We start from the raw sequence: 112868 nt of genomic DNA, 5'->3' as shown, positions 1-112868 counted from the left end.
AATTCGGCGCAGACACAATCATCGCCGTAACACTATACGCAATGGGCTTCTTTGGGTTACTTACCATCTATCAAAGCGCAAAAAACGTCAGCAAACCCAGACAAGCATACATGATGATGGTTGTCGGCATCACTTTATTGTTGCTGTCCTACATATTCCTCGAAGGCGCAATCAACTACAAGCTCTACGGCTAAAAATACCCCCCATTTATCGTGGGAACACAATTTTTTGATTTTTTAGATGAATTGTTTTAGTTACCATGGGTGCTTCTTTAATTTCAACTTGTAAGCACCATAGTTAGTTAGCAAGTGAATCGGCGGAGTAATCAACAGAACCGTCAAGATAACCTGCCAACTCAAACCCGACCAATTAATCAAAGCCAGCGGCAGCGAAAACACCACAGCACCCACAACAAAATCAATCTGATCCACAATCGGCAACAATCCGCCAGGGGCAATGTCGAGCCGTCTCTTGATGAATGCACCAGTTAAATCTCCTAAAAGCGCACCCAAAGGAATCAATACACTAAACAGCACAGGATAATTGTCAAAGCCAAAAACCAAGCCTTCCGCTAAACCGACGCCGAAACCCACCGCCCAACCGAAAAAGAAGCCGCGCCAAGTTTTGTTGTTGCCAAAGATTCGTTTGCCGTCTACAAAGTTTCTGCCGAAATCCATCTTTACTCCGCCGCCCGCTAAGACAGGTGTTGCGTTGGCGCAGTAGGCGGGAAAAATGAATTTTAAGGCTTCAACGATGAGTAGCGCGACATCCATGCTTTTCAACCATGCTTTAGGGAAGTTGTGTATCTCTTATTCCAGTTTCCCCTATTTGTATATAGCACACTGCTTCGCCTAAAAGTTGCGGGGCTTTCTCGACGGTGGCTTTGATGGTTTGGGGAAAGTCTGAGGGTTTAAGGAAGAGTATGTTTTCTGCCCAGAATTTAAGAACCCTCGTAGCCACAGGACGCAAGCTTGAGGTTTGCTCGCTTATGACGCTACGGACTTGGCTGGTCATGACCAACGGGATTTTTTTGGTCTTCACTGTCTGGGCTAAAACAGCGAGTTGACGGTTTAACTCTCGGTTAAAGCTGAAGGTTTTAGGGCTTTCCGCCGCTCTTGCGCTGTACAGCGATGTGAAAGTGTCAATTATAATTAAGCCCACGTTGACGAGGTAGTCTTCGATGCGGTCGATTAGGGCTGTTTGCTCCCTAAAATCTGCGGGTTTAACCAGCACAATCCGCTCTGCCACGACTTCAAAGTTTCTGCCTGCAATTTGGTAGAGGCGCTCGGTTGAAAAAGTGTTGTCGCAGTCTACATAGAGGACTTTGAGGTCTTGGAGGGCACAGTTAACAGATAGTTGCAGCATCAAGGTTGATTTGCCTGTTTCTGGTTCACCATACATCAAAGTAATTGTAGCGGGCTTTATGCCGCCTCCGAGGCACTCGTCGATGCATTCTAAGCCAGTTGAGATATGAGCCATGAGATCACTCAAGGATTATTAGGTTGAATTAGATATTGTGTTTTGCACTTAAACGTATACTCTTTAAGGATGGTTTATGAAGGAAAAGGTTGCGGTGGCAACAGTTCAGGGCAGGGCTTACTTTCTATTAGTCAACGCACTGCGTGAACAAGGCATAGGCTTTGTGAGTTTAATGCCAGGCGAACCCATGCCCACCAAAGTCAAAGTTGTCATAACAACTGAAAAAGAAAAAAGCAAAGTCAATTACGAGAAAATCCTCGTCTTCCAAGGCGAAGAACAACTTGAAAGCCTAATCATCGAAGTCAAAAAGCTCCTGTTAGGTAAAGAAACCTACGAGAAAATGGTGGTTGGAATTGATCCTGGCGAAGCCATCGGGCTGGCTGTTTTGGCAGATGGAAAAGTAATCGAAGAAAGCAACTGCTACAGCAGCCATGAATTGACCTGCAGCATCCTTAAAGTGCTGAAAACAGTAAACTTCGATGCAACCAGCGCTGTGGTAAAGATTGGAAACGGCGTTCCCATCTACAGAGAACTGCTTGAAGACCTAGATTATTCCCTGCCAGCGCAGGTGACGCTGGAAGTGGTGAGTGAAGCGGGAACCAATCGCCCTCAGAAGGTGCACAGCAGAAAGATTAGGCATATATCTTCCGCTATCCGTATAGCTGGAAGAAACGGCCCTAAATATACAAGGAGGAAGACGATTGCATCGAACAGTACAACCCAATAGAACCCTACTCGTGGATGGCCCCGCATCGGTTCAGTTAGTCGCAGGAAAAGCGGAAGTGCTTGGCTACCCACTAAAAACAGAGCAAAGGGTTCTTGTTCGGGAAGGCAAACGTCAACCCTTCTACACTGTCGAAACCGCAGTTTTTAACGTGCTGCTAGGTGCAAACGCAGCGGTTCAAGAGGTGGAAGGCTGCACTGTTCCTACATCTTGGAGCAAACCTGTCCAAACGGTCCTTGGTTTGGAGAAAAAACCTGTAGTTATAATCGTTTTAGGTGCCTGTGATGTGGGTAAAAGCAGCTTCTGCACCTACATGGTAAACAAACTGGTGGAAGCCAAACGCTCCGTCGCAGTCATCGATGGAGATTTAGGGCAATCGGACATTGGCCCCTCAGCTTGCGTTGGCTTCTCGGCGGCTTCTGCACCTGTAACGGAACTCTACAATCTGCGCTTTTTGAATGGTTGTTTCGTCGGCGCCACATCTCCTGTTAAGGCAGCAACGCAAACAATCAAGGCACTAAATTGTATGATGGCTGAGGCAACCGCCAAACAAGCTGATTACATTTTGGTTAACACGGATGGGTTTGTCAGTGGTGAGGCAGCTATCAGGTACAAGTTGTCTATCATTAAGGAGCTTAAACCTGATGTGGCCGTTGGGGTCCAAATGGGGGATGAACTGGAAGAGTTAATGTCGTATTTGGGCGGCGGCGGATTAATGATGGTTGAACCATCTCCAGCAGTGAACCAGCGCACCCCCGAAAAACGCAAACTACTACGCGAAATGACGTACGCCAAATACCTCAAAAAATCTAAACTCCACTGCATACCCATCAGCCAAATCAACCTCGAACCCCGAAACGGCGTTCCAAAAGAGCAGAAACCAGAGAGGGGGTTACTTGTCGGCTTATATGGACGAGGAACCAGATTCTTAGGCATCGGCGTCTTACGAGCAGTTAACTCGGAGAGGAAAGTGCTTAAAATTCAGACTGCTGTTAGGTCGAAGCCTTTTAGGCTTGTTTTTGGTAAAGTTCACTTGAACGAGAAACTTCAAGAAGTTGAAGACTGATTACTGAAGAAGTCTCGGATTTCTTGGGCTAAGACTCCAGGTTTGTCAGGCAGTATTTTCATGCCGTTAGTAACCCATGAAGGTATGAAACTCTTGCAGTAAGCGGTGGCGTAACGGAAATCAAGAAACACTATAGCGCCCTTATCGTCTAATGTGCGTATTGGTCTGCCAGCGGCTTGACAAGCTTTTTTCATAGCAGGCAAAATGTAGCCGTATTCTCGACCTCGACCAGGAAACCTATCCTCATAATAATCAATTTGAGCCCTAACTCTGGGAGTTGGCTCAGCGTAAGGCACACCCACAATAACCACCGAATTCATCTGATTACCCGGGAAATCTACCCCCTCCGAAGTCCTGCCGCCCTGCACACCGAGAAAAACTGCGCCGCCCTTATCGCCGCATGCTTTGAAGTCATGTACCAGTTTCTCGTTGACTTTTGAGGTCATGCCGCTTTTTTCGTAGTAGAGCGGTTTTAGAAGCTGCTGTTCTAAGCCTTCTGAGAGAAGCGCGTTTAAGACTTGGAAACTGGCGGCGAATATGCCTGTGTTGGTGGGTGTGCTGTTGACAACTTCGTTTATGCGGTCAATCATCGTCTGGTACATCTTGGGAGTCCGTTTCTCCATCGACGTGGTTACACCGAGGCTAACAGCTGAAAAGACATGTTCTTTGGGAAACGGCGAAGGCGCAAGGAACTGCACGGTACTTTCAGGAAGACGAGTGATTTGTGCATAGGCTTCCAATGGCTGAAGAGTCCCCGACATAATCACGTTTGCGTATGTCGATGAGAAGACTGGTTCAGTGATTTTAGCTGGGTCTAAAGCGACGATTTCGAGTTTAGCGGTTTTGTTGCCTTCCTTGTTGAAGTATTTGCTGGCAACATTGATGTACGAATTGTCGTTTATGGTGTCTAGCCATTTGCTGAAGAAGTCGGCTGTGGCGTTGACGTAGCTGCGGGGGTTTTTGCCCTCTGCCAACAGCGCCTTTTTGATTGCGACGCCTGCTTCATGCATGTGGATGAAAAAATCACGTGGTTTAGCTATGCCGCCCTGCTTCTCTATAATTTCAAGTATGCGAGTGGGTGAGATGATTTCTTCTTTGCTTATTTTGTCTGTCAGTTTGTCTAATTCGCCGCGGAAGAAATGGGTAAATTCTTCGATATCCTTGTAACCGAAGCGCTCTGCCTCCATCTCTGCCTGCCGCAATATGAAAAGGGTAAGTTGACTACTGGAGATGTCAACAGCGGTTTCTGGCAGATTGTGGGCTTCATCTACAACGAGTATGATTTTCTGCAGTTCCGTCTCCAAATTCTTCAGGAACGCCGTGCGAATTTGTGGATCGAAAACATAGAGGTAACTCAACGCAATTACCCGCGCGTCATGCACAGCGCCTTTGACGAGTTCGTAGGGGCATATCTCTTTTTTCTTGCACACTCGAAGAATTTCTGAACCCATATACGGACGACTGGCAACTTGCTGCTGAAGAGAGAGGTACTCGTAGGAGCGGTTTTCCACGTTTCGGTAGTAGGGGCATCTGCCTTTAGCTTTGAGAAGCTCGCATACTTCCATAAGCGATTTAGAGTCGAAAGCGCCTTTGGCGGCGAAGACGTTTAGGCACATTTCGTTTCGTCCGCGGATGCTGACGCCTGTAACTGGCCGCTGCTTGTAAATCATCCTTAACTCGTCGATAACTCGGTCGTGTTGGCGGTGTGTGCGTGCGACGTAGAGGATTTTGAGGTTTTTCTTCATCGCCACAGGCAAACACGCAGAGAGCGCCGAGATGGTTTTGCCCAAACCGTTACTACCCTCGATTAAGACACTTTTGCGTTCATTTACGGCTTGGTTAACGGTTGCTATGAATTCATCTTGATGCGGGCGCGCGTTGCTGTAGGGAAAGTATTCGAGGACTTCTGCAGGCAACTTGCAGGGTTGTTTACTCATGCGGTAACCCCCTTAGATGGGCAGTAGGTGTTAACTGGGCAGGCGTTGCAGTGGGGGTTGCGTGCTTTGCAGGTTTTTCTGCCATGCGAAATCAACAGTAAATGCACTGAGAGGTAATCTTTGGGTTTGAAAAACGACTGTAGGCTCAGCCGCACATCTTCGTAGCCGCCTTCACATGGCGCCAACCCCAGACGCCTCGACACGCGATTAACATGGGTATCCACAGGAATCGTTGGCTTACCCAAAGAAAACAACAAAACCACATCAGCCGTTTTGGGGCCCACACCTGGAATTTCCATCAAAGCCTTTCGCGCCTCCTCAACTGGCAACAACGAGATGGGTTTTAGGGTACCACCGAATTTTTCAAGAATGATTTTTGAGGCAGTTTGGATGGTTCTGGCTTTGTTCTGGTAGAGTCCACCGATGCGAATACATTCTTCAATCTCGTTTAATTCTGCGCTAGCCAACTCTTGGGGGGTTATTTTGAAGTGCGTGGCAAGTTTTTTGAAAGCTCGCTCTGTGTTGGTGTCAGCGGTGTTCTGTGAAATAATCGTAACAACCAGCGTTTCGAATGGGTCGGCGCTAGCTTTGACGAGATGGGGAAAACTCAAAGTGTCTTTTAGAGTTGACAGAATTGTTTGTGCGCATGCTTCAGTTAACGTGTGTGCCTTCACCCCATCGGATAGAATTCTGAATTCTATGCTGTATCTGGCTATAAATACCAATTGCGCACAAAAAAAGCATTTTTAGGATTCTAATAGTAAACCGGAAAAACATCAATAGAAAAAGCTGAATCAAACCTAACCCCACATATCTACCCCCGAAAAAAATTGTCCTCAAAGAGAACAACTTCAGCTCGGCTTGTGGCAAAATTAAATAAGTTACCGCTGACACTGTTAGGGGTAGCTTTGGATGGATAAGTGTTTGTCTGGTAAGCATGACGTAACAGTTTCTTATGAGCCATTCCGCGAAATCGTAATCATGGAGAAAACCCGCTTCGGAAGCCCCGAAGAAATCGCCCGCTTCACCTCAGTCATAGCAGGCGGCAAATTAGCAGGGCTCTACTGGGTTGACGGCGTAGTGTTCCTCTATTTCCCCTTAACAGCATCTAACATCGCTGTTGCTAAAGAACTGTTAGAAAAACGCAAAGTCTACTGGACATACGTGGGCTACGCCATGATGCCTCGTTATATGCAAACAATCGAAACCAAAGAAAAAATGATCGTGCCAGTCGTAGACATCTCCGCTGACCCAATTCTAAAGTCAGTAGCACACTGGCTAAAAGCACAGCAGTGAGCGGCGTGCCGCATCTGATTTTTGAGGGTACAGTCTTCTCTGGCAAACGTGAAGGAAAAAAGTTTTTAGAATTAACTTGGGTTAGGCGGCAAATCCAGCGCAAAGTGGGCTTCACCCCATACTCAGGCACCTTAAATCTACGCTTATCAAAGGAGATGGCGGAAAAAAGAAAACAGCTACAAGGTTCTGCTCAATTCGTTATTGAACCAGAAAAAGGCTACTGCCCAGGCAACCTATACAAGGCAGTCATCGGCACAATTGAATGTGCCATAATAATTCCACAAATCCCCAAATACCCAGATGACGTGCTAGAAATTATCTCGCCAGTCTATCTCCGTGGAAAACTGGGGCTTGCGGATGGCTCAATGGTGACCTTAACGGTTACTTTTTAGCTTTAGTTGCGTTGCAGGATTTTTTGTAGTTAGCAAGGTAGTCTTCAAATGCGCCGTTCCGTTTGAGGTATTCACCGTAGTGAACCAGAGAAGCCATAGCGCAGGCTGCATCCTCAGGTGAACCAAACGAAGGCACACAGAGGCGGTCAAAGCGACTGCGAGTATAGAGCGCCATTTCTGTTTCGCCTATGTCGCACATTACGAGGGGTTTTTGGTATTTTTTGGCTACTTCTACGATGCCGTCAATGTATTTTTCGCGTAAGCCTGGCATATGATGTAAACCTAAGAGGATGATGCCGTGTATGTTTGGGTCTTGGAACATAATGTCAGCTGAAGTCACAAACTGCTCGTCAGTCACTGAACCCGTTAAGTCAACGGGGTTGTGAGTTGCGGCGATTTGGAGGATAGCTCCCTTCTTTTTAAGTTCCTCAAACTTCGCCTCTGTCTCTTCGGTGAAGTGCTCCACAGTTAAGCCCAGAGTTTCCAATTCATCGACGGTCATGACTCCGGGTCCACCTGCGTCAGTTAAAATACCGATGTTTTTGCCCATAGCTGGAGGCTGCATGGCAAGCGCTTTGCCGATGTCAAAGAAGTCTTCCATGTTATGTGCACGAATTACTCCGCTTTGCTCGAAGGCGGCGTCGTAGACTTTATCACTGCCTGCAATGGCGCCTGTGTGGCTAGCTGCGGCCCGTGCACCTGCACTGCTGCGACCGGACTTGATGACGACAACGGGTTTTTTGAGAGTGACTTTTTTAGCGATCTTTATGAAGTCGCGGCCATTTTTGACGTCTTCAAGGTAGACGAGGATGACTTTGGTTTCCTTGTCATACATGAGGTAGTTGAGTATGTCAGATTCAGAGACATCACTCTTGTTACCGAAAGAAACGAATTTCGATACACCCATCTGGCGACCAGTAAGGTAGTCGAGTGCGGCTACACCGAAAGCGCCACTCTGAGTTATCATAGCTATGCATCCGGGAAGAGGACGGGGTGTGGCAACCACATCTTCGCCTGTGGTAAGTGTCTTTGTTTCAGGCAGAAACAGGGTGTCGATTCCTGTTTTAGAGTAGTAAACCCCGAGGCAGTTGGGGCCCAAAATTCGGATACCGCCTTTGGCTGCGATGGATATGACTTGGTCTTCAAGTTCTTTGTTACCGACTTCCTTGAAGCCCGCGGTGATTATGATTGCGGTCTTAACTTTTTTGTTAACAGCTTCTTCCATTACTGATGGGACAATCTTGGCGGGAACGATAACAACCATCAAATCCACTTCGCCGGGGACACTGCTTAGCGTCTTGTAGCATTTAAAACCCAAGATAGATTCTTCACCTGGATTAACAGGATAGAGTTCCGCTTTGAGAACGCCGCGCTGCTTGTTTATAGCTAAGTTTTTAAAGATAACGTTCCCTGCTTTGTCGGACTTTTTGGTTGCGCCGATGACTGCGACTGAGCGTGGATTAAAGAATGCATCCATCTTTTGAAGTGCTTCTTCCATAGTTTATCCCATCGTATTTCCGCATAGAGCTTGCAAGCCAATTTTTATGTCTTGCTCTCCAGAAAACGGGTTTTCTGTTATTTTGGTTAAGGTTTTCAAGCATTTATGTGTAGTGCAGAACTTTTCTTACAATCACCAAGGGCGTATGGACCACGCGATCCAGCATCTCCCAACTCACTGAGTCAACGTTAACGTGGAACCGCGACGCCATATCCCACACCGTCGCACCCGAACCTGGCCCCCGAGCTCGGTCAGCGATGTTGGTGATTGTTAACGCCTGACCAGCAGACAATTCACAGCCCGCCACAGCAAGAGGCGTTGAACTCCGTTTAAGCCTCAGCATCCTGCCCAAAACATATGTGAAGACTCCGCCAAAAGAATGAATTCCCCGCATCGGGTTTGGGCGTGGTGTAATGTAGAAGTTGCGGAAACGGTACGTTTTATCGGTGTCTGCGATGACTACACAGACGGTTTTGCCGAGGACTTCTCGGATTTGTCTCTGAATGCGCTGTGCATAAGCATCCGCGCCTTTTAGGGGCAAACTCACATAAGAAAAAGCCAAGTTCGAGCCGTCGATTCCGCCTTCTGAACCGAAGAGAAGTGCCTGCAGCAACCCCGCCCGCTCAAGCGCCAACTGTTTGTGCCTGGTCCCCGACTCCAATGGATACTCGCGCAACCGTTGAATCAGCCGCAATCCAAAGCCACAGAGGTAGCCGAGGCACCAGCCCCATATCGTTCGCATCCAGAAATGGGCAAGGAATTTGGAATGGACACTAGCCTTTATAGCGCTTTCGTCGATTATGGTTCCAGTAGCTATGGCTATAGCTTTTTCTGAAACCACCACGAAGTCTCCGTCGAGAATTCTACCCTCAAGCGCCTCAGCTATCCTGTCAAGGTAGTTGTCGTTGGGTTTCCAGTAGCTGGCTGCAACGGCTAATGCACGGTACTTTGTCATTGTTTTCACTGATGCAGTTTTAGGTTTGGCTTAATAAGACTTGACCGCGTCTAGTTGACCAAGTTCTTTAAGCCAGCCTCTTTAGCCAACTGCAACGCCAAATCCATCTCCGCTTTGGTAAGCCTGCGCCTTAATTCTGGCAATTCATCTGCCCGCCACTCAGGACGATACTGAAACATCAAATTAACCCGTGTACCAGCACCCAAGTTTTTGGCGATCCACTGCAGTATCGGCTTAGTGCAGCACTCCAAATGACCAGGCAAAACCAGCACCCGCACCAAGAGTTCACCGTACTTTTTGGCTTCAAGATGGTTGCGTGTGCAGACTTGCCAGTAGTTTGGAGCGTCAGATATGCGTTCAGCGCAATTACCTGGGCCATACTTGAAATCCAGTAGGTAAACATCTGCGAACCCCGCCAGCAACTGTGCGGTTTGGGGGCTGTAGTAAGCGTTAGAATTCCAGACTACGGGCACGTTTTCGTTGACGTAAGTGAATGTGTTTAGCCAATGCTTCAGCCACGGGGTCGGTTCTCCACCGACCAAGTTGATGTTTCGGCAACCCTTTGAATGCAGGGTTTCGATTTCTTCTGCGAGTTCTTTAGGCGTGTATTCGATGGGGGTTTCTTTCCACTGTGAAATCTCCCAGTTTTGACAGTGACGGCAACGAATTGTGCAGCCCATCGTGAACACCGTGCCAGAGGGCACAAGTTCGGGTTCCTCGCCAGTGTGAGCAAAAATGCTGGAAACAGGCAGAGCGTTGCCGCAGCCACAATACCCCAACTGATCAGCCAGCCTGTTTATGTGGCATTGGCGGCTGCAGAGGTGGCAGCGTTGGAGGATGTCGGTGGCTATTTGGATTTTTAGGTCTAAGTAGGATTTTTCTGGTGTAGCCCTCAGAAAGCTGGTTGTGCCGTTGTCGAGTTGCCGCTCGAGGTTGAGGAAGTCTTGGGTGCATTTTTGGTGTTGCTGCCACAGTGAAGCTAATGAATCGAGGTTTGAGAAGTCGGCAGCTACTTTTTTTGCTATCAGAAACTTGGCTACCGTCTTGTTTTCTGTAATAGCAAAGTACCTAGCTAAACTCGCCCGTGCCAACTCATCAGACGACGTGCTTCTACACCCTGTTACTATTGGCTGTTTGAGCTTAAAAAAGGGCGTAGGGAAATTTTTGGCTGGATTGGTGTAGTTCGCCTTTTATAGGGATGGCTTGTCCACAGACTGGGCATTTCATGTCGGCAGTGAGGTTCCACTGGGTGATTTCGAAGCTGTAGCGTTTGATGACGGCGGTATCGCAGTTGGGGCAGACCGTGTTCTCTGCAGGGTGACCAGGGACGTTTCCGATGTAGACGTAGTTGAGGCCTTGGTTTTTGGCTGTCAAATACGCCTGCTCCATTTCCTGCACGCTCGTCGCGGGAGTAGTTGTTAATTTATAGTCGGGGTGGAATCGCAGCAGATGAAACGGGGTGTCGGCGCCCAAGTAGTCCTTTATCCACTTTGCGAGGGCGCGGATGCGTTCGGGGGAGTCGCCTGATTTGGGCACGACAAGGTTGGTGAGTTCTATGTGAACGCCTTGGAGTTTGAGTTCCTTAAGCGACTCGTAGATGGGCTCCACGTTTGGCACGCCCATAGCAGAGCGGTAAAAGTCGGGGTCACCGCCGCCCTTGAAATCCACAGTAGCCGCATCCAAGTAAGGCGCGATAGTTTTCACTGCCTCAGGCGTCATGTAGCCGTTGGTTACGAAGGTGTTGAATAGCCCTGCTTCTTTGGCAAGTTTAGCCATGTCATAGGCGTATTCCATAAAGATGGTGGGTTCAGTGTATGTGTAGCTTAAGCCTTGGCAGAAGGCGTTTTTTGCTGCTTTGATTGCTTCTTCGGGGGGGAAGGGTTTGCCTGCGACTTCGTGGTCTTGGCTTATCATCCAGTTGTCGCAGAATTGGCAGCGGAAATTGCAGCCAGCAGCCGCAACCGACATCACCAGTGCGCCGGGGTGGAAGTGAGTGAGGGGTTTTTTGCCGATGGGGTCGACGCCTGCGGAGACGGCTTTGCCGTAGTTGAGGGTGAAGAGGTTGCCGCCTTGGTTTTTGCGAACTAAGCAGAAGCCTGGTGCTCCGTCGCTTATGAGGCAGTGGCGTGCACAGAGGTTGCATTTGACTTTGCCGTTGCTTTGGCGAGTGTAGAGCATGGCGGGATGAAGAGACATGATTGTTCCACAAATAGAATAGTGTAGCCAGTTCGTTTAAAAGCATTCACTACAAAGTGTGATGGAGACGGTCGTACTACTGGATATCCGCCAGCATCTTTTTAATTAACGCTTTCAGCCGCGGAAGGTCAATCGTTATAGTGTCCCAAACTAAAAGTAAGTCAACGACAAAATATGCGTGAATTAGTTTATCGCGCATTCCAGCAATTTTTCGCCAATTCATTTCAGAGTATTTATTTTTTAATTCGCTACTTAAATTCTTGGTTGCTTCACCGACAACCTCAAGAGCACGTAGAACCGCAAATTGTTTTTCTTGGTTTTCAAAGAATTCCTCTTTAGAGAGCCCTTGGGAAAACTTCTCTATAGCTGATATGGCGTCTAAAATATGTTTTAAGTAGGCCTCATCTTTTGTCATAAACAACTATCATCTCTCGTTTTACGTCATCAATAATGTAAGGGCTTAAACTTCTGAAAATTCCCAGGTCTACTTTCCGCTTGAAAGCCACGCTCAATTCATCTTCTAACCCCACTAAATCCAAGAGACTCTTAGGCTTACTTGGATCGAATTCGATAGCGATGTCAACATCGCTTCCTCTATGCTGCTCGCCTCGTACGTATGACCCGAAAACTGCCAAAAAAACAACATCGTTCCGTATGCAAATCTCCTCTAGCTTCTTATCCAATCCTTTACGCTTTAATGGTTGTGGCAGTTTCTCAACTTGGATTTGCATGATTCATTAAATAGCCTCATGGAGAATTAAGCCTTTTCAAAAAATAATAAAAAAGTTAAGTCGGAATAAGTTGTTTACAGCAGTTTTTTGTGGAAGCAGCTGTATTCGCCTGTGTGGCAAGCTGGTCCAGTCTGTTCAACCACGTAGAGCAGTGAGTCATAGTCGCAGTCAGTGTACACCGCAACGATTTTCTGTGTGTGACCACTGGTTTCACCTTTTATCCAGAGTTCGTTTCGGCTGCGGCTCCAGTAAGTGGCTTTGCCCGTTTTCAGGGTTAATTCGACTGCTTCTTTGTTGGCGTAGGCTTGCATGAGGATTTCTTTGGTTTTAGCGTCTTGGGTTATGACGGGTATGAGTCCGTTGCCTTTGCTGAAATCGAGTTTTGCGAGTAGTTCGGGTGGTGTCATTGTCGTATCGTCACCCCCATCTTACGCAAGTAATCTTTCACAACAGGAACAGGGTACTTGTTGTAGTGGAAAATCGAGGCAGCCAGTGCCGCGTCGGCTTTGCCCTCGGTGAATACGTCGAGGAGGTGTTTGGGTATGCCTGCGCCGCCGCTTGCTATGACTGGAACGTTGACGCGTTCGGAGATGGCGCGTGTGAGTTCGATGTCGTAGCCGTCTTCCGTGCCGTCCTTATCCATAGAGGTTACCAAGAATTCTCCTGCACCGAGCTTTTCAGCCTGCATTGCCCACGCGACTGCATCTATGCCTGTTGGTTTTCTGCCGCCGTATGTGTTGACTTCAAACCAGACTTTGCCTTCTGAGGTTTCTATCATTATTTTTCCGTCAGTAGGGTTGCGGTTGCGTTTGGCGTCGATGGCGATTACGACGCATTGGCGTCCGAAAACGTCAGCTAATTCGGTTATCACGTTTGGGTTTTCGATGGCAGCTGTGTTAACCGATACTTTGTCGGCGCCGCTGCAGAGAACGAGGCGTGCATCTGAGACGTTGCGGATTCCTCCTCCGACAGTGAACGGAATACTGATAGCCTTGGCGACACCTTCCACGTATTGGCGCATGATGTCGCGCTTCTCATGTGACGCGGTGATGTCGAGGAATACGAGTTCGTCGGCGCCTTCGTCGCTGTAGCGTTTCGCCATCTCGACGGGGTCACCTGCGTGCTTGAGCTGCAGAAAGTTTATGCCCTTTACAACTTTGCCGTGATCAACATCGAGGCAGGGCACTATGCGTTTAGCTAAGGTCATTTATCAAACTCCTATCTTTGCTAAGGCTTCTTTTAACGTGAAACGCCCCTCATATAGGGCTTTCCCGATCACTGCCCCTTCACACCCGATCTGTTTTAGTGCGGTTAGGTCTCCGATGGAGCCGATTCCGCCTGCTGCGATGATTTTAGCTTCAGGGAACAGGGTTGCTGCGTTGAGGGTTTGCAGGTCTGGGCCGCTAAGCATGCCATCCTGAGCGATGGAAGTTATCAGGAAGGTTTGGACACCGAGTTGCGTGTACTTCTCCAGCGCTTCGTCTACGGTCAGAGGAGTTTCAGTTTGCCAACCCTCCACCATGATACGCCCATCCCGGTTGTCTAAGGCGACAATGACGGAGTCTCTACCGAACCTATTGAGGATTTTCGGGATAACCTCTGGGTTGCTGAACGCTAAAGAACCGAGTATAACTTGGGCGATACCTGTTTTGAGAAGTTTCTCTGCGGTTTCATAGCTTCGAATACCTCCGCCAACTTGGATGGGGAGCGAGACGTTTTTTGCGATTTCAGCAATGACGGCTCGGTTGTCGCCTATGCTGAATGCGGCGTCGAGGTCGATGATGTGAAGTTTGCCTGCGCCCTCACTTTTCCATCGCTCTGCGGCTTGGAGGGGGGTACCGAATTTGGCTTCGTAGCTTTTAGCGGTTTCGGCTTCCCCGCGGGTTAAGCGAACGATTTTGCCGCTCATAAGGTCAATTGCGGGAATAAGCTGCATAACATTCACCTTACCACTGTTTTAGCAAAGTTTTTGAGAATCGCCAACCCGGCGTCTCCTGATTTTTCAGGGTGGAATTGGGTGCCGTAGATGTTTTTTTGGGCGACTGCTGAGGTAAAGGTTGTGCCGTACTCGGTTTTTGTGACTACGATTTCGGGATCTGCGGGGGCGGGGTAAAGAGAGTGCACAAAGTAGACATAAGTGCCTTCTGCGATGCCGTCAAAGAGTTCGTTGGGGCGTGTGATGTTGAGTGTGTTCCAGCCCATATGAGGCACCTTGACTGTGCTAGGTAACTGTTTGACGGTGCCTTTGAAGAATGATAAACCGCTGCCTGGGCCTTCCTGGCTGGATTCAAAGAACAACTGCATCCCCAAACAGATGCCTAAAAGCGGAGTGCCCTCTGAAACTTTGGTTTGCAGGGTGTCTTTAACTTTGTCGAGTCTTTCCAGTGATGCTGTGAAGCTTCCGACACCGGGCAGGGCGATGGCGTCTGCTTTAGCTAAATCCGCGGAGGTGGTGCCTATGGTGGCGGTTAAGCCTGCTTTTTCAAGCGCCGTTTTGAGGCTCAGTAGGTTTCCGACGCCGTAGTCGAATATGACTGCGTTTGCCATCAGATTACGCCCTTTGAGCTGGGTACGCCTTTGCGTCGGGGGTCGATGGTGGTGGCTTGGCGAAGTGAGAGGGCAAAGGCTTTGGTGGCGGCTTCTGCTTTGTGGTGGTCGTTGCCGCCGTATTCAACAAAGATGTGCACGTTTGCTTGTAGGGTTTGTGTGAGGGATTCATAGAAGTGGACGATGTCTTCGGTGGGCATGTTTTCTACTTTTTTGCCTCTGAGTTTGAGGTCTATTTTGAAGTAGGGGCGTTTGACCAAATCAACAGCAGCGAATGCCAGTGATTCGTCCATGGGGGCGGCTGCGTTGCCGAAGCGGGCTATGCCTTCGCGTGTGCCTAGCGCTTTGTTTAGGGCTTCGCCTAAGCCGAGCGCGAGGTCTTCAACCATGTGGTGCACCAAGTCGCCCTGAACGGAAGCGGATATGTCGATTAGGCTATGTGTGGCAAGTGAGGTGAGCATGTGGTCTAAAAACGGCACGTTTGTGGCTACTTGGGCTTTACCTTCGCCGTCTATGTTGACTTTGACTTTTACTTCGGTTTCTTTGGTTTTTCGGTAAACCTCTTCTGTCCTCATGTTTAGTCACTTTGAATTTGTTTTAGTGCTTCGATTAGTTTGGCGTTCATTTCAGGCAACCCCACTGTGACGCGGAAGCAGTTGTCGTATTGGAGTAGTTTACCCCATTTCTTTAGCATAATGCCCCGTTTGAGTAGAGCCGTGTAGACTTCTTCTGCGGGTTTTTTGGTGTTGATTAGGACGAAATCTGCTTGGGAGGGGAATGCTTGTACTCCTTCTATTTGATTGAGTGCTTTTATGAATTTTCCCCGCTCCGCCACCAACGCAGAAACAGCGTTCCGCATTATTTCCATGTTTTCGAGCATCTTGATGCCCATGCGTATGGTGAAGCCAGAAACTGGATAGGGAAGAGGCGCTTTTTCGCGTATCACTTTTGCTAATTCTGGGTTTGCAACGGCGTAACCCAACCGTAGCATCGCCAAACCAAACGCCTTGGAAAACGTCCGCAGAATAACCATGTTCGGGAACTCTCGAATGCGTGGTACAAAGCTGTAGTCAGCGAATTCGCCATAAGCTTCGTCTAGGATGACGATTCCAGGGAAGGCTTTGACGAGTTTCTCAACGTCGTCAGGGTTCATTTGGTTGGATGTGGGATTGTTGGGTGAGCAGAGATAGAGCAAGCGGGTTTTGTCCGAAAATGCTTTGAGCATGCCCTCGACGTCAAGTTGGAAATCGCCCTTTAACGGTACCGATACGTATGCGCCTTCTTGGCGCTTCACGCACAATCGTGGAATCGCAAACGTCGGTTCAAACGAAACCGCCGCCTCGCCTTTTTCGATGAAGAGGCGTACTATGCGGTCGATTAATTCGTCACCTGCATTGCTAATCGCCAAGTAATCCGCTGGGACACCTATATAGTCTGTGAGTTTGTCTCGGAGTTTGGCTTCTTCGTCTTCGGGGTACATGCGCAAGTCGATTTCTTCGGCGAGTTCCTTCATCAACGCGGTTTGGCGGGCGCGGTCAACGAAGAGGTTTTCGTTAAAGTTTAGTTTGACGATTTTTGAGAGGTCAACGCCGAGTTGCTCCGCTAAACCTTCGGGCGTGACGCCTGCAGAGTAGCAGTCTATAGCTTGCAGTTTCGCCAGCTTCTGCTTTAACCAGGTTTGGTAGGATGCGCTCATTTTTGGAACCGTACCTCTATGGCTCTGTAGTGATTGGGGAGGTTTTCGGTGTCAGTTAAGACTTTGATTTGGGCTTTAACTTTTTCCAGTGCCTCACGTGAACACTCGGCTATGCTGACTCGACGCATGAAATCAATCGCGGATAAACCTGAGAATGCCTGTGCGAAGCCGCCGGTGGGAAGCACATGGTTGGTTCCGCTTGCGTAGTCGCTGAGTGCGACGGGGCTGTTTGGTCCGATGAGGATGAGGCCTGCGACGAGTTTCTCGGAGAGTTTCTGAGCGTCGTTAGCCATGACTTCAAGGTGTTCCGCGGCGAATTGGTTTGTGAGTTTTACTGCTTCGTCAATGTCTGTGCAGACGATTATGAAGCCGTATTTGGATAAGGAATCGACGACTTTTTCAGCACGAGGCGCAGAGGCAGCCATTTTGAAGAGGTTGTCTTGGACTTCATGAGCCAGTTTCGCTGATGGAGTTATCAGGGCGGCGACGCTGTCTGTGCCGTGCTCAGCTTGCGAGATCATGTCAGCGGCGATCAAGCGTGCGTCGGCATATTGGTCGGCTAAGATAAGAACTTCACTGGGACCTGCGGGCATGTCGATGGCAACATCTTGAGATACGAGAACTTTGGCCATGGTTACGTATTTGCTGCCTGGCCCAACGATTTTACGGACTGGCGCTATAGTTTCTGTGCCGTACGCCAATGCCGCGATCGCTTGAGCTCCGCCAACCTTGTAGACCTCATCTACGCCGCAGATATCTGAGGCAACCAATACCAGCGGGTTAACTTTGCCCGCTGCATCAGAAGGCGAACAGACAACAATCCTGGGTACACCAGCAATCTTGGCTACCAAGGCAGTCATCACAACTGTGCTTGGGTAAGCGGCTTGTCCACCGGGAACGTAGCAGCCGACGCTTTCGATGGGGCGTAGCACGGTTTGAACCATGATGCCCTCGTTGAAGGCTTTCACTTCGGTGTTTGCGAGCAGTTGCTTTTGGAAGACGCTTACGCGTTGCTTCATGAACTCGATGGCGGCGACTTGTTCTTTGGTAACTTGGGTGTAGGCGTCTTTAATTTCTTCGGGGCTGGCTTTGAGCGTGGCTGCTGTGAGTTGGGCTTTGTCGAATTTCTGCGCGAACTCTATGAGTGCCTTGTCGCCTTCGGTTTTAACTTGGTTTAGGATGGTTTTGACGTTGGCTTCAAGGTCAGCAGTGGCTTTTTGGTCCACCTGCTGGCGCTTAAACCAGTCAGAGGGTAACTGTTTTGATTCCCAAACCTTTATGAGGCCTTTTTGCATTGACCTTCTTTTCTCCGTTCAATCTCATCCAGCGCCAACACCTGCCGCGGTTCAAACACCACCAAGCCCTGTGCTAACTTGCGGATTTTCGGCAGCAACCCGATGAAGCAGTCCTTCTCTATGACTGTATTTACGCCCACCCAGGCGTCGTCTGCGAGTGGAGAAATCGTCGGGTTCTTCAGCGCTGGCAGCTCTGTTAGAAGCTTTTGGAGGTTTTCTTTTTTGACGTTAACAAAGATGTGTATCCGCTTAGAGCCATCCACGACGCCTTTGAGGAGTGCGACTATGTCGAAGATTTTTTCGCGTTTTTCAGGGTCTTCCAAGGCTTTTTTGTTGGCGATTAGAACCGCTGAGGAAGTGAGGACTGTTTGGATGATGCGGAGGTTGTTGGCTTCTATTGTGGTGCCTGTTTCGGTGACGTCCATGATGCAGTCGCTGTTTTCTGGTGGCTTAGCCTCGGTTGCCCCAAATGAGAGGAAGATTTTGGCGCGGGGGTTATCGCCTTTTCTCCACCAAGGCGTAACCAGCATCGGCTCGCTATTGCCGAATCGTTTCTGGTATTCGGGGGTGCTTTTGAGGAATTCTGAGGCGATGTTTAGGTATTCGGTGCTGACGCGGAAGTTTCTGCCCTGCGCCCAAACGGACTCCATGAATTGCCCCAGTGTAGTGCCTTCAGGAACACTTTTGGGGACCGCGATGACGAGACGGATTTTACCGTACTCGAGGTTTTGGAGGATTTCGACATCTGCGCGGTTTTCTTTCACCCAATCTTCGCCTGTTATGCCTATGTCTTGGAGACCTTCGCTGACGAACACGGGGATTTCTTGGGGACGCAGAACTTTCATTTCAATTTGGGGGTCGTTTATGCTGGGGCGGTATGTTCGGTCTGAAGCGCCGATTTTGAAGCCTGATTTAGAGAAGAATTCCGCCGTTGCTTTTTCTAATGAACCTTTTGGTATTGCAAATTTTAGTTTATCCATAACATTTTCACCATAACATTTAGAGAGTATTCTGGGGTTTTTTGTTTTTGATAGAACGTTTCGCTGCGGGGTTGCGTCTAATTTACAATATGTTTTCGTTAAGCTTTCAATGAAGGCAATCGCCTTGTATGAACGCAATCCCTCATCATACGTCACTAAACGACACCACAACACCTGTCTCCCATATAAAACTTGTCCACCAATATTTAACTGTCGAACAAGCACAGGCGCTACTTAATGCTGTTTTATTTCGAAAACCAGTGGAGGCATAGCGTTTTTGGTTTCAAGTTTAGTAGTTAACAAGCCTTCAAGCAGGCCCTTCCATATTTCGCATTCGCTGATGACAGGCGACTTAATGAGGAGGAAGCGGTCTTTTAAGTATAAGTCTCCTAAGCCTTGGATTTTTAGGCGTTTAAAGATGGCTTCCCAATTTTCCTTGTTTGACGAGTCTATACCAAGGGTAGATTGCATTGAAACCTTAAGGGCTTCACCCATGCGTGATCCGACTTCATGAAATTTTTCTTTAGGCAGGTACTGAGTGAAGATGTTTATGAGTTCCACGTTTATGATTGCTATGCGGCTGATTCCACAGTAATACTCGCCTGGGAACTGCCAGTCATCTACGTTTAGGTTTTTGTAGATGTCAAGCATTTTCGAGATGAGGGCCTTTATGCCAGGTTCCTTGCCCTCCTTGATAAGGTGCTCTACGTATGCGCGTTCTGCAGGCTCTAAAATTATGGTTGTGCGCTTAGCCTCTTCACTTTTCAGAGCTTCGGGAATTCTAGAACGGCTATCCTGCATAGAAATTATTCTTTTAGCTATAACCTATATGCCTTATGTATTCTGGAAGTGTATTCTAACTAAACCCTCGAAACAAGATAAAAGCAGTTTTTTGGGGGTTTGCTGGGGTTTCTGGGTCATAATTCTTCTTAAGGAGAAAAGAAAAATGAAAAACCACGATCGCAACATCGTGAATTTAAACCAGAAACCCTCTCAGCCCCAGCTTCTAAAGCCAGATTCAAACAAAGAAAAGGAGGGAAAGTTGATTGATTCAACGTTTTCACCTTATGGACGTTTTTTCATCATCAAAACTACTAGCAATGCTAGTACTATGATGACTAAGACGAATAGCCCTGCAATTGCGGGTACGAAGTATAAGTCAGCTGCTGTTGGTTCTTTTGTTGCTTGTGGAGTTGCTGTTGCGTGTGCTTCGTCAACGTAGACGGCTGTTGTTGCATGTGAACCATAGTATGAAGCGGAGCCTGCAAAGTTTGCCATCACGGTGTATACTCCTGGTACTTCTGGAGTGAATACAACCTTGAAAGCGCCGTTGGAGTCACTTGTAGCTGTGCCGACAACGTAGTAGTTGCCGTTGGGGTCGACTACGCTAACTGTCACTGGAACACCTGTAGCGTCTGTTGGACGTGGCTGGTCCATATAGACGTATTCCATCCAGGCTGCTTGGCTTGCGTCAGAGACTGCTGGAACACCGCTTGGGAATCTTGCTGCTTGCTCGGTTTGTTTTGTGCCTGCTGAGATGTCTATTACTGTACCTTCAACTAGGACTTTTTGACCTAGCTCGGTTACTTTCGGTCCTGCTGTTACTGTGGTTTGGCTTGGACCTTTAGCGATTGCGTAGAGTTGGTTGTCGTAGTAGTTGTAGTAGACTAATGTTCCGTCTGCTAGAATCTGTGTGCTTAGACCTTGGCCGCCTGTTTGGCCTGACCAAGAGAGCATCTTGTAGATTTCTTCGCCAGTAGTTGCGTTGATGCAATAGATGCTGTAGCCTTTGTATAGCGGGCTGTTTGGTGAGTGTTCGTTGTTGAAGGCGTAGACTTTTCCGTCAGCGATTACGCCGATGAATGTTGGGATTAAGCCCCAAGATGTGTCGACGCCGCCGCTTGTGTTGTTATATTTCCAGACGACTTTGCCTGTGTTTGTGTCGATGCAGAAGATTTCGCCGCCGAAGCCTTGTGTATAGAGGTTTCCGTATGCGGTTACACATCTTTGACCTGCACCTGAGCCGCTGCTGAAGAATTGCATTGGTCGGACTTTCATGTCGGTTTCCCATAGTTTGTTTCCGTTAGCTAGACTGTAGCCTTGGTATTGCATGTCTTCTGCTGTGGTTGTTGTCCAAACGCGGTTTACTGGATCGATTGGGCCGAGGTTGAGTGTCATGTTACCTGATGGTGCATTGTATGATTTCTTCCAGAGTAGTGCGCCTTTGTTGTCTTCAGCTAAGCTTAGTGTCCATACTTGGTACGGGTCAACTGTACCTCTTAAGGATAGAACACCTGGTGCTAAAGATGGCGTTGTTCCAAGCAGTATATCTCCTGGTAGTACATACTGGATTGTCGGAACTTGTGATGAAAGCGTACCGGTTAAGTCTGCTGTTATGGTGACGTTCCATGAGTATGCGGTGCTTGCATTGATGACTTTGCCGACGGGTCGGAATTGTAGGAAGTTGGTGCCTGTTCCATTCATGCCTGCTTGAACACCACCAGTACCGGTCGTAGTTGGTGGTACTCCCTGGGCACAAGTCCAATTCCAAAGCGCCAACCAACCAGTCTTTGCTGTTCGGTTGTAACTTAGGATGTATTTGACAATTTCACCTTGATTTGTGTAAGCGATTGCACTTGACATGTTGGGGGTTGTGGTTGCTGAGGTTACTGGAACGTCGGTGATGTTAAATAGCCATTTACCGGTTAGAGCGTCCCAAGCAATCCATGTTTGGTTTGTTACTGACCCTGAAGGGGTTACTGCTTGCCATAGGTAGCCGTTTGGAATTACTCCGTGTTGGTTGGGTGATTCATAGCAGTAGAGTTCGCCGAATGTTGGGTTTATGTTGTCATTTGTCCAGATGATTTCGCCTGTACGTAAGTCTCTGCATATGTAAGCGCCTCCGCCAGTCGCAGTAACGCTGACTTGGTCGCTTAGGGGTGCTTTGTAGTATAATCTGCCGTTGACTATGAGTGCGTTTTGGAATCTGCCTTCATATGAACCGCCTGAGTAGAAGGTTGCTCCCTCGATACCAGTGTTGATTCCGCCGACGACGCCTCCGTCTTCAAGTGGAGTTGTCCAGACAATGTGTGGACTATCTGGGCCGGTTCCACCTTGCTGCCAGAGGTTCATACCGCCTTGTTGGAATGAACCAAAGTAGTTGCTGCTAGCTGCAGTATAGGAACTGCCACTGCCGAGCCAATGTGAACCGACTACGTACCAGTTTGAGTCTTCGCCGTAGATGGGTCTTGTCCAGTATTCAGTTGGAAGAGGTGAGTTTGCGGTGTATGGAACTGGATCTTCTTGGACAGTGAGAGTTGCTGTTGCGTTGCAACCTAGGAAGATAACGCCAGTGTATGCTGTGTTAACAAGGTAGGTTCCTGTGGTCCATGTGTAGTTTTGGTTTGGGTATTCGAAGAAGAAGGTGTAGTTACCTACTTGATCGGGTGTGAATGCAGTTGACTGGACACCTGTAGTATCTGCAACTACTGCCCATGTTTTTGTCGTTACTTTACCGTCTGGTGCGGTAATGGTTAGTTTGTAGTTATGTCTTCTGATGTCGTTTGCTTCGGACGATCCAGGTAGTGGCACATCAACCATCATGGCGACGTAGGTTGTTTGGCCTACGCCGACTGGATTGGGTTCGACGATGAGGTATGCAAAGGATTTCATTTGACCTGAAGTTTGTGCTTTTGCGAATGGCGCTGAAATTGCTGTTATGGCCATGCTTGCGATTAGTACAAACGCAATTAAGGCTAATGTTTTTTGAGTTTTCATGTTTTTTCTTTCTCCTATTTTGTGACTACCTTAGAGGCGCTTAACGGCTAATAAGATTCACTCACCTATCGTGAGCAAAGTTAAAGAAGCCACAAAAAACCCTAAAAAACCACATTAACCCTGCAGAATGCCCTAAAATTCATTTTTGGGCTGCTTGCAACTAAAAAAAGAAGAAAGAGAGAGGATTTTAGTCTTTTCTTGATTTATGGGCGTTTTCTTTGCAGGAGTATTATGGCTGCGCCGACCAAGATAATGGTGACGATTATGCCTGCAATGCCGGGGAGGATGTAGAGGTCAGCTGCTGATGGAGGTTGTGTGGCTTGTGGAGTTGGAGTTGCTGGGGCTTCGTCAACTGCAAAAGCAGTTTGGGCTGATGAACCATAGTATGCGTTTGTGCCTGCAAAGGTTGCAACTACTACGTATTTGCCCGGGATGTCTGGTTTCCATTGGTAGCTGTAGGTTCCGCTTCCGTCACTTGTGGTTGTGCCGATGTTTCGGTAGTTGCCGTTAGCGTCTAAGACTGCGAGGTTGATTTGGACGCCTGTTACGTCTGTTGGGCATGCTTGCTGCATGTAGACGTATTCCATCCAACCTTGCATGCTTGAGTCAGAGACACATGGAACGCCGTTGGGGAATCTAGCTGCTTGCTCGTTCTGTTTTGTGCCAGCTGAGATGTCGGTTATGGTTCCGCGGATGACTATGCTTTGACCTTCAGTTACTGCGGCGAGAGGTGCTTCAACGGTTAGTTTACTTGGACCTTTGCCGAGTGTGTAGATCTGCATGTCGTAGATGTTTAGGAATACGAAGTAGCCGTCTGCGACGAGGTCGTTTTGTCCGACGTACATACCGGAGCCCATACCTGTTAGGGTCCAGATTTCTTCGCCGGTGGTTGCGTTCATGCATGCGTATATTGAGCCTTTGTAGAGTGGTTGGTCGGGTGAGTGCTCGGTTGTTCCGATGTAGACTTTGCCGTCTGCGATGACGTCGATGAATACTGGGTAGTGTCCGTAGACTGTGTCTAAGCCTGCGAAAGTGGAGTTACCTGGACCGCCGTTGCCATAAGTCCATAGTAATTTGCCTGTTGCGTCGTCATAGCAGTAAACTATGCCGTCGTAGCCTGCAGCGTATAGTTTACCATACGCGCTAAGGGTGTCTCTTCGAAGAGTATCCCATTCAACGACTGGAGTTTCTGCTGTCCAAACGTGGTTTCCGTTGGCGAGACTGAAACCGTTTAGTTGTAGGGTTTCTTTGTCTTCTGTGACAAATGTGCCTGCTTCTGCGTCGACTGCTATGATTGCTCTAGTTACGTTTCCAGGAGCTGGTGCGTAGTACTTTGTCCAGAGGATTTGGCCTTTGCTGTCTGGGTTAACGCTTACTGCAGTTATGTTTGCGCCGAAGCCTTCTGTTCTTGGACCTGTTCCCATGCTACCTTGGACGAGGAGTATACGATCACCGACGATAGCGTCTCTAAAGATCGTCCAACCTTGCCCTTTAACAGTTGGCAGGGATACATTCCAGTCGTACATACGGACATCGGTTGCGTTGAATCCTGGGTTTGCTGAAGATGGATACCAGTTGCCTGCGCCGATTTGGCCTGCTGCGAGTTGATGATACTTGGAAGAGTTCCACTGCATTAGATAGTAGCTTGGGTTTGCTGTGGTGCCGAGGTTGGTTAATGAGTAGATTAGGTATTCGCCTCTTGGACCTGCTGCTGATGCACCGTTTGCGGAGTTAGCTGCCAGTGTGGCTGATGCTGCTGAGCCTGAGGGAACGTTGGTTAGGTTGAAGTTTGTTAGTACACCTGTTCGGGCATCATATGCTCTCCAAACTGTGCCAAGACCAGTGTAAGCTGTTGTGGATGCGATGAGTAAACCGTTTGGTAATACACCATGCTGGTTGCCGTCTTCAAAGCCGTATAGGTAGCCAAAGCTTGGTGTTAGGTTTACGCCTGTAGCGGTTGTATTTATGCGCCAGTTCTCTTTACCTGTTAGCAGGTCTACTGAAACGTAGTCGCCGCCTCCGCCTGAGTTGCCCCATGGCTCTTGGTAGAAGAGAGTTCCGTGCATGATGATTGCGTTTGCGAATCTTGGGTTGTAGGAGCTGCCTGTGTAGTAGCCTTCACCTAAGTTCATGGTGTTGGTTCCGCCGACGACACCGCCCCATTGTATGGGTTTAGTCCACATTATGTGGGATGTTTCTGGGCCTGCGCCGTCTTTTTGGAATCTGCCGTATCCTGCACCGCCAGTTGAAGTAGCGCCTGAGCGGATGTAGGGGGCGTTTAGCCAGTTAGAGGAAATTACGTACCAGTTACTGTTTTGGCCGTTTATAGGTCGTGTCCAGTATTCAGTTGGAAGTGGAGCGCCGCTTGAAGGTGGTGGTACTTGTTCTTCGGTTACTTCGAGGGTTCTTATTGCTGAAGCTGGGAGGAATGTGTCGTTTTCGAAGAGAGCGTTTGCTGCTGAAAGTCCTGGAGTGTTAACGGTGTTCCAGACGTATTTTTCACCTGGATAGTAGAATGACAATGTGTAGTTTCCGACTTTGTTTGGTGTGAATGAGTATGCTTGGACACCTGTGGTGTCTTCAACTCTAGCCCAAGTTTGAGTTGAGTTTTGGCCGTCTGGGTCTGTGATTACAAGTTTATAGTTGTGCCGTCGAATGTCGTTTGTTACTAATGCGCCTGCGAAGGGTGTGTCAACCCATACGAATACGTAGACTTCTTGGCCTACGCCAACTGGGCTTGGAGCTGCAGAAATGTATGCATATGAAACGATTTGCCATGCTGGTGTGTGAGCACTAGCTGTTTGTAGGGTAGTCAATGGAATAGCCATTGACAGCATTAGAAGAGCTGCGATTGAAAAGTATATTTTCTTTTTTGCAGATTGATTTTCATTTTGCATTTTTATTTCTCCTTTGTATTCATGCAAGTTAACGAAAAGCAGTTATAAGACTCACTCACCTATCGTGAGGAAAGTTAAATAATCCTCCAAATCCTCCAACCGACCACTGACAGGACAAAAAAGAAACGCTAAGCAGACATTGACTCCCAAAAACCAACAATTACTATAAGCGATGTGACATATTTTTTAATGAACAAACGCCGACCTTACAAAAATAGTTAAGCATTAAATGATAAGGCAACACACGCTGAATTCTGAGGAAAATTTTACGTTTTTCAAAGGCAGTTTAGTATGCCCTAACTCACTTAATGTGCGTAAACCAAATAATCAATGAATTAAATACAGAAAAGTTTCAATTAGGGAAAAACAAAATAAGCGTCAAACCTTAAATAAATTAGCACCATGTATGAGGCTCCTAGGTTTGCAATCGAGATAGCGTCAGCAGTAATGTACTTTATTCTCTTAAGGTACATGATAAAGCCCTATGGCCTCACAAGAGAAGAAAGATACCTTGGCTTACCACTCGGATTCGGCTTTCTTGGTGTCGCAGAAACAATCCTAGCCATAGGAATCATTTACCCGATAAATGGGTTGGGAACTGTCTCAGTTGTCATGAGAACATTCGCATTTGTGTTTCTCGCGTTCACATATTATTTCTCAAAAAAACCCTCAAAAAACAGCCGCTTCATCTGGGTAATTATTCTTAGCGCAATAATAGTCGGCTTAACAACTTGGTTTTTGTGGCTGTTTAGCGCGCCCCTCTTGGCTTTGGGGATAACTGCAGGCTTTGGCATCTTCCTCAGAATACTTGCCTTAGTTTGCTTAGCGTACATTTGCGTCCATACGCTTAGAAGTCACCTAAAATCTCTAGATCCAACCACGATTTGGATACCGCTAGGATTTATAATGCTCTCGGTAAGTCAGTATTCACAGTTAATCAGGGCTGCAGACGAGAACTATCTTTACGGGGTCGCTTTTGTAGGTGGCTTAACAGCCCGCCTTATCGCTTTAGCGGTCTTTCTGTACGTGGCGTATCGAACATTCTATAGGGCAACAAAGAGGGGAGGAATCGATGAAGCGGATCGCTCGTAGGGATAAACTAAAAATTTACGGAGACCTCCTCTCCATACTAAACGAGGAAACAGGCAAAGACAAAGTTGTCCTAACACGCGTTCAAGTGAGATTAAACGTTCCCTTTGACCGCTTAAAAACGTACATTACTGAGCTGGGTGGATTGGGCTTAATTGAGGATGAAAATTCATTGAAGCTAACGGAAAAAGGCAAACAGTACCTAAAGGAATACGAAAGTGTACTTGATTTCATGAAACGTATGGGTTTAGCATATCAATGAAGGTTTTTTTGTTGAGGTGGATGGTGATAACATTTGCGGCACTCACCTATCGTGAGGGCAAAATATTAGTTAAACCAGACAAGATTGTTAAAAACACAAAACTCGGTGAATTGGTCAATGGATCCTTATGAGTTACAAACATTCCGAATTGCCTACGAAGTTACCTCAGCAGTGATATGCTTTATTCTTGTCAGATTCATGGTTAAACCATACCAATTCACCAAGGAAAGCCGCTACCTTGGACTTCCACTTGGATTTGGATTCCTCGGAGCAACCTACGCACTATCCGCTCTGGTATATTATCAACCGTACTTGTTTGGTAACGGAACAATATACTTTCAACTTATCCTAAGAAGCTACGCTTTTGTGTTCCTCTGTGTAACCTACTATTTCTCTAGAAAAAGCGTAGAAAACAGCAGAAGAAAACTTTGGAACGTTACGTTGGTGCTTCTACTTGCCTCTCTGTTGACTTTCTTTGTAATTACAAACATTCCAGTCGTTGACCTACCAAGCTATTCACTTACAAGCTCGTTTACAAGGGTGTTTAACCTTGTATGTCTTGTTTATCTTTGTGCTCATACATTAAGAAGTCATATTGAAAAACCTGACCCGGGAACCCTGTGGATACCCTTCGGCTACATTTTCCTCGCAGTAAGCCAGTATGCTTTGATAATCTATGCTTTAGATGCAAGCATGACGGCTTGGTGGTCAGCTTTGGCGATTCGCTGGATGGGTTTAGCGATATTTCTGATAATATCTTGCAAGTCCTTCCATTGCGTCAAAAGGGGAATTAGTTGAAAAAAATCGCGCGTAGAGATCGATTAAAAATCTATGGCGACCTCTTGGCGGTACTCCAAGCTGAAAGCAAAGAAGAAAAAATAGTGTTAACTCGAGTTCAAGTGCATATCAATGTTCCTTTTGACAGGTTAAAAACCTACATCAGTGAACTTTGTGATTTAGGTTTAATTGAAGATCAAACTTCATGCAAACTTACAGATAAAGGCAGGCAGTTCCTCGTCGAATACGAGCAAGTTTTGGATTTCATGAAACGTATGGGGATAGCTTACCGATAGACGTGCTTCTTTTGGGCTTAGAAGAAATGGTTAATTAAACAGGTTTAGTCCTTGTTTGGTGCCGATGAAGAATCTAAAAAGCTGATTGAATGATGCACTCTAGGGTATCTGAGGCAAAATTTCTAAAAACGGAAAAAGTTTAGGTTATGACTTTTTTGCGGATCAAATAAACCAGCATAACTAAGCCAACGACAAAGAACACAAAGCCCAACCCGATGGAAGCAAAGTATTCTAAGCCCACGCTAGTCAATAGGTACGGAACGTATGTTGGACCTAAAAAGAGCAACAGAACAGTCAAAAGGGTTAAGGCTATTTTGGAGAATTTTGAATCCATACCGCTTACTTGCAGGTTTTCAGTTTGTGTCATCCCATCGCGCACCTTATTGCTCTTCAGGCTGATTGTTTTCAGCCAAACCTTCTTTTATCTCTTTTCCCAACGCCTTCATCAAAAACTTGAAAACTAGAAAACCAGCGCCCTTATCAGCCTTGAAACCCATTGTTGTGCCCAATAGGCTGACGCCGTCGATTTTACGTTCCTTAGCCAACGCCAAAGTTAAACCTGTGCCGCCGACGATTCGGCCTTTGCTGTAGATGACGCCGCCTTTTTCCATGAATTCTGTCGCTAAACGGGGCGAAGTGGCAGCTATGAACACCTGTGTTTTGTCCTCAGTTATGGGGACGCCGCCCATGGTAACTAGAAATTGGCAGCCTATTTCCTGCACAAAATCAATCACTGACTCGCAAACCATGTAATGGGCTACGACGTCGTCGAAGCTAGGCTGGATTTCGCCAGTCATGATTACGAGGTTGTTTTTCTCCATAGGTGCATAGTAGAATTCGTAGCGGGGTAGATGTGCGATGCCTTTGGTGGTTATGGAGATGTAATCGGGGAATGAAGGTGAGTAGAGTTCGGCGAAGGGTTTGGCGTCGCAGAATTTTATCAGCAGATGAGCCGCAATACGCCCCACGTTGCCGAATCCGGGTAAGCCCTGTACGAAGATTGGGTTGTCTAGGGTGGGGTTTGAAAGTTTACGTAGATACGGCTTATCCATCGAGTTTCATCCAGCCTATGAGATATATTCGACACTAAAATGCTTTTGCTGAGCAACGAAAAAGAAACTATTAATATTCGACATTTCAAGTAATAGTTGCACCCAACCGTTTTAGGTATACAGAAACGTAGCGGGGTGGGGTAGCCAGGATCAACCCGCTGGGCTCATAACCCAGAGATCAATAGTTCAAATCTATTCCCCGCTACCAAATCAACAACCCCAGTCCACCCTGCGTTTACCCTTTAAATAAGGGAGGGGACCTCTGCGCAGAGACGTCGCGTGATTTCAAAGAGCTTAACCTGATTCTCTATAGTGATTGGGGAAAAATTTTATATGAAAAGCAGAAGACTACAGAGGCATGGCTCCAAAACACAAGAAAAAAAACCTGCCACCTAAAAAGCAACTGCAGAAACGCAACTCCAACAAATCCACCTGGATAGCACTCGGCGTCATAGCAGTGGTTGTTATAGTTTTTGGGGTGTTAGCTGGTTCAGGGTTGTTTAACTCCGCTCCGGCATCGATTGCTCCAACTAAAGTTTTACTTCAAACCACCGCAGGAAACATAACCATAGATTTAAGAACCGACAAACCCATCACGTCAGGCAACTTTATCAATCTGGTCAAAGAAGGCAAATACGACAACACAACCTTCCACCGAGTGATTTCGAGTTTCATGATTCAAGGCGGACGAGTAAACAGCTATGTTGCACCTATAAAAGATGAAATAGGCACCGACAACCACAACACCAAATACACTATAGCCATGGCGAAAACCAGTCAACCGAATTCTGCCACAAGCGAGTTCTTCATAAACACCGTGGATAACAGTGGAGTTAAACGATACGCAGGCTTCGACGACACATACACGGTGTTTGGAACGGTAATTGCAGGTCAAGATGTTGTTGACGCAATAGCTAATGCACCCGTAACTGAAAACCCTGCTATGAATGGTGAAATGAGTTTACCTGTCAATCCAGTCACCATTATACGTGCATCAATAGTTAGCTAACCGTTTCAATTTTTTTATCTAAAATTTTTTCCTTATAAACCTAAACAATAGGCATAATAGCAGTCATAGTTATTTGGTATAGGCGATTATTATGGCAGAAAACGAGTATACAAATGGAACTAAAATCTTGCTTCACACCAACATGGGCGACATAACCATCCAGCTCCGAAACGACATGCCCATAACAACAGGCAACTTCAAAAACCTCGTCTCAAAAGGCACCTATAACGGCACCATATTTCACCGCGTCATCGACGAATTCATGATTCAAGGCGGCGACCCCACAGGAACAGGATACGGCGACCCCGCCATACCCGAAATCAAAGACGAGTTCACACGCAAAAACCGCAACGACCGAGGCACCATCGCCATGGCAAACGCGGGACCGAACACGGGCAGCAGCCAATTCTTCATAAACATAGTCAACAACAATTACCTTGACACCAAGCACCCCCAATTCGGCAAAGTCATCTCTGGAATGGATGTGGTTGACGCAATCGGGAAAGTGGCGACCAACCGAAACGACCGTCCCCTAAAAGAAGTTGTTATAGTTAACGCGGCGGTTTTGCCGTAAACTAAAAAAGGGTAATTATTTTTTCTTTTCTTCTGGTTTCGGTTTTGAGCCGATTTCGACTACTTGGATGCTGATTTGGTATTTTTTGCCGCCAGCCACCATTTTACCTGTTCCATAGTAGCCTCTGCTTCCGGTTTTGAAGTCTTTTTTGTCGATGATGAAGTTCTGTTTATCACCGTTTAGTTGGATGGTTGCCATGTTTGGTTGCTCACTCATCAAATTTCACCTGCCTCTGTATTATTCACTGTGACATTTCACCTTTTCGCTCCCTCAAAGTTGGCTTTGCGACTGTTAAACGGTCTCTTCAAACAATACCGAATGTAAACAAGTATTCTTTGTTGCTCTACCAAGACCTCCTCCCTTTAAATAAAGCCGCTAAGCAAGGGTGGTTGGTGCGGTCGCCGGGATTTGAACCCGGGATCATTAGCTTGGAAGGCTAAAGTCCTAAACCAGACTAGACGACGGCCGCATACAATATTGCTGTATTTCCATTAGCTAAGCGTAATTTAAGTTTATTGCAGTCCCTTTCTAATGAGGGCGCCAACATGGGGATTAACCCATCAACCGTTAAAATGCGGGCTTTTATCGTTTAAAATTCATCAAAACACATTGAGCTACAAGAATATTTCAAATTCATAATAGTTAAATTAAATCACATCACATTACAACTTATCTGCCCAATACGTGATTTGGCGTGCCCCAGACCAGACTCCATTTAGTCTTCGACGACTACCTCCGACGAACAGGAACCATCAGCAACAAAGACTACACCATAGTCCATGACTGGATGGGTAGTTTCAACCAAGAAAGAGGCCGCCGCATTTACGCAAACATCAACGTCGAAGAGGTTAAGGAGTGGATTGTAAAGAAAAGCGGCTCAACTGATGAGGCGGAGCTTACGGATTTCTTGAGGGTGGCGTTAGGGCACCTGTTTTTGGATTTGTTGAGTTACAACTTTGTTTTTGAAAGCGAGTACGAGTTTATGAAAAAAGCCGCTGAAGGATACATTGATAGAGGATACGCCAACTGCAGCGTTAATCTGCTTTTATGCTGACTCCACGGGTGTGGTTTAGCTGGTTTTTTTGAACATAAAGTGACATTTTTCGCAGTTGTAGCGTTCTACACTGAAAAAGCGGTTCTTTAAGACTTTTGAGGGTTTCTCGACTTCTTCTCCGCAGTTGGGACACGCAGCCATTTACCCTGCCAACTCTCCAAGTTTGATGAAAACTTGCCCCGATATGAACCTATTTAACATTTATCATACAAAAAACACGGATAAACACTAAAAAAGTCTGCCTTGATTGCTAACATAAACCTGTCAATATTGTATAACAATACTCTGCAGTGGCATGGACAGAGAATATTATAACCTCAACTTCCCGTGGAACAATCAAACAAGCCGACACCAATATTGATAGACAAATTTTCGGTTCAAAAATGGAATACTATATCTAACTCTACGTACACCAACTTAAACATGAGTTCCGACAAGGACCTGCATAAAATCGCTGCCAGCCGCATGAAAATCCTAACCAAAGACGCAAAACAGATGGTCAACGGCCCCTACTACTGCCCAAAATGCCGCAAAGAAGTCCTCCAAATGTTCGTGGACACAAAAAACAAAAAAGCATACGCAGTCTGCAAATGCGGCTTAGAATGGGAACTTGCCTATGCACCTGTGTTTCAAGGCGTAGATTACTACAACAAGTTCCGTGACGCATGGAAGAAACAGAGTTACGGCATAATAAAACAGAAACCACCCTCCCCAGAGAAACCAAGCTAAGCTGGACAAATTTTTGAGTGAAGAAAAACTGGATTTCAACCGCAACTTTCTGGTTACATCCAACTTGGCACTGCTGGCTTGGGTGCTGCTTGCTGCCTTAACTGTGGGATTTTATAACCAACTGTACGGTTGGCTGTACCTTGGTTTTTTGGCGTTTATGGTTTTTGTTATTCTGCGGCGGCTTGGCTGCAGCAGCTGCTACAACTGCAAATCGTGCACCAGCGGGTTTGGCAGGTTAGCAGGGGTTTTCTTCGGCAGAGGAAACCTCAAAAAGGGAAGCGTGGGCAACAGGTTGGGTTTGGTTGTTTTTCTTTACGCTGTTTTGTTGCCTGTTCCAGTGGTGTTGGGTGTCCTTTCGGTTTTGGCTGCTTTCTCCTATGTTTTGGTGGCGGTTTTGGCGTGTCTTGTAGCGGTTTCCTGCGTCAGCTTGATTACTTGGTCGCGTTGAACAGTTCCCTAAAAAGTTTGGTTTGGGAGAACTTTTAAACCCTAGAGGTTTCATCATAGAAGGCAAAGGATCAAAAGATGAATAGCCTCAAGTTAAGGCCCCTAAAAGTCTCCGTAACCGTAACCTTAGTCTTCATTATAGCTTCCTCCATGATTTGCTCCATGCCTGTAGGCGCCCAAAATGTTGAGTACATCGAGAAGAATTTTGCTTGGGACTACGATGGTCACCATTGGACTTGGACTTTAAACATCCCCAAAGAACTCTATGAGGATTACAAGCAGGTTTCTCTCTATCGGCGAACCCGTGATGGCCCAGTTGGTTATGGTTTTTTAACTACCACTTATGACCACTATGTAAGAATGCTGGCTGACAAACTCAACGAAACCGCCACCCAAATGGGGTATGGCTCCTATGACAAAGTCAGCTTCGTCTTAGCGTTTGTGCAGAGTTTACCCTACACCTCCGACAACGTAACCGCAGGGTACAATGAGTATCCAAGGTTCCCCATCGAAACGTTGGTAGACGACGGCGGTGACTGTGAAGACACCTCGATTCTCTTTGCAACTTTAACCATCATCATGGGTTTTGGCACCATCTACATAAACCCAACAAACCACTACGCCGTGGGCATCTTAGGTAGCGGTTTACGGGGCACATACTGGGAGCACCCTGTGGGTTCAAACAAAACATACTATTACTGTGAAACCACAGGCAACAACTTCAAAATTGGACAGCTACCCATCGAATTCACAGGAAAAAGCGCATACCTCTACGATATAGACGAAACCAAACAATACACCCCAACCATTGTTGTGGTGCCGCCGAAATCAAGCCCCACACAGGCACCTGTCACTTCTTCTGGACCTACACAGCGACCCACCCCGACCCGAACCGACGACACCAACTTAACTGATCCCTCATTGCAGCCAGTTATGCCTCTATCGTTCAATTTGGTTTCGGAGAATCCTGCGTTGTTTGTGGTGATTGTTTTTGCGATTGGAGCTTCGATTGCTCTAACAGTTTGGTCTGCTAGACGCCCCAGACCCGCCGCATCTGCATCAGTTTCCGCGTCTCCACCACCGCCCGTTGCCTCAACCAGTTTAGAGAACATTGAAGGCGAAGGAAAAACTTGCAGTCACTGTGGAGCAGGAAACAAGGATTACGCGGCGTTCTGTGAAAAATGCGGCAAACAAATAGCTTAAGATAGTGTGCTGAGGGTTTCTTCTGCGAAGGTGTCGATTTTTGCATGGCAGTAGATGTAAACGGCGGCTTCTAGGGCGATGATTACTGAGAGGAAAATTGTTAGCCCCCATGCAAGGTTGATGAAGGCTTCACCTGCAGAGAATTCGACTTGATCATGCGAGGTTACCAGCCAACTCCAGAAGCTTGGGTTGCCATCCCCCAGAAAAGCTCCCAAATCCAGCGCCATCCAAACGCACACTGCCACCAAAACAGCCGCTAAGATGCAGCCGATGATGGTGATGTTTTTCCAGTCTTTTGCTAACTTGCTGGTGAAAGATATTTTGGTTTTGTTGCCTTCTGATTGTAGGGTTAGGTTTATGGTTTTTTTAGCTGTTTTAGGCATGATACCCCAAAGCGAGCCCTGTCCAAATAGAAGCTGATGGGGCGGGGTTTCGGAGATTATTGTGCAGTCCTTCTCGGTGAGGCGGGTTTTGAGTTTCTCGAAAGCTTGCACAACATCTAAATCTACTGTGCGTTCAGGCATGAAGTATCTCTTTACTGTTAAGCGCTAAGGGGCTTATTTGGTTTTATTCCTTGAAAAGCCGCTTCTGATACTGCGACTTGCCCTTCATACCCCTGATGGGTTGGCGCATGTTGCGTTGGCGTTCAAGGTTTTTGATTCGAGCGTAGAGTTTTGACACTCTAGTGTTTGAGGGTTTCTTTGAGGACCGCAAAGGGCGCACGGGAACAGGAGTGAAAGGCTGAGTGATTTCGAGGCTTTTCTTTTTAGGTTTACGCGGCAAGGTGCGGACTTTTTTGAAAGTCACTGTACCCTCTTTGAGGTTGACTTCCTGCACTTCCCACCCCGCATCCAGCCACGCCTTAGCATGCGCACTCGACGAAGTGTTACTCCACCAAAGCGGGTCACGGTAAGCCGCCATCGGAAGGTTGCTGCCGATTAAGCCGTCGATGCGTGCAAACTTAAGCGTAACCAAATCCGTGAATGCAGCTCGGAATTTGAGGTGACTTTCCAGACCTGCGTATTTGCTGACGGTTCTGGGGGAAACGATGCGTCGGGCACAGTGGAGGCATAGCATCGACATAGGGTCGCCTGTCGCCACATCTGGGGTCATGCAGTCGCGGCAGAACATTTTCTTGCAGCGTTGACACTGCCGCATGTAGGTGGTGCGCATGACTCTGCCGCATATGCCACATTCATCCTTCATTTCTAATGCCTCAGGTAGCGCAGAAAAAATCGCTATTTAATGATTGGGATTATCTGGATATTAATTTTCAGTAACTAAACTATATGGTGGCTGATGAAAAGAAAAGGAAAAAAGTGTTTAGCCTTTGACGACAGCCAAAGGAGTCAACCGCGCAACTTTGGTTGCGATTCCGATTTGGTGGCTGACCTCCGCAACCATATCCACGTTCTTGTAGGCGGGGTCGGCTTCCTCGGCTAACACTGAGGCACTTGCCGCTCGGACAGCAATGCCGCGTTTTTCGAGGCTACTTTTTATGTCTCCACCCCAGAATTGCCGTTTAGCTGCTGAACGACTCATCATTCTACCTGCACCGTGCGCTGTTGAACCAAAACTCAAATCCATCGCTTTCTGTGTCCCAACCAGCACCCATGAACTGGTGCCCATGCTGCCCGGAATGAGAACTGGTTGTCCTTCGCTGCGGTAGTCTTCGGGGACGTCGGGGTGGCCTGCAGGGAAAGCGCGGGTTGCACCTTTGCGGTGAACCATCACCTTTTTCTGCATTCCTTCGCCGACATCGTGGGTTTCTATTTTGGCGATGTTGTGAGCTACGTCGTAGACGAGTTTTAAGCCGAATTTCTCGGGGTCTTGCCCGTACACTTGCTGGAAGCTCTGGCGAACCCAGTGCATGATGGCTTGACGGTTGCAGAAGGCATAGTTAACTGCGCATGCCATGGCTTCAAGGTAGTCTCTGGCTTCTTGACTGTTACCAGGAGCGCAGGCGAGTTCGCGGTCGGGGAGGCTGATTTTGTATTTCTGGACGGCGTGCTCCATGACGCGGAGGTAGTCGCTGCAGACTTGGTGTCCGTATCCACGGCTACCACAGTGAATCATAACCGTGACTTGCCCTTCATGGGTTAACCCGAAAGCTTTAGCGGTTTTAGGGTTGAAGATTTTGTCCACTTTCTGAATTTCAAGGAAGTGATTACCTGATCCTAACGTGCCAATCTGTGAAAGCCCACGGTTTTTAGCAGTCTGCGAAACCTTGTCCGGGTTGGCGTTTTTCATGCGGCCGTTTTCTTCGCAGTGTTTAGCGTCCTCTGCCCAACCAAACCCACGGTCAATAAGCCACTGGACGCCTTCGACGGCGAGGGCTTCTAGGTCGCGGTTGGATATGGTTAGGTCTTTACGTCTGCTGCCCAACCCTGAGGGCACGTTGCGAAAGATGCTTTCGGATAGAGGGGCAAGTTTGGGGCGGATATCTTTATCGGATAGATTAGTTGCTAGAAGCCGAACGCCACAGTTTATGTCGTAACCGACGCCGCCAGGACTAATCACACCGTTTTCTGCATCCGTCGCTGCGACTCCACCGATGGGGAAACCGTAACCTTCATGACCATCAGGCAACGTAACTGCATGTTTGTAGATGCCTGGTAATTGTGCGACGTTGCTGCATTGCCACAGTGTGCGGTCGGTTTGCATTTTCTCTAAAAGTGCCTGATTGGCAAAAATAACGCCTGGAACGTGCATGGCGGATTTATACTTGGGGATCTGCCACATGTAATCGTTAACTTTCTCTATGGGAACCCGCTCAGGCGCGGGTCTACTTTCACTTTCACCCATTCCTTTCACCGACCCAAACAAAAGATGTTGGATGTTATAACGTTTATGACTGCGGCTTGCTCTGTTTGGTTTTGGCGTATTCGATGAAGCCGCGGACACAGTTTTCGAGCACGGTTTTCTTGTAGATTTGATGAGCTTTGACGTAGTCACTGATTTGGGTCATGACGGGGTCTTGGGCGACTATGTTGTCGCGGATTTGCTCCAAACTCAGACCTGCCTTGACGCCTGCTTCGGCGATGTCTGCCCACAACTGCAACTGCACCTTGTAGGCTTTGAGGCGTTCCACGGCGTTGTCTGCGATACCGAAGTGACTAAAATACAGCACGGTTGGGTTAAGCGCGATGAGTTTATCCAACGAAGCTAATGCCGCTTCAAGGTGGAACGGCGGCGGAGTCGTCGGAACTACCACCCCACAATCAGGCAAAAACGTTCCCGCTGCATCGCCAGGAAAAACCCCACCATTGAACGACTCAAAGAAACTCAAGTTATGCGAAGCATGCCCAACCGTCTCGAGCACTGATAGGTTGCCGCCAGCACCCAATTCAAAGGTGCCTTCTGTGAGGGAAACTACACGGTCTTTGGAAACAGGTTCAGGTTTGCCGAAGATTTCGCTAACAAACCCCAAAACTGCTTGTGAAGAAGGCCAGAGGCGTTCAGGGTCAATCATGTGGGGTGCGCCGCGGGGGTGAACAAGGACTTTAGCGTTAGGCAGGTGCTTGAGTAGGGTGCCTGCGCCTCCGCCGTGGTCAAGGTGAATGTGGGTAACGGCGACGTACTCGATAGCTTGGGGCGCTATGCCCAGCTCTTGTATGCCGCTTAGAAGGTTGGGCACTGAGTTGGTTGGGCCTGCTTCAACAAGCATCGGTTTAGGGCCAGCTATGATGTAGCTGCAGATAAGTTGCTTAATGCCGCCTGTGTCTAATTCAACTTGATAGAGGTTCTTTCCGATTTTCTTCGTATGCAACTATATCGCCTTAGATGGTGTGTCTAAAAGAGTCTTACTGCATAAACATTTCCGACGTAGAATAACTGCTTGTTATATCTAACAACCAAGCTATCAAGTGACATCGTCGAGTGATGTGATGTTTGTTGTGGGGGTTATCTTTTTGATTAGTCGAGTGTCTTCGGTTATGAATTTTAGTTGCTTTGTTTTGGCTATGTGAGCGTATGAGGCGTCGTAGTAGGTGATTTTTTGGTTTATGGCTGTTTGCAGAATCTCTTCTTCGTAGCCGACGGTTTCTATTATGCCCATTATGGAGAGGGTGTGATTGACGGTTTTTGCTAAGGCTTTTGCTTCTTGCTCTGATAGCGTGGCGTGTAAGGTGTGCTCTTTCCAGAGGATGTTGCCCAACTCGTATCTTGCTAACTCTATTGTGTAGTTGCCTGCGAGGGCTTCGATTTTGTTTTCTTTTATGGCTTTAAAGATGGCTGAAGCGTCAAAGAGGTACTTCATCGGCTGTCACGGTCTTCTCGTATGCATTTAATGACGTCAGTCATTGTTATTTTTTCGAGTGTTGGTTTGAGGTTGGCGATTTCTTTTTTTAGTTCTTCGACTTCTCTTTTTTTGACTTCGTCTTCAAGGGCTTTGCGTAGGATTTTGGAGGGTTTGATTTTGAGGCGGTGTATTTTTTCTTTGAGTTGTTTGGGGATTTTTGTGGAAACAGTCACAGATTGAACCAAAATCTCACCAAAAAGTAATACCTAAAAGTAAGATAAAAAAGTTATCCAACCATAAAGGAAAAAACATCCATTAGGAAAAAAACATCTGCATCAACCGCAACCGTTTAATAATAAACCTATCAACCCATTAACAACCAAATCACGGAAGGCACCAAATTGTCCCTGAACCAAAACTTAGAAAAACTCTCCAACGCCTGCGGAGTCACAGGCAGAGAAAACCAGGTCTGCGACCTTATGGCTGAGATGTTAAAGCCATACGCAGACGAAATCAAAATCGACCGAATGGAAAACGTCATAGCCATCAAAAAAGGCAAACCCAGCGGCCTTAAAATCATGCTTGCCGCTCACATGGATGAAGTTGGCTTAATGGTTAAAACCATCAACAAAGAGGGCTTTCTCCAATTCAGCAAAATGGGCGGAATCGACGACCGCATTCTTCCCGCACAGAAAGTCAGGGTCTTTAGCAAAAACACATGTTACCCCGGCGTCATCGGATCAAAACCGCCACATATACAAAAAGAGGAGGACCGCAAAAAAATCCTAAACTACGACGACCTCTTCATCGACGTCGGCGCAGCAAACAAAGAAGAAGTCACCAAAATGGGCATAGCCGTCGGCGACCCAGTTGCCTTCGATGTTACATACACAAAAATGGGTTCAGACGTTGTGATGGGAAAAGCCTTTGACAACCGCGCAGGATGCGCCACCATGATTGAAATCATGAGGCTACTCAAAAAAACCGACTGCACCGTCTACGCAGTGGGCACCGTGCAAGAAGAAGTCGGTTTACGTGGTGCAGCAACTGCGGCTTTCGGCGTTGACCCTGACCTCGCCATCGTTTTAGATGTAACCATCGCAGGTGACGTGCCAGGCGTGCGCGAGTTTGACACCACCGTCAAGATGGGTAAAGGACCCGCATTGACGATTAGTGATTCAGGCTTGATTACTCACCCCAAAATTCTGCGTTGGTTCAGAGATACCGCGGAAGAAGAAAAAATCGCTGTACAACTGGAATCAGGCTTGATGGGCAGCACTGATGCAGCACGCATTTCCATCACTCGGCAGGGCATCCCAAGCGGAACCATATCCATCCCCACACGCTACATTCACAGCCCCGTCGGCATGCTCAGCTTATCGGACATCGAAAACAGCGCCAAACTCGCCGCCGCAGCCATCCACAAAGCCTCCAAATTCTTTTAGGCGGCATTACTTTTTATTTCCCTTCCTTCTTCTTTGTATCTAACAGTTGATTTGGCATGAAGCAGCCTGAAAAAGTTGTAAAACCAGAAAAGTTTGCGGGGCGATTTGAGTTTCTGGAGCATACCGCTGACGTCTATGTCCGTGCGTTTGGAACAAGCATGGAGCAAGCCTACGAAAACGCGGCGCTTGCCATGTTTGAAACCATGACTAACAGCGACAAAATCGCGCAGACTACAGAGGAAACCATAGAAGTAGAAGCAGAAGACCAATACGCGTTGCTGTATAACTGGCTGGAAGCTTTGCTGGTGAAGTTTGAAACTGACGGCATGCTCTACAGTCGATTCCAAATCGTTGACTGGAAAGAAACCGCTGAAAAATTTAAGTTCACGGCAAAGGTTTGGGGAGAAAAGTTTGACCCCAAAAAGCACCCGCAGAAAGTAGGCGTTAAAGCGGTAACATACCATTTGATGGTGGTTATCCGCGAACCTGAACGGGTGGTTTTGGAGTTTATCCTCGATATTTAGCTGATTTTTAGTTTCTTTAGTTCCTCAAGCATCTTGGCAACCATCGGGTCAGGTGGCGAATCCAGCGACTTGGTGGTTGAAACGACAAAGGGAACCTTCTTTTTCTTGTAGTAAGCTATGAGTGGTTCGGTTTGGTTTTTGTAGACTTGCAGGCGGTTTTTGATGACTTCTTCGTTGTCGTCTGCACGTTGGTAGAGTTCTCCGCCGCATTTGTCGCATATACCTTCTTTTTTAGGTTTGAGGAAACGGATGTTGTAGACTTCACCGCATTTTTTGCATACACGACGAGAGGATAAACGGGCGATTATAATGTCGTCTGGCACATCCAACTGTAGTATGACGTCGATTTTGGTGATACCTTCCAAAGCGTCTGCTTGCTCAGTTGTGCGTGGAAAACCATCAAGCAGAAAGCCTTTGCCTTTGGGTACACGGCTTAAGCGTTCCTTTAGAACCTCAATCACCACGTCGTCGGGGACAAGTGCTCCTTTTTCGACGTAGCTTTTGACTTTTTTACCCAGAGGGGAATTTTGTTTTACGGATTCACGGAAAATGTCGCCCATAGCGATAACGTCTACGCCAAGCTGATTCTGCAACCTTGAAGAATAGGTGCCTTTGCCTGCGCCTGGCGCTCCAAAGATTATAGCTTTCACTTGCTGTGTCACCTTAAATGGCAACTCATAGGCGGCAATTAATAATTAAGTCTTGCCATCCACACCAAACCTCAACGACTGCCAATTTTTTGGAGAATAGAATTTGCTGGCGAATTCAGCGTTTAGCAGGGCAGGTGTAAAATGGCTGAAACCTAATCTGGAAAGTAAACGCCTGATTCGCCAGCAGTGCACCCTTGGAGATGTATGTTGGCAAATGTATCAACGTGTTTTGGCTCTTAATAGTTTCACCAATAATCTAAAAAAACTATAGAGTACGCGCAACCAACCAAGAGATATGGAATAGTCTATGCTTTGGGCATCCCTAAGAGTCGGCAGCTCAAAACGTAAACGGTTTATTTTGCGTGTTTTTGCTGTGCAGTGAATTCTTGCCAGCTTGCAGCAGCGTCAAAGTAGGCTTCCTTAGATGGTTCAAACTCTGAGTTTAGGCGGCAACTGCTACAATTGAAAATCACGGTTCGCTCATAGGTTTTCCTATGCACCGACAACGTTGGTTTACCGCACCTTGGACACACAAACAGTGTCTCACCCGTTGCGATCAATTTACACCTTCTCCCAAAAGAGTTTTTCAGGTTAAGATGCATTAATATTTTTCTCAACAACTACAAAAAACCCAACATAATAACCAGTAATGAAGAAAAATACCGGTTAACTAGAGAATTTAACTCAACAGAGAAAGGCAGATACAAGATTTTGTTTAGGCTCGATTCTTATCGTATGCGTTCTGTTAAGAGTTGATGTAGGAAGAAAATGTAGAAAGGGCACGGGCTTAGTAAATTCCGCCTTCACGGAAGTAATGGTTTTCTTCTTTTTTAGGCCCAAAAACCCGCACGCCGTCCTTTTTGAGTTGACACCTTAACTCTTTGGCGTATTCTTTGGTGATTTCACCCTTCTTTTCCAAGTAAGCAATTATCTCCTCAGCCTGCGCTTCGGTGTCACATCTGCGCAGAAAATCCACCGCTTGCGGGTTAAAATGCCGCAGCTTATCAGGAGTCTCAGTGCACTGTTCCAGGTCCTCTTCGCCTTCATGCCACTCGTCGCAGCCACATCCCTCCACTTCGCCCTCTGCCTCAGCCGCATTCTTACGTATGCCGTTGATTGAGACTTTGACGTCGCCTGATTGGAGTTCTTCGTAGAGATGGGGGAACATTTTTTTGAGGTCTTTCTTTTCCATCTGGCATCAGCTGAGTCTAGGATTGGTTTTGGTGGTTTAAGTCCTTTTTTGATGGATAAACATTGTTTTCAGGAGTTATTGAGGTATAAATTGCCTCGTTGGGTGCGTCTGCAAGACTTTTTCAAGCTGCAGAATGTTGAGGCCTTTGAGTTCGTCTCCGAAGGTTTCGCAGCGCCGCTTCTTCCCCGCTTCCTCACTGCGTCGAGCAACGATTTCCAAGCCATGCTTGGCGGTGGTTTGGGCGTAGATGTGGTAGGACTCCAAAGTGGCGCCTTGTTTGTTGACTGTTGTCCACTGAGTTTTAGTTATTTTGATTCCGCCTGCTTTCAAAGCCAAAAGAACCAGTTCAGGATTATCCGTATAGACGGCGATGTCGATGTCACTGCCCTGTTTTATGGTTCCGCGCCAGACACTACCAATTAGCACTGGACAAAACGCCGACAGCAACCGCATCACATCCAAAGCCTCCTGACGCATCTCGATTAAGCGTGCTTTACGTTTCTCTCCCTCGTTTTCCTCAGCAATTTTGTCCAATTCCAAGGCCACTTCGAGGTTTGAGGGCAAAAAGTTTGAGCCCAAAGTTTGCGCGGCTTTCTCTTTAGCTTGTTTGTATTCTTTTTCAGCACCAAAATAGAGAAGGGTTGCGGCTTCCCGTGCAACTCGACGTTTTAAATCAAAGCTTTCAGACAAAGCGTTTACCGTTTAGAGATGGTTTCGTAGAGCTTAACGGTTTTCTCAGCGATCTTGTTCCATGTAAACTCTGCTAGAACGCGTTTTCTGCCGTTTTTACCAAGTGTTTTACTCCACTCTGGACTTTCCAGAGCGCTGGTGACTCCCCATGCGATATCGCTTGGGTTGTTGGGGTCGATGTGGTAGCCGCATTGTTCAGGTCCGCAGCAGATGACGATTTCACGCATACCGCTCACGCCTGCCGCGCCAACGACGACGGGTTTTTCCATGCTCATGGCTTCAAGGGCAACGATGCCAAACGGTTCATAGAGGCTGGGGAAAACTGCGATGTCGCATGCTGCGTAGTGGCGTATGCGTTCTTCTTCGGGGATGAAGTCATAGCAGAACTTGACGAAGTCACCCATCTTGGTTATCTGAGTAAGGTTAGTGAGGTACTCCTGCAAGTCGCCAACGCCGACAATGACAAGTTTTGCTTTGGGAATTTTTGATAAGATGTGAGGCATAGCCATAATGAGTTTATCTACGCCTTTGACGACTACGAGTCGGCCTAAGAAGAGAATCATGTACTCGTCGTCTTTGATGCCGTATTTAGCACGGATACGAGCAATGTCCTCTTTTGAAACGTTTTCAGGATTGTACTTCTGCGGATCTACGCCGTTGTAGCTGACCTGTATTTTATCGCGTGGAAAACCAAGCCCGATAAGTTCATCTTTCATGGCGTAGGAAACGGTGACCACCATGTCAGCCATAAGACCAGCCCGCAACTCGATGTTACTAACAACACCTGAACCGTTGCCCATAGTGCGCCCTTTTTCAGTAGAGTGCACATGAAACGCAAAAGGCAAGTTAGTTTCACGCTTAACGGTTACGCCGCCCATCGCAGAGAGCCAGTCATGGGCAACAACAACATCGTACTTCATACATTCTTGCTTGATTAATTCGTTAACAAGCTTTGCAGCAGATAGGTAATTGTAAACCATGAGTTTGCCGAAGAATTGCTGTCCGCGCCCCCACTTTTTAATGTCTTCAGATATGACGTCGGGAAGCGAGTCAGAGATATCTATGTGTAGAGGACGGTGGATTTCGATGCCGCGCCAGATTTCTCGGGTTGGCATGGAGCCTTCGTCGTCGTTCATTGTGAAGACAGTTACGTCGTGGTCGTTGAGGACGAATTTGCGGGTGATCTCCGCAGCGTAGGTGCCGAGTCCACCTACGATTTTAGGTGGATATTCATAGACAAAAACAGCTATCTTCATGCTTTGAATGTCACCATTTATCCATTTAGCAGTGGACGCCTCTGTACTAAAGCTTTACCTAACCCAACCCTGAGATGCTGCCTAAAAACCAAGAGATTGCTCATGGTTTCTGTAGGGTTTGGGGAAAACTTTGATTAGACTGAAACACATAACCAACTAAGAGGCAAGGTGCCCAAAGATGAGTTTATCACCTATTAAATTGGAAATTCTCCAATCCATGCTTCTATTGGATAAACCGATGAAAGCTATGGATATCGCTAAAGATGCCCATAAAGAGTTCCAGCCAGTAATGATGCACCTCTTGGGACTTCAACGCATGGGCTACGTTTCTAGTCCAGAAAAAGGACTCTACGTCATAACCGCAGCAGGCAAAAAAGCGCTCGGTATTCCTGAAATCACAAAAGAGAAAGCCACATCCATCCTCGCTTACGCCCCACATGACAAATCCTTCCACTTCTACGCCACCGTCGGCAAACCCCTCAGCATGCACGCCCACAACCTACGTGATTTTGTCGGAAAAATAGAAAAAGCAGACATCATCTCAGTCGAGTTCCACTTTAAACGCGGAGACTTTGAGAATTGGTTTAAGGGACTTGGCGACGAAGAGTTAGTTAAGAAAACGGCTCTGCTCAAGCAACGCAACGTATCAGGCGAAGCGCTAAGAAAACAACTCCACGATATAGTAGAGCAGAGGTACCGTGAGTTGGCTCAGTTAACTGGGCAAGTGTTTCCCGAAGACCAAGCAGCACCAGAAAATGAACATGTACATGCGCACACCCACGAGGACGGGCAAACCCACGAGCACCCACACACGCACCCTCACGGAGGCCACGTGCAAAACCACAGCTAAATCTAGCGATTACCGTTTTTTTCTTTTTTAGATGAAAAGAAGGTTGGGGAATAAAACCCCAAATAAAATTTTTAGGTTATTTGCTTGTAAACTGGGTGCTCTTTGAACTTCAGAATCGTCGAGGACCACTCGATGGTTCCGCTGGGCAACCGTGTGCAGAGCGATTGAACTTTTGCGCCACCCTGAATGAACCGCACGCCGTCGAGCATTTCGCCTTTAGTGATGCCTGATGCAGCAAAAATCATCTCGTTGCCTTTAGCTAACTCGTTTTCAGTGTAAGTCTTGTTTATGTCTACGCCTGCAGCTTCAAGGCGTGCCATTCTATTGGGATCGTCTTTTTTGTCCTTCCAAACCTTAACAAGCATCGTCCCTCCGAGGCATTTCACTGCGGTCGCGGCGATGGTGGCTTCTGCTCCTGCACCTGCACCAACCAACAAATCCACACCTGAATCAGGCAAGCAGGTTACGATGGCGCCTGCGATGTCTCCGTCAGCGATCAAGATGATGCGTACACCCATCTTTCTAAGGCGTGCAAGCAATTCGTCATGTCGAGGTCTTTCCAGCATGATAACAGTGAAATTCGCTAAAGGTCGCTTCTTGAGTGTAGCGATGGTTGTTACTATTTCTTCAATAGACATGTCAAGGTTGATTTTTCCTTTTGCAACACCATTAGTTGCAACTTTAAAGTAGTAGCCATCATCAGGCAAAACTTGGAGGCAACCTACAGGGGCACAAGCCAAGGTTGAGATGGCGTCTTTTTTGCCCTTGCTCGTAGCAGTTGTGCCGTCCACTTGGTCGATAACGAACTCCACTTTGGGACCGTTACCCGTGCCGACTTTTTCACGGTTGTTAAAAGCGGGCGCGTTGTCTTTGGGTCCTTCGCAACAGATGACTTCGCCGTCGATTTCCATTTGATTCATGACTGCCCTTGAGAAATCTAGGGCGGTTTGATCCACCATGTCGGGGTCGCCTTTGCCGATGTGTAATGCTGCTCCGACGGCTCCAGCGGTGGTTATGCGAATTAAGGATGGCCCAAGAGATCGAAGAGATGTCATATTGGTCACTTTTTCCTCTCGTTTTGCCAGAGTTCTACAAACTCCATGTAGTTCTGGGCGATTTTCTCAACCGCTTCTCTACGTGTTGCTTTGCCAGCTCGGAACTCGACGAGGGGATCCCAGAAGATTGTTCTGCCCACTGCGAAGCCGATGATGCCGGGGATTTTGGCTCCGACTGCAAGCCACTCTTTGACTTTGTCTTTGGATTCGCCGCGTCCCAAGGTGATGACGCCCGCTTTGCGTCCGCCTGCCTGAGCTTGTTTAACGATGGCTTTAGCGTTGGCGGGGTCTTCGACGCCTTCAAGTTTCCAGATGGCTGGTTCCACGCCGCCGTCTTGGATTTGCTTTAGGCTTTCACACATGAGTTTGGGGCGAAGTTCAAGGTCATATCGCTCTTTGGAACCGCCCAGCGATGCCAACTGCGCGGAGGTTGCGGGGACGATGAGTTCGAATAGGAAGGGTCGCTTTGTTTTGGCGAGGTAGTCGCTTAGTTCCTTTAGACGCTTGAGTTGGCGCTTGTTCATGGCGGCGTCACCTTCTGGGTTGTAGCGTACCAGCACTTTGAGGAAGGTGGGGTCGAATTCTTCGATGTGGCGGCTGTATTGGCTGCCGTATTCGAAGTCGAATTCGTCTTGACCTGACTTCTCTGCGGGCATGGCGAAGTTGAAGCCTTCCTTTTTGGCTTCGGAGAGGATGGTTGCGCCGAATTCTTCATCAACCAAAAGTCCTGCGATGTCTTTGGGGACCTTTTTGTTGAGCGCCAGCTTGAAGCCTTCAAAAATTATTTCTTTAGCTTCCTGAATTTTCTTTTTCTCCTCAGGTGTTGGGGGTCGGCCTTTGATTCCGAATAGTTTCTCGATAAAAGATGCTCGATGATCAAACGCTAAAATCAGCAAATCCTTTTTAGACCAATCGGTCAACATTGCTCACCGTGTCCTGTATCATGTTTTACTTAAATAAATCGTTTATTGCTTAAACCAAAACCGTAATTGCCGTAAACGATTTTCTGTTGCCTTGCTGAAATTTTTGGTGGTTTGGGGAAAACTGAAATACAAAACCCCACATAATAGCCAGTCAAGGGCTAAACATGACTGAACCCAGAATCGTCACCGTCAAACTCCCCGAAGAAGTCTACCAAGAAATCGCTCTACGCATCCCCGAAGGCGACCGAAGCAACTTTATCCGTGAAGCCATCGCCGAGAAACTGCAGAAAACCCCCAAACCCGACAAACTCTTAGCCCTCGAAACCCGCATGCAGCAACTTGAAGAGCAGTTTGGGCAAATCAAAAAGTACCTCGCCGACCTCGACATTCTCACCTTCCAGCATGGTAAAATCAACCCCTACCAATACGCCACCGACGACTTAGACCGCAAAATCATCGAGTACCTAATGAATTATAAATCAGCCACTACCCCCGAATTGGCGGATTACCTCAAAGTTAACCGCTGGCTGGTGCTCAACAGGCTGCAGAAGATCGAGAAGAACAGCAAGAAACAGGCGGGAAAAGCCATCATCGAATACTATGCTGGAGAACGGTCGGGAAAGAAGAAAGCTTGGTGGATAGATGAAGAGTTAATCCAAGAGTAAGCTGGGTTAGCTTTAAATGTTCTTTGCATGTTTGGTTCTGCGTTGTGGGCTCGTAGTCTAGCACGGATTAAGGCATCGGCCTCCGGAGCCGAGAATCCTGGGTTCAAATCCCAGCGGGCCCGCCACCCCCCAAACGAATTTATCCTGCACAACAAACCTTCCCTTTTCTTTTTTATGTTGGTTGAGGGTCGTAATACTTTGTCGCCGAGAATTTAAGAAGCAGAAACAACTTTTGGTCTTTTTCCGTACCAATAACGTTTAGACTCAGCGCTGCACGTCTCGCATTTATATGATATGGGAATAATTGTTCCGCTTGTGGATACTTTAGCGTGTTTTTTCCAAGGAAGCTATTGGGTTAATGTCGTCTGGTGGAAAAGCTGAATATGGATGCCCATTTGTGCAACAGACTGCGCATAGATGAAAGCTAAACTTGCAATGATTATAATGACTACTAAAAACAAGCCTTTGAGCCTCAACGTTATCTTACCTAGTTATAGCTAATCTTCATCTTAAGCCTCTATACGGGCCTTTTTAGATTTTTTCCGAATCCATATAGACCCGCCAATAAAGATACTGAAACACAAACTATGATGTATGTCCAGGGTTTTCCAGAGGTTGAAAGCTACCTGCATCTATCGATTATCCAGTATTTATCGTAGGTTGAGAGGTTTCAGGTTCGGCAGTTGCAGGCAGTCCCGTTGAAGTACTTCCAAACGAATTTTGCGGCGGCACATAATCCTAGTCTACCGTAAACTCTCTCGTCCGGGACATTTCTTTTCCATCAGCAGCATGTAAATATACAAAAAGCGATGCTTACCTCAGAAGGTTATCTTTGAGCGTTGACATCTTATGTTATATGATTAACATAAAAATTTAAAAGAAATCAAAAAATCATTTGTATCATCTGCTTCTGAGCGATAATAAAGGAGGGGAGGTGAAGATAAATTGAGAATGCAAAAAGTTAAGCTTGTCCTCGTAGTCATTCTTTCAGCAGCACTATTGGCTAGTAGCTTAACTGCTGTAGAAGCGGCAACCATAAAGAGCGAAAAAGTTTTGCCAGATTTTATCGAAGGATCAATTGCTTTGATGTATCCTAATGCAACTGACGCTAAATTAGCTGAAATTCGAGGTTTATGGATAAAGCAAATCGAGCTAAGGGAAAAAATGATTGCGGACACAAATGGCGCTGTTTTGAAATTCCAGCCCTCTGCTTTAACGGTTAATCCAAGCTATTTGACGTACCTGACTAAAATAGAACCCTTGTACGGTGGCCAGGTGATTAACCCTAACGGTATTCTTGGCGGTTCCATCAACTATGACTATACAAGGTTTTTAACGACTGGTCTTAATCAAGGGGCAGGTATAGCGGGGCGACTAAGCTATGACTATTCATTTGGGCAAGTCTACGTCTATGGCAAACTTGGGCCTACAGGACCCGGACATACAGGTAACTACATCATAGTCTGGGGTAGTAACAGCGGTTTAGACTGGAGTTGGGAACCTATCGGTTATACACAACTGATCAATTCGTGGGCATATCACTATGTCGGTTATACATCAACTACGTATAAGTACGCCGCCGTTGGCTGTAACACTATGATGGGCGATCAATGTATTTACAATGACCTTTTAGCGGATATGTTATGGTTCACAAACACATAGATAGACTTGGCATGCTTATTTGCTTACTTGCCCTAAACCCTTTTTTTATAGAAGTGGAAAAAGAAATATGTTCCTCGTTTGGAACAAAGTGTTCCTTAATTAGAATTAAATAAGACCTTTTTTATAACAGTGTTAGGTGCTAAGATTGAAAAAAATTACAATCTGGCTTGCTCTACTTGTATTAGGTTTCTCAGCCACTTTATCGATTGAGAATCAAACTACGGCTGCACAACATACCCCTGAGGGTAAAGCATTCATCCTTGTATCACCTATCAACATCACTTCACCATCAAACATAACATATATTTCTCAACCTCTAACCCTTAACTTCTCAGTCAAGAGTTTTCTTAAACCAGAGCAATCGGATATAGAGTTTGTTTACAGCATTGATGGAGAAAAAAATACAACCGTAGGCATCAAAGTAACTCCAGTACCTCTAGAGTATACGGATGCTGATGGTAAAACCTCTATCTCGATATTTTCATATCACTTAATTAGTGGATATACAACTCTACCCGACATGCCTATTGGCCCTCATAATATCACTGTTTATGCTAGATATGAATTTCCAAACTCTAACAATAATATCGGGCTAGACAGCAGTACAATACATTTTAACGTAAATGGTGAAAATATACCTGATAACACTAACGCCAAAATAGACGATAAAAAAGAGACGACAGGCTCTGAAATGTCATCAGATTTAGCGCTATTTCCTTATGTCGTTGCAGTGGTTTTAACACTTGGCATAGTGGCTGTCGGCGTGTTTTTTATTAAATTAAAGGCTAAGAATAAAATTCGGAGAACCATCAACTTTCGGTGTTTAGCAACCAGCTTAAACAGTAATCAAGCGGCAACAGGATAAATTCGTGTCAGGGCTGTCGAATACCAGCGGGCCCGCCACCTCCCTACCAGACAGAGTATTAACATGAATTAGAATCGGGCGCAATTTTTGCTCAGTAAGACATAACGTTATATGCTTCCCACAGACAAACTATTAATCATGTCAACATACATCAAAAAGGCACAGCTACAAATCGACGACATAGTTATAAACAAAAAAGATGCATTCATGATCCTGAACATCATTCTCCGCGTACTTAATCGTAGAAGAATTCCTTTTCCCAGAGCCGTTTATGATGTTTTTAGCAAAGTTGACGATTTCTCTGACGAAGGGGATGACGAGGGCAGCGAAGACTTCCTCAAAGAATACATAATCCCTGAACCAGGAAAGTGCCTCGTTGATGTTGGAGCAAACGTTGGCAATTGGACCCTTCTTGTTGCTAAAAAAGGGCGTGAAGTCTATGCGTATGAGCCAATGCCTAAAGCATTCCGAATTCTAAAACAGAGAGCTAAAAAATTCCCACAGATTCACCCATTCCCGTACGCTATAGGAGACAGAGATAGCTCGGGTCGTTTAGGGATTACCCCGTTTGCTGTGACAGGAACTATGGATGAAGAAGTCAACCTGCCTGGAGGGGAAACAATTGATGTCCCAGTTCGAAAATTAGACAGCCTTAACTTTTCCGACGTAGGCGTGATCAAAATAGACACAGAAGGATACGAAACACCAATATTGCAAGGCGCTAAAGACACCATTACAAAAAACAAGCCAGTTTTAATTATCGAAGTTCACAAGCAAATTGGTAAAGCAGCCAACACGTTTACCGAAGAAAAACAGAGAATCGAAAATATCCTTGTTACTTTAAACTATAAATGTACAGTTTACTATCGACAGATTAGTTTACATGGTGAAATGCAACCGTTTTTAATTGGGAGAAGCAACAATTAGGAACAGTGAAGCAATAATTTTTTGTCTCAATCCAATTTTGAGCAAAATTTTATGGCGGTAAGTTTTTGAGGTATTTCCAGATCAGCTGTGGCTGATCGAACGCTGTCTTAAGTGCCTTAGTGGGGTGCTTCGCCAGATTGATCAGGTGTATTTTTTTGTATTCTGCCAACGCTTTAGCAGCGATCTCTTTGACTTCTGCAGGCGTAAACTCATCTGTGGTAATCAAAGGGAGCCCTCTTGCTTGGCGGGCTTGTGCAAAACTGTTCCACGACAAATCCGCAGCGATATACCCTTTAGCCTTACACTCCTCATAGAGCCGTGTGCCATAAGATGGGGTCGCCGCAAACAAGTGCATACCCACATCGTATTTACGCTTCATTTCAAGGGCAAAATCGACGGTGCGCTGCATATTCTGCTTTGTTTCTCCCGGGAACCCGATGATGTAGAAGGCGCCTGTTTTTAAGCCGACTTCTTTGGCGTTCTTGGCGAATTCGACCACGCGGTTGAGGTCGAGGCTTTTGCAGACCACTTTGTCGAGGATTTGCTGGTCGCCCGATTCCACGCCGACGAACACGCTTTTGCAGCCTGACTGCTTCATCTTCCTAAGCAACTCCAAGGTGAGGCGGTCGGCTCGGACGCCGTTGGGGGTTTCCCAGCCGATTCTGATTTTCCGCGTGATTATGCCGTCGCAGATGGCTTCGAAGCGTTTCAAATCAAGGGTTAGGTTGTCGTCTTCGAAGAAGATGTTTTTGACCTTGTACTTGTCTACGACGTGTTGGATGTGGTCGAGGACGTATTTGGCGCTGTGTGCACGGAACCCCTTACCCATATGCAGGTGCACCGAGCAGAAACAGCAGTTAAACGGACACCCCCTACTGGTAATCATCGAGATGGCTCGTTTTTGAAAACTGCGGTAGCCAATCTTGCTTGGTCCAAGATACTGCTCCATGTCTACCAAGTCGTAGGCGGGGTATGGCAATTCGTCGAGGTCTTCGATGAAGGGTCGTCGTTCGTTGACGGCGACGGTGCCGTTTTGGCGGTACGCGATTCCTTTGATTTCGCTGAGCGGTTTTTTGCCTTCGAAGTGTTGGGCGATTTCCAGCATGCCATATTCGCCTTCGCCTGCTACAGCAATGTCCACTGATTGGGCTTCTTCGAGGAACTCTTTGGGAACCAAGGTGACGTGGGGTCCGCCGACCACGGTTAGGATGTTTGGGTTGGCGTCTTTGGCGGCTTTGCTGACGGCGATGGCGTGGCCGATTTGACTGGTGAAGGGCCCCGCGATGCCCACTATGTCAGGGTTTCTGCTTCGGATTTCCTCTTCAATTCGCTTAAGGGGGAACCCGATGGTTACTGATTCGCCGTTTTTTTCCTCAAACTCCGCACCTGCCATAAACGTATCCAAAATCTCCACTGCGTAACCGTTTTTCTGGAGCACCGCAGCTATGTACATTAAACCCAAGGGCAGGTTGCCTGCGGGTGGGTCTGAGCCGGGGTAGAATGTCTGCGGCGGGTTGACGAGGAGAACCTTCATGGTGCACTCAGCAACATAGTAGTTCAACCCTGCCCGATATTTAAATTGCTGAAACAGACGGTTTTCTCTGTTGTTTTTTGGCTGTATAGGAGAAGTAGAAGAAAAAAGCACGCCAACAGCACAAGTCTACAAGTGTGTTTCTATGGCTAGCTTGGTATGTTACTGCCATGCGACAACAACATATCTTTATGAGCGGTTATTCGGCAAATATCTTGTTAGCTTTTCCATCGTTTAGTAGGAGGTGAATTTTTTGAGTACACGAACAGAAGAAACCAGAAAGGGCAAAATGACCGTTGCCGAAGCAGGAAGGAAAGGCGGACAAAAAACCGCAGCCACACACGGACGCGAATTCTACGAAGAAATCGGACGCAAAGGCGGCGAAAAAGTCTCAGCAGAACGCGGCCCTGAATTCTACAGTGAAATCGGCAGCAAAGGCGGCTCCGAACGGGCCAAACAGCATGAGGGTACACCTGAAGCAAGAGGCAAAACCAGCCTAGAAGAAGCAGGACACAGAGGAGGACAAAGGGTTCGCCGACTGATTCAAGCGGGGAAGGAACGGGAAGGAAGAGAATAAGCAGCCCTGTTTTGAAGGCTCTGTTTTTAGGTCGATAGTTTAGGGGAGGTGACATTTTTGGAGGAAAAACGTGGAAAAATGACTGTTGAAGAGGCTGGACGCCGCGGAGGACTAAAAACCGCGCAGACGCATGGCGAAGAATTCTACAGTGAAATTGGACGTAAAGGCGGAAGGATTGGCGGACCAAAAGGAGGGCAACGTGTCCGCAAACTTGTGGAGCAGGGTAAAGCCCGCGAAAAAGAATAAACTAAAGCAATCTAAAAATCGGTTATTTTTTTGTAATGTAGGTGTATCTCTAAGGCTAGCTTGTATTGTTGGCTGTTGCTGTTTATGGACAGCCACATACGTTTAAGAAGCTTGTTCTAAGCTAGGTCATTGAGTAGAAAGCTACCGTACGACTTTTTTGGAGGTGAAATGTTTGAGCGCAGACAGAAGAAAAGGAAAAATGACTGTAGAAGAAGCAGGTCGTTTAGGTGGTGAAAAAACGGCTCAAACTCACGGCCCTGAATTCTACAGTGAAATCGGCAGCAAAGGCGGCTCCGAACGGGCCAAACAGCATGAGGGTACACCTGAAGCAAGAGGCAAAACCAGCCTAGAAGAAGCAGGACACAGAGGAGGACAAAGAGTCCGCCGACTAATCCAAGAAGGCAAACAGTACGAAGAAGGATAAGTAGAGGTCAAACCAGTTCAGGGAACCCTTTGTGGGTGACTTGTTTTAGTGGAGGTGAAATTGTTGGCTCAAAAAAGGAAGGGAACTATGACGGTGGCGGAAGCAGGGCGATTAGGAGGGCACAAGGGAGGTCGAAGGACCGCGGAGACGCATGGCAGGGAGTTCTATGAAGAAATTGGGCATAAGGGTGGACTGAGGGTTCAACGGCTAATCAAGGAAGGAAAAGAGCAAGAAGATAGATGATTGATGTTTGTGGAGGTGAGTTTGTTTGTCTGAAAATCGAAGGAAGGGAAAGATGACTGTACAAGAAGCAGGTCGAATGGGTGGAGAAAAAACCGCTAGAACCCATGGTGAAGAATTCTACAGTGAAATCGGTCATAAAGGGGGACAAAAAGTAAGAAGACTCATTGAGCAAGGAAGAGAATTCGAAGAAAGATAAGTTAGCATTCAAATTAACATGTTACTTTGAGATTTTATTTGAACATTTTTGGAGGTGGTAAATCACGAGTGAACAAACAATCACTACACGGCGTAGAGGAATCGGGCAGGGCAGAGGCACAAGACGCCAATACACTGACCGAAGCGGCAAAGCAGGACATGTAAGCCCCGCCATCGTGGAGAAGTACCTAAAGGGTATGCATTACCCTGCAGAAAAAGAGAAGTTAGTTAACAACGCCCAAACCAAGGATGCACCCGACGATGTCATGAACGTCATCAACAGATTGCCAGAAAAAACCTACAACTCACCCATCGATATAACTAAAGAAATCGGCAAAATTCAATAAACCTGTTTTGTGGTTGCCCCATGAAAGCCACATACCCTTAAGACGTATAATTGGTTAAAGTAATTTCAGACCTGAATCTTTGGAGGTGAATAATTTTTGGCGATGAAAACTGAGCAAAAAAGAAAAATGACCCGACAAGAAGCTGGAAGAATCGGCGGAAGAAAAGTTGCCAGCGAGAGAGGCCCAGAATTTTACCGCGCCATCGGCAAGAAAGGTGGCGAAACTGTGGCTGAGCAGCGTGGTTCCAAGTTTTATCAGGAGATCGGCAGAAAAGGTGGTGAAAGCAGAAGCAATAGAGCAAAGAAAAATAGTAGAGCAAAAAGGAAGCTTGCGGGTAGGAAAGCCGCTTGAGGTTCTGTCTTTTCTGCCTCTTTTGAGGTTTTCAAGCAGGCAAACACAATATTGAAATATTTTCCAAGCCTATTTTAGGGTATGAAGAAATTACTTGTTTTGTATTATAGTCGCAGTGGGAACACTGAAAAGATGGCGAAAGCTGTGGCTGAAGGCGCCCAGAGCGTAAATGGTGTCGAAGTGGATGTCAACTACCACGTGGACGCACAAGAATTAACCAATTATGACGCGATAGCTTTGGGAGCGCCGACTTACAGAAAAGAAATACCAATCGACTTCAAGAACCTCTTCGAAGAAGCCTCAGCCCAAAACTTGAATCTCAAAGGTAAACTTGCTGCGGCGTTTGGCTCCTATGGTTGGAGTGGGGAAGCGCCAAAGATTGTTCTTGACATTATGAAACAAGAGTTTGAAATGCAAATCGTCGAACCGACGGTACTTGCCAAATACATTCCTGACCAAACAGCACTCGACGCCTGCAGAGAGCTTGGCAAAAAGATTTCCGAAACCTTGATGAACACCGCTTAACACCTATCGATTGGAGGATTTTGTGTGGAACCAAAAAAAGAGCTTCTTGATTTCTTGAAAAATCAAGTTAACGTAGAAAAAGAAATCGTAGAATCACTAGAGAAAGCTATCGTGGATATGAAGAACCCCGCGGTTAAAGGCGTTCTAAAAGGGGTATCTCTGGATTCGGTTAAGCACGCTGAGCTTTACACTTCAGCGATTACTCTACTGACAAGTGCATCGACAGCTTTAACCCAAGGTGACCTAGACACGCAGCGGGAACTCATCCAAAAACACATCGACATAGAAGCCAAACTCATCAAAGTACTCAAAGAAAAAATCCCCGAAATCGAAAACAAAAAAGTCGTTTTCCTCCTAAAAGCCATCCTCGAAGACGAAATCCGCCACCACGCCATGCTCAAGATGACCCTTGAAATCATCGTTAAAGGCGAAACCATAACCGAAGACGACTGGTGGAAGATGCTCTGGGAGAATGTACCATTCCATGGCGCACCGGGCGGCGGCTAAAACACAAAAAAGTGGAGTTAAGAGTTTTCGGCGGCGTGGAAGACTTTTTGGGAAGAATTCCACGTTTCCTCAACTATTTCATGCATACCTTCAAGAACTGAAGCTAAGGTTTCGCCTTTGCAGGTTAAGCCGTATGCTTTGGGGGTTTTTCTTACGAAAACCAGTTTTTTCCCCTTTAAGCCTCTGAGGTACTTGTAGATTCTACGTGTGGATAGCTGAGTTTCTCTGGACAGTTTACCTGCGGATATGCCCTCATTTGGGATGCTGTCGTAGACTTTTCGTTCTGTTTCTGACAAAGTCTCAAGTGAAGGGTCACGTTTGGAGCGGAAAAAGAATATGTAATCTCGGTCTTCGGGTGTTTCTATTAACCCGACTTCACGTAAACGTTTCAGGATGCGTGATGCAACTTTGGGGGAAATTACGGTTTCTATTTCTTCAAAGGTTTTTGGGCCAGCCAAAAGCGATCTGAGCAGGGTTTCTTCATGGCACTCCGAACGCGCAGGCAAAACTTCAGCGAATTCAGGAAAAACACCGAGGACTTCTGTTAGGCGGCCGCCGAAGTGTGTGGCGTAGTATTCGTCGCATGATTCGTTAGCTAAGCCCACTGCCAGAAGAGGTTGAAGGTACTCTTCGTTTATGGTTTCTTGGCTGTGGGTGCGGCCAGTTTTTTTGAGTTCCTGCTGAAGCTGGCTGACGGAGTATTTGCCGTCTGCTATGGCTTTTAATATGTGGAGCCGAGTTTCGTTTTTAAGTACGTTGAAGAGTTCTTTTAGGTAGTTTGGGTTCTCCATTGTTTGGTTGAGTTTGCGAAGTTCATTTTTGAGTTTATAGGCTTGGCAGCGGTTGATGCATTCGAGTGGTGAGGTGGGTGCACAGTTGCGGCATTCAGCGTCGAGTGTTTTTAGCATAGTGGCGAGGTCTTTTTTGTGGCTGTCGGGGGAAGATTGGAGGACGTTACCCATTTGTTTGGTCTCCTTGGCGGTGTCAGGCGGGAGGAAGTGGAGGTATGGTGTGCTTAGGTGTTTAATACAACTGCTAACCCGTCTTGACACGCGTCATATTTAATGACATGCGTCATACTTAAATAAGTTACCCCACAAAATAACCAATATTCAGGTGAAACCTTGATACTACCATGCGAAGTAGGAGTCAAAACAGTCCTCCCAGCAGTCAAAGCCATAATGGCACGCACCATAATAGAAAACCACGGCTTAACAGAAAAACAAACCGCCGACCTCCTCGGCTTATCCCAATCCGCCGTCAGCCGCTACCTCGGACGCGAACGCGGCAACCACCTAACCCTCGAAAACAGCCACCAAATCAAAGACCTAATCAACCAAATGGTTACAACACTGGTAAAAGAACCAACAAACAAAACCCAAGTACTAGAACTCTTCTGCCAAACCTGCACAACCATCCGCGAACTGGGTTTGATGTGCCCCAAATGCCAGCAGGAAATGCCTAAAGACTGGGCAGAAAAATGCTTCTTCTGCCGCGAAAAATAGCAAACCAATAACCGCAGCTGACAGCAGCATGGGCCATTAACCTCGAGATGACTGAATTTTTCCGTCTTTAAATAAGGGAGGGGAGGTAGACGCTGAGACGTCGCGTGGTTTTCGCCTGCAACGCATTTTGAGATGTCGGTAAAAGTAAATAAACAACGTAACCTAACACTAAAACTAAACCGCTGTTTGGTGAATTCGGTGAATCGACCCCACATCTTACTGTTGATTGCTATCTTGGTTTTAGGTGCCTTTGGGCCGTCGCTTTTGCTGGGCAGCGTGGTTTCTGCACAAGACAGCGGTTACAGCATTAGTCGGGTTGATCACCACGTAGAGGTCATGTATTCTGGTCACATGATTGTGCAAGATAGGATCTACGTTTCAGGTCAAGTGCCTGAAAGTTTTCTCATCGGATTGCCCCTAAAGTACAGTGTAGACGTTCTCAAGGTATTCGCTTATGATGAAACTCGCATGTTTAGAGTGCATTTGGGTGTGCCTCTTGGGGACCGCGGTGGATTCTACGCTGTCGAAGTTGATTTCAACGGAGAGGCTCCAAGCGTTTTCAACGTGGTGTTTGTTCTCTCTAACAGTCGTGTTGAAGACGGGGGAGGCGGCAACTTTACCATAGATTACCCTGCTTACCCCAGTTTAACTCAAACAGTTGGACTCTGCAACGTAACAGTCACCTTTCCAAGCACACCTACAAGTGTCACGATTTCTAGAGACGGAGAAAAAGTTAACACAGTCAACTATTTAGCCCCAGACTTGGCGGCTTACACGTATTCGGTGGGCAAAGCCACAGTTAAAGTGCCCCTTGGTTCTTTGCAGTTAATCAGCGTCGACAGCCTAGATCGCCAAGTCACCATAAACCCCAAAGGTGAAGTATCAGTCACAGAAGTTTACCGCATAACGGGCAAATCCCCTGTTTCACCCGTAAGTGCTCTCTTGATAAGTTTACCGTTTGAAGCCTCAAACATAGCCGTTAAAGATGCAAACGGAAATGCCCTCCAATTCGGGGAAACCCTTTCCCAAACCAGCCGCACAACGCTGGTGAACGTAACTTTAACGGCTTTCATTGACAAAGAAAAATCCACCAGCCTCTCATTGCAGTATACCTTGCCGAGCGCCACTTTGGTTGGCGGCCAATACACGTTGGTGAATTTTGAGTTCTTCCCCAATTACCACTACATCGTCAACTACGCTTCGGTGACATTTAATCTGCCTGAAGGTGCAACCATAATTGACCCAGATGTTTCAGAGTTGGACCTAAATTCAACTTTGATACGTCAAACCTTCCAAGATACACTTACGGTTACACAAAACAGCGTAAGCTACGTAGACAACTTGACGCCTCAACAAACTAGCCTGCACTTGTCTTTTAGCTATAACCCTGTTTGGGTATCTTTTAGACCGACCTTTTGGGCTGCACTGATAGCTGTAGCTGTTTGTGCAGGTGCTGTTGGATACAGAAAAATTAGACCTAAAGAGCCAACTTATCGGGCAAGGTCTCAGCAACTGGCGGAGCAACCCATAGAAATCCCAGCGCTCGAGACAGTTAAAGCTGGTCAACCCATCGATTTAGCATCTCTCAAAGCCTTCTTAGAAGCATATGAAAGTAAGCGGCTGGCGATTGCTGAACTCAAAGCGTTGGATGTGCAGGCTCAGAAGGGCAAAATCCAAAGAAGCCAATACAAACTGCAGCGAAACGCCGTGGAAACCCGCTTAGCAAACCTGAAATTGAACGTTGATCGTTGGAGAGCGGTGTTTTTGGCTGCAGGTGGTTCGCATGCGGATATGGTGCGACAACTGGATTTAGCTGAAGCGGATTTAGCTGAGGCTGAAGAAGACATAAAAATCTATGAGGCACAACGGCGGAAAGGGGAAATTTCGCTTGAAACCTACAGGCGCAGTGTGGCGGACTCGCAAAAGATGCGAGATAAAGCTGATTCAGCTATAAACGGAATCCTGTCTCGTTTACGTGAAAAAATCAGGCGTGCCACCTAAATCCTTTTATTTTACCCAGCCGCTTTTTGAAAAACTATAGCAGTGAGGTAAGACAAAAATGGTAAAAATTGTTGTCGATCCTAAATGCACTGGATGCGAGACTTGTGTCAACACTTGCCCTGTCAGTGTTTATGAAATCAAAAACGGCAAGGCTACTCCAACCAAGGAAAGTGAATGCTTGGTTTGTAGAGCTTGTGAAGCACAATGTCCTGAAGGTGCAATTCAGGTAATCGAGTAAAAACGTAGTCTCTCATTTGCTGAGAGAATTTCCCTTTTATTAAACAACCTTTTTTAGTTAACTGCTATCTGGGTTTTTCAATAACTGTTACGGCTTAAGGTGTGGGTTTGTAGCGATATCTTGCTATAGCGCCCGCAGCGGGAACCACGCTGCTGCTCTACCGTTGACCCCCTCTCCATTATATAGAAAAAAACGGGTAAGTTAACTGACTGTAAACCAAAGAAGGGGAATCTGCTAAGAGCTATAAATACTGGCACCGCCTAAATAGCTCCTGATAGAGCCATGGATAAAAACGACGTCATACTCTGCCAACTTCTCTTAGCGAACTCCAGAATGCCATACCGCGAACTCGCCGAAAAACTCGATTTATCAGTAACCGCCGTACACAACCGCATCCAATCCATGATTGACTTAGGCATAATCCGACGCTTCAACACTACACTCAGCCTCGTCGCTAAACCTGCTATCCACATATTAATCTATGGCACATCCAAAACCAACTCCATAAACAACCTTAAAACTAAACTTGCAAAGCAAGGCGCGATCTACTGGTTAGCGGTCGCGGGAGGAAACAGCCTCTACATAGGCGCCTACTTAAAACATCTTGCAGAACTAGACGGTCTTGTCCGCTTTGTTAGGGAAAACGCTGAGATGCCCGAAGTGACTGTGGGGTTAACCAATTCCCCGATACCGCCCAACATTACAGCGATGAATATTAAGACAAAACTCTGAATTAGATTACAAAATCATCCGTGCCCTAAAAGACAATTCGCGCAAAGCGACCGCAGACATCGCTGAAGAAGTGGGGGCGTCAGCTAAAACGGTTAGCCGCAGACTTGCATACATGACAAAAAACTTCCTTGTGCAATTCTCCATCGACTGGTATCCAGACGTGGCTAACGACATAATGAGTGTCTTTCACATCAACCTAAAAAACGACTCCAACCCCAACTCAGCCAATCAAATTCTCCAGAAGCACTATCCCAACACGCTCTTTTACTGGAGCTTCAGCAACATCCCAAACAGCTACTTCTTTATGGTTTGGACACCGACAAGCAAAGAACTCAAAGAAACCCGTGAAACCATAGAGCAAAACCCTGCAGTTCAATTTGTGGTCCCAAACGTTATCTATGCAGGATCCATTTTCCCTATTTGGCGCGACGAAATACCCTAGTTCCACTTTTTTAACCAACTAAAGTAAAAAACAGAACAAACAGCCAACACTAACGCCCTTTTCGTAATCAACTGGTAAACATGAAACTAAATTCTCACAAACCAATTAACCCAACAGGAGAAATCCAACATGAGTGAACAAGCAATAACAATCAAAAACCTCACAAAAAAGTACGAGGATAAACTTGCACTCGACAACCTCACGCTGCAAGTTAATAGAGGAGAACTTTTCGGGTTGCTTGGACCCAACGGAGCAGGCAAAACCACAGCCATCAGCATTATGTGTGGGCTAATAAAACCTACAAGTGGAACAGCTCAAATCAAAGGCTACGACACACAAAAAGATGCACAGAAAGTCAAGGAGCTCATCGGCGTCTGCATCCAAGAAACCGCAATCTACCCCTACTTGACGGGCAAAGAGAACCTTGAGTTATTCGGAAACCTCTACTGCCTGAACAAAAAAACCATCAAAGAAAGAAGCACCATGCTGCTGTCAAAGATGGGACTAACCGAAGACGCAAAGCGGTTAACGGCTAAGTACAGTGGAGGCATGAAACGGCGCCTCAGCTTAGCACTCGCATTAATCCATGACCCCGAAATTGCATTTCTGGATGAACCAACAGTAGCCATGGATCCACAGTCCCGCCATGCTGTTTGGGATTTCATCAAAGAACAAAACACAAAGGGCAAAACCATCATCCTGACAACTCATTACATGGAAGAAGCAGAGCAGCTATGTAACCGAGTGGGCATAATCGACCATGGCAAACTCATCGCGTTGGGTACACCTAAAGAACTCATCGCGAAAAACCACGTCAAGAACCTCGAGGAAGTTTTCATCCAGTTAACGGGCAGAAACATGCGGGAGGAAGTCTAAATGAAAACCCAGAGGATATTTGCGTTAACCAAGAAAGAACTTAAGAAAACCGTTCGGGAACCAGCGGCGTTATTCATGATTTTCCTGTTTCCAGTAGTGTTTGTGCTGGCTTTCGGTTTGTCATTTGGAGGCGTTGGCGGCGGGCAAACTGTAACATATCAAGTCGGCATCGTCGACTTAAACAACAGCCAATGGTCAGAAACCTTCACCGACAGCTTATCGAACGTAACCATGCTTAAAGTTACTGCATACGGGGATAATCAAACTGTCCAGACGGATTTAAGTCAGGGAAAAATCCAAGCAGCCATAATTGTTCCTGAAAGCTTCAGCGAAAGCATCACATCCTATTACGCTGCACCAGAGGATTCCAGCAAATGGGTCAACGCCACAGTCGCCTTGTACCTGGATAAGGGGTCAATGGTTGCAACCCAAGCAATTCCGCCAATCATCCAGCAAGTCCTCAACGGCATCACTGACCAAAACCAGCCAGCCCATCAAAGCCCAATTCAGCTGCAAACTGCCTCTTTGGAAGTGAAGCAGGTTTCTGCGTTTGATTACTTTGCTCCGGGTATGTTCACGTTTGCTTCGGTCTTTATGATTATGATAGTTGCGCAGTCGTTCACTGGCGACCGAGAAAACGGCATGATGAAACGAATACGCATATCCCCAACAACACCCACCGAATTCATGGCCAGCCAAGTTACTTCCTACTTGATTATTGCCCTAATCCAGTGCGCAATCATGTTCGGGATGGTTTATGCTTTAGGCTTCAGACCCAACATCGGCTTACCCGACTATGCCTTCGCGTTCATACTGGTTTTGGTGTTCTCGCTTTCAAACGTCGGCTTCGGCTTAATCACCGCGTCAATCGCAAAAACCTCAGGCGCCGCCACAGGGTTGAGTTTCCTGTTCCTGTTACCGCAAATGTTTCTGGGCACATTCGTAGGCGCATCGCTGTCGGGTGCTGCGGAGGTTGCAGGCAAAGCAGTTCCAAGCTACTACGTCACAGACGCCTTAACTTCACTGTTTCTGCGTGGCGCAGCGATCACAAGCCCAACCGTGATAATCGACTTCGCGGTAGTGTTGGGGTCGTGTATTGGCATCTTAGCTGTTGGTATAGTTATCTACGCTAAGTACTACAAAGTTTAAAGGGAATCAAAATTCCCTCACTCCACTTTTTTGGAAGTTTCTGTAGATAGTGAGCTGCCTGAAAATGCCGAGAAACTAGACTTGAATGTTCGATTTCTAAAAACGGTTTAGTCTTCTATGTTGAGCAGAAACTCGATTATTTTTGCCAGTTGCTCTGCTGTGGCGCGGTCGAGGTTTTGTTCCTCGTCGATGTTTAGGATGACGTTGGTGGATTCCATAGCTAACAGTTATGGGTGCTTTTGCTTTAACAGTATCTGCCCCACTTACTTCGAAGTTCGAAGTAACAGCTTGTTTGCGAGTGAGATTTTTTACAGTTACATGCAAATTCTGCAGACACAACCATGAACTTCACCATTAAAGATTTAGCCAAACCAATAAAATCGACCAAAAAACCACAATTTCAACTTTAAATCTGCAAGTAAGAGTTATATGCCAAACCAACCTAACCATTAACCATGTCAACCAAAGTCCACTGTTGCCACATACTCGTCAAAACCCTAACAGAAGCCAACAACGTAAAAGCCCGCCTAGACAAAGGCGAAAAATTCGGCGAAGTCGCCAAACAAGTTTCGCTTTGTTCGTCAGGCAAGAAAGGCGGTGACCTTGGCACCTTCACAAGGGGCAAGATGGTTAAGGAGTTTGAGAAAGCGGCTTTTGAGTTGCAGAAGGGGCAGGTTTCTGGTCCGGTTAAGACGCAGTTTGGGTATCATATCATTAAGCGTATAGAGTAGTTTTTTGGTTTTCTTTTTTTGTTTTGTTGTTTGTTGGGTGGGTTTTAGCATACTACTTTAATTAAAAGATATATCTTATAAAGAAATACTTATATCGTTGCCGAAACCCTAAATACAACAAGGCACAAGCGGAGGCAAGCCAATGAGCCAGCAGAAAACCAAAAAAATCGTTCTCAACATCGGCGGTATGAGCTGCATAAACTGCGCACGGACCATAGAGAAAGCCCTCAAAAAACTCAACGGCGTAACCCAAGCCACCGTCAATTTAGCCGCAGAGAAAGCCCTCATCGACTACAACCCCGACGTGGTCGACCAGAAAACCATAGAGGACACCATAACCCAAACGGGTTACCAAGTTATCCATGAAAAAGTCAGCCTCCAAGTCGGTGGAATGACCTGCATCAACTGCGCCAAAACCATAGAAAAAGCACTCAACGCCAAAGAAGGCGTCTACAGTGCCGTCGTCAACTTTGCAACCGAGCGCGTTTTGGTTGAGTACAATTCTGAGCAGATCAGCTTAGCGGCAATCAAAAAAATCATCCGCGACGTTGGCTACGAAGTGGTTGAGCCTCAGCAGAAATCAGTCCAAGACGCCGAAGCCAAAGCACGCCAACGCCACATCAGACGCCTCAAACTGCTCTTGGCGGTCAGCGTCGCATTAACCATCCCCATCATGCTTTTGATGTGGTTCCCTCCGTTACCCATGGAGCAAACCAACATCTTGATGTTCCTCTTAGCCACACCCGTTCAGTTCATCATCGGCTGGACCTTCTACGTCGGCGCATACAAGGGGTTACGCAACAAAACCGCCAACATGGACACCCTAATCGCCATGGGCACCTCCACAGCGTGGATCTACAGCACCATAGTCACCTTCGCCCCCCACATCTTTCACCATGCAGCAGTCTTCTTCGACACATCCACCATGATAATTTCTTTCATTTTAGCAGGCAAACTCTTAGACGCCATCGCCAAAGGTCGCACCTCAGAAGCCATCCGCAAAATCATGGGGCTCCAAGCCAAAACGGCAAGGGTCATCCGCGAAGGCGTAGAAATCGAGTTGCCTGCAGAAGAGGTACAAGTCGGCGACATCATCGTTGTGCGTCCAGGCGAGAAAATCCCAGTAGACGGCACGGTCATTGAGGGCTACTCTGGCGTGGACGAGAAGGTCATCACGGGCGAAAGCATACCTGTTGAGAAGCGCAAAGGCGACCAAGTTATCGGTGCCACCATGAACAAGACGGGCATGCTCAAGTTCCAAGCCACCAAAGTCGGCAAAGACACCGCGCTTGCCCAAATCATCCGCTTAGTCGAAGACGCTTTGAGTTCGAAGGCGCCTGTGCAGAGATTAGCCGACATTGCGTCTGGCTACTTCGTTCCAGCCATCATAACAGTCGCCACTCTGTCGGCGTTAGCGTGGTATTTCTTGGTCGGTGAAAACCTAATTTTCTCGTTAACCGTATTCATTGCCGTTTTGATTGTTGCTTGCCCATGCGCGTTGGGGTTGGCAACTCCGACAGCCATCATGGTCGGTGTCGGAAAAGGTGCAGAAAACGGCATCCTAATCAAAAGCGGCGAAGCACTAGAAACCGCACACAAGCTTCGAACAGTCGTATTCGACAAAACAGGCACCATAACCAAAGGCGAACCCGAAGTCACCGACATAATCGCCGCTGAAACCGACAAACCCCTAACACAAAACCAACTTCTCCAGTACGCAGCCATAGCAGAAAAGAACTCCGAACACCCATTAGGCGCAGCCATAGTCAAAAAAGCCACCGCAAACGGAGAAAAAATCGATGACCCCGAAGATTTCATTGCCGTTCCCGGGCAAGGCGTCGAAGTCAAAATCAGCGGCTCAGCGGTTCTGCTGGGCAACCGCAAACTCATGGAAACCAACAACATCGACATAAACCAAGTTGAAGCAAAAATGACTGCGTTGGAGAACCAAGGCAAAACCGTGATGCTCATGGCAGTTGACGGCAAAACAGTAGGATTAATCGCAGTTGCGGATACTGTGAAAGAGCATTCTGCCGAAGCTGTCCGAGCGCTAAAGCAGATGAAACTGGAAGTAATCATGCTAACAGGTGACAACCAGCGAACTGCTCAAGCCATCGCAGCCCAAGTTGGCGTTGACCGCGTTTTGGCAGAGGTTTTGCCAAGTGAAAAAGCTAACGAAATCAAACGGCTGCAGGCTGAGGGCAAAGTGGTAGCGATGGTGGGTGACGGCATAAACGATGCTCCAGCGTTAGCGCAGGCAAACATCGGCATCGCAGTAGGCAGTGGAACAGATGTTGCCATGGAAACAGGCGACATAGTTCTGATTAAAAACGACTTACGAGACGTAGTCGTAGCCATACAACTCAGCCAAGCTACCATGCGCAAAATCCGCCAAAACCTGTTCTGGGCATTCTTCTACAACGCCGCTTTGATTCCGCTGGCGGCAGGCGTATTCTACCCGTTGTTAGGCGTGCTCTTTGACCCCGTATATGCTGCGGCGGCGATGGCAAGCAGCTCCGTTACCGTCGTAACCAATGCGTCGCTTCTGCGGCGGTTTAAACCAAAACTCTAAGTAACACAATAACGTTGGTTTGGGAGGTGAAAAATTTATGGCGAAAGATTTAGTTTGTAACATGGATGTAGATGAGCGGACAGCAAAGTTCAAGACAGTCTACAAAGGCAAAACCTACTATTTTTGTGCGTTAGGCTGCAAGAAAGCCTTCGAAGAAGAACCTGAACTCTACTTAGGCGCAGAAGTCTCAGAGGACCAGCACCACAAGCACCATCACCACCACGAAGGCGACGAACCAACCGACCACAGTTGCGGCTGCGGATGCAAACACAACCACTAAACCGCATCATTTTCCTTTTTTAATTCTACTTTTTAGAATGCACCCAACACCACGTGCTCAGCGAAAAGGTCTTCGTTGAATTCGCCGACAAAATCCACTTTATCGTTCACGATTACTTTGGGAACGCCTATGACGTTGTATTTGAGGGTTAAGTCGGGGAACTCGCTGCCCTCTATGACTTCGGCTCGGATGAGGTTGCTTTCGATGGCGAGTTTGTGGGCTATAGCTGCAGCTCCGGGGCAGTGCGGACAGGTTAAGCTGACGAAGACTTTGATGTTTACAGGTGTTTTGACGTCTTTTAGGATGGTGCGGGTTTTTTCAGAGAGGTCAGTTGTGCCTTTTGAGACGTTAACTATGGCTTCAATCAACGTCTGGAGCTCATACCCATAAGGTACACCATAATATCTTACCCCATAATCCTGCTTCCCGATGACCGCCAACGCGGGAATCCGCTCGATGCCAAGTTCTTTAGCTTTATCTTGGTCTTTAACGAAGTCGTAGACTTCAGTTGTAATTTTGTCGCTTAAGGAAGGAAATTCTTCGGCTAGTTTTCTTGTTTCGTTACAGTAGCGGCACTCCAATTCTTGAGTGAAAACGACGATTTTGACTGGATCAACAAGTTTCTGTTTGAAATCGTTCCGTAAGAGCTGTTTTTTGTCTTCAGGCAGTAAACTCAAAATTATTCCTCCACACTTTACGGTGGCAACAGGAAAATATTGTGTTTGCTCCTGCATATAACCATACAGTTTAAGCATGCATCGACGAAATCAATATAAGAGCTTTCAGTGATGAGTCTTCTAACAAATTTTCAACTTGTTTTGGAGTGTAAATCAATGACCAAAGTAACCCTCAAAGACGGAGTTAACTGGGTTGGCGTCGTCGACTGGAACATACGTGACTTCCACGGATACATCACCAGCCGCGGCACCACCTACAACGCCTACTTAGTTTCTGACGAAAAAACCGCGCTCGTTGACACGGTAAAGCTTCCGTTCGCCAACGAACTCGTCGAACACATCAAAGAACACACGAACCTTGACAAACTTGACTACATCATCGTAAACCACGTGGAGATGGATCACTCAAGCAGTCTGCCAATAATCGCCAAACTTGCGCCTCAAGCCAAAATCTACTCAACCTCCAGAGGCAAAGAGGAACTCATCAAACACTACGGCGCAGAATTCGAGCGCGTTGAAATCGTAAAGTCAGGCGACACCATAAAACTCGGAAAGAAAACCCTCACCTTCTTGGAAGCGCCGATGCTTCACTGGCCTGACAGCATGTTCACCTACATCCCTGAAGACAAAATCCTCTTACCAAACGACGCGTTTGGGCAACACTTTGCCAGTAGCGGACGTTTCGACGACGAAGTCGACCAGCATGTCCTCATGGAAGAAGCAGTCACCTACTACGCGAACATTCTCACGCCTTTCTCGCCGCTTATCGTTAAGAAAATCCAAGAAGTCGTCGCCATGAAGTTACCCATCGACATCATCGGCCCAAGTCACGGTGTCATATGGCGCAAAGACCCCATGAAAATCGTCAACGCCTACATGGATTGGTGCACAGGCAAATGTGTGAAAAACAAAGCAGTCATCGTGTTTGATACTATGTGGGGCAGCACCGACAAAATGGCCAGAGCAATCGAAGATGGCTTAGCCAGCGAAGACGTCGAAGTCAAGCTGCTCAAGCTTCGCTGCACCGACAACACCGATGTCGTCACCGAAATCGTGGACGCAAAAGCCGTAATCGTCGGTTCACCAACCCTAAACAACGGCATGTTCCCCTCGCTTGGCGCGTTCTTAACCTACATCGGCGGATTAAAACCCAAAGGCAAAACCTGGTACTTCTTCGGCAGCTACGGTTGGGGCGGTGGCGCAGTGCGGGGCATGGAAAAGATGGCTAAAGAATTCGGCTTCGATGTTGTGGAGCAGGGTGTAGAGCTAAAGTGGGTTCCTACAGCTGACGAGTTGAAGAAGTGCTTTGAGTTTGGGCAACAGATTGCTCAAAAAATCAAAGCCTAAACCCATTCTTTCTTTTTCCAAATTTTTTGTTTATCTACTTCGCTACGTGCAAAATCAAAAAATAAAAACAAAGATAAGGCATAAACGCCTTATGCGATTTTTGTGAATTTCGCTTTAGGTGTTCCGCAGATGGGGCACTTGTCTGGTGCGGTACCTTCGAAGGTGTCGCCGCAAACTGGGCAAACGTAAATGTCGGCTGAGGGGAGGTCTTTTTTGGTTTTGGCTGCTTCTATGGCTTTCTGGTAGAGACCTGCGTGAACTTGCTCGACTTTGTTAGCGTAATCGAAGCTTTGCAGCGCTTTTTTGTTACCTTCTGCTTTTGCATCTTCGATGAATTGTGGGTACATGGTTTTGAATTCGTAGGTTTCGCCTGAAACGGCTGCTTCGAGGTTTTCGGGGGTGGATTTTACTTTACCCATCACGCGGAGGTGGTTGTGGGCATGCACGGTTTCTGCTTCCGCGGCGGCTTTGAAGAGTTTAGCGATTTGGGGGAAGCCTTCTTGTTCGGCTGCTTTGGCGAAGGCGAGGTACATGCGGTTAGCTTGGGATTCGCCTGCAAACGCAGCTTTTAGGTTTTCATCAGTTTTAGTCATTAAAATCACCAAGAAATTTAATGCCACACGAAGTTATAAGCAATTAGCTACCAGAGTAACACGTGTGTTCTGTTGTGGTTTTTCTTTAGGCATCCTTATTTAAAGGCGCATACGAAAACGTATCCGCGGACGCGTAAACCACGCGACGTCTCTGAGCTGACCTCCCCTCCCTTATATAAAGCCGTAAAAGAAGTGACCCGCCTCTGCAGGGACCTGTTTTCTGGAGCTACCAAGATAATGATGCGGCTTTTAGTGTAGCGGTGTGTTTACTTACAGCCTGTAAGTTAATTAAATTAAAATTTCCAAAATAGATAAAGCAAAAGTTCAAATAAAAAATTAAAAGAAGAAAAGAATGGTTTATGGTTGCCATTTATCGATGATGTACTTCGGAATCTCGCTGCTGTCGCGTGGTCCAACCAGCACTTTCCAGCCGCTGAGTTCTTCGATTTCGCCGCTGATTCTGCTTGCTTTGCCTGGGCTGATGATTTTGCGGTGCTTAACTTTGCTTTCGACGCCGCTGGCTTTAATGGCTTCAGCGATTTTGTCTGCGGTTAGTTTGCGTCCTGCGACTCCGCTGTCGATAGCGCTACCTTCTGCGTCGACTACGATGAGGTAGGCGTTGGTTTTGCTGCTTTCTATGTCTGAGGCGACTGTGTAGTAGGTTAAGGCGAAGTTGCTTGTGAACATGACTGGGCTGTTTTCGTCGGGGGTGCCGAAGACTTTGAGGCCTGGTGCAACTGCGACTGGTTTGCGTGGGTCAGTGTAGATGTTTTGACGTAGCACTGCGAGCGGTAGTAGGCTCCATCCGTCGTTGCCGTGCAGGATAAGTGCGTCTGCGTAGCGGACAACCAACATGGATGCAATGTATGATTCACGCCATTTAATGAGGTCGTCTGCGGTGTCGCCTTTGTTTGCCCATGCAACCATAGGTATACCGAGTAGTGGTAAACCAGCAAGTTCGTCGCCTGCTTTGGTGGCTGCACGTCGTAGCATGGTAAAGTTGTTCAGGGTGTCTTGTAAGCCTTCGTTTGCGAAGGTGCCTGGGTCTAGGACGATGTCTTTAACGCCGTATTCCTGCAAGGTTTTTGCCAGTGAAGCTAAACCGTTTAGGTCGTTTGGTGAAGATGCTACTAGTGGTGCATCGTACATGATTGCGAGTTCAGCCATTTCTTTCCAGTTCTGTGCGGTTGCGGCGTAGAGTAGTGGGCGTGCTTTGGGTGCTGCCATGATGCCTGCTTCCATCACTTGTGGGTTTAGGGCGCAGAGGATCATGGGTAGCTTGGTTGTTTCGCTGACTTTTTTGACGCATGCTTTGAATTTGTCTGCGTCGTCGCTTGTGCATCGGACTGCGATCATGTCGAGTTTAAGGGTGTTGCCGATGTATTCGAAGCTGAAATTCTCGGTCTTTTGTACGCGGGCAACAATTTCACTCTCTGGCATCTCGTCGGTTACGTCTATGGCGATAGCTGTTGGGTTCTTGTATGTGAGTTCGTGGCGGTACATGACAAGTTTGCCGCCGATTTTTTTGGCTTTATCGCCAACACCGACGACGACTTCTTTAACCGCGGGTTTTAGGAGTTCTTTTAAGGTAGCGTACTGTTTTGCGTATTCAGGTTTTAGCAGGGGTTTGCATGCTTCAAGTTCGACTTCGCGGTTGACAATCTTTGTGGCAAAAGCCATACAGTTGTCTTGGCCGCATTCTTTGCAGTTGGTTTTAGGTAAGTTCTTGTAAATAGCGATTGGGCTGAGTTCTTTTAATCCGCCTTTTTTCTTTTCTGCCATATCAGTCATGTCTCCTTAAGCCTTTACCTTGACCCAGTCGAGGAATTTGGCTGGGTCTGCTTTCTTGTTAGCTGTCAGGTAGTTAGTGACGTCTTTTAGGGTCTTTACTGCAGCTGGGTGCATCATCATGAACAAGTCGACACCTGCAGTTAGCAAGGTGAGTGCTGTGGTGACTTCCCATAGTGGGCCTCTGAGTTCGCGTGGTTCCCAATCCGCTGACATCTTAAGCCATGCTTCACGGGCTGCCCAAGCGTTGGTTGTGCCTGAGCTCATGGGTTGTGCCAATTCAAGGTCACCCATTAATCCGCCGATGCGTGCGCGTTCCATGTTTGTGAATGCGTAGTCTAAGCCGTAACCTAAGGCTGCGGTTGTTAAGTCCATAATGATGTCTTCGCGTGATAGGTTGTCGAATAGGTGTCTGTTTAGTTCGCGTGCAAAGTTAAGGTCCATTGGTGTGAAGGCGAGGACTGCGTGGCCTGCTTTCTTGATGAATTTCGCGCATTTTTCGACGTCCATGTCGCGTGTGACGGAGCTGATTAGGAAGCGTTCTCCTGGGAATTGTGCGCATACTTCTTCGAATAAGGCTGTGTCTTTTACTGGGTCTCCGCATCCGCCGATTACCAGGGGTACATCGACTGCTTGCAGGACTTTTTCTATGGTTTTGCATGCGTCTTTGGGGGTGGCGTCTTTGAGTAGGGGGTCTACGCTGATGAGGTGCATTGTTACCATGTCTGCGCCGAATTTTTCGACTGCAAGTTTCGCCCATGCTGCGGGGTCGCCGACGACGTCTTTGACGTGCATCTTGACGGCTTTGCTTAAGGGGACTTCCATGTCGAAAACGTCTAAGGTTACTGCTGGTTTATGTGGTGTTGGGTTCTCAAAAGTGTAGAAAGCTGGAGAGAGTTCTCCGCCGATGGTGATTGTTTTGCCGCGTGTGCCGCCTTCGCTTTTGGTTGCGCCGAGTTTGACTTCTGCGATTCTGTTGGGGTACTTCTCGATTGGGGGTAGGAAGGGGGATGAGAGGAGGCTGGCTGGTTTGCCGCCGACTGCTGCTATGCCTGGAAGCTTGAGTTTTGGCAGGACGTTTGCCGCCATGCCTGGCTCGAAGAGGATTTCCAGTTCTTTGGCGTCAAGCTGGAAGTCTTCCAACTCGATTTTTTTGAACTTTGCCAGCGCAGCTAGCAAGTCGTCGCTTAACTGCAGGCCCTCATCCTTTTTTTTGTCGTTAGTGTGGTGAGTCGTAGAGTTCACCAGTTTTATTGCTTCTTTTCGTCTTTGACGGTTTGGATGATGACTTTGTTGGCGTAGATCTTTGCATCTTTGAGTATGATCTTGAATCCGCCGGCCATGATTGGCAGTGAACCTGCTGTTGCAACTGGCATCATAGTGCCTGCTGCTTCTTCGTTAACGGTGATTGCTGCGGCTTCGGCTGCTTCGGGGGCTGCTTCTGCTTCCCATCTTGCGACGACTGGGTGGTTCTTTGCTTTGAGGAATGCTTTGAGTTCGTCAACGTTCTTTGCGTCTTCTTCGGTTGCGATTTTGTCGACGACGTCTTTCGGGATGAAGTCTTTGACTTTTTCTTTAACTTCTTTAGGCACCCAAACGATGCGGTTCCATCCACCGTCTGCAGCGAAGAACTTTGCGCTTCGCATGTATTCGATGGACATTCCGTGGAAGCCGTCGATTTGGCGTCCGCCTGCTGCGGAGTCAGCGATGGTGCTGAACGGTAAACCGTTTACGGTTGCGCCTTTGAAGTTGCGTTGTACGACTGCTAAGCCGTCGACTTCTGGGATGTAGAAAGCTACTGCTTCGAAGCATCCACAGGAGGTGTGTGGGTGGTCAAAGGCTGTGTAGAGCCAAACTTGGTTAACTTCGCCCATGCTGCGTTTCTTGGCGGCTTCGTTGACGCCGCTGAATTCGCCTTTTTCTTCGTTTATGATTTCGCCTCTTGGAATTGCGAACACTGGACCCTTGGGGTCGATGCTTGCGGAGGCTTTACCGTCGAACCAGCTGATGGCGCCGCAGTTGCTGTATCTTTGTGGTGTGATGACACAGACGTGGCTTGGGGCGAATGATTGGCAGAGTGCGCAACCGTAGAATTCGCTGACTTCTGCGTCTTTGAGGCCTCTGGCTTTTGCATCGCGTGCTTCATAAGCTTGGATTGCTGCAGGGGTCATTTCGTCTAGTTTTGCTGGGTCGGTTATGAAGGTAACCTGTAGTTTCTCGACGATTGGCAACTCGCTCTTGAATAATCGGTAGAGTACTTTGCCGATTGGTTCAAAGCTGTTTAAGCCTTTTTGGAAGGATTTTTTGCCGATGCGTATCCAGATGTCGTAGCGCTGGTTTAGGTGCATGAAGCCTTCGATGTAGTTGAGGTAGCCGTGAATGCGCCTTTCAAGGACACCTTCAAGGCCTGCGTCGAGTTTTGCGCCTGCAGCTTCGATCAGAATGCCGAATGGATATGCGCCGCCTTCCTTTAGGTCTTTTAAGTCTGGACCGATGATGGTGATTTTTCCGTCTTCGATCTCGTTCATGGGTTTTACTTTTGCCAACTCAAACTTTTGTTTGACTGTTGGTCCGCCGAGTTCGACTTGCATGTCGTTTCTGCGGATACGTTCGCCTTCGTAGATTACGCCAACATCTACAGGTATATCTTTAAACATTGACATTTTCTTAGTTTCCTCCACTAAATTTTGAGGTCATTACTTTGAGGTTTGCAGCCCATTCTTCAAGGGTTGCGTTGGGGAAAGACCAACTTGCGTGGACATGGTACATGTTGTCGATGGTCATGGTTTTCAGGTCTGGTGCGAAGTGTTTGAGGCCCGCTAAGATGAGTGCTTCCATGTAGTAGGGCATGCCGACGTAGATGACGAGGTCTGGGTGTCCTTTGCCGTCCAGTCCCATCCAGGTTGGGTCGCAGACGCGTTGGCTGATTTCCATTGCGTTCCAGAATGCTGCTGGAGTGTAGCCACGTTTGATGAATTCGCCGACCATGTGGGCTGTTGCTACAACGGGGATTTTTGATGCGTTTGCGAGGTCGATGATGTAGTCGATTGCTTGTTTGCCTTCCATCCATCTTTCTGTTACGTTGCTGCCTACAATGAGGAGAGGGCGTTGAGCCTTCTTCATCATTGCGACTGCTATCTCGGGTTTTTGGATTACGTTTGCTTTTTTAGTTGATGCGATTTCTGCACATTGCCATGGTTCACAGGACATGTTTTTTCTCCTCCACTCACTTCATCTTTCGGACCATTCTAGGAAGCAAGGTTGGGTCCGGAATAACTGTTTCTTTCCAGTTGTTTGCTTCAAGGATCTTGCCGATTTCGTCTTTGAGGGTGATTGGTACATCAGCCATTGTTCTGACGTAGAGGTGTACATCGTTTGGCATAACTCCCATGTAGCGTTTGTGTAGGTCGATGTAGTGGCTGAGTTTGCCTGCGCGTCCCTTCCAAGTGTCGTTTGGTCTGAAGCAGAGTTTTGCGATTTGAACGATGCATTCCTCTTTGGTTTCTGCAACGTTGAAGAGGTGTTCTGGTGCGGGGCCGACGTTGACGGTTTCGCCTGTGCGTGCATCTAGAACATTCCAGTTCGAGGGATCTTCTTTTCTGCCAAGCAACATACGTCTGTATTTGCTGCCGTGTGGACCGACCACTACTGGTACACCTAAACGCCAGAAGCCTGCGCCGATTGCGGCTGCTTTCTGACTGTATGCACCCCAAGCTAAACCGACTGCACCTAAACGGTTGTGGATGTAGTCTGCAATTTCTTCATAGTTGCCTCTTAGTGGGCGTTTTGCGAAGATGTTTGCTACTTTGATGGCTGCACCTGCGATGTGGCTGTTTGCGACGCATGAGCCGACGTTGCTGACTCCTCCTGCTTCGAATCCACCTGGGAATTCTTCATAGAGGGTCTTGCCTTCGCTGTTGCGGTAGCTGCCTGCGGACATGGCTGAGCATCCGGAGAGGACGACGATATATCGTCTGCTGGCAAATTCTCTGGCTATGTCATAGACGTCTTTGCCGCCTTTTGGATAGTTGCTGCAGCCAACGATTGCTACGATACCGGGGATTTCTCCAAGTACGATTGGGCTACCGACGTTGCGGATTTCGACGTCGGAGACTGCACCTCTGCCGCTGCGGCATAGGTTGTCTTCACAGTACATCGATTTTTCGCCTGCTTTAACGATGAGGCTGTGGATCATGATTCCTTGTGGGCATGCGCTTTCACATCTTCCACATCCGATGCAGACTTCGTAGAGGTCTGTTAATTTAGATAGGTCGCCTGCTGCGGCTGCCTTTAGGGCTGCTGGGATAGCGTAGTCTTGTGGGCAGTTGCGTTGGCATTGTTTGCATTGAGTGCAAGTCTTTGCGATTGCTACAACTTCCTCTACGCTTGGGAGAACGTTTTTACGTTTGCGCATTGGAGCAACTGCTTGGGCAACACGGACTGCAACTTCACCGACTTTTTCTGGGTCAAGAATTAGTACACCTTTGACTTTGCCACTGACGAGGTCTTCTACGATGGCGTCGGTTGAGTCGTTTGTGCGGTTCTTGAAGCCAACACAGTTCTTCTCAGATGCCGCTATGACTGGTGTGTTAACTTTTGCTGCTTCTTCGGCAACATCTGTTCTGATGCATTGTTCGTCAAGGACGACGACATCTGCTAATCCTGCACGGATGAATCGAAGTTCCCAGCTGATTGGACCAACGATTCTGGCGCGGTTGTAGTATCTGGTCATGTCGTGGGCTGTGCAGCATAAGCCAACTACTTCGATTTTATCGTCCACTTTCTTTTCTTTTGCATAGTCAATGATGCCAACTGATGGAACGACGTTGTGACCGATGCACATGACAACTGGCTTGGAGCGTTCAACGCTGGCGATACCTAATTTGACTAGTGGCGCTTCAGGATCAGCCTTTGGATATCCCAAAGTTGAAATCTGGGCGATGTCACCGACTTCCATACCCACGTGGTCACACATGCCGATGTGGAATGCTTTGGATTCGAAGTCAAGGTTGCATGATTCTTGACCTGTGTGGGCTGTTGCAAGAATTTGGGTAACTTGTTCTTCTACATATGCTAAAACATCGTCGAGGTCGCCGAGTGTTTCGGGTTTGATACCGGTTACAAGGCGTGTGACTGGGGCTTCAACTTTTACGTTTAAGCCACCGATGTCTAAGGGATGCCTTCGGCCATACTTCTCAATTAAGTGATGGACAAGATGGCGTGAGTGTGCTGAGTGGCACGAGGCTCCGATGGCGCAAGCGATCATAACGATACGAGATGATTGGGCTGCGATGTCTAAGCCACATGCTCCGCGTTTTCCGGCAGTCAAGTCGCATTTGCCAAAAGTGCAAAGGCAACATGAGTCACAGTCGGGCATGTAGAAGGGCTTGTATTTGGTTAAAAGTTTCATGTCCCAATCTCGCAGGGCGGTAACGGAGGGCATTGGAGTTGGACCCATCGGCTCAGCATAGTTGTCGTTGATAACTTTGCCGATAGATAACTCGAGATTTTTAATGAGACCAGCGTTGGTCTTCATTTCGTCTATTTTTACATGGACGTTTTTACTAGTCAAATTGAAGAACCTCTGTAAAGGTTTACCTGTTATCCAGATTACAATCTTTTTAAACCTTCCTAGATTTCTTAGGCAAAAGTCATGGTGTACCACTAGATATGCAAGGTTTGAAAAAAATTATGTAAAAGAATTTTGGACTACAAATAGCCCAAAGTCTGAAGGATTTTCTTAACTGAAAGGTAGGCTTTGTTGTCGTTTGGCAGGTCTAAAAGCGACTCACCGTTGAGAACAAACTCGTCTAGACGCTCGTCAGCCTCAATTTTGCCTAAGTACTTGAATTTGAGCTCTTCTTCTGCCTGCTTGCCAAGTTCTGAAGGAAAACGGTAGCCGCCAATTAAGTAAAAGTTTTCGAATTTCATGTCAACTTCTTTAGCTATTTTGTAAGCACGTCTGACATGATCTTGAGACTTTTTAGAGTGATCTAATATGTCAAAAATGTCGTTGACCTCGGAGGTTATGCGGCGATTGAGGTTTTCTAAACCTGCAGGGGAGTCAACGATTACGTACTTGTAGGTTTTCGTCAAGTTACTAAGTGCGCCTTTTAATGCAGTGTTGGGCATGCAGTAGCAGCCTTCGACCCATTTGTTGCCGACAGCCATAAAATCAAAGTGTGGGCTTTCGTAGAGACCTTTTTCCCAGATGCGGGCTTCAATGCGCTGCGCTGGGGGGACGCCGACGGTGGTTCCGCCGCTCTCGATAAAGGTGCTTACGATTAGGTCTGCGATTGTGGATTTGCCTGCTTCTTTGAGGTCAATGCCTAGCATTTCGGCTAGGTTTTGGTCTGGGTCAGCGTCAACTAGGAGTATGGGGGATTGTTTTGTTTCTATGAATGCTTTAGCCATAAGGGCGGTGAAGCTGGATTTGCCTGTTCCGCCACGACCGATAGTAACAAGAGTTTTCATACCAAACAAACCTCAAAGAGTCTTAATCAAACTTCACTAGCGAAAGCTCGCATATATTGTCTATGGTTTAAAACCCGCATTTTTTTCATGCCTCCAATCATCAAACAGTGATTCGCTGAACTCAGCAGGCACCCAAGAATTGAGTTGTAGCGGTTAACTTGGGCAGAGCTTAAAAGCAGTTTAAATAACAATTAAATTAGGAGGCAATGAGTTGTCGTTTATTTTTAACACACCCCAAAAAGTCTACAGCATCGGCAAGGTAAAAGTCGGCGGACAACCTGGCGAGCTTGCAACTTTTCTGGTAGGCTCCATATTTTGGCTGGGTCAAAAAATCGTGACAGACCCAAACAGTGGCGTTTTCGATGAAAAAGAAGCTGAAAAAATAGTCAACACGATGCAAACCCAAAGCGACATAACAGGCATCCCCTTTGGTTTTGACATCGTTGGCACAACCGAAGTTGCCTTTGAAAGATACATCGATTTTGTAGCCAAACATAGCGATGCCCCACTGGTTTTGGATGCGATGAGTCCTAATGCTCGTATGGGGGCGGCTAGGTTGGTTAAGAAGAGGGGTCTTTCAGGTAGATGCATTTACAACTCGGTTTACAAGGGCGTCACGGAATCTGAACTTGCAAACCTAAAAGAAAGCGGCATAGAATCCGCCATCGTGTTAGCCAACAACCCCAAAGACAACAGCGTAGAAGGAAAAATAGCTATTCTCCAAGAAGCCCTTGCATTATCGGAAAAAGCAGGCATAACTAAACCGTTAATCGACACAGCCATTCCAGCGTTCCAGCCAGACATGGGTACAGCCGTCAGAGCGTTAGCAGTTATGAGAGAAAAGTTTGGCAGCCCTGTGGGCTTAGGCAGCGGCAACGTTGTCACAACCATGGGTTGGGTTAAAGCAAACATCGCCAAAGAATTCCGCAAAGGAACCGTCACCGCAACAAACACCATCATGCAGATGGCAGGCGCAAACTACGTTATGTTTGGTCCAGCGGAGCAGGCAGAGTGGGTTTTTCCAGCCGCCGCCGTAACCGACGTGTACATTGCTTCAGCAGCCGCTGACCTCGGCACACGCCCCATAGAAGAAACCCACCCCATCTACAAAGCATTCCTATAACCAGAGTAAACTAGATGAGGCATGCAATACGCCTTGAATCGTCTTTGATAACCTGCAACTGTTCCGCTGTAGGCATACCCCTCACGTCGCCCAATCGACCCTGCGTGCTATGTTCAAGGGAACCGTGGAATTCACTTAAAACGTACCATTCATCAAGTACAGTGAAACCCAAATGCTCGAAATACTGCCCTATGTCCTTGCCCACAGGGGTTGCCTCAGCGATTCCAGTGTGAGGCCCAGAGTAAGTTACAAAGATCAGCGCGTTTTTGCCTGGCACTTTTGGGGCTGAGGGCTTGATTTTACCGTTTTGGCGGTACTCGGCAAATTTTTTCTTCAAAAAGTTAGTGACAGGTTCGGGGGGATGCCAAGAATACGAGGGACAGCCGACACAGACCAAGTCATAATCAAAGAAGTCTAACGCCTCGGCTTCTTCAGGCTTCTTTACGGTAACCTGCAAACCTGCCTCGGTTAGACCCACTTCGATGGCTTTGGCGACTTTTTCTGTATTGCCAGTTTTAGACCAATAAACGATAAGTGCAGTTTTCACGCTAAACAACTCCCACAATCTAATTCATTGAGTTGCTTTTTTGGGTTGAGGTGTGCTGGGTTCTGGCGAGTGCTTGAATTTTGGGGATTACTTCAAGTATAGGCGGGCAGCTGCTGCCCTTTTGGTGTTAATTTGCTCGCCAGAGACCATTCAGCCCATAATTTGCCGCTTAGTGGGTGTGGTGGTGTTCGTGTGCATGTGGGCAACCGCCAGTTAATGGCGTCAGTTTGCCCTCTTTAAAGTTAGCAATTACCTCGCTGACGGTGCTGCCGTGTGCTTTTAGCACCATTATTCCCGCATTCTGAAAACTGTGCAGCCCGCCTGGTCCCATAGCGCAGGCTATGATTACGGTGGGTTTTAGTGCGAGCAGGTTTTCGTGTGGGTGGCCTGTGCCGCCGAGGTGTTCTCCTGTGTTTGGGTCGATTTTTGTTTCGATGATTTGGCCGCGTCCGTTTAGGTCGATGGATGCGAAGTAGGGTGCTTTGCCGAAGTGGGAGGCTACTTTTGAGTCTAATCCGTTTTGGTCTTCTACGGGTATTACGATTTTTTGGGTCACGATTATCGCCTTTTTTGTTAGATGCTGACTGTTTAATCAGTAAACCATATTAATAGTTTATGTTTAGAAAATAAACACATAAGTGAATTCAAAATGGACGAAATAGACCGAAAAATAATCAGCCAACTCCAAAAAGACGCCCGCACAACCCTAAAAGACCTCGAAAAAATCACAGGCTTCACCAGCATGGGCATCAAAAAAAGACTCAACAAACTCGTACAAAGCGGCGCCATAAAAAACCAAGCCCTAATCAACCCCACCGCCTTCGGACTCACACCCGCCATGATACTGCTAGAAATGGAAGACTCCAAAGCCATGCAAGACATCATGAACCGATTCCGCGACTGCCCCCGCGTAGTCCACTTCTTCAAAACCATAGGCGGATACAACCTCATCGCATTGGTCATAGCTGAAAACCAAGACACACTCGACAGCATATCCGTAGAAAAATGCTCCCTCAGAAGCAGCCCAGGCATCCGCCGATCAGAATTCTACCCCATAAGCCAAAACGAATTCTCACAATTCCTGCAAATCAGAGAATACCTAACCCACAAAGGCAAAGACAAAGCACCCTGCAAAGTCGACTGCTGCACATGCGCAAGGTACGAGGCAAAAAAATGCGTCGGTTGCCCCTCCACCGTGCATTACCGAGGCACCCTATAAGAGGCGGCGGATTTGGCGGCTGCAACGGTCAAGCTAAAAGAGGCAAAAAAATTAGAGATAACTTCTTTAATGGATAACACGGTTGATTTTCTTTCCAGCAGCAATCGAACGGAAGTGCAGTCGCTTTGGCAGTGGGCGGGGCGGTCGCGCTCAGAGATGCCGTTTGCGGAGCATGGTTTCTCGATGCTCATCAGAGTCTTTAGCGATAAAAAAGTGCATTCTATCCTTTTCGACACAGGCATAAGTCCAGAGGGGGTTGTGGAGAATGCCAAGCGGATGGGGTTAGATTTAGGCGAGGTCGACTACGTGGTGCTTTCTCACGGGCACTATGACCACTTCGGAGGCTTAAACTCAGCCCTCAAAACAATCAACAAAGAAGACCTGCCGCTTGTGACCCATGAGGACATGTTTAAGCGCCGAGGAACCAAAGGCTCTAAAGGAGAAATCCACCAGTACCCACCATTCCCAAAAACAGCTAAGGCGCATTCAAAAATCATCAACACAACAAACCCCCTACTGATTGCCTCAGACCTTGCTTGCGTAACCGGAGAAATCCCCCGAACAGTAGAATTTGAAAAAGGCCTAACTAACAGCCAAATTTTCAGCAAGGGCACATGGCAGCCTGACCCGCTTATTGCAGATGAGCGCGCCATAGTTTTCAACGTAAAAAGCAAGGGGTTGGTGGTTATTTCTGGCTGTGCCCACGCAGGCATCATCAACACACTAAAGTATGCTCAACAGATAGTGGGAGTCAAAGAGGTTTATGCTGTGCTGGGGGGCTTCCATCTTGCGGGCAAAGAATTTGAGAAAAGAATCGAGCCCACTGTTGAGATGCTAAAGCAGTTCAGCCCAAAAATGATTGTGCCTTCGCATTGCACAGGGTGGCGTGCACTTCACCGCATTCACCAAGAATTTCAAGACACATTCGTATCAAACAGTGTTGGCAACCGGTATTTACTCTAGTGCACTTGGTTACTCTAAAAAGAGCAAAAGAATCATCGGAACAATCCCCAACACTAAAGCAGCTAGTTGGAAGGCGGATTTTTTGGGTTCAGGCTTATCCTTGCGCAACTCTGGAATCAAATCTGACCCTGCAATGTAGATAAAGTTGCCTGCTGCAAAAGGAATCAAAAGCGGAACAAACCCTTCAATGACCGAACCCAAAGCAAGCGCAATTATTGCACCTACAACAGCAGTCAAAGCTGTTAGAAAGTTAAAGAACACCGCTTTCTTTTTACTAAAACCTCCGTAGACAAGCACGCCAAAGTCCCCCATTTCCTGAGGTATCTCATGGAAAATAACCGCGATTGTGGTGGCTATTCCGAGGGGTATGCTGGCTAAGTAGCTGGCGCCGATGATTAAGCCGTCGATGAGGTTGTGGACGCTGTCGCCAAAGAGGTTCATGTAGGCAAAGGAGTGGGGGTGTTCGCCTGAAGTGGGTATGTGGCAGTGGCGCCATTGGAGGAAGCGTTCTACTGCAAATGATGAGAGGATGCCTGTTAGGATTATGAGGCCGGTTGTGGTTTCGAAGCCTGTTTCGATGGCTTCTGGGAGGAGGTGGAGGAATACGTCGCCTAATAGGCCGCCTGCGGCGAAGCTGACGAGGTATATGAAGGCTTTTTTGAGTTTTGTTTCTGATACCCACAGGAAGGATATGCCGCCGAGGGCTATTGCGCTGACTGCTATGACGCTTAGGATGGTTAGTGCCCATTCGATCATGGTGATCAAGGGGTCGTTTAACACAAGACAGTTATTAAAAAGTTACTAAAATCTTAATAAAACCTTATATTTCTAAAGCACCAATCTTAATAAGACCCAAAATGAGCATCATCAGCCTATCCATCCCAAAACCCCTCATAGAAAAAATCGACACCTACATAAAAGAACAAGGCTACGCAAACCGCTCCGAAATCGTCCGCCAAGCCCTAAGAGCATACCTCTCCGAAGCCAAACGCATAGAAGAACTCAAAGGAAACATAACCGCCACCATAACCATAATCTACCAAAAAGGCCACCGAACCAGCGGACAAACCACGGATAGCCAACACCACTTCAACAACGTAGTCTTAACTTTTCTGCACACCCACATCGAAGAAGGAATCTGCATAGAAGTAATCGTAGCAAAAGGCGACTGTCAGACCATCAAAGAATTCATAAAAACTTTAAAAACTAACCGACAAGTAGCTGAAGTAAAAGTTACCCTGCTCTAACAAAAATAAGAAAATTAAGAGGGTTTACTAAGAAGACTCTCACAGATTTTATCGATAACTTGAACCGCTTCGATTTCTTTGTTCTTAAGCGGAGTCACCCCCAACATGTCGGACTCGATGACTTTTTGATCCCACGGAACATAAGCAAGAACGCTGATACCGTTTTGGTCTGCAAAATCTTGAATAGCTTGTTTTTGGGTGTCGTTCATTACTCGGTTGCCGATTAAGTGGAGGTTTTTCATGCCTGCTGCTGAGGCGAGGTCGTGGATGTGTTTGGCGATTTCCAGCGACTTCAAGTTAGAGTCTGCAACGATTAAGAGATGGTCGACTTGTCTTGCTGTACCTCTCCCGATGTGTTCAACGCCTGCTTCAAGGTCCAAAACTACGGCTTCGTTGCGCTCCACCACAAGATGCCTAAGCAGAGCTCGGATAACAGCGGTTGGTGCACACATGCAGCCTGCGCCCATCGATTGCACGGTGCCCATGACTATGAGGTTTGCGCCAAGCGGGGTTGGTACGGAGTATTGTTTGACTATATCGTCTACTGAGAAGTTTAGGTTGTAGATATGTGAATAGCCTGTGCTTGTTTTTGACTCTACAAGCGGCTTATTTTCTGAAATGGGCACTATTTTGCGGGTTTCTTCAGCTGAAAGCCCCAGAGTTAAACCCAGATTCGGCGAAGAATCCGCATCAATAGCGATAGTTTTCAAATTTCTCTCGGCGAAGCCTCTGGCTAATCCGCCTGCGATGAGGGTTTTACCTACTCCACCTTTACCTGCAACAGCGACTTTCATAACAATCACAAACTAAAGAGAAATCACGTGCCGAATTAATTTACGTTTCTTATCACAGAAGGTTTTTTGATTATTGCGTGTTTGTGCAGAGAAGCATCCGTTTTTGGTTGCCTTATACTTGAATTCAAGGAAACACAGCAGACACCGTGTGGCAGAGAGGCACTTTAGCGAAACGGAAGTTTTGTTCTATATATAAGGGAGGGGGGTCAGTGGCAGAGCAACAAGTGCGGGTTATGTTAGGATTTTAAAGATAACGTATCGGTCGTTAGAGTAGACTTGCTGGAGCATTTTGCTGTGAATCATCTGTGTGTCAAGTTGGTTGCGGTCATAGACGATGAAGCCGATGTTGTTTTCTCTGATGTAGCTGCTGAAGTCGCGGGGTTTAACCGTGACGGACGTGTGGTAACTGAATAGACCTTGTAGTTTGTCGCGGTTAAGTGTGGGGTAGCTGCTTTTGGACAACGTTAGGGTGTCGTAGGAGGCAGAAACTGTCTGGTTTGGAGTTAAGTCGCCAAAGTTGTACTGGAACCTTACCGCGTCAATCTGTCTGTTAGCTCCAGAGCCAATGTTTCCCCATGCGGGCACCTCGTTGAATTGGAAGGCGTATCCTATCTGGTTGGTTTCATCGTAGAGGCCAATGTACTTCTCAGATAGGTCGGTGCCGTTGAAGAATGCTACCGTCCATGTTGTGTCGCTTTGGGTGATTTCTTTTGGTGCATCGTAGGGGTTAACCCAATCCATTACGCCAGGCACGTCGGCTTTTTCGAACTTGTACTGTAAATCGAAAAGTGTTGTGAGGTATAGGCTGGCGTTTTGGATTTGGCTCTTTATTGGGGTGAGTGTCCAGTTGACGTTGAATTTGTAGCTGTCGTTTTCGGCGATTATGGTTTTAGTTAAAACTACATCGTCGTTGCTGAAAACAAACGTTATGCTCATAGGTAAAGAGGCATCGTTGAAAGTGATTTCTTTGCTTAATTGAGAAAGTGGATACTCACGGTGTACGCCGTTTAAGGTGTAGTAGAGGAAGTCCCCGCTTCCTGAACTATACGAAACTCTGCTCCAAATTTCATCCATAGACACATAGAACTCGTTAAGCGTATCGCCTTTTGCTTGGTAAGCCTTAAGCATAGTTTGTGTATGCTCCAATTCGTAAGCCAAAGTCAACACAGCCTCCGCCATCTCCATACGCTGCACCGCCAACTCCGTCTGTGCCGTCACGTTTTTGCCTGAGAACTCTTGGAACCAGAAACCTGGAACCGCTGTCGTTACCACATTCATCGGGGCGGGGTAATGTGTTTTTAGCCAGACGCCTGCGTCGAAGGCTTTTAGGTCAGTGGTGGAGTAGTAGACGCTGGCTTCCATGATTCTGCCATAAACGGTGTCGACGCGCACAACAACAACCGCGGAGAGACCAACTATTAACAGAATCGAAACGACTTTCACCCAGTTGCGCCTAAACGCGGCTCTGTGATTAATGTAGAAAACCTGCGTTTTATTCGCCAAAAACACTACGGTAACTGCAGCCAAGACCACAAGGGGCGTTGTGATGTAGTAGATGAACCACGCGAAGGGCATGTAGAAGCCGACGAGGTAGGACTGGGAAAAGAAGAAAGGCACAAACAAGCTAAGAATCAAAATGAGCCAGTAGAGGGATTTTTTCTGTTTTTTAAGCAGATAAAACGAGACTCCCACGCCTGCGAGCCCCAAGAAAAAGATGAAGCCAAAGTTTGTCATAAACGAGCCGAAGCTCACGGCGGGGATTTGGTAGGCGTAGGTTTTGATGGCGAAGAACACGTATTCGATTACGAGGTCAAGGTAAGCGAACATGGCTTGGAAGTAGTAGAGGAAAAACGCTATGCCGCCGCCTAATGCTAAGGCGACGACTACTTTGAGGTTTTTGCCCCGAGACTTGATGAGCATAAACAGGAGTACTGGAGGCATGATGAAGGCTGCGAGGAACGCCGCCAATTGATGCGACAAGACAAGGCCGAAGGCTGCAAAAAACGCAACCACCACGTACCCCAACTTATCCATAGCCAGAGGCGTATAAAGAAGCACCAAAAACATGAACGCTAACGCCAAAACTGTGGTGTACCCGCCAAACTGGTTAGCTTCAAAAACTGGGAAACACAGCAGCAACAGAATGGCAGCTGTGGCGCCGACTTTTCTGCCGAAAAACTTGCTGCCCAGCAAATACACAGACATAAAGAGCAGCCAATTAACCACCACCGTTAAAATCCGAAGCATCACAATGTATTGAGCCATATCCACTGAGCCGCTTATGGAAATAATCATAGCCAGCACAATCTGGTAGAGTGGAGGCGTCCACCCCAAGTTTGCGAGAGAAATCTGCTGGGTGTTGAGGAAAATCTGGGCTTTTTCGAGGTGCACTGCGGGGTCGTTGCCTAAAACTACGCCGTTCATGGAGATGACTGCGTAGAATAGGCTTAGGATGATGGCTGAGAAAACCGCTATGAAGCCTACTTCAAGTTGCTTCTTGTTCTGCAATGCATCTAGCAAGCGTCTACTTCACCCTAAGCGAGGTTGCTATTTACCTTAAAGATTGCCACTTCTTCGTTAATAAATACAAGGCTAAAGAGGGGGTCATCGACGAACCGTGGAAGATGCTCAGGGTTGTTGAAAAGAATAACGTAGGAAACCGAGCGAGCAACAAGCTCCTTTTGATAATCGAAGATTGCAAAGTCCGATTGCCCATTGGCAGGTAGCTGTTGAAGTTTGTTTAGTTGTGCTTGGGCGTTTTGGGTTACCAGTTCTTCAAACGTTAATTCTCCAGAGCCTGTTTGAGCGTATTCTTCATCTGTGTATTGATAAGTGCCCATGTAGAAACTGAACTCCACCTTAGTTTGCAAATCCAGAGTGTACTTCAACTGCACTGGCGAATAATCCTTGCTTGCATCAGAGGGCATTATGTAGTCGGGTCGCGACTGCGGATTAATGAAACTTAGTTGCCCCAAGGTTTTCATGCCCGTATCGACTAACCCCAAGTTTGAATTGTCGGCACCTATGACAGGGGCAATGGAGCTCTTAGTATGAAGACTGTATCGCAAAGAGACAAAAGCAACGTTTGGGTCGGTGGCGGTTAAGGTTACAGTCAGGTTAGCCATAGCCGATTGCGCGTAAACAGTTACTTTCTGTGTGTAGTTGAACAAGCCATTTCCATGCGTTACCACTATGGATTGGGAGTTCAGTGTACTCTCCATATGCATATCCTTGACTGGCACATCTGACAAATACACTATTTGGGTGTCAGTTCCATTCTGAAGCATAATTTCAATTTCGTCGTTGTCAAAGTTAAAAAACGGATAAGGATAGTATTCGTTTCTGATTTTCGCTAAAAACTCTGGGTTATGTCGCCCAAGATACCCGCCATCTTCCCTGACCTGTACATACCCATTGTCAATTATGTAATCGGTGTCCAGAAGGTTTCTTGCAAAAGTGGCGTTGTCAACTTCGCGGTTAAGCGACAAATACTGGGGGTCAACTCCACTTAACGTGGGACGCTGAGCAAACCCCCCAAACCACCAACCATACTCGGCGTCAGCTACGAATACCGCGTTTGAGGCAGTGTTCGATTTAGCCCACTGTAGCGCCTCCCAACCCTTTGTGTTCATGGTTTGATAGAAACTCTGAATCGACAGACCAACATTTGTAGAGGACGGAGTCATAAAAATAGGTATAGCGACGAACGAAAAAAGAAGGAAAAACAGAACAAACGCTGAATAGAGATTCTTTCTTGTAAGGTTCAAAGAAAAACGATAGAGCCTCAGATGCGACACTCTGGGGGCGCGTTGAGTAAACGAGCGGTATGTGTCGATTATTTTGGCGAAGGTTTCCGAGCCGTAATCAATCAGGACACCTGTGAACATTATTAGCGGCAGAACCAAAAAGTACAGAAACCGATTGTAATCAAAAGGAATCCTCACCAAGTATCCTTGGGTGAAAACTAAGCAGACAAAAACCCACACACACAACAAAAACGCGGGAAGAGCCAGCCATCTATCGTAGAACTTTTTAGAGAGAATTATAAACGCAGGAATCAAACCGAAAAGCGGTATCACTATGGAGAGCGGCAGAACCCGTGCTGAGATGGTGGCGCTTCCAATAACGCTTGAGCCAGAGGAACCACTGAGATATGCGTTGTCGCTTAAGTATGCGGGCACAGCCTGAGCGAGAAAGGGCAAAACTAAAACTGCGCCCAACGCGATTGGCAGAATCCAGTAGAACGCGGTTTTTCTTGTTGTCGCCAAAGTTTTTGGGGCAACCAAAACGATCAGCAAAGTTGCAACCGTTATCGCGCCAAAGATTCCCACACTAAGTGAATGCGTCAGGAATAGTGAGCCCACCAAAATTGAGGTTGAAGCGATGAAAGGCAATTTTGAGAAGCGTTCTCTTTGCAGGTACAAGTAAAAAGTCAGAGGAATCAGCATGAGAGTGATGACGTTTGGGTATCCTGCCCACATAATCATCTCGATGTCAAACCGCGAAATAGCCACAAGCACCGCAACGATGCAGGCTGCGGAGGTAGACCAGATTTTCTTAGTCAACAAAAAGGCGCATAGTACGGTAAGCGAAGAAAATAAAGCCACAACCAACGCGTGAGCCACATATTCATAGGCGCCAGTCATGCCTGTTAGCAGCATTACGCTTGAGGTGAAAATGTGGTAGCCTGGGAAAGTAAGCGAAACTCCGCCGCCGATATGATAGTAGTTGTAGAAGAAATCCGCTGGACCAGACCCAGTGATAGAGTAGATGACGCTATTATGCAACCCTATATCTGCACCAGGCGGAAAACCTTCCCTAAACATCAGAAGTAAACGGTAACAAAACGAGAAAGTAAAGATTAACAACAGCACGATGTGAGTTTTGTTTGCTTGATGCATTTACTTTCCCTTAATATGCATACTTTGGATTTGTGAGTAAAAGGTTAAATATGGATTTCGAGTATAAAAGCCCAGAGTATCAACCAAAAAGGAAAAGGTGTTTAATATGTCGTGGCTTAAATCTATGATGGAAAAAGAACCACCAGAACCAGAGAATCCCTTAGGCATTGTCGTTATCGGCAACATCGAACCAGACATGCATGACACAGCAAAAGAAGCAGTCAGACGCAGTCTAAAACGTGCAGGCTTCAAAACCATTGACGCAGGCAAAAGTGTTGCACCACAAGTTTTCGTTGACAAAGTCAAAGAAAACAACGCAAACCTCATCGCACTCTCAGTCAACACTGTCCCAGCAAAGAACAACCTCGCAAAACTAGACGAACTTCTCAAAGCAGCAGGCCTCAAAGACAAAGTCGGCATCATCATGGGCGGAGCAGCAGTCAAGAAAGAAGACGCAGACGCATTCGGTGCACTCTTCGGCAAGAACAAGGAAGAAGCTCCTGAACTTGCAAAGAAAGCACTCAAGAAATAATTCCATCAGAAGTGTAAAAAATGTCCTTTAAATTCAACACTCCACAAAAAATATACGAGATTGGGAACATCAAAATTGGCGGTCAACCAGGCGAGACCCCGACTTTTCTAATCGGCTCCATCTTCTGGCTCGGCCAAAAAATGGTCCAAGACGCCAACAAAGGCATCTTTGACGCCAAAGCTGCAGAAGACATCATCAACCGATGCCAAACCCAAAGCGACATCACCGGCGTAAAGTTCGCACTAGACATTGTCGGCACAACTGAAACAGCATTCGAAAAATACATCGACTTCGTCCCGAAACACACTGACGCACCACTCATGCTCGACGCAATGAGCCCCAAAACACGTATGGCAGCCGCCAACTTGGCAAAGAAAATGGGCTTAACAGACAGATGCCTCTACAACTCAGTCTACAAAGGCGTAACAGACGCTGAACTTGCAAACCTAAAAGAAAGCGGCATCAAAATGTCCATTGTTCTAGCTGACGATCCAAAAGACACAACCCTTGAAGGCAAAATGAAGGTTATCGTAGAAGCCTTAGCATTAGCCGAAAAAGGCGGAATCACCAAACCACTCATCGACACAGCCATCCCCGCATTCGAACCAGACATGGGCACATCCGTCAGAGCCATACCCATCATGAAAGAAAAGTATGGTCACCCAGTCGGATTAGGCAGCGGCAACGTTGTCACAACCATGGGTTGGGTTAAAGCAAACATCGCCAAAGAATTCCGCAAAGGAACAGTTTGCTCAACAAACACCATCATGCAGATGGCAGGCGCAAACTGGCTCATGATCGGTCCAGCTGAACAAGCAGAATGGGTCTTCCCAGCCGCAGCAATCACAGACACATACATCGCATCAGCCGCAGCAGATCTCGGAACAAGACCACTCGAAGAAACTCACCCAATCTACAAGGCGTTCATGTAAACTCCTCCCTTTATTTTTCTTTGTTTAAAATAAAATCTAAAAAAGTGCTCACCCTGAAACCGCTAAGATGGTTAGAACTCGTCTTCGGATTCACCGTTTTAACACTACTCGCCACTTACCTTATCCCAGGAGACTCCGCTTTAGTCGGCGTCAGATTTGTCCTTGGCTTTGTTTTCATAGTTTTCCTGCCAGGGTACTGCTTAGTTAACATATTATTCCAAGGCAAAAACAAGCTTGACGTAATCGAAAGCTTTGTGCTCTCTGTAGCCTTAAGTTTCGGTTTAGCAGGTTTAATCGGTTTATTCTTGGGACTATCACCCATCGGAATAAACTTTCTCTCCATCACCATATCGCTTGCAGTAGCAGTACTGGTGCTCGCCGCTGTGGCGTACCTGAGAAAACGCAGCGAAAAACTACCAGTACTTCAAGTGGAGAGCGCGCAGTAGATAGGCGCCTGAAGTTTTCACTGCGGACTTGCCGTATGTTCCGCCCAGTCGCATCATATGCAACACGTAACCTGGACGCAGATAGAATTGCTGATACGCCTTGTACCTGAGTTCCGCGATTTTTGTCATGCTTAACTGTGGCGTTTCAAAGGTGGGTCCAGCGGTGTCAAAACGGTCAAAATCATTCACACGTAACCAACCGTTTTTCACTACCTGATCATACATCGGTGTTCCCGGATAAGGTGTAGCAATGTAGAAACCCACATCTTCGGGGTTTAGTTGCTGAACGAAGCGGATGGTCTGTTTAGCGGTTTCTTCAGTTTCGCCAGGGAATCCTAAGACGACGTTTGCGATGGTCATTAAGCCGACTTCGTGAGCTGTTTTGAATGCTTTGCGTGTTTGCTCGAGTTTTATGCTTTTGTTCATGGCGCCTAGAACTGCTTCGGAACCTGACTCTACACCCATCCAAACCGCGATGCAACCTGCATCTTTCATGGTTTTCATGAGTTCGCGGTCTACCATGTCTACGCGTGTGCCGCAGTCCCAAATCAGCTTGAGCTTGCGGTTGTGAAGTTCCTCACATATCTTGAGCACACGAGTGCGGTCGACGCTGAATGCGTCATCGTAGAATGTAACTTGGTCAACGCCATATTTTTCGTGCACAAACTGCATTTCGTCAACCACGTTCTTGGCGCTACGCATGCGATATCCACGCCCAAACATGCGCACTGTACTGCAGAAGTCACACCAATACACGCAACCGCGGCTGCTTACTAGTGGAATGAGGATTTTGCCGTTGTGTTTGAGTTTCTCTATCGGCATAAGATGATGCGCTGGAAAAGGCAAACTATCCAAGTCCTCTATGAATGGACGGTCGGGGTTGCGGGCGATTCGCTCACCGTCGCGGTAAGTTATGCCCAAGACACCCTTGAGTTCACGGTGGTTTTCGAGTTTTTCTGCAAGTTCCAGCAGAGTCTCTTCGCCTTCCCGCCGCACCACAACATCCAGGGCGGGATACTCTTTGAGGGCGTTTTCATCCCAGAAAGTTCCATGCGAACCGCCAAGAATCGTGACTGAGTTAGGCTGCACCTCTTTAGCGATAGTGAGTATGTTCATGGCGGATTTATAGAGCAACGTGGTGGCGGTTGCGCCGATGACGTCTGAGGGTGTCTGGGCGATGCGGGTTCGGAAGGTTTCGTAAGTGAGTCTTTCGGCTTGGCAGTCGATGACTGTGACTTGGTGCCCTGCTTTTTCAGCGACAGCACCCAAATAACCGATGCCGAGCGGTATGAAAGGTGGATGGGAGTGGACGCTTGGCGGGTATGGCGGGTTAACTAGAGTTATTTTCATGTTGGGTTAGCCTTGACGGGATTTCTAAATGTTGGAACCCATATAACGCTTTCTTAAACAGAACAAAAAAAGCTGCGTTAACATTTTAGATGAAAAATAAAGCCAAGAAAAGGGTTTAGGAGAGTTTTATGTGCATCGCACGCAAAGCGTAAGCTGCAGAAGTTTTGAGTCCTGAGCGGCCGTATGTTCCGCCTCGGCGCATCATCTTGAACACGTAGCTTGGGCGAAGATAGAATTTCTGATGAGCTTTGTACTTGATTTCTCTGAGGCGCTCCATGCTTAACTGTGGGGTTTCGAAGGTCGGGGTTGCGGTGTCGTATTTGTTGAAGTCAGTTACGCGAAGCCAACCGTTTTTCACCACTTCCTCATACATGGGGGTGCCCGGGTATGGTGTGGCGATGTAGCAGCCTATGTCGTCAGGGTTAAGTGAATTGATAAAGTTGATGGTTTCCCACGCGGTTTCCTCTGTTTCACCAGGGAAACCGATGACTGCAGAGGCAATGGTCATCATGCCTGCTTTCTGCGCCATCTTAAAGGCATCTTTGACTTGTTCACGGTTAATTTTCTTATGCATCTTCTCAAGGATTTTTGTTGAACCAGATTCGACACCGAACCAAACCGTAATGCAACCCGCTTTATGCATAATTTCCAACAGTTCTTTATCGACTGCGTCAACACGGGTTTCACAGTCCCACTCGACTTTTAGCTTACGGTCCAAGATGTCTTGGCACATGGCGATTGTGTGGTTGCGGTTTATGGTGAATGCGTCGTCGTAGAATGTAAATTGGCTTTCTCCGTACTTGTTGTGGAGCATTTCCATTTCGTCTACGACTTTGTGGGGGTTACGGACGCGGTATCCTCGACCGAACATGCGAACTGTGCTACAGAAGTCACACCACTGAACGCAGCCGCGGCTAGTGACCAGTGGAAAGATGGTTTTGCCCATACGGTGAAACGCATCAATCGGCAACAAGTGATACGCTGGAGAAGGCAACGAGTCAAGGTCCATTAGGAAAGGTCGGTCTTCGTTGCGCACGATTTTACCGTCTGCGCCACGGAAAGTGGTACCTAACACGCCTGAGAAATCCTTTTTAGATTGCAGCCTCTGCAGAAGCTCCATAAAAGTCAACTCGCCTTCTCGGCGGACGATGACGTCTATGCTTGGACACTCGTTGAGGGCGTTTTCATCCCAAAAAGTTACGTGGCTGCCGCCGATCATGGTTGTAGCGTTGGGGTGTTCCTGTTTGGCGGCTTCCATTATCTGTTTAGCTTGGTTGTAGAGCAGAGTAGTTGAAGTTACACCGACAATGTCAGGTTGCTCTTTGCTTATGCGTTGACGGAACGCTTCAACGGTGAGGCGTTCAGCTTGGCAGTCGATAACGTTGACTTGGTGTCCTTCCCGTTCAGCCACTGCGCCAAGGTAAGCTATGCCCAGTGGGATGAATGGGGGATGTGAATGTGCGTTGGGGGGATAAGGGGGGTTGACGAGGGTAACTTTCACGTGTATACGCCCTGATGTAGTGAATGGATACAACGGTGGAACAAAATATAACGTTTACGTAAAAATTGTAAGGTATAGGACGGGGTTATTTTTAGGAAAAGTTTTACAGACGAACAATATATAGACCAGTTATAAGGTTACAATAATTAGATCTTTTGTAAAACGTTTTTTTATTACAACGTCATAATTGAGAAAGGTTTAGTAAACATGGTAACTGCGCTCGAAAAGATGATGACAGTTACAACCGATTTGCTAGCTTCAGCTGAAACTTGTTTTATCCGTGTTCTCAAAAGTATTGAAGAAGTAAACCAGATAAAAGAACAGTTAAATGACTTTATAATCCGCAACAGTGAAAACCCGTACTACCTTTACAGTTTTATCGAACAGTTTTATGGCTCGGCAAAAAAATTAAAAGAAGAGCCACTCATCTTGATTGGTTTTATTTCTGAAAAAATAATTGGAATTGCCCCACTATCCATTTGTAAGGGGAAAATACTTCGAAGTGCAAAGTTCCTCACGGGGCGAGATTTTGACTCCGATTTCCTTGTTGAAGACGAATACCGAGACGAATTTATACATTTAATAACTGATTTCTTGTTCAAGAAAGCTGGATGTAACATCATAGATTTCACTATGCCTACAAGTACGGTGAATTGGGAGTCTTTGAAAAAGGCAAATGATAAACTCGGAAATCATTACATTTTTGCGCCTTCAGAAGGCCATGCCGTCCTCCCGCTCATAGGAACATGGACTGAATATGAAAAAGCAAGAGGTCATCATTTTAGAAAATCCTTCAGAGCAATCGAGCGAAAAATGTCATTGCTAGGCGAATGGAAGGTTATTTATAAAACTGGAAAAGACAACTTTAATGAAATATCCAGATACATACTGGAGATTGAAAAAACAAGTTGGAAGCAAGACTACCGCAATGATAAAGGTTTGATGAAAGATGAAGGTCTTTTTGAATTATTAACGGCTGCATCAAACACACCTTTAGATCAAGGTTTTAGCTGGAATGTTGCCTTTTTAGAAATTGCAGGCAAAAAAATCGCCTATAGTTTTTGGTATGAATACAAGGATACAGCATTTTTCAGTAAAACTTCTTTTTGTAATTCTTACAAAAAGCTGTACCCAGGCGTTTTCTTAAATAATGAAGTTATCCGCGAGGTTTTTAATAAGAGCGAAATTAAGCAGATTGATTTTATGACGAATCTTCCGTTTCATGCCCGATGGAAGCCAACAGTAGTACCGCGAAGAAGAATCATAATATCAAAGAGCGCCACCCCAATTGTAAGTCTAAAAATTCTCCAAAACTCCTATGTTTTGCCTGTACGACAAAGAATTGGCAAAATCACAAACAACATCCTAAAACTTCCATTTTTATGGTAGACGGTAAAAAAAGGACCCTTAGAAACTGATTTAGACGACGCTAACCTGAATCAGTTACAAGAAAAACAAAAATGGAAAGGGAGAAATTCCCTATTTGTAGAGTGCTTCCCAGCGTGCAAAGAGGTCTAAAACTTCGTCGCCGCCGTGGTCTTTGAGGAACTCGCGGGTTTCTTTGTCAGCTGCGGCTTCTTTCTGGAACTTCTGGATGTACTCCGCTTTCTCTGCCAAGAAGATGATACCGTCTACGCCTTGTCTTGCCACGCGGGTTGCAACAGTCATAATCTGCTTGGTTGGTGCAACGGTGTCCCAGGTTTCGTTGGGGCCGCGAACGTAGAAGTTGACGAAGACTGGTTTCTTTAGTTGACTCTTGAAGCCTCTTGCGATGGTTTCCCAGTACCAGGGTGTTGGGTATGCTTTGCTGAACATGGGGATGACGAAGTAGTCGGCGTATTGTGCCATAGCTTCGAAGTCGTAGCCAAAGCGTACTTTACCCATCAAGGGGTCAGGTAAACAGTTAACGAAGAGCGGTTTGCCGCTGACGATTTCTTTAACTTCCGCTAAAAAGTCAGTGACGGTTTTTGCTCTCCATTCTACCCAGCTTAAACCGCTTTTACGTTGCTGCTCTATGCATCTTGGGCAGGTGCAGAAGCCTTGGTCTGCGAAGTGTTGGCTGCTGATGCTTATGCCTGGGGTTAGTCTGGCGCTTTCTTTGATGATTTTTAGGTTGTATTCCCGTGCTTCTGGGTTAGTCATGCAGACGACGTCCCAGCGGAGGTTGAAGCGCTTGTTTGTGCGCAGAGCTGGACCAAAGGAGCTTACAGATACCCAGTCTGGGCGTTGTGCTGCCATGTTGTTGTCGCCGAAAACGGCGATGTTAGTGTACATTTGGGGGTTTGCTTTACCGACTATACCTGATTCTGATTTTTGGCGGTAAAAGTTGTAATCGACGCCTTCAACAGGCTCGGGTTGATAGAGAAATACGCCGAATTTCAAGTTTAATTCACCATTGTTTGTATCTTTTTGTATGGAATTGGCTTAGCGAGTTATAAGCTTTTGCAGTTAATCTATGGGTTTGTGCTTTTTGGTTGCAGACGTGTTTGTTTTTGCGTTGTGAGAGCGGGTTTACTTGCTGGGGCATTTTGGGAAGGGGTTTCTTGGTGAATACTCCCATATTTAGGTGTGCATACGCTTCCGTATACTTAACCACGAGGACACACCGCTGCTCTGCCGCCTCCTCCTCTCCCTTATATAAAGAATCAAAACGTGTTGAAGTTGGGTAAATAAAAAGCGGTTTAGAGCGGCGTCGGTTATAGTTTAAATGGTTGAAACCCACAATACCATAAAGTAACAGGGAAAGCTCATGGGGTTAGATTCTCGCGAATACGTATACGAAAGGTTTAGCGAATTCTACCGTGACCCCGCCAACGCTGTCCCCGCGCCGCCCCTTCCGCATCAACGCGAATTCGGCTACCTCACCTTCAAAGACAAATTCATGGTCCGCCACCGCCGCTTCGAGCAGATCGCCAATTTCCGAGCCGTCCTCGCCGACACCGTTCCCTCAGACGTCTACCATAGCTGTGCCTACTACGAGAACCCAGACTTTGACATGGATAAAAAAGGCTGGATAGGCAGCGACATAGTTTTCGACATAGACGCCGACCACATCCCCACCCGCTGCAACAAAATCCACGACGAATTCCGTTGCGCCAAATGCGGGTTTGAGGGCAGAGGAATCACGCCTGAAGAATGCCCCTGCTGTGGAGGAACTAAATTTCAGACAAAAATCTGGGCCTGTGACCTCTGCATAGCGTCTGCCCGCGACGAAGTCGCCAAACTGCTCGATATGCTTGAGAAGGATTTCGGGTTTTCTCAAGATGAAGTTCGAGTGTTCTTTTCGGGCCACCGCGGCTATCACGTGCACATCGAAAGCGAAGTGGTGCGGTCGCTGGATGCGATGGCACGCAAAGAAATCGTTGACTATGTGACGGGGTTGGGTGTGGCTGTTTTAGAAAAAGAAGACAAAGAGCAAGGTGCTAGACGCAGAAAGAAGCAATCTAAAAAGTTTAATCTTCACAATTATGGCTGGAACAGACGCTTAAAAGTGGGCATGCAAACTTTTCTAGAAACTGCGTCTGCAGATGACCTTAAAGAGGTCGGGTTAAGAAATAAAGCTCTGCTGGAAAGAAAAGACACGATTATCAAAAGAGCCATCGCTGAGGGTAGATGGGAAAGCATCCAAGGTGTAAGCGTGCAAACTTGGCTTAAACTAGCCGAGCACATCCGAGAAGTGCAGGCAGCGAAAATCGACACCGTCGTCACCACCGACATCCATCGACTCATCCGCATGAACGGCACCCTGCACGGCAAAACTGGATTAAAAAAAGTCGAGTTCAAACCTAAAGATTTGCAAACTTTTGACCCCTTTACTGGGGCAGTAGCTTTTAAAAAGGGCAAAGTGAAAGTGTTGGTGTCTGACGCGCCAGAGTTCAGGATGAGTGGGGAAACGTTGGGTCCATACAAGAACCAAACCGTAGAGTTGCCAGTTGCGGCGGCGGTTTTGCTTATTTGTAAACGTAGAGCTGAGGTGGTACCCTAAATGTATGAGCAACTTTATGCAGCGTGGCGCCGAGAAATCGAGGACCCCTCACTTGGAGGGTTGCCGCCTGACTTTTACGCAAAAATCGCAGATTACTTAGTGCATATCAAAGAAGAAGCCAGTAAACCAGCAGAAAAGAAAACTGTGAAAAGTAGCCTGCTTGAACATGAAGCCCACAACGTGGAGCGGATGCTTAAGGAGCTGCTGGATTTAAGGTACAGAAAAATCCTCAAAACCATCACGCGATTACACAAAGCACCGATTGAGTTATTGGCAAACGAGGAAGCAAAAATGTGTGAAAGCTTTGTAGGTTTTGCTTCTGCATACGAACAGTTTGCCAAGAACCTCATGCAGGGACATCAAGCGCCTATTACAGTAACGGTTATCCAAACCAAACCCATCACACAAACACCAGAAGCGCCCAAACCCGAATTCAAACCACCCACCCACGTAACCCATAAACGCTTAACACTGCGCTTCACAAAAGCCATCCCAGCCATCATGGGCGCAGACATGAAGTCCTATGGTCCCTTCCAACCTGAAGACGTTGCTTCCCTGCCAGCATTAAACGCGCAGATTCTCATCAAGCAGGGTTTAGCGGTTCTGGTGGATGTCGCCTAAACTTTTGCCAAGCCATCGTTAACCCCAAAATAAGCAGCGGATAGGCGACTATCCAGGTCATGGCGTAGAGGGGACCGTAGTAGAAGTGGAAGTTCTGCACTTCGATCGAGTTTACACCGTGCTGCATGCCAATCGTGAATATGGTGACTATGCGCAGAACGTTGATGAAATAAGTTACTGCGGCTCCGAGGGCGAAGAAGCCGATTTTGGCTTTCCAAGAAATCTTCATACCCTTCAGAAAGAGCAGTGCCACTGCTGTGAAGATGAGGAGGCTTTCTATGCCTGCGCAGGGCCAGGCGATGGCGAATTTGGCTTGACCTAAAGCGCCTGAAACGTCCAATGTAGGCATGCCTGTGCTGGCTTCAAAACCTGAAACAACCGTGTAACCCATTAGACCTAAAACGCCTGCGGCAAGCGAAGCCGTTGTGGGGACTAGCAGTTGGAAGGGTGTGAATTCGCCATATGGATAGATGTTGTCGATTGTGTAGAGGACGCCAACCAGCATGGCGAAAAGGGCAGGTAAAGCAAAGCTCCTTAAGCCTTTTTTGCCGAAAGCAACAAAAGAAACCAAACAGAAAAGCGCCGCGAACGCCAAGTATTCAACTGCAAGCGGCATAGAGTTGGCGAATGCAACTCCGCTTTGAGCGGACAAGTCTGCTATGGCAGCGTTTAACCCCCCAAACTCTAAAACCAAATATAGTGAGGGGAGCAAAAGCACCAAAGCGTAAACGGCTATGTTAGTTTTGTTTTGTAGGTTGAGTTTTGTTTGGATGTTGTCCCAGCTTAGGATGAACTCGAGGGCGATTAGCCAGAGAAAGAACATTTGGAAAGTTCTGCCTTTCCACATCAACTCAAAAGACGCCTGAACCGAAACATTCAGGTAAGTGTCCAAGGGGTTTAGTAGGTAGAGCGCCGCTAGAGGCACCGCGAACGATAGAAGCGGTAGAACTTTAATCAGAAACCCACTGTAACGTGTTGCTTTGAGCTGGGAAGGTTCCTGTTTCAAGCCGAACACACCGTAACTCATTCGTTGCCGATTTAAAAAACACTATGGCAAAAGCGCCCGCTAGCACAAATTGGTTATGAAAAGGAAAAATTGGGTTTGTTTAGCTGTATTCTCTAAACGTATAGTTGCATTTGGTGCAGCGCAGAAACTGAGTTGACGACTCGTCAGCGCCGCGGGTCTGCACTTGCCACACGTAAGCGGTGTTGTTGCCGCATTTGGGGCATTCGATGCGTACAGTTGGCAGCGTGCTGAGTTTCTGTTCTTCCTTGCCGATTACAGCCACGAATTGCTGAGGGTTATGCTGGATGACTTTAGCTACTTTAGGCTCCACTTTTTCTGGGGCTTCTGGTTTCTTGTAGCCGCATTTTGGGCAGGCAAGAACAAGCGTTGCTTCTTTTCCGCTTTTGGATTTCTTTGGTTCAAGTCGGGAACCGCATTTAGGGCAAAATTCCATAGCGCGTCACTTTCCCTTTGGGGGGATTTCCTTAGCGTTGTCGCATTTATACTTTTTCCAACTCTCCCCCGCTTAAGTGGTTATTCCTGAAGCAATCAAGTGGGCTACACGTAAGGGTTCAGGGAAACTGCCTGTTGTTGAGGTTAAATTCACGATTTTTTGGGCGTCTTGTAGGGTGATTCCAGCTAAGCCCATGTAGAGTTTGGCGCCTTTATTTCTGATGGGGTGGATTTCGCCTGCGTTCTGGACGATTCGCCACCGTTCATCCATGTTTGGCAAATGTGTGAGTGCATCATGGATGGCGTTTAAGTCGGGTTTATCATGGGTTAACACAATAACGGGTAACTTTGTGATGTGGTGTAGTTTTTGGATGTCAACCAAATTGAATCCTGCAAACGTTATCCCATAAAGCATAACCACCCGCAGTTGACGGCGATGCGGAGATGCAGTTATCATCTCAGCGATTTTGTCGGTGGCGTCTAAGCCGTCGATTGCGATTTTAGTGTGCATTACGCCGTCTATGGAGGTGCCGCCGCGAAAAACTACGCCGACAACCATGGAGTTGCCTTGTGTGTGGGGTGTGAATTTGCCGTCGTCTACACCTAGAACACGAATTTCGGGTTTTATGATTCGGAAAGCTTTGGGTGTGCTCAAGCAAGCTACCTAACAGTATTAGAAGTGGGGTTTGCTTAAAAAACGGATACCTAAAAAGAAAAATGCTGTTTAGGCTTTGAGGGCGTGAGTTAATTCTTTGCCGAAAGCCTCGTTGGCTTCTTGAACCTTTGCAACTGCGTCTATTAATGCCTCTTCGGGTGCAGTTCTACCCTTCATACGAATGTAGATTATGGGGTTCGACGCCAAAGGGTGTGGTACATCGTAGCCTGCGAATTCTACACGTTTGTCTTCTAGGAGGCGTTTTTGGATGAGGTTGCATAAGCCGTGGCTGCTGCCTTCGATTTCGATTTTAAGCTCGTTGTCCTCTTTTTTTAGTACTTTAACTTTCACTTGTTTTCCCTCTTTCTATATTGGTTCTTTACCGTAATCTGGAGCGATTCTGCGGCGTTCAACGTTGCCGCATTTGGGGCATCGGAGGTCATAGCGCTGTGGTTGCTGCTCAAGCAAGAAACCGTCACGTGAGCAGAACGCGTCGATGACGCCTAGGTTTTTGTCGTTGGTTGATAAGTGGAAGATTTGGTTTTTTTCGCTGATGACTTTGGCGCGGATAATGTCGCCTGGTTTGACGGCGTCGCTGATTTGGTCGATGTAGCGGTCTGAGACGTCGCTGACGTGTAGGATGCCGCCGAATGTTCCGTTGATCTTCTTTTTGCCTATCTTGAAGATTTTGACGAGTACGTTGTCTGATTGGGCGTTGCCGACTTGTCCGATGACGACGGTTCCGATTTTGGGAACGACTGCGCTGGGTGCTACAGGGTAAACGGAGACGCGTCTATTTTGGAGGTCGAGAAGGGAGCGGCCTACGATTTTGGAGTAGATGACGCCGTCTTTGACGTATGTTCCTGCGTCAGGAATGAACTCTTCGATGACGCCTAATCGTTCGCCGGGCATCACGAGGTTGCCGCTTTTTTGTTGTTCTGGAGCGTTTAAGGTCATATTTCTTCATCTATTTCCATGTTAGTTTATAAGCCTAATTTGATAAGTGCATAGGTTTAGTTTCCACTCACCGCAATAAACCTTTTGATAAAGAAGAAAGAAACAACTGTCAACCAAAAAGCCCTCTAACCTTACATTACTGTTTTGCGATCACATACAAATCTATGACGAAATCGTGCTTTAGCTTCCGATGGAAATCAAACATCTTAGGAATAGTCATCAACATCGCATAAACCGCCGTCACTTGGCCGCCGTGTTTAGCGATGAACCGCTCTAAGAAGCTGTTGGGCTTCACTTGCACCATGCCCCCGCTGGACTTGAGCATCTTGATGAGGCGTTCATCGACTTCGGGGTGGTTGTGGAGTGAGTAGATGTGGTTGCCGACTTCGAGGGCTTTCACCAAAAACGCGCGGTCAGCCTCGCGGGTTTGCACGCCAAACGGCGGATTCTGCAGAACCGTATCGAACTTGCCCACAATGGCGTTGATATCGCCGTTTATCAGCTCAAAAGTCAACCCCGCCTTAGTCCTATTCTCCCGTGCGGTACGGATTGCCAGCGGATCAACATCGACACCCACAACCTCTTCTGCACCCAAAAAAGCCGCCCCCAACCCCAACCTGCCTGTTCCGCACCCCAAATCCAGCACCTTCTTGCCTGCGATGTCGCCGTTGGTGTAGGCGGCGAGGTAGAGCATGTCTGCGGCTATCTGCTCAGAAGTTGTGTATTGCTCTAACGCTGCTTGGGGGTTGGGCTGAGGCTTAAGTGAAGTTAGGAAAAGTTCGAGGTCTAGTTTTCGAATAAGCCTTTTTTGAGCATATCCGTCCATGAAACTTCGCCGCACACCACCATAAACTCGTTAACCGTCAACATGGGCTTGCTGAACTTGCCAGGGGCATCCAGCGAAATCCTTGGGCAAGCCGTATTAACGTAGGCTTCGATACTGGGAAAGTCCATGAGTCCTTCAGGGGTGATTTCTCTGCCCGCCAACAGGTACGCTGCCCGCCCCGTGTTCTCGGCTAAAGCCTTGACTTTGAGGGCTTGATCGAGGTGTTTCTGCCCCGGTTTTAAGCCGACGAGAATACCGATGGATTTGGCGTTTTGGGCTTGCTGGATGCTTGCGTAGCGCTGTTTTAGGATGCGTTGGGCTTCGTCGGTTGTGGAGTAGGCGCGGTTGTCATAGGGGTCAGCGACTACGGTGGGCTTAGAGGTGGCTAACGCGACGCCAAGTGCGTGGAACATACCGCCGCCAACGAAGAGAAACGCATCCACCTGTCGTGCTACGGCGGTGGCGTTGCTGTAGTTGCAGCCGATAACCTGCCCCGCGTACCCCATCTGACCTACGTCGCCGACGAAGACGACTTTGCCTGCTTCGGTTAGAAGCTGTTTGGCTGTGTCAAGCGCCTGCACATGCTGAATCGAGGTAACTAAACCGATACTGCGATACGCGCCAAGCAAACGAAGGGCTTGAGCGACGGCGGTGTCGATTTGGAGGTTGGCGTAAGCTTCTATGTAGAGTGTTGGCGTCTTTTCCTCTTTAACTAGCCGTGCATGACCGAAATGTAAAATCAAATCCACACCTAAGCTTGCAGCGTCGGCTTCCGCGATGTCACAGGCACCGTAGCAGGGGTCAGAGGAAATTATGGGGGTTGCACCGTAGTCTTCAACGATTTTGGCTATGATTGTTGCTTGGGGTTTTAAGCCTTGAGGCATCTGCAGCAGAACCCGTTTAGCGTCGAGTCTGACTATTTCTTGGCGTATTCTTTGTTCTTCGAAATCGAAGGCTGACATGTTCTATCCACTAATACAAGTAAACAGAAACAAAAAATAAAGAAAGCGGAAGCTGATTTACCATTCCCAATCTGGAACGGGCTTCTTGAGCGGCTGACCACGAGCCAACGCAGCTTGCTCTGCTAGGCGTTCCAGAATAATCTTCTGCTCAACTTGGGCGACGTTTCGGCGTGTGTTCACTACGGCGTCGTTGTTAACTGAAATGCTGTCTATGCCTGCTCTGACGAGGAACTCAGCGAAATCGGGCAGATTTGAGGGACCTTCACCGCATATGCTGACTGTGCATCCGTTTTCGTGAGCGACTTTGATGAGGTGAGCGATGATGCGTTTAACTGCGGGGTCACGTTCGTCAAAGTAACCCATCTGGCCGAGACGCTCAGAGTCACGGTCAATCATGAGTACGCCTTGGGTCATGTCGTTTGAGCCGATGCTGAAGCCGTCGACGAGTTTGCTGAATTCGTCAGCCATGATTGCGATGGCGGGGGTTTCTGCCATAAACCAGATTTTGAAGTCTTTGTTTCGTTCTAAACCTTCTTCCTTCATGAGTTCAAGCACAGCTTTAGCTTCCCACAAAGTTCTAACCATGGGAAGCATCACGTAGACGTTTTTGAGGCCCCATTCAGTGCGGCATTTCTTGATGGCTTGACATTCCAATCGGAAAGCTTTCTCGTACCATTTACTGATGTAGCGGCTGCATCCTCTCCAACCCAACATGGGGTTCTCTTCGTTAATTTCATACTTTTCGCCGCCTTTAAGCCCACGGTACTCGTTAGTTTTGAAGTCACTTAAGCGCACAACCACCGGTTTAGGCTGGATTGCGCGGGCAACTTTAGCCACGTTTTCAGCGAATATGTCGATGAATGTTTGGCTGTCACCGTTTTCGACGAAGAGCATGGGGTGCTGGCCGATGGCGCTTGCCATGATAAATTCAGTGCGCATCAAGCCTATGCCTTCAAAGGGCAGGTCTTTGTATTGCTCAATCATTTCGGGTGTGCCGAGGTTCATGTAAATTTTTGTAGCGGTAACAGGTGCGAATTCTGCTGTTTGGACGGCTTTTCCGCCGTTGTTTGCGGCAACTGGCGCAACTGCTTGTTCAAGTATGCCTTCGTAGATGATGCCGTTCCGTGAATCCACGGTGTATTCTACGCCGTTTTTCATGACCGAGGTGGCGTTTTCGGTGCCGACGACACAGGGGATGTTTAGTTCACGGCTGACGATGGCTGCATGGCTTGTGATGCCGCCTTTGTCGGTGACTATGGCAGATGCCATCTTCATGAAAGGAACAAAATCAGGGTCAGTCATTCCAGTAACTAATATGTCGCCCTTATGCATACCATGAAGTGCATCTTCAGGCTTGTGGACAATAACAGCTTTGCCTACACCATACCCTCTTCTTCCTGCGGAGATGCCTCTAACGGCGATTTTTAGGTTTTCATGCGCTTTGGTTTCTTCCATTTTCGTTCCTTCCATGTTCTTAGTGCCAAAGATTGTTTCTGGGCGAGCTTGAACCAGCATCATATTATCAGGAAACTCGAGGTCTTGATCGATTGCCCACTCGATATCCATGGGTTTCCCGTAGTGTTTCTCTATACGTTTAGCGAGTTCAGCAAGTTTCATAATTTCAGTGTCAGTTATACATACGGCAGTCTGTTCTTCTTCAGGCACATCAAGGTGGAGGGTTTTTCCTGTTTTGGGATCACGGACATACTTGACTGTTTTCCGGGAGATGCGACGTTCCTTTATCTTCATTGTATACTTATCAACGACGAAGTCGTCGGGGTTCACTGCACCTGAAACGACTGTTTCGCCTAAACCATAGTTACCCTCGATGACAATTTCATCGCGGTTACCTGTAACTGGGTTAATTGTGAACATAACGCCTGCCGCGCGGCTGTTAACCATCTTTTGGACGCCGACGCTGATGAAAACTTTCTCGTGTGGGAAACCTTTCTCGTTTCGATAGAAGATAGCGCGTGGAGTAAACAAACTGCTCCAGCATTTGATAACTTTGTCGATTAAGTCGTCTGAGCCTTTCACGTTAAGATAAGTTTCCTGTTGACCCGCAAACGACGCATCAGGAAGATCCTCTGCGGTAGCACTTGAACGGACCGCAACAAAAGTGTCTTTTAACGCGAAACGCTTGTTTAGTTCAGCGTATGACCTTCTGATTTCGGTTTCGATGTCCTCAGGCATCGGAGTTTTCTCCATGAGCTCACGGATAAGCTTCGATGCAGCATCGTACTGTTTGGGGTCGTTTGGGTTAGTAACTGTTTCAGCAATGATTTTGTAGATTTGCTCGCTAAGCTTCTTTTCTACAATGTAGCGTTCATAAGAGTGGGCTGTGACTGCAAAACCAAAAGGAACAGGCAACCCAGCATGGATCATTTCTCCAAGGCTGGCGTTCTTGCCGCCAACAATGGAAACATCGGTGTTTCTTAATTTATCAAACCAAATTACAAGCTCTTTCTCTTTAGCGCTCAAGCTGTCTCCGTCTCCGGCTCGGCCTTCTCAGTTTGGCTAGGAGGTAGCTGGATCTTAGAGATAACTATTTTGCAGGCTATAGGGAGCTTTGCACTACCACGTTTGAGTGACTCTTTTGCGATGTCTTCTTTACCGGCTTTTACACGCACCGTCATGATAGGTTGACCGACCTCGACTTTAGCGGCGGTTCCGACGGCTGCACCGAAGGAGCGCCTCATACCTTGCTGGAGACGGTCTGCGTGAGCACCGAAAATCATCTTGTTTTCTCTTAGGATGATGTGTGGGTATGGGTGGACTACCATGTAGTAATCGTTTATGAGTTTATCCATCAAGACACGGTTCGTAGCTACACGTGCTGCTTCAAGAGAGCAGTGGCGTATTTGAACCCGTTCGGTTGCGAGAAGTTGACCTTCAACTTCAAACTGGGTCTTTGTGTCCCCCATGGTGAACTTTACGATCTTTGGGGGTGGAAAACCTCTTGCGTATTCTTTTCTTGTGTAAGCGCGGTTCTTAACGTGCCGATAGTTTCTTGCGTGCATGCGATGTCACTTTCGTAGCATACTCACACGTTCAGCTATATTTAAACGATTTGTCAAATAATACCGATGCTACCGTGCTTTTTCCATGGTAAACCCAAGTTCCCGTTGTGGCTGTTACAAATCATTGACTTAAATAGTTAGTTTTTCTTTTCATTCCTCTAAATGCAAACTTTATTCATTTCGGGCAAAAACTGGACACTATCCCTAGCAGAGCTAACCGAGTACTTCAAAGCCAGAGCTATAGAATTCAAAATCGACTACTTCTCAACCGAATTCTTCACCCTAACCTTCCCAACCCCGCTAAACCCATCAGTAATCGACGACTTAGGCGGCACCATAAAAATCACTGAAGCAAAAGGCACCTTGCCTTCTGAAACCGTGAAAGAGGCGTTCTTAAACAAAAACAAACCAGCTCAAAAACAAGTAGCCCAAACCATAATCCAAAGCGCCGCGCTAGAAGGCATGAAAAAAGCCTCGGACAAGTTGCTGTTTGGCATAAGCGTCTACACCTCTGACAACAACCTAAAAACCGTCGGCGGACGCATCCAACGCTACGTCGGCAGCGCCATAAAAGACGAACTGGCAGCTCAAGGCAAAAAATCCAGTTTCATGGGCACCTCGCAGGACCGAAGCGAAGCACAACTAAGCCATGTTGAAGTCCTCAAAAAGAAACTCGTTGAAAACCAAGCCGAAGTCCTGCTCTGCATAGGCAAAACCCAAACGTGGATAGCCAACACAATCGCAGTGCACAACCCCTTTGAGTTCCAAAAAAGAGACATCTACAAACCCAACCAACGCGCCATCTTCGGCATGCCTCCACGACTGGCACGCATGATGGTCAACCTCTCAGGATGCACATCCCAGAAAACTTTGCTGGATTCCTTCTGTGGTGTGGGCACAATCCTCCAAGAGGCGCTTCTTGAAGGCGCTATGGTGGTGGGTGTTGATGTTAATTCGTGGTGTGTGAAAGCTGCGACTGAGAACCTCGAGTGGGTTGCTCGCGAATACAATCTTTCGGAAGCGGATTTCCGAGTGGTTCAGGGTGATGTTAGCCACTTGGCTGAGAAGGTGGGGTTGGAAAGCGTGGATTGCATGGTTTCGGAACCCGATTTAGGCCCCGCACTACGCGAGGTACCTACAGGGCCATACGCACAGAAAATCATCACCAAACTCGAACCGCTCTTTTTCGGCTTCATCGAAGAAGCTTACCGCGTGCTACGCTTTAAAGGTCGGTTGGTTCTGGTAACGCCCTACATTCGCACCCGCTCCCACGAAGCCGTGACCATGCCCATTGAGGATAAAATCAAAGAGGTCGGTTTCAAGCGGATTTACGTTTTTTCTGACGACTTGTTCTCAGAGGAGGCACCGAACCATGGCAAACTGATGGGTTCAGGCTCCTTGGTGGAGATGGATGAACGCCACAAAATCGGCAGAGAAATTCACATACTGCAAAAGTAACGCAGATACAATTTATATCTCTCCTTCTGCACTAATTCTAAAACCATCCGAAGGCACCATAATGGCAGAACCACAAACTAAAAAATCTCGACCAAATTGGGATCGTTACTTTTTAGATTTATGTGAAGCCGTCGCTGCACGCGCGACCTGTGACCGCGGAAAATGCGGCGCCGTCATCGTGAAAGACAAACGCATCATGACCACAGGCTATGTGGGTGCACCCGCGGGGTTACCGCACTGTGACGAAGCAGGACATGACATGCGTAAAATGATCAACGAGAACGGCGAAGTGAGCCAGCACTGCGTCCGTACCCTACATGCCGAACAGAACGCAATTCTTCAAGCTGCAAGGTTTGGGATACCTCTGGAGGGAGCTACGTTGTTCTGTAAGATGACGCCGTGCCGCACCTGTGCCATGATGATAATCAACGCAGGCATCAAACGGGTCGTGTGCGAGAAACGCTACCACGCCGACGCCGACACCATCGAGATGTTCAAGCAGGCAGGCATAGAACTCTGCATAATGAACAACGAATTCATGAAATACGACAAGCAATAACCTATTTTTTAAACCCTTTTTTTCGAAGCTGAGAATAGCAAGTTCGGCTTTATATAAGGGAGGGGGCCTCTCAGCAGAGACGTCGCGTGGTTCCCAACGTATCCTTCGATTTGCATTTGTATAACGGCGGGCGCAAGATTAATTAGCTCAGACGGCACTAGCCATGATACACTTAGAATTGGATTGACAAACTATGGGTATGAGGAAAAAGAAACGCGATACTGGCCCAATGCCCGCGGCAAGTGCGGGTCTGTTGAGGTTCTTTGAAGAAGAAACCGAAGGCATCAAAGTCCGCCCCGAACTCCTCGTCGGTTTAGCTGTTGCCTTAATAGTTGTCTCCGTTATAGCAAACGCATTTCTCTAAAATTTTTTTATCTGCCTCTCGGCTGGGCAGCATGCAGAACTTCTATTCTTTGAACACTGTTTAAGTGCAAAAACAACTCGCTTCTCTCTTCGCGACTGGCCACCTGCGGAATAGGCTGCGCCATGGTAGAACGCAGGACGATGGCTTCTGCTTCGGATAGCCAGATGCCTGAGGGTTCCTGTGTAACTGCGGCTAAGGTGCCTTCAAAACCGTAAGCAGGGTCCAGAACTACTCTGATTTTTTTGCCCACATTTCGCTCCAACATATGGAAGATTGAGGGGGGCAAGTCTTGTTCGGGCATATTTTAGACTTCGCGGGGTGCTATACTTAGGCATCTTGGGATAAAACAGTATCTCCTTTTAGGCATGTTGAATTCTGCGTTTAAAGAGGCAACAGTGCTGGTTTGGGGCTTTTGCTTTGATATTTTTCTGATAAAACCCACAGTCGATGGTTCTGTGATATAGAAAATAATGTAATTAGTGTCAAACTGTGACTGTGTCGAGTTAGCTAAATTTTAATAGGGCTGTCCTCTTCCTTAGCAGAGACACAAAATGAGCGCCCAGCCTTCTTTAAACAGCTCAATGGACAACGCAAAGAAGCACTATGCCTCTCTGTTCTCCTTGCCCAGCTACGAAAGGTCCCTGCTTATGGTTGCAGCCATCTGCATAGCAGGCGTAACCCTAACAGCTTATGCTTTAACTCCAACTCTTAACGCGGTTTTGCTGGGCATCGCCCTGTTCACAATAACCTTTCTGTCCGATTTAGTAACCTGCAAAGTTATCCTCCGCCGCGACCCCATCTTCATCATCAGACGAACCACTGCGATGTCCTTCTACGGGTGGCTTCTGTGGTTGGCTTTCATGGCATTAGGCGCAGGTTTAGGGTACTTTTTCGGCGGCATCCTATGGATAAAGCTCACCTTGCTGGGGTTTGGGGCGGTGTTAACCTTACGTGTCATCGTGGTAACTGCAACTTCTGAGGCTCCAAGATGGCGCCAAGCCCTATCTGCACTCCTCCAACCCACACTCTGCATAGCGGCGTTGATAGTATTCTGGCAGGGTATCTCAAACACAATCACTCTGCAAGTGTTGCCCTTTGCAGTACTAGCTCCAATAATCAGCTACTCCGCAGTGTACCTCTTCTTAAGTTCCATCGACAAATTAGGAAAAAGCTACGGGTTGCCTGCTATGCCTCTGTTTAGGGCGTTTCTGCTTAACTGGGTTACAAGCATGAATGAGCCGCTGGAGAAGCACCTAGAACAGATGGGCGAAGACGCAGACATCGAAGTTAACCTGCTCAAGTTCGACGCCGCCAAACCCAAAGCCGCAGTCATCGTACCACTGGTTCATCCTGGACCATTTAAGAACATCGGCAGCAGCCTCTTACCATCACTTCTAAAACAAAACTACGAAAAAGAATACGGCTCCAACGCCTGCACACCGCTGGGCATCTTGGGGCATGAACTCGATTTAGCTTCACAGACACAAAACCACAAAATAATCAAAGAAGTCCTCTCCGCAGCCAAGTTTTCATCCGAAGCGTCTTTGGCTTCGCCGTTCGTCAGAGCAACCGACGGCGTTGCCATTGCATCCTGTCAAATATTCGGCGAAACTGTGTTCTTGTCTTTTTCGCTTGCGCCTAAAACAACTGAGGATTTGCCTCAAGAACTGGGCCGCTTAGTTGCCGAGGAAGCAAAAAAATACGGCCTCAAACACGCGATTGTGGTTAATGCGCATAACAGCCTCGACGACGTAAACGACACAGAATTACATGTGGAAGAGTTGAAACATGCAGCCGTCGCTTGCCTAAAAAATGCGTCTGCTTTGCCTAAAATGCCGTTTAAGGTGGGTTCAGCCTCAGTTTTTCCTCAAGAGTTCACCCAAAAACAGGGCATGGGCACAGGCGGCATAACAGCCATCGTGGTTGAGGTGGAAAAACAGAAAACCGCCTACATAGTCATAGACGGCAACAACATGGTTCCGCATCTCAGAGAAAAAATCCAAAACTCCCTAACTACACAGGGCTTTGGGGAGGCAGAAGTTTTCACCACCGACACCCACGCAGTCAGCGCCTTGGTAACGGGCATACGGGGATACCACCCAATCGGAGAAGCCATCAACCACGACACACTCATCAACTACATCAACCAAGCCGCAAAAGAAGCAGACGCCAACCTCGAAACCGCGAAAGCAGGCTCTAAACAATTCGTTGTTCCCAAAGTCAGAGTAATCGGCGAAGAACGACTGAACTCGATTTCGCTCCTTGTCGACAAAGCGTTGGTTAAAGCCAAAAAGACTGCTGCCCCCGTGTTCGGCGTTGAGGGTGTGCTGTTTGTTCTGCTTTTACTTTTGTTTTAGGCTGTTTCTGCGGGGTTTCCTTTTGAGTTCTGTTCCGCAGATTTGGCACTCTTGAATTTTGCTGTCAGCGGGGTACTGCTTGTGACATGCGGGACAGTAGCGAACCCACTCCAATAGCCGCTTAATGCCAAAAGTAGCAAGAGCTACAAACTCCACTCCCAACTGCTTAGCTACGTTTTGGATGGAGTAGTCGTCGGTTACCATCTGGGGTATGCATCCTTGACTTTTTAGCTCCAATGCTAGCGATAACAGTTGCATGTCGGCTTCTGAGAGCTTATACGCATCTCCAACTTTGCATGCTGACGCTTTCGCTGCTTGCTCAAATTCTTTTGTGGGTGCTCTGACTTTTACTTTGCCGCTTTCTACAGCCGTCTGAAACCGCAACTTTACCATAGAATTCCGCAGAATCTCTTCTTCAACCTTGGGCACTGTAACCTGCTCAGCGTTCACCGAGAAAGCATCATACCCCGCTACAAACGCGGACGTATCCAAAACAACCACACGCCTGCCCAAACCGTTTTCTTCGCTCATTCGGTTCCCTTAAAGAGCAATCTGTTGCGGAGGCGGTCATAGAAGTTGGTTTCAAACCGAATAAATGATGTCGCGTTCTCTGATCGGGTGACTTTGACCATGAGGTCTTCGGTGTTTATGAACCTGCGGAAGTTGCCGTCAATCATAACCAGCATCTTCTCTGGACGAAGCACATTAAACGTTAAAACCGCGTCAGTGGGAAAAACAAGCGAGTGAAAGACGGTTAATGAACAAATCGGGGTCAAAACAAACGCGTCTACTTCTTGGTCGAGCACGGGTCCGCCTGCCGACAGCGAGTAACCTGTGGAGCCTGTTTGGGTGCTGACGATTAAGCCGTCGGCTTGGCATCTGAGGATGGGTTTGCCGTTTTTACAGATTTCAGCATACAGAATCTTTGATGGCTCCCCCGTAGAAATCACAACGTCGTTTAGGGCGTCGGGGAGGGGTTCTTTGCCTGCCCAAACAGCCATCTTTGTCGATTTCTCAATTCTAAAATCACCCTTCAAGATGCGGTCTAGGGCTGCGCAGGCATCTTTAGGTTCAACTTCGGTTAGAAAGCCGCGGACACCCATGTTCACGGTTAAGATGGGCGGTTCAGGTTTAGGCGCTGAGATGGAGGTTCGCAGTATGGTGCCGTCGCCGCCGATGGTCACTATAAAGTCGGTTTTCATTTCGGTTAGGGGGACAAAGCGGTTTTTGGCGGTGACTTTGCCCGCGAGGGAGTCTTCGATGCAGACCTCTAAACCTTTACTTGAGAGGTACTCTGCGAGCTGTTCAGCCAGCTTAATCGCCGCCTGCTGATCGTATCGGGCGACTAACCCCACGCTTTTATACACTTTTTCACCGCTGTGTTACTAGGGAGCTACCTTAATCTATATAATCGTTTGTGGAGGCGAATCCCCCATTCTCGCATCTTCCTCCCTCTTTTTCTCTCCCTTTAATGCTGCAAATCTTAAATTTTGAAAGAAACAATCTACAGTTAACTTGTCTACGAGGTTTGAGTGATGCCCGAGTTTCTCGGCGAGTTTGGAAATTGTATTGAAGGGAAAAAAGAAGCCGTAAAAGCGAAGATATTTCAAGGAACACCAAATCCCTTGGAAGATCGGTTCAGTTCCGAGTTTCCATCATTATGGAACTCTATCGATAGGCCTGCTGAGCTTGCGGCTCAAGTAAGTGAACTTAATGTTTTGGCTGTGGATTCAAGTGTTTACTCTAATTTGCTTTCCACGGGCGGGGTGTTTTATGTTGTGAGGTCTTTGGGTGTTTGTCGTAGTTTACAGCAGAAATGGCTTGAGAGCGACGTTTTCTTCTCCAGAGGTGGTTCTGTCGCCGAACGTCAGTATCTCACGGTTAAGATGGAGATGGCGGAGTTTCAGGTTGCCTTAGATGCTCTAAAAAATGGGCTTGGGTGCTCAACCATTTTGATTGATGGTTCGCTGTATGGTCGTTTAGTACATGTGCCGCTGGAGTCTACGGTTGAAGAAGACCGTTTGATTCTTCTTGACTACTTCAGGGTTTATCGTCAGTTGCTTGATGCTTGTAAACAGAATGGCGTGATGTTGGTTGGGGTTGCGAAGGAGAGTCGCTCGACTGCTTTCAGGGATTACTTGTTAAATTTGATTTTCAGAAAAGCGCTCGAAGAAGCTGATCTCGAAGACACTGACGCCCGAATGATACTGCCTCTTTTTATGGAAGTTGCTGATAACGCGGCTTTAGGTCTTGCGAAGTTTGAGCGGTTCAAACAGAAGTATGGCGACAAGGTTGGTGTGGTCGCGCTTATTTTTGAGGAGTTGGCTCGTTCTAGACCCGATTATCAGGTTGTTATGCGGTATGCAAAGGGTGTAGGTTATACAAAGCCTCTGCTTTTGGGTGCTTCGCCCCGTTTAGAAAGGCATCTGCGGCAGTTCCAGATGCATCCAGAAAGTTACGTTAGGAAGAATTTTCCAAATGCTATTCGAGATATGGGGAAAAGCTTGCTCGATGAGGCTGCAGGGGTTGTTGCTGGTATCGCTGATTTTCCTGCGATTTTGTCGTTTTATGTACTTTTTGATCCCCGTGATTCTCCAATCAGGATTGACGTTCCATGTTACGATAAGCGTTTTATCGATGTGGGCTGGCATAAACCCTTTTCTGTCGATTTAAGCGAAGTCTTGAAGGTTTTAGCGACGGGTTATTGCGGGTTAGATTGCCATAACCTGTGGTTGAAGAATGTGGATGAGAGAGTCAGGCTTAAGAAGAAAACGGTTGATAATATCTATGTTCCCTACCTTGAAAAGTTGTTTGGGGAAAAAATAATTCGTGGGAGG

At 47.2% G+C, this 112868-nt stretch carries 126 protein-coding genes and 3 tRNA genes (1 of these 129 running past the window's edge); 59 read left to right on the top strand and 70 right to left on the bottom strand.

What is annotated here, in order from left to right:
- Positions 1-194, top strand: partial view of an OST3/OST6 family protein gene (locus NWE96_01830; protein ID MCW3982717.1) — the 3' portion only. 229 nt of this gene lie to the left of the window's left edge; only the last 194 of its 423 coding nucleotides appear in the window; its start codon lies beyond the left edge, outside the window; the stop codon is at positions 192-194.
- A gap of 60 nt (positions 195-254) precedes the next feature.
- Here the strand turns inward: NWE96_01830 and NWE96_01825 are convergent, their stop codons facing one another.
- Positions 255-773, bottom strand: coding sequence for a CDP-2,3-bis-(O-geranylgeranyl)-sn-glycerol synthase (locus NWE96_01825; GenBank protein ID MCW3982716.1), 519 nt, complete (start codon positions 771-773; stop codon positions 255-257).
- 16 nt (positions 774-789) lie between these two features.
- Positions 790-1479, bottom strand: coding sequence for an AAA family ATPase (locus tag NWE96_01820; protein MCW3982715.1), 690 nt, complete (start codon positions 1477-1479; stop codon positions 790-792).
- 76 nt (positions 1480-1555) lie between these two features.
- On the opposite strand from NWE96_01820, the gene NWE96_01815 reads away from it, so the two are divergent.
- Both NWE96_01815 and NWE96_01810 read left to right on the top strand, forming a co-directional pair.
- The gene (locus NWE96_01815) at positions 1556-2206 is read left to right on the top strand and encodes a hypothetical protein (protein ID MCW3982714.1); all 651 of its coding nucleotides are present in this window, start codon (positions 1556-1558) and stop codon (positions 2204-2206) included.
- Positions 2181-3269 (top strand): Clp1/GlmU family protein, encoded by a 1089-nt coding sequence (locus tag NWE96_01810; GenBank protein MCW3982713.1) that lies wholly within the window; start codon positions 2181-2183, stop codon positions 3267-3269. Before NWE96_01815 ends, NWE96_01810 begins: the two co-directional genes overlap by 26 nt.
- On the opposite strand, the gene NWE96_01805 is transcribed toward NWE96_01810, so the two are convergent.
- Both NWE96_01805 and NWE96_01800 read right to left on the bottom strand, forming a co-directional pair.
- Complete coding sequence (locus tag NWE96_01805) at positions 3251-5206, bottom strand: DEAD/DEAH box helicase family protein (GenBank protein MCW3982712.1); 1956 nt, start codon at positions 5204-5206, stop codon at positions 3251-3253. The two genes, NWE96_01810 and NWE96_01805, sit on opposite strands and share 19 nt — an antisense overlap.
- On the bottom strand, positions 5203-5931 hold the full coding sequence (locus tag NWE96_01800) for an endonuclease III (protein MCW3982711.1): 729 nt from the start codon (positions 5929-5931) through the stop codon (positions 5203-5205). The genes NWE96_01805 and NWE96_01800 overlap by 4 nt, the downstream gene beginning before the upstream one ends.
- Positions 5932-6130: 199 nt before the next feature.
- On the opposite strand from NWE96_01800, the gene NWE96_01795 reads away from it, so the two are divergent.
- Together NWE96_01795 and NWE96_01790 are read left to right on the top strand one after the other, a co-directional pair.
- Positions 6131-6502 carry a hypothetical protein gene (locus NWE96_01795; protein MCW3982710.1) on the top strand — a complete coding sequence of 124 codons (372 nt, stop codon included), beginning with the start codon at positions 6131-6133 and terminating at the stop codon, positions 6500-6502.
- Positions 6499-6894: a CTP-dependent riboflavin kinase gene (locus NWE96_01790; protein ID MCW3982709.1), complete on the top strand. Its 396-nt coding sequence runs from the start codon at positions 6499-6501 to the stop codon at positions 6892-6894. The genes NWE96_01795 and NWE96_01790 overlap by 4 nt, the downstream gene beginning before the upstream one ends.
- On the opposite strand, the gene NWE96_01785 is transcribed toward NWE96_01790, so the two are convergent.
- From NWE96_01785 to NWE96_01705, 17 genes are all read right to left on the bottom strand, one after another.
- On the bottom strand, positions 6884-8392 hold the full coding sequence (locus NWE96_01785; protein ID MCW3982708.1) for a CoA-binding protein: 1509 nt from the start codon (positions 8390-8392) through the stop codon (positions 6884-6886). The genes NWE96_01790 and NWE96_01785 overlap by 11 nt on opposite strands.
- A 103-nt stretch (positions 8393-8495) precedes the next feature.
- On the bottom strand, positions 8496-9347 hold the full coding sequence (locus NWE96_01780; GenBank protein MCW3982707.1) for a coenzyme F420-0:L-glutamate ligase: 852 nt from the start codon (positions 9345-9347) through the stop codon (positions 8496-8498).
- Positions 9348-9397: 50 nt separating this feature from the next.
- Positions 9398-10438 carry a radical SAM protein gene (locus NWE96_01775; protein MCW3982706.1) on the bottom strand — a complete coding sequence of 347 codons (1041 nt, stop codon included), beginning with the start codon at positions 10436-10438 and terminating at the stop codon, positions 9398-9400.
- Positions 10439-10487: 49 nt separating this feature from the next.
- Positions 10488-11543: an AmmeMemoRadiSam system radical SAM enzyme gene (gene amrS / locus NWE96_01770; GenBank protein ID MCW3982705.1), complete on the bottom strand. Its 1056-nt coding sequence runs from the start codon at positions 11541-11543 to the stop codon at positions 10488-10490.
- 76 nt (positions 11544-11619) lie between these two features.
- On the bottom strand, positions 11620-11958 hold the full coding sequence (locus NWE96_01765) for a DUF86 domain-containing protein (protein MCW3982704.1): 339 nt from the start codon (positions 11956-11958) through the stop codon (positions 11620-11622).
- The gene (locus tag NWE96_01760) at positions 11945-12274 is read right to left on the bottom strand and encodes a nucleotidyltransferase family protein (protein MCW3982703.1); all 330 of its coding nucleotides are present in this window, start codon (positions 12272-12274) and stop codon (positions 11945-11947) included. The genes NWE96_01765 and NWE96_01760 overlap by 14 nt, the downstream gene beginning before the upstream one ends.
- Before the next feature lie 74 nt (positions 12275-12348).
- Complete coding sequence (hisI, locus tag NWE96_01755; GenBank protein ID MCW3982702.1) at positions 12349-12681, bottom strand: phosphoribosyl-AMP cyclohydrolase; 333 nt, start codon at positions 12679-12681, stop codon at positions 12349-12351.
- The gene (gene hisF, locus NWE96_01750) at positions 12678-13481 is read right to left on the bottom strand and encodes an imidazole glycerol phosphate synthase subunit HisF (protein MCW3982701.1); all 804 of its coding nucleotides are present in this window, start codon (positions 13479-13481) and stop codon (positions 12678-12680) included. The genes hisI and hisF overlap by 4 nt, the downstream gene beginning before the upstream one ends.
- A 3-nt stretch (positions 13482-13484) precedes the next feature.
- Complete coding sequence (gene hisA, locus NWE96_01745; protein MCW3982700.1) at positions 13485-14210, bottom strand: 1-(5-phosphoribosyl)-5-[(5-phosphoribosylamino)methylideneamino]imidazole-4-carboxamide isomerase; 726 nt, start codon at positions 14208-14210, stop codon at positions 13485-13487.
- Between the two features lie 5 nt (positions 14211-14215).
- Positions 14216-14821: an imidazole glycerol phosphate synthase subunit HisH gene (gene hisH, locus NWE96_01740; protein ID MCW3982699.1), complete on the bottom strand. Its 606-nt coding sequence runs from the start codon at positions 14819-14821 to the stop codon at positions 14216-14218.
- A complete protein-coding gene (hisB, locus tag NWE96_01735) occupies positions 14821-15396 on the bottom strand; it encodes an imidazoleglycerol-phosphate dehydratase HisB (GenBank protein ID MCW3982698.1) in 576 nt (191 codons plus the stop codon). The genes hisH and hisB overlap by 1 nt, the downstream gene beginning before the upstream one ends.
- Positions 15397-15398: 2 nt before the next feature.
- On the bottom strand, positions 15399-16517 hold the full coding sequence (gene hisC, locus NWE96_01730) for a histidinol-phosphate transaminase (protein ID MCW3982697.1): 1119 nt from the start codon (positions 16515-16517) through the stop codon (positions 15399-15401).
- Positions 16514-17812 (bottom strand): histidinol dehydrogenase, encoded by a 1299-nt coding sequence (hisD, locus tag NWE96_01725; GenBank protein MCW3982696.1) that lies wholly within the window; start codon positions 17810-17812, stop codon positions 16514-16516. Before hisD ends, hisC begins: the two co-directional genes overlap by 4 nt.
- Positions 17794-18792, bottom strand: coding sequence for an ATP phosphoribosyltransferase (gene hisG, locus NWE96_01720; protein MCW3982695.1), 999 nt, complete (start codon positions 18790-18792; stop codon positions 17794-17796). The genes hisD and hisG overlap by 19 nt, the downstream gene beginning before the upstream one ends.
- 234 nt (positions 18793-19026) lie before the next feature.
- A complete protein-coding gene (locus tag NWE96_01715) occupies positions 19027-19593 on the bottom strand; it encodes a hypothetical protein (protein ID MCW3982694.1) in 567 nt (188 codons plus the stop codon).
- A 264-nt stretch (positions 19594-19857) separates the two neighbouring features.
- Positions 19858-22569: a PQQ-binding-like beta-propeller repeat protein gene (locus NWE96_01710; GenBank protein ID MCW3982693.1), complete on the bottom strand. Its 2712-nt coding sequence runs from the start codon at positions 22567-22569 to the stop codon at positions 19858-19860.
- Positions 22570-22772: 203 nt separating this feature from the next.
- Positions 22773-25466 carry a PQQ-binding-like beta-propeller repeat protein gene (locus NWE96_01705; protein ID MCW3982692.1) on the bottom strand — a complete coding sequence of 898 codons (2694 nt, stop codon included), beginning with the start codon at positions 25464-25466 and terminating at the stop codon, positions 22773-22775.
- Positions 25467-25937: 471 nt separating this feature from the next.
- On the opposite strand from NWE96_01705, the gene NWE96_01700 reads away from it, so the two are divergent.
- The 4 genes from NWE96_01700 to NWE96_01685 all read left to right on the top strand — a co-directional run bounded on the left by NWE96_01700 (position 25938) and on the right by NWE96_01685 (position 27890).
- A complete protein-coding gene (locus tag NWE96_01700) occupies positions 25938-26558 on the top strand; it encodes a hypothetical protein (protein MCW3982691.1) in 621 nt (206 codons plus the stop codon).
- Positions 26539-26817 (top strand): winged helix-turn-helix domain-containing protein, encoded by a 279-nt coding sequence (locus NWE96_01695; protein MCW3982690.1) that lies wholly within the window; start codon positions 26539-26541, stop codon positions 26815-26817. Before NWE96_01700 ends, NWE96_01695 begins: the two co-directional genes overlap by 20 nt.
- A gap of 117 nt (positions 26818-26934) precedes the next feature.
- Positions 26935-27615, top strand: coding sequence for a hypothetical protein (locus NWE96_01690; GenBank protein MCW3982689.1), 681 nt, complete (start codon positions 26935-26937; stop codon positions 27613-27615).
- Positions 27612-27890, top strand: a complete 279-nt coding sequence (locus NWE96_01685) for a winged helix-turn-helix domain-containing protein (protein ID MCW3982688.1) — start codon at positions 27612-27614, stop codon at positions 27888-27890. The genes NWE96_01690 and NWE96_01685 overlap by 4 nt, the downstream gene beginning before the upstream one ends.
- 139 nt (positions 27891-28029) lie before the next feature.
- On the opposite strand, the gene NWE96_01680 is transcribed toward NWE96_01685, so the two are convergent.
- Both NWE96_01680 and NWE96_01675 read right to left on the bottom strand, forming a co-directional pair.
- Complete coding sequence (locus NWE96_01680) at positions 28030-28257, bottom strand: hypothetical protein (protein ID MCW3982687.1); 228 nt, start codon at positions 28255-28257, stop codon at positions 28030-28032.
- A 13-nt stretch (positions 28258-28270) separates the two neighbouring features.
- Complete coding sequence (locus tag NWE96_01675) at positions 28271-28942, bottom strand: PAC2 family protein (GenBank protein MCW3982686.1); 672 nt, start codon at positions 28940-28942, stop codon at positions 28271-28273.
- 129 nt (positions 28943-29071) lie between these two features.
- Here NWE96_01675 and NWE96_01670 point away from each other — a divergent pair.
- From NWE96_01670 to NWE96_01660, 3 genes are all read left to right on the top strand, one after another.
- Positions 29072-29150, top strand: a tRNA-Met gene (locus NWE96_01670).
- A 150-nt stretch (positions 29151-29300) separates the two neighbouring features.
- Positions 29301-29951, top strand: a complete 651-nt coding sequence (locus NWE96_01665; GenBank protein MCW3982685.1) for a peptidylprolyl isomerase — start codon at positions 29301-29303, stop codon at positions 29949-29951.
- Between the two features lie 91 nt (positions 29952-30042).
- Complete coding sequence (locus NWE96_01660; protein MCW3982684.1) at positions 30043-30525, top strand: peptidylprolyl isomerase; 483 nt, start codon at positions 30043-30045, stop codon at positions 30523-30525.
- 15 nt (positions 30526-30540) lie between these two features.
- Here NWE96_01660 and NWE96_01655 read toward each other — a convergent pair whose 3' ends face one another.
- A complete protein-coding gene (locus NWE96_01655) occupies positions 30541-30741 on the bottom strand; it encodes a hypothetical protein (GenBank protein MCW3982683.1) in 201 nt (66 codons plus the stop codon).
- Positions 30742-30915: 174 nt separating this feature from the next.
- Positions 30916-30994: transfer RNA gene (locus tag NWE96_01650), tRNA-Gly, on the bottom strand.
- 225 nt (positions 30995-31219) lie between these two features.
- On the opposite strand from NWE96_01650, the gene NWE96_01645 reads away from it, so the two are divergent.
- Positions 31220-31579 (top strand): hypothetical protein, encoded by a 360-nt coding sequence (locus tag NWE96_01645; GenBank protein MCW3982682.1) that lies wholly within the window; start codon positions 31220-31222, stop codon positions 31577-31579.
- A gap of 15 nt (positions 31580-31594) precedes the next feature.
- Here NWE96_01645 and NWE96_01640 read toward each other — a convergent pair whose 3' ends face one another.
- Positions 31595-31720 carry a hypothetical protein gene (locus tag NWE96_01640; protein ID MCW3982681.1) on the bottom strand — a complete coding sequence of 42 codons (126 nt, stop codon included), beginning with the start codon at positions 31718-31720 and terminating at the stop codon, positions 31595-31597.
- A 282-nt stretch (positions 31721-32002) separates the two neighbouring features.
- On the opposite strand from NWE96_01640, the gene NWE96_01635 reads away from it, so the two are divergent.
- From NWE96_01635 to NWE96_01625, 3 genes are all read left to right on the top strand, one after another.
- Positions 32003-32308 (top strand): hypothetical protein, encoded by a 306-nt coding sequence (locus NWE96_01635; protein MCW3982680.1) that lies wholly within the window; start codon positions 32003-32005, stop codon positions 32306-32308.
- 13 nt (positions 32309-32321) lie between these two features.
- Positions 32322-32756, top strand: a complete 435-nt coding sequence (locus tag NWE96_01630) for a hypothetical protein (protein MCW3982679.1) — start codon at positions 32322-32324, stop codon at positions 32754-32756.
- A 77-nt stretch (positions 32757-32833) separates the two neighbouring features.
- The gene (locus NWE96_01625) at positions 32834-33958 is read left to right on the top strand and encodes a zinc ribbon domain-containing protein (GenBank protein ID MCW3982678.1); all 1125 of its coding nucleotides are present in this window, start codon (positions 32834-32836) and stop codon (positions 33956-33958) included.
- On the opposite strand, the gene NWE96_01620 is transcribed toward NWE96_01625, so the two are convergent.
- The 6 genes from NWE96_01620 to NWE96_01595 all read right to left on the bottom strand — a co-directional run bounded on the left by NWE96_01620 (position 33955) and on the right by NWE96_01595 (position 38443).
- Positions 33955-34482 (bottom strand): hypothetical protein, encoded by a 528-nt coding sequence (locus NWE96_01620; protein ID MCW3982677.1) that lies wholly within the window; start codon positions 34480-34482, stop codon positions 33955-33957. The two genes, NWE96_01625 and NWE96_01620, sit on opposite strands and share 4 nt — an antisense overlap.
- A gap of 43 nt (positions 34483-34525) precedes the next feature.
- Entirely contained in the window at positions 34526-35164 is a 639-nt protein-coding gene (locus NWE96_01615; GenBank protein MCW3982676.1) for a PHD finger domain-containing protein, read from the bottom strand.
- A gap of 117 nt (positions 35165-35281) precedes the next feature.
- Positions 35282-36763 (bottom strand): RtcB family protein, encoded by a 1482-nt coding sequence (locus NWE96_01610; protein ID MCW3982675.1) that lies wholly within the window; start codon positions 36761-36763, stop codon positions 35282-35284.
- Positions 36764-36806: 43 nt separating this feature from the next.
- On the bottom strand, positions 36807-37727 hold the full coding sequence (locus NWE96_01605; protein MCW3982674.1) for an MBL fold metallo-hydrolase: 921 nt from the start codon (positions 37725-37727) through the stop codon (positions 36807-36809).
- Between the two features lie 93 nt (positions 37728-37820).
- Positions 37821-38216, bottom strand: coding sequence for a type II toxin-antitoxin system VapC family toxin (locus NWE96_01600; protein MCW3982673.1), 396 nt, complete (start codon positions 38214-38216; stop codon positions 37821-37823).
- Positions 38213-38443, bottom strand: coding sequence for a CopG family transcriptional regulator (locus NWE96_01595; protein ID MCW3982672.1), 231 nt, complete (start codon positions 38441-38443; stop codon positions 38213-38215). Before NWE96_01595 ends, NWE96_01600 begins: the two co-directional genes overlap by 4 nt.
- A gap of 162 nt (positions 38444-38605) precedes the next feature.
- Here NWE96_01595 and NWE96_01590 point away from each other — a divergent pair, with 162 nt between their 5' ends.
- Both NWE96_01590 and NWE96_01585 read left to right on the top strand, forming a co-directional pair.
- Positions 38606-39643: a M42 family metallopeptidase gene (locus tag NWE96_01590; GenBank protein ID MCW3982671.1), complete on the top strand. Its 1038-nt coding sequence runs from the start codon at positions 38606-38608 to the stop codon at positions 39641-39643.
- A gap of 56 nt (positions 39644-39699) precedes the next feature.
- Positions 39700-40167, top strand: a complete 468-nt coding sequence (locus tag NWE96_01585; protein MCW3982670.1) for an archease — start codon at positions 39700-39702, stop codon at positions 40165-40167.
- On the opposite strand, the gene NWE96_01580 is transcribed toward NWE96_01585, so the two are convergent.
- From NWE96_01580 to NWE96_01560, 5 genes are all read right to left on the bottom strand, one after another.
- Positions 40164-40817, bottom strand: a complete 654-nt coding sequence (locus NWE96_01580; protein ID MCW3982669.1) for an adenylate kinase — start codon at positions 40815-40817, stop codon at positions 40164-40166. The genes NWE96_01585 and NWE96_01580 overlap by 4 nt on opposite strands.
- 353 nt (positions 40818-41170) lie before the next feature.
- Complete coding sequence (locus NWE96_01575; protein MCW3982668.1) at positions 41171-41377, bottom strand: hypothetical protein; 207 nt, start codon at positions 41375-41377, stop codon at positions 41171-41173.
- Positions 41378-41604: 227 nt separating this feature from the next.
- Positions 41605-42009 carry a DUF2095 domain-containing protein gene (locus NWE96_01570; GenBank protein MCW3982667.1) on the bottom strand — a complete coding sequence of 135 codons (405 nt, stop codon included), beginning with the start codon at positions 42007-42009 and terminating at the stop codon, positions 41605-41607.
- Positions 42010-42084: 75 nt separating this feature from the next.
- Positions 42085-42699, bottom strand: a complete 615-nt coding sequence (locus NWE96_01565; protein ID MCW3982666.1) for a nucleotidyltransferase domain-containing protein — start codon at positions 42697-42699, stop codon at positions 42085-42087.
- Positions 42700-42704: 5 nt separating this feature from the next.
- On the bottom strand, positions 42705-43955 hold the full coding sequence (locus NWE96_01560) for a glycosyltransferase family 4 protein (protein ID MCW3982665.1): 1251 nt from the start codon (positions 43953-43955) through the stop codon (positions 42705-42707).
- Between the two features lie 178 nt (positions 43956-44133).
- On the opposite strand from NWE96_01560, the gene NWE96_01555 reads away from it, so the two are divergent.
- Positions 44134-44805 carry a DUF5752 family protein gene (locus NWE96_01555; protein ID MCW3982664.1) on the top strand — a complete coding sequence of 224 codons (672 nt, stop codon included), beginning with the start codon at positions 44134-44136 and terminating at the stop codon, positions 44803-44805.
- A gap of 71 nt (positions 44806-44876) precedes the next feature.
- Here NWE96_01555 and NWE96_01550 read toward each other — a convergent pair whose 3' ends face one another.
- Positions 44877-45860 carry a fructose-bisphosphatase class II family protein gene (locus NWE96_01550; GenBank protein MCW3982663.1) on the bottom strand — a complete coding sequence of 328 codons (984 nt, stop codon included), beginning with the start codon at positions 45858-45860 and terminating at the stop codon, positions 44877-44879.
- A 5-nt stretch (positions 45861-45865) separates the two neighbouring features.
- Positions 45866-46780: a DUF2090 domain-containing protein gene (locus tag NWE96_01545; protein MCW3982662.1), complete on the bottom strand. Its 915-nt coding sequence runs from the start codon at positions 46778-46780 to the stop codon at positions 45866-45868.
- A 167-nt stretch (positions 46781-46947) separates the two neighbouring features.
- On the opposite strand from NWE96_01545, the gene NWE96_01540 reads away from it, so the two are divergent.
- From NWE96_01540 to NWE96_01520, 5 genes are all read left to right on the top strand, one after another.
- Positions 46948-47448 carry a hypothetical protein gene (locus NWE96_01540; protein ID MCW3982661.1) on the top strand — a complete coding sequence of 167 codons (501 nt, stop codon included), beginning with the start codon at positions 46948-46950 and terminating at the stop codon, positions 47446-47448.
- Positions 47449-47494: 46 nt separating this feature from the next.
- A tRNA-Arg gene (locus tag NWE96_01535) sits at positions 47495-47573 on the top strand.
- An 820-nt stretch (positions 47574-48393) separates the two neighbouring features.
- On the top strand, positions 48394-49110 hold the full coding sequence (locus NWE96_01530; GenBank protein ID MCW3982660.1) for a hypothetical protein: 717 nt from the start codon (positions 48394-48396) through the stop codon (positions 49108-49110).
- Positions 49111-49255: 145 nt separating this feature from the next.
- Positions 49256-49975 (top strand): hypothetical protein, encoded by a 720-nt coding sequence (locus NWE96_01525; GenBank protein ID MCW3982659.1) that lies wholly within the window; start codon positions 49256-49258, stop codon positions 49973-49975.
- A 138-nt stretch (positions 49976-50113) separates the two neighbouring features.
- Positions 50114-50902 carry an FkbM family methyltransferase gene (locus NWE96_01520; protein ID MCW3982658.1) on the top strand — a complete coding sequence of 263 codons (789 nt, stop codon included), beginning with the start codon at positions 50114-50116 and terminating at the stop codon, positions 50900-50902.
- Positions 50903-50951: 49 nt separating this feature from the next.
- On the opposite strand, the gene NWE96_01515 is transcribed toward NWE96_01520, so the two are convergent.
- A complete protein-coding gene (locus tag NWE96_01515) occupies positions 50952-52436 on the bottom strand; it encodes a B12-binding domain-containing radical SAM protein (GenBank protein MCW3982657.1) in 1485 nt (494 codons plus the stop codon).
- 286 nt (positions 52437-52722) lie between these two features.
- Between NWE96_01515 and NWE96_01510 the strand changes: the two genes are divergently transcribed.
- The 9 genes from NWE96_01510 (at position 52723) to NWE96_01470 (ending at position 55848) form a co-directional block, all read left to right on the top strand.
- The gene (locus NWE96_01510) at positions 52723-53010 is read left to right on the top strand and encodes a general stress protein B (GenBank protein ID MCW3982656.1); all 288 of its coding nucleotides are present in this window, start codon (positions 52723-52725) and stop codon (positions 53008-53010) included.
- Between the two features lie 57 nt (positions 53011-53067).
- Positions 53068-53256, top strand: coding sequence for an Em GEA1 (EM1) (locus tag NWE96_01505; GenBank protein MCW3982655.1), 189 nt, complete (start codon positions 53068-53070; stop codon positions 53254-53256).
- Between the two features lie 199 nt (positions 53257-53455).
- The gene (locus NWE96_01500) at positions 53456-53680 is read left to right on the top strand and encodes a hypothetical protein (GenBank protein MCW3982654.1); all 225 of its coding nucleotides are present in this window, start codon (positions 53456-53458) and stop codon (positions 53678-53680) included.
- A 63-nt stretch (positions 53681-53743) separates the two neighbouring features.
- Positions 53744-53923, top strand: a complete 180-nt coding sequence (locus NWE96_01495) for an Em GEA1 (EM1) (GenBank protein MCW3982653.1) — start codon at positions 53744-53746, stop codon at positions 53921-53923.
- Positions 53924-53948: 25 nt separating this feature from the next.
- The gene (locus NWE96_01490) at positions 53949-54119 is read left to right on the top strand and encodes an Em GEA1 (EM1) (protein MCW3982652.1); all 171 of its coding nucleotides are present in this window, start codon (positions 53949-53951) and stop codon (positions 54117-54119) included.
- Between the two features lie 175 nt (positions 54120-54294).
- Positions 54295-54465: a DUF2795 domain-containing protein gene (locus NWE96_01485; protein MCW3982651.1), complete on the top strand. Its 171-nt coding sequence runs from the start codon at positions 54295-54297 to the stop codon at positions 54463-54465.
- A gap of 102 nt (positions 54466-54567) precedes the next feature.
- Positions 54568-54816 carry a general stress protein gene (locus NWE96_01480; GenBank protein ID MCW3982650.1) on the top strand — a complete coding sequence of 83 codons (249 nt, stop codon included), beginning with the start codon at positions 54568-54570 and terminating at the stop codon, positions 54814-54816.
- An 81-nt stretch (positions 54817-54897) separates the two neighbouring features.
- A complete protein-coding gene (locus tag NWE96_01475; protein ID MCW3982649.1) occupies positions 54898-55341 on the top strand; it encodes a flavodoxin domain-containing protein in 444 nt (147 codons plus the stop codon).
- 24 nt (positions 55342-55365) lie between these two features.
- Positions 55366-55848: a ferritin-like domain-containing protein gene (locus tag NWE96_01470; protein MCW3982648.1), complete on the top strand. Its 483-nt coding sequence runs from the start codon at positions 55366-55368 to the stop codon at positions 55846-55848.
- 17 nt (positions 55849-55865) lie between these two features.
- Here NWE96_01470 and NWE96_01465 read toward each other — a convergent pair whose 3' ends face one another.
- Positions 55866-56810, bottom strand: a complete 945-nt coding sequence (locus NWE96_01465) for a hypothetical protein (GenBank protein MCW3982647.1) — start codon at positions 56808-56810, stop codon at positions 55866-55868.
- Positions 56811-56972: 162 nt separating this feature from the next.
- Here NWE96_01465 and NWE96_01460 point away from each other — a divergent pair, with 162 nt between their 5' ends.
- From NWE96_01460 to NWE96_01415, 10 genes are all read left to right on the top strand, one after another.
- Entirely contained in the window at positions 56973-57353 is a 381-nt protein-coding gene (locus NWE96_01460) for a hypothetical protein (GenBank protein ID MCW3982646.1), read from the top strand.
- 198 nt (positions 57354-57551) lie between these two features.
- Positions 57552-59354 (top strand): hypothetical protein, encoded by a 1803-nt coding sequence (locus NWE96_01455; GenBank protein MCW3982645.1) that lies wholly within the window; start codon positions 57552-57554, stop codon positions 59352-59354.
- A 58-nt stretch (positions 59355-59412) separates the two neighbouring features.
- Positions 59413-59592, top strand: a complete 180-nt coding sequence (locus NWE96_01450) for a 4Fe-4S binding protein (GenBank protein ID MCW3982644.1) — start codon at positions 59413-59415, stop codon at positions 59590-59592.
- Positions 59593-59874: 282 nt separating this feature from the next.
- Entirely contained in the window at positions 59875-60324 is a 450-nt protein-coding gene (locus NWE96_01445; GenBank protein MCW3982643.1) for a winged helix-turn-helix transcriptional regulator, read from the top strand.
- 112 nt (positions 60325-60436) lie between these two features.
- Positions 60437-60766: a hypothetical protein gene (locus NWE96_01440; GenBank protein MCW3982642.1), complete on the top strand. Its 330-nt coding sequence runs from the start codon at positions 60437-60439 to the stop codon at positions 60764-60766.
- A 129-nt stretch (positions 60767-60895) separates the two neighbouring features.
- A complete protein-coding gene (locus NWE96_01435; protein ID MCW3982641.1) occupies positions 60896-61642 on the top strand; it encodes an ABC transporter ATP-binding protein in 747 nt (248 codons plus the stop codon).
- Positions 61643-62791 carry an ABC transporter permease gene (locus NWE96_01430; GenBank protein MCW3982640.1) on the top strand — a complete coding sequence of 383 codons (1149 nt, stop codon included), beginning with the start codon at positions 61643-61645 and terminating at the stop codon, positions 62789-62791.
- 455 nt (positions 62792-63246) lie between these two features.
- On the top strand, positions 63247-63522 hold the full coding sequence (locus NWE96_01425) for a peptidylprolyl isomerase (protein MCW3982639.1): 276 nt from the start codon (positions 63247-63249) through the stop codon (positions 63520-63522).
- Positions 63523-63664: 142 nt separating this feature from the next.
- Positions 63665-66094 carry a heavy metal translocating P-type ATPase gene (locus NWE96_01420; GenBank protein ID MCW3982638.1) on the top strand — a complete coding sequence of 810 codons (2430 nt, stop codon included), beginning with the start codon at positions 63665-63667 and terminating at the stop codon, positions 66092-66094.
- A 37-nt stretch (positions 66095-66131) separates the two neighbouring features.
- Entirely contained in the window at positions 66132-66374 is a 243-nt protein-coding gene (locus tag NWE96_01415) for a YHS domain-containing protein (GenBank protein MCW3982637.1), read from the top strand.
- 32 nt (positions 66375-66406) lie between these two features.
- On the opposite strand, the gene NWE96_01410 is transcribed toward NWE96_01415, so the two are convergent.
- Positions 66407-67051 carry a thioredoxin family protein gene (locus NWE96_01410; GenBank protein MCW3982636.1) on the bottom strand — a complete coding sequence of 215 codons (645 nt, stop codon included), beginning with the start codon at positions 67049-67051 and terminating at the stop codon, positions 66407-66409.
- A gap of 156 nt (positions 67052-67207) precedes the next feature.
- On the opposite strand from NWE96_01410, the gene NWE96_01405 reads away from it, so the two are divergent.
- Complete coding sequence (locus NWE96_01405) at positions 67208-68398, top strand: flavodoxin domain-containing protein (protein ID MCW3982635.1); 1191 nt, start codon at positions 67208-67210, stop codon at positions 68396-68398.
- 89 nt (positions 68399-68487) lie between these two features.
- Here the strand turns inward: NWE96_01405 and NWE96_01400 are convergent, their stop codons facing one another.
- The 7 genes from NWE96_01400 to NWE96_01370 form a co-directional block, all read right to left on the bottom strand.
- Entirely contained in the window at positions 68488-68991 is a 504-nt protein-coding gene (locus tag NWE96_01400) for a rubrerythrin family protein (GenBank protein ID MCW3982634.1), read from the bottom strand.
- Between the two features lie 357 nt (positions 68992-69348).
- Positions 69349-70773: an acetyl-CoA decarbonylase/synthase complex subunit gamma gene (gene acsC / locus NWE96_01395; protein ID MCW3982633.1), complete on the bottom strand. Its 1425-nt coding sequence runs from the start codon at positions 70771-70773 to the stop codon at positions 69349-69351.
- A gap of 15 nt (positions 70774-70788) precedes the next feature.
- Entirely contained in the window at positions 70789-72024 is a 1236-nt protein-coding gene (gene cdhD, locus NWE96_01390) for a CO dehydrogenase/acetyl-CoA synthase subunit delta (GenBank protein ID MCW3982632.1), read from the bottom strand.
- Between the two features lie 5 nt (positions 72025-72029).
- Positions 72030-73436 carry a CO dehydrogenase/CO-methylating acetyl-CoA synthase complex subunit beta gene (gene cdhC / locus NWE96_01385; protein MCW3982631.1) on the bottom strand — a complete coding sequence of 469 codons (1407 nt, stop codon included), beginning with the start codon at positions 73434-73436 and terminating at the stop codon, positions 72030-72032.
- Positions 73437-73446: 10 nt separating this feature from the next.
- Positions 73447-73989 carry a CO dehydrogenase/acetyl-CoA synthase complex subunit epsilon gene (gene cdhB / locus NWE96_01380; protein MCW3982630.1) on the bottom strand — a complete coding sequence of 181 codons (543 nt, stop codon included), beginning with the start codon at positions 73987-73989 and terminating at the stop codon, positions 73447-73449.
- Positions 73990-74005: 16 nt separating this feature from the next.
- Positions 74006-76315, bottom strand: coding sequence for a CO dehydrogenase/acetyl-CoA synthase complex subunit alpha (gene cdhA / locus NWE96_01375; GenBank protein ID MCW3982629.1), 2310 nt, complete (start codon positions 76313-76315; stop codon positions 74006-74008).
- A gap of 173 nt (positions 76316-76488) precedes the next feature.
- Positions 76489-77253: an AAA family ATPase gene (locus NWE96_01370; GenBank protein ID MCW3982628.1), complete on the bottom strand. Its 765-nt coding sequence runs from the start codon at positions 77251-77253 to the stop codon at positions 76489-76491.
- A 211-nt stretch (positions 77254-77464) separates the two neighbouring features.
- Here NWE96_01370 and NWE96_01365 point away from each other — a divergent pair, with 211 nt between their 5' ends.
- A complete protein-coding gene (locus tag NWE96_01365; GenBank protein ID MCW3982627.1) occupies positions 77465-78376 on the top strand; it encodes a tetrahydromethanopterin S-methyltransferase subunit H in 912 nt (303 codons plus the stop codon).
- Positions 78377-78386: 10 nt separating this feature from the next.
- On the opposite strand, the gene NWE96_01360 is transcribed toward NWE96_01365, so the two are convergent.
- Together NWE96_01360 and NWE96_01355 are read right to left on the bottom strand one after the other, a co-directional pair.
- On the bottom strand, positions 78387-78923 hold the full coding sequence (locus NWE96_01360; protein MCW3982626.1) for a flavodoxin domain-containing protein: 537 nt from the start codon (positions 78921-78923) through the stop codon (positions 78387-78389).
- Between the two features lie 169 nt (positions 78924-79092).
- Positions 79093-79479: a NifB/NifX family molybdenum-iron cluster-binding protein gene (locus NWE96_01355; protein MCW3982625.1), complete on the bottom strand. Its 387-nt coding sequence runs from the start codon at positions 79477-79479 to the stop codon at positions 79093-79095.
- A gap of 93 nt (positions 79480-79572) precedes the next feature.
- On the opposite strand from NWE96_01355, the gene NWE96_01350 reads away from it, so the two are divergent.
- Positions 79573-80142 carry an Lrp/AsnC family transcriptional regulator gene (locus NWE96_01350; GenBank protein ID MCW3982624.1) on the top strand — a complete coding sequence of 190 codons (570 nt, stop codon included), beginning with the start codon at positions 79573-79575 and terminating at the stop codon, positions 80140-80142.
- A 12-nt stretch (positions 80143-80154) separates the two neighbouring features.
- Complete coding sequence (locus NWE96_01345; protein ID MCW3982623.1) at positions 80155-81105, top strand: MBL fold metallo-hydrolase; 951 nt, start codon at positions 80155-80157, stop codon at positions 81103-81105.
- 9 nt (positions 81106-81114) lie between these two features.
- Here NWE96_01345 and NWE96_01340 read toward each other — a convergent pair whose 3' ends face one another.
- On the bottom strand, positions 81115-81861 hold the full coding sequence (locus NWE96_01340) for a ZIP family metal transporter (protein MCW3982622.1): 747 nt from the start codon (positions 81859-81861) through the stop codon (positions 81115-81117).
- Positions 81862-81962: 101 nt separating this feature from the next.
- On the opposite strand from NWE96_01340, the gene nikR reads away from it, so the two are divergent.
- Entirely contained in the window at positions 81963-82352 is a 390-nt protein-coding gene (nikR, locus tag NWE96_01335) for a nickel-responsive transcriptional regulator NikR (GenBank protein MCW3982621.1), read from the top strand.
- Between the two features lie 14 nt (positions 82353-82366).
- Here nikR and NWE96_01330 read toward each other — a convergent pair whose 3' ends face one another.
- The 3 genes from NWE96_01330 to NWE96_01320 all read right to left on the bottom strand — a co-directional run bounded on the left by NWE96_01330 (position 82367) and on the right by NWE96_01320 (position 88047).
- A complete protein-coding gene (locus NWE96_01330; GenBank protein ID MCW3982620.1) occupies positions 82367-83146 on the bottom strand; it encodes an AAA family ATPase in 780 nt (259 codons plus the stop codon).
- 231 nt (positions 83147-83377) lie between these two features.
- On the bottom strand, positions 83378-85666 hold the full coding sequence (locus tag NWE96_01325; protein MCW3982619.1) for a hypothetical protein: 2289 nt from the start codon (positions 85664-85666) through the stop codon (positions 83378-83380).
- A 14-nt stretch (positions 85667-85680) separates the two neighbouring features.
- On the bottom strand, positions 85681-88047 hold the full coding sequence (locus NWE96_01320; protein ID MCW3982618.1) for a hypothetical protein: 2367 nt from the start codon (positions 88045-88047) through the stop codon (positions 85681-85683).
- A 106-nt stretch (positions 88048-88153) separates the two neighbouring features.
- On the opposite strand from NWE96_01320, the gene NWE96_01315 reads away from it, so the two are divergent.
- From NWE96_01315 to NWE96_01305, 3 genes are read left to right on the top strand one after another with little or no spacing between them, the layout of a single operon-like run.
- Complete coding sequence (locus tag NWE96_01315; protein ID MCW3982617.1) at positions 88154-88579, top strand: cobalamin-dependent protein; 426 nt, start codon at positions 88154-88156, stop codon at positions 88577-88579.
- Positions 88580-88599: 20 nt separating this feature from the next.
- Positions 88600-89511, top strand: coding sequence for a tetrahydromethanopterin S-methyltransferase subunit H (locus NWE96_01310; GenBank protein ID MCW3982616.1), 912 nt, complete (start codon positions 88600-88602; stop codon positions 89509-89511).
- 44 nt (positions 89512-89555) lie between these two features.
- Positions 89556-89957, top strand: coding sequence for a DUF1616 domain-containing protein (locus tag NWE96_01305; protein MCW3982615.1), 402 nt, complete (start codon positions 89556-89558; stop codon positions 89955-89957).
- On the opposite strand, the gene NWE96_01300 is transcribed toward NWE96_01305, so the two are convergent.
- Together NWE96_01300 and NWE96_01295 are read right to left on the bottom strand one after the other, a co-directional pair.
- Positions 89925-91307 carry a radical SAM protein gene (locus NWE96_01300; protein ID MCW3982614.1) on the bottom strand — a complete coding sequence of 461 codons (1383 nt, stop codon included), beginning with the start codon at positions 91305-91307 and terminating at the stop codon, positions 89925-89927. The genes NWE96_01305 and NWE96_01300 overlap by 33 nt on opposite strands.
- A 115-nt stretch (positions 91308-91422) precedes the next feature.
- On the bottom strand, positions 91423-92808 hold the full coding sequence (locus tag NWE96_01295; GenBank protein MCW3982613.1) for a cobalamin-dependent protein: 1386 nt from the start codon (positions 92806-92808) through the stop codon (positions 91423-91425).
- 207 nt (positions 92809-93015) lie between these two features.
- Here NWE96_01295 and NWE96_01290 point away from each other — a divergent pair, with 207 nt between their 5' ends.
- Positions 93016-94197, top strand: coding sequence for a GNAT family N-acetyltransferase (locus NWE96_01290; protein ID MCW3982612.1), 1182 nt, complete (start codon positions 93016-93018; stop codon positions 94195-94197).
- Between the two features lie 90 nt (positions 94198-94287).
- On the opposite strand, the gene NWE96_01285 is transcribed toward NWE96_01290, so the two are convergent.
- Positions 94288-95190 carry a hypothetical protein gene (locus tag NWE96_01285; protein ID MCW3982611.1) on the bottom strand — a complete coding sequence of 301 codons (903 nt, stop codon included), beginning with the start codon at positions 95188-95190 and terminating at the stop codon, positions 94288-94290.
- 367 nt (positions 95191-95557) lie between these two features.
- Here NWE96_01285 and NWE96_01280 point away from each other — a divergent pair, with 367 nt between their 5' ends.
- Entirely contained in the window at positions 95558-96793 is a 1236-nt protein-coding gene (locus NWE96_01280; protein MCW3982610.1) for a DNA primase small subunit PriS, read from the top strand.
- Entirely contained in the window at positions 96794-97414 is a 621-nt protein-coding gene (locus NWE96_01275) for a hypothetical protein (protein ID MCW3982609.1), read from the top strand.
- Here NWE96_01275 and NWE96_01270 read toward each other — a convergent pair.
- From NWE96_01270 to NWE96_01230, 9 genes are all read right to left on the bottom strand, one after another.
- Positions 97377-98420 carry an archaeosortase/exosortase family protein gene (locus tag NWE96_01270; protein ID MCW3982608.1) on the bottom strand — a complete coding sequence of 348 codons (1044 nt, stop codon included), beginning with the start codon at positions 98418-98420 and terminating at the stop codon, positions 97377-97379. The genes NWE96_01275 and NWE96_01270 overlap by 38 nt on opposite strands.
- A gap of 100 nt (positions 98421-98520) precedes the next feature.
- On the bottom strand, positions 98521-98874 hold the full coding sequence (locus NWE96_01265; GenBank protein MCW3982607.1) for a transcription factor S: 354 nt from the start codon (positions 98872-98874) through the stop codon (positions 98521-98523).
- A 72-nt stretch (positions 98875-98946) separates the two neighbouring features.
- The gene (locus NWE96_01260; protein MCW3982606.1) at positions 98947-99528 is read right to left on the bottom strand and encodes a DUF99 family protein; all 582 of its coding nucleotides are present in this window, start codon (positions 99526-99528) and stop codon (positions 98947-98949) included.
- A gap of 69 nt (positions 99529-99597) precedes the next feature.
- Positions 99598-99879, bottom strand: a complete 282-nt coding sequence (locus NWE96_01255; GenBank protein MCW3982605.1) for a DNA-directed RNA polymerase subunit L — start codon at positions 99877-99879, stop codon at positions 99598-99600.
- A 15-nt stretch (positions 99880-99894) separates the two neighbouring features.
- Positions 99895-100485 carry an exosome complex RNA-binding protein Csl4 gene (locus NWE96_01250; GenBank protein MCW3982604.1) on the bottom strand — a complete coding sequence of 197 codons (591 nt, stop codon included), beginning with the start codon at positions 100483-100485 and terminating at the stop codon, positions 99895-99897.
- Between the two features lie 136 nt (positions 100486-100621).
- The gene (locus NWE96_01245; GenBank protein ID MCW3982603.1) at positions 100622-101311 is read right to left on the bottom strand and encodes an METTL5 family protein; all 690 of its coding nucleotides are present in this window, start codon (positions 101309-101311) and stop codon (positions 100622-100624) included.
- Positions 101272-102273 carry a diphthamide biosynthesis enzyme Dph2 gene (gene dph2, locus NWE96_01240; protein ID MCW3982602.1) on the bottom strand — a complete coding sequence of 334 codons (1002 nt, stop codon included), beginning with the start codon at positions 102271-102273 and terminating at the stop codon, positions 101272-101274. The genes NWE96_01245 and dph2 overlap by 40 nt, the downstream gene beginning before the upstream one ends.
- A 57-nt stretch (positions 102274-102330) precedes the next feature.
- Positions 102331-104754: a phosphoenolpyruvate synthase gene (ppsA, locus tag NWE96_01235; GenBank protein MCW3982601.1), complete on the bottom strand. Its 2424-nt coding sequence runs from the start codon at positions 104752-104754 to the stop codon at positions 102331-102333.
- Positions 104751-105293: a 50S ribosomal protein L16 gene (locus NWE96_01230; protein ID MCW3982600.1), complete on the bottom strand. Its 543-nt coding sequence runs from the start codon at positions 105291-105293 to the stop codon at positions 104751-104753. The genes ppsA and NWE96_01230 overlap by 4 nt, the downstream gene beginning before the upstream one ends.
- 162 nt (positions 105294-105455) lie before the next feature.
- Between NWE96_01230 and NWE96_01225 the strand changes: the two genes are divergently transcribed.
- The 3 genes from NWE96_01225 (at position 105456) to NWE96_01215 (ending at position 107674) form a co-directional block, all read left to right on the top strand.
- On the top strand, positions 105456-106751 hold the full coding sequence (locus NWE96_01225; protein MCW3982599.1) for a methyltransferase domain-containing protein: 1296 nt from the start codon (positions 105456-105458) through the stop codon (positions 106749-106751).
- Positions 106752-106812: 61 nt separating this feature from the next.
- Positions 106813-107310, top strand: coding sequence for a cytidine/deoxycytidylate deaminase family protein (locus NWE96_01220; GenBank protein MCW3982598.1), 498 nt, complete (start codon positions 106813-106815; stop codon positions 107308-107310).
- 199 nt (positions 107311-107509) lie between these two features.
- Complete coding sequence (locus tag NWE96_01215) at positions 107510-107674, top strand: preprotein translocase subunit Sec61beta (GenBank protein MCW3982597.1); 165 nt, start codon at positions 107510-107512, stop codon at positions 107672-107674.
- 7 nt (positions 107675-107681) lie between these two features.
- Here the strand turns inward: NWE96_01215 and NWE96_01210 are convergent, their stop codons facing one another.
- Entirely contained in the window at positions 107682-107975 is a 294-nt protein-coding gene (locus NWE96_01210) for a hypothetical protein (GenBank protein ID MCW3982596.1), read from the bottom strand.
- A gap of 250 nt (positions 107976-108225) precedes the next feature.
- Between NWE96_01210 and NWE96_01205 the strand changes: the two genes are divergently transcribed.
- Complete coding sequence (locus tag NWE96_01205) at positions 108226-110031, top strand: DUF2070 family protein (protein ID MCW3982595.1); 1806 nt, start codon at positions 108226-108228, stop codon at positions 110029-110031.
- Here the strand turns inward: NWE96_01205 and NWE96_01200 are convergent.
- Positions 110017-110562: a hypothetical protein gene (locus NWE96_01200; protein MCW3982594.1), complete on the bottom strand. Its 546-nt coding sequence runs from the start codon at positions 110560-110562 to the stop codon at positions 110017-110019. The genes NWE96_01205 and NWE96_01200 overlap by 15 nt on opposite strands.
- Positions 110559-111398, bottom strand: a complete 840-nt coding sequence (locus NWE96_01195; protein ID MCW3982593.1) for an NAD(+)/NADH kinase — start codon at positions 111396-111398, stop codon at positions 110559-110561. The genes NWE96_01200 and NWE96_01195 overlap by 4 nt, the downstream gene beginning before the upstream one ends.
- 168 nt (positions 111399-111566) lie before the next feature.
- Here NWE96_01195 and NWE96_01190 point away from each other — a divergent pair.
- On the top strand, positions 111567-112868 hold a 1302-nt coding region (locus NWE96_01190), incomplete at its 3' end, for a DNA double-strand break repair nuclease NurA (GenBank protein MCW3982592.1).

Source organism: Candidatus Bathyarchaeota archaeon (assembly GCA_026014685.1).
Taxonomy (GTDB): Archaea; Thermoproteota; Bathyarchaeia; order Bathyarchaeales; family Bathycorpusculaceae; genus Bathycorpusculum.
Note: the sequence above shows the minus strand (reverse complement) of the source record. Positions and strands in the feature narration are given on the sequence as shown.

Excerpts from the sequence above, each read along its gene's own strand:
- NWE96_01400 (MCW3982634.1), bottom strand. The coding sequence starts at position 68,991 with ATGACTAAAACTGATGAAAACCTAAAAGCTGCGTTTGCAGGCGAATCC.
- NWE96_01700 (MCW3982691.1), top strand. The coding sequence starts at position 25,938 with ATGATAAAGCCCTATGGCCTCACAAGAGAAGAAAGATACCTTGGCTTA.
- NWE96_01500 (MCW3982654.1), top strand. The coding sequence starts at position 53,456 with ATGACTGTAGAAGAAGCAGGTCGTTTAGGTGGTGAAAAAACGGCTCAA.
- hisA (MCW3982700.1), bottom strand. The coding sequence starts at position 14,210 with ATGCAGCTTATTCCCGCAATTGACCTTATGAGCGGCAAAATCGTTCGC.
- hisB (MCW3982698.1), bottom strand. The coding sequence starts at position 15,396 with ATGAGGACAGAAGAGGTTTACCGAAAAACCAAAGAAACCGAAGTAAAA.
- NWE96_01820 (MCW3982715.1), bottom strand. The coding sequence starts at position 1,479 with ATGGCTCATATCTCAACTGGCTTAGAATGCATCGACGAGTGCCTCGGA.
- NWE96_01280 (MCW3982610.1), top strand. The coding sequence starts at position 95,558 with ATGGGGTTAGATTCTCGCGAATACGTATACGAAAGGTTTAGCGAATTC.
- NWE96_01570 (MCW3982667.1), bottom strand. The coding sequence starts at position 42,009 with ATGGAAAAGAAAGACCTCAAAAAAATGTTCCCCCATCTCTACGAAGAA.
- NWE96_01600 (MCW3982673.1), bottom strand. The coding sequence starts at position 38,216 with ATGAAGTACCTCTTTGACGCTTCAGCCATCTTTAAAGCCATAAAAGAA.
- NWE96_01825 (MCW3982716.1), bottom strand. The coding sequence starts at position 773 with ATGGATGTCGCGCTACTCATCGTTGAAGCCTTAAAATTCATTTTTCCC.
- acsC (MCW3982633.1), bottom strand. The coding sequence starts at position 70,773 with ATGGCAGAAAAGAAAAAAGGCGGATTAAAAGAACTCAGCCCAATCGCT.
- NWE96_01805 (MCW3982712.1), bottom strand. The coding sequence starts at position 5,206 with ATGAGTAAACAACCCTGCAAGTTGCCTGCAGAAGTCCTCGAATACTTT.
- NWE96_01420 (MCW3982638.1), top strand. The coding sequence starts at position 63,665 with ATGAGCCAGCAGAAAACCAAAAAAATCGTTCTCAACATCGGCGGTATG.
- NWE96_01760 (MCW3982703.1), bottom strand. The coding sequence starts at position 12,274 with ATGCAAATCCAAGTTGAGAAACTGCCACAACCATTAAAGCGTAAAGGA.
- NWE96_01350 (MCW3982624.1), top strand. The coding sequence starts at position 79,573 with ATGGACGAAATAGACCGAAAAATAATCAGCCAACTCCAAAAAGACGCC.
- NWE96_01370 (MCW3982628.1), bottom strand. The coding sequence starts at position 77,253 with ATGAAAACTCTTGTTACTATCGGTCGTGGCGGAACAGGCAAATCCAGC.
- NWE96_01660 (MCW3982684.1), top strand. The coding sequence starts at position 30,043 with ATGGCAGAAAACGAGTATACAAATGGAACTAAAATCTTGCTTCACACC.
- NWE96_01815 (MCW3982714.1), top strand. The coding sequence starts at position 1,556 with ATGAAGGAAAAGGTTGCGGTGGCAACAGTTCAGGGCAGGGCTTACTTT.
- NWE96_01450 (MCW3982644.1), top strand. The coding sequence starts at position 59,413 with ATGGTAAAAATTGTTGTCGATCCTAAATGCACTGGATGCGAGACTTGT.
- NWE96_01705 (MCW3982692.1), bottom strand. The coding sequence starts at position 25,466 with ATGCAAAATGAAAATCAATCTGCAAAAAAGAAAATATACTTTTCAATC.
- NWE96_01330 (MCW3982620.1), bottom strand. The coding sequence starts at position 83,146 with ATGAAAGTCGCTGTTGCAGGTAAAGGTGGAGTAGGTAAAACCCTCATC.
- NWE96_01475 (MCW3982649.1), top strand. The coding sequence starts at position 54,898 with ATGAAGAAATTACTTGTTTTGTATTATAGTCGCAGTGGGAACACTGAA.
- NWE96_01425 (MCW3982639.1), top strand. The coding sequence starts at position 63,247 with ATGTCAACCAAAGTCCACTGTTGCCACATACTCGTCAAAACCCTAACA.
- NWE96_01315 (MCW3982617.1), top strand. The coding sequence starts at position 88,154 with ATGTCGTGGCTTAAATCTATGATGGAAAAAGAACCACCAGAACCAGAG.
- NWE96_01655 (MCW3982683.1), bottom strand. The coding sequence starts at position 30,741 with ATGAGTGAGCAACCAAACATGGCAACCATCCAACTAAACGGTGATAAA.
- NWE96_01480 (MCW3982650.1), top strand. The coding sequence starts at position 54,568 with ATGAAAACTGAGCAAAAAAGAAAAATGACCCGACAAGAAGCTGGAAGA.
- cdhB (MCW3982630.1), bottom strand. The coding sequence starts at position 73,989 with ATGTCCTGTGAACCATGGCAATGTGCAGAAATCGCATCAACTAAAAAA.
- cdhC (MCW3982631.1), bottom strand. The coding sequence starts at position 73,436 with ATGTTTAAAGATATACCTGTAGATGTTGGCGTAATCTACGAAGGCGAA.
- NWE96_01290 (MCW3982612.1), top strand. The coding sequence starts at position 93,016 with ATGGTAACTGCGCTCGAAAAGATGATGACAGTTACAACCGATTTGCTA.
- NWE96_01205 (MCW3982595.1), top strand. The coding sequence starts at position 108,226 with ATGAGCGCCCAGCCTTCTTTAAACAGCTCAATGGACAACGCAAAGAAG.
- NWE96_01640 (MCW3982681.1), bottom strand. The coding sequence starts at position 31,720 with ATGGCTGCGTGTCCCAACTGCGGAGAAGAAGTCGAGAAACCCTCAAAA.
- NWE96_01715 (MCW3982694.1), bottom strand. The coding sequence starts at position 19,593 with ATGCAGGATAGCCGTTCTAGAATTCCCGAAGCTCTGAAAAGTGAAGAG.
- hisC (MCW3982697.1), bottom strand. The coding sequence starts at position 16,517 with ATGAGCGCATCCTACCAAACCTGGTTAAAGCAGAAGCTGGCGAAACTG.
- NWE96_01515 (MCW3982657.1), bottom strand. The coding sequence starts at position 52,436 with ATGAAGGTTCTCCTCGTCAACCCGCCGCAGACATTCTACCCCGGCTCA.
- NWE96_01585 (MCW3982670.1), top strand. The coding sequence starts at position 39,700 with ATGAAGCAGCCTGAAAAAGTTGTAAAACCAGAAAAGTTTGCGGGGCGA.
- NWE96_01320 (MCW3982618.1), bottom strand. The coding sequence starts at position 88,047 with ATGCATCAAGCAAACAAAACTCACATCGTGCTGTTGTTAATCTTTACT.
- NWE96_01340 (MCW3982622.1), bottom strand. The coding sequence starts at position 81,861 with ATGATCGAATGGGCACTAACCATCCTAAGCGTCATAGCAGTCAGCGCA.
- NWE96_01520 (MCW3982658.1), top strand. The coding sequence starts at position 50,114 with ATGTCAACATACATCAAAAAGGCACAGCTACAAATCGACGACATAGTT.
- NWE96_01550 (MCW3982663.1), bottom strand. The coding sequence starts at position 45,860 with ATGACATCTCTTCGATCTCTTGGGCCATCCTTAATTCGCATAACCACC.
- NWE96_01250 (MCW3982604.1), bottom strand. The coding sequence starts at position 100,485 with ATGACCTTAAACGCTCCAGAACAACAAAAAAGCGGCAACCTCGTGATG.
- cdhA (MCW3982629.1), bottom strand. The coding sequence starts at position 76,315 with ATGAAGACCAACGCTGGTCTCATTAAAAATCTCGAGTTATCTATCGGC.
- nikR (MCW3982621.1), top strand. The coding sequence starts at position 81,963 with ATGAGCATCATCAGCCTATCCATCCCAAAACCCCTCATAGAAAAAATC.
- hisF (MCW3982701.1), bottom strand. The coding sequence starts at position 13,481 with ATGACCTTAGCTAAACGCATAGTGCCCTGCCTCGATGTTGATCACGGC.
- NWE96_01415 (MCW3982637.1), top strand. The coding sequence starts at position 66,132 with ATGGCGAAAGATTTAGTTTGTAACATGGATGTAGATGAGCGGACAGCA.
- NWE96_01610 (MCW3982675.1), bottom strand. The coding sequence starts at position 36,763 with ATGGGTGAAAGTGAAAGTAGACCCGCGCCTGAGCGGGTTCCCATAGAG.
- NWE96_01555 (MCW3982664.1), top strand. The coding sequence starts at position 44,134 with ATGAGTTTATCACCTATTAAATTGGAAATTCTCCAATCCATGCTTCTA.
- NWE96_01615 (MCW3982676.1), bottom strand. The coding sequence starts at position 35,164 with ATGAAGGATGAATGTGGCATATGCGGCAGAGTCATGCGCACCACCTAC.
- NWE96_01405 (MCW3982635.1), top strand. The coding sequence starts at position 67,208 with ATGACCAAAGTAACCCTCAAAGACGGAGTTAACTGGGTTGGCGTCGTC.
- NWE96_01265 (MCW3982607.1), bottom strand. The coding sequence starts at position 98,874 with ATGGAATTTTGCCCTAAATGCGGTTCCCGACTTGAACCAAAGAAATCC.
- NWE96_01625 (MCW3982678.1), top strand. The coding sequence starts at position 32,834 with ATGAATAGCCTCAAGTTAAGGCCCCTAAAAGTCTCCGTAACCGTAACC.
- NWE96_01215 (MCW3982597.1), top strand. The coding sequence starts at position 107,510 with ATGAGGAAAAAGAAACGCGATACTGGCCCAATGCCCGCGGCAAGTGCG.
- NWE96_01620 (MCW3982677.1), bottom strand. The coding sequence starts at position 34,482 with ATGCCTGAACGCACAGTAGATTTAGATGTTGTGCAAGCTTTCGAGAAA.
- NWE96_01765 (MCW3982704.1), bottom strand. The coding sequence starts at position 11,958 with ATGACAAAAGATGAGGCCTACTTAAAACATATTTTAGACGCCATATCA.
- NWE96_01310 (MCW3982616.1), top strand. The coding sequence starts at position 88,600 with ATGTCCTTTAAATTCAACACTCCACAAAAAATATACGAGATTGGGAAC.
- NWE96_01510 (MCW3982656.1), top strand. The coding sequence starts at position 52,723 with ATGACCGTTGCCGAAGCAGGAAGGAAAGGCGGACAAAAAACCGCAGCC.
- NWE96_01680 (MCW3982687.1), bottom strand. The coding sequence starts at position 28,257 with ATGACACAAACTGAAAACCTGCAAGTAAGCGGTATGGATTCAAAATTC.
- NWE96_01225 (MCW3982599.1), top strand. The coding sequence starts at position 105,456 with ATGCAAACTTTATTCATTTCGGGCAAAAACTGGACACTATCCCTAGCA.
- NWE96_01540 (MCW3982661.1), top strand. The coding sequence starts at position 46,948 with ATGACTGAACCCAGAATCGTCACCGTCAAACTCCCCGAAGAAGTCTAC.
- NWE96_01780 (MCW3982707.1), bottom strand. The coding sequence starts at position 9,347 with ATGACAAAGTACCGTGCATTAGCCGTTGCAGCCAGCTACTGGAAACCC.
- NWE96_01435 (MCW3982641.1), top strand. The coding sequence starts at position 60,896 with ATGAGTGAACAAGCAATAACAATCAAAAACCTCACAAAAAAGTACGAG.
- NWE96_01210 (MCW3982596.1), bottom strand. The coding sequence starts at position 107,975 with ATGCCCGAACAAGACTTGCCCCCCTCAATCTTCCATATGTTGGAGCGA.
- dph2 (MCW3982602.1), bottom strand. The coding sequence starts at position 102,273 with ATGTCAGCCTTCGATTTCGAAGAACAAAGAATACGCCAAGAAATAGTC.
- NWE96_01275 (MCW3982609.1), top strand. The coding sequence starts at position 96,794 with ATGTATGAGCAACTTTATGCAGCGTGGCGCCGAGAAATCGAGGACCCC.
- NWE96_01690 (MCW3982689.1), top strand. The coding sequence starts at position 26,935 with ATGGATCCTTATGAGTTACAAACATTCCGAATTGCCTACGAAGTTACC.
- NWE96_01430 (MCW3982640.1), top strand. The coding sequence starts at position 61,643 with ATGAAAACCCAGAGGATATTTGCGTTAACCAAGAAAGAACTTAAGAAA.
- NWE96_01635 (MCW3982680.1), top strand. The coding sequence starts at position 32,003 with ATGAGTTCCGACAAGGACCTGCATAAAATCGCTGCCAGCCGCATGAAA.
- amrS (MCW3982705.1), bottom strand. The coding sequence starts at position 11,543 with ATGTCTCTTCATCCCGCCATGCTCTACACTCGCCAAAGCAACGGCAAA.
- NWE96_01245 (MCW3982603.1), bottom strand. The coding sequence starts at position 101,311 with ATGGACGGATATGCTCAAAAAAGGCTTATTCGAAAACTAGACCTCGAA.
- NWE96_01220 (MCW3982598.1), top strand. The coding sequence starts at position 106,813 with ATGGCAGAACCACAAACTAAAAAATCTCGACCAAATTGGGATCGTTAC.
- NWE96_01200 (MCW3982594.1), bottom strand. The coding sequence starts at position 110,562 with ATGAGCGAAGAAAACGGTTTGGGCAGGCGTGTGGTTGTTTTGGATACG.
- hisI (MCW3982702.1), bottom strand. The coding sequence starts at position 12,681 with ATGACACCACCCGAACTACTCGCAAAACTCGATTTCAGCAAAGGCAAC.
- hisG (MCW3982695.1), bottom strand. The coding sequence starts at position 18,792 with ATGGATAAACTAAAATTTGCAATACCAAAAGGTTCATTAGAAAAAGCA.
- NWE96_01560 (MCW3982665.1), bottom strand. The coding sequence starts at position 43,955 with ATGAAGATAGCTGTTTTTGTCTATGAATATCCACCTAAAATCGTAGGT.
- NWE96_01445 (MCW3982643.1), top strand. The coding sequence starts at position 59,875 with ATGGATAAAAACGACGTCATACTCTGCCAACTTCTCTTAGCGAACTCC.
- hisH (MCW3982699.1), bottom strand. The coding sequence starts at position 14,821 with ATGGCAAACGCAGTCATATTCGACTACGGCGTCGGAAACCTACTGAGC.
- NWE96_01665 (MCW3982685.1), top strand. The coding sequence starts at position 29,301 with ATGGCTCCAAAACACAAGAAAAAAAACCTGCCACCTAAAAAGCAACTG.
- NWE96_01230 (MCW3982600.1), bottom strand. The coding sequence starts at position 105,293 with ATGCACGCAAGAAACTATCGGCACGTTAAGAACCGCGCTTACACAAGA.
- NWE96_01300 (MCW3982614.1), bottom strand. The coding sequence starts at position 91,307 with ATGAAAATAACTCTAGTTAACCCGCCATACCCGCCAAGCGTCCACTCC.
- NWE96_01440 (MCW3982642.1), top strand. The coding sequence starts at position 60,437 with ATGACAAAAAACTTCCTTGTGCAATTCTCCATCGACTGGTATCCAGAC.
- NWE96_01785 (MCW3982708.1), bottom strand. The coding sequence starts at position 8,392 with ATGGAAGAAGCACTTCAAAAGATGGATGCATTCTTTAATCCACGCTCA.
- hisD (MCW3982696.1), bottom strand. The coding sequence starts at position 17,812 with ATGCAAAAAGGCCTCATAAAGGTTTGGGAATCAAAACAGTTACCCTCT.
- NWE96_01695 (MCW3982690.1), top strand. The coding sequence starts at position 26,539 with ATGAAGCGGATCGCTCGTAGGGATAAACTAAAAATTTACGGAGACCTC.
- NWE96_01465 (MCW3982647.1), bottom strand. The coding sequence starts at position 56,810 with ATGGGTAACGTCCTCCAATCTTCCCCCGACAGCCACAAAAAAGACCTC.
- NWE96_01675 (MCW3982686.1), bottom strand. The coding sequence starts at position 28,942 with ATGGATAAGCCGTATCTACGTAAACTTTCAAACCCCACCCTAGACAAC.
- NWE96_01710 (MCW3982693.1), bottom strand. The coding sequence starts at position 22,569 with ATGAAAACTCAAAAAACATTAGCCTTAATTGCGTTTGTACTAATCGCA.